This is a genomic window from Acinetobacter sp. AOR12_HL, assembly GCF_027855275.1.
GTDB classification, from domain to species: Bacteria; Pseudomonadota; Gammaproteobacteria; order Pseudomonadales; family Moraxellaceae; genus Acinetobacter; species Acinetobacter baumannii.
Genome location: NZ_JAKTIJ010000012.1, coordinates 115,344 through 230,686, shown reverse-complemented (window position 1 = coordinate 230,686; position 115,343 = coordinate 115,344). Strand labels below are relative to the sequence as shown.

Genomic DNA, 115,343 nt, shown 5'->3' with positions numbered 1-115,343 from the left:
ATACCATTCATATTAAGAAGGGTATTTACTTTACAGCCGACCCAGCGTTTAAAGGTAAACCTAGAGAGTTAACAGCTTACGATTATGCATATTCTTTTAAGCGGTTATTAGACCCGAATTTACGCTCACCCAATAGTTGGTTATTGGAAGATAAAATTGAAGGTATGAATGCTTTAGTCAAAGCAGCCAATAAATCCGGAAAATTTAATTACGATCAAAATGTAAGTGGTTTACAAACACCTGATAAGTACACTTTGGTGATTCGGTTAGTAAAACCAGACTATAACTTTCCTTTATTACTGGCTCATGATCCGACAGGTGCGGTGGCACGCGAAGTCATCGAGAAATATAAAGATAAAGCTGGTTTTGTTATGGGGCATCCAGTAGGAACTGGACCTTATATGCTCAGTAAGTGGATACCTGCCTCACGTATTGTTTTAAAAGCAAATCCTGAATATCGAGGTTTTATTTGGAACTTTAATGCCAGTAGCCCCGGGGATGAAGCAATTGTAAAGCGCCTTAAAGGTAAACAAATGCCTCAAATCGGCACAATTGATATTCAGGTCATGGAAGAAAACCAGTCACGATGGTTAGCATTCCAGCGTGGTGAGGTAGATATCATTCAGCTTGAAGGGCAATTAGTTTCAAAAGCGATTAAAGACGGTAAATTAAGACCCGAGCTTGCAAAAGAAGGCGTGCAATTATCTCGTATTGTTGATCCAGAAATTAGTTATATCTATTGGAATCTCAAAGATCCCGTTGTTGGAGGAATGAGTAAAGAAAAAATTGCCTTACGCCGTGCTATTGCGATGTCCCGTTCAATAGATCAAGAGATTAAATTGGTAAGGAATAGTGATGCAGAACGTCTTCATTTCCCAGTTCCACCTGGTGTAGTGGGATATGACTCACAGTATAGAAGCAGTACACCATATTCAGTAAAAGCAGCCAATCTGCTGTTGGATCGATATCACTACAAAAAAGATGCTTCTGGTTGGCGTACACAACCAAACGGCAAGCCGCTCGTGGTCGAATATAAAGCGCGCAATGACAGTATTGGCCAACAAAGTGCTGAACTTTGGAAGAAAAACTTCGATAACCTACATATTCGCATGGTGTATAAGCCAATGCTTTTTTCAGACTTACTTCGATCACAAAAACAATGTGAGGGAATGTTTGGTTCTTCTGCATGGATCGCTGATTATCCAGATGGGGATAATTTTATGCAGAATTTTTATGGTCCAAATACTCATATGACTAACTGGTCTTGTGGTTCGATACCAGAGTTTGATGAGTTGTACCGCCAGTCTCAACAAGTGAAGCCAGGCCCAGAAAGAGATGCGTTATATCGAAAAATGACGCGCTTGTTAGAGGTTTATATGCCTGTGCAAATGTCTTATGCACGCTATCGCAATATGTTGGCCCAACCACGAATTATTGGATATAAGAAGCATCCGATTTTACATGCTGAATGGATGTACTTCGATATTGATACAAATACGAAATCTAATCATTAAATGAAAAAAATTGGAGATACGATGAAAAATAATACACTGAAAATGACTACATTATGTATGTTGACCATAGGTATAAGTCAATTTGCATCGGCTGAAGTGACGCGTGCGACATTACCATTACTCAAAGCAGAGCAACTCCCAGCATGGTGTGATTCTAATTTAAAAAAAATTCAGCAAGAGATTTCTAGTTTTGAAAAAACGCCTGTTAAAAACGATGCTGCCGCTGCTCCGATATTAGCCAAGTGGGATAAAATTTTTGCTCATCTTGAAGATTTTTCGGGGCCCATAGGTCTATATAGTAACGTCGACCCAGATGCGAAATTACGTAAGGCAGCCGAAGACTGCGAAATCAAAATTAATCAGTTTCATACTGATATCTTCCAAAATTCAAAACTATATAACGTAATTAAAAATACAAAAGCAAATGATCCGATTGACCAGAAATACCGTCAAGATATTCTGGATCAATTTGAAGACACAGGGGTTCAGTTAGAACCAGCAAAACGCGCAAGAATGAAGGCTATTCTGGATGAGTTGACTAAACTCGAACAAGAATATAACCGCAATATTCGTGATAACCCTGAAAAACTTGAATTTACTCCTGAAGAAATGAAAGGGCTGCCAGAAAGTTATATTTTAGGGTTAAAGAAAAATGCTAAAGGTAACTATCTATTAGGTTTTGAGTATCCGGAATATCGTCCATTTATGGAGCTAGCGGATAATGATGATGCTCGAAAAAGATATCAAATCGCTTTTACGCGACGTGGAACTGAACAAAATTTAAAACTACTCAAACAGGCAATAGATTTACGTTATGAACTTGCACAATTATTTGGAAAAGCGAGTTATGCAGATTGGGCTTTAAAAGACCGAATGGCAAAAACACCAGAGGCTGTAAACAAGTTCTTGGCAGAAGTACAAAAAACTGTAGCACCACTTGAACGTAAAGAAGTAGAAGAGCTTCGTGCATTTAAAGCACAAACCTTAAAGACGCCGTTAGACAAAACCGAGATAACGCGTTGGAGTGAAGCTTACTGGAGCGAAAAACTTCGTAAGAGTAAATATCAAATTGATCAGGAAAAGCTTCGTGATTATTTTCCGACTTTAGCCGCACAAAAATGGTTATTTGCTATTTCATCTGATCTTTACGGTATTGATTTTAAACCTGTCAAAGTTAAAGCATGGCAGGATGAAGTTGAATATTACGATGTAGTTGATAAAAAGACAGGAAAACTCCTTGGTGGCTTATATATGGATAAATTCCCCCGTGAAGGGAAATACGGCCATGCAGCAGTTTGGGGAGTATATGGTGGCAGCACTTTAACCAACCGATTACCGATTTCAGTATTGGTGACCAACTTTAACCGTAAAGGTTTAAATAGTGATGAGCTTGAAACTTTTGTACATGAGTTCGGTCATGCTTTACATGGCATCTTATCAAACACACGCTATGCAAGTCAGTCCGGAACTTCTGTCGAGCGTGATTTTGTAGAAGCACCTTCTCAAATGTATGAAGAGTGGGCACGCCGTAAAGAAACCTTATCTAAAGTGGCCGATTATTGTGATCCAGCTTGTCCACGTGTTGACGATGAATTAATTGCCCGTTTAAAAGCAGTACATAATTATGGCCGTGGTTTGCGTTATGCGCGTCAGACGCTTTATGCACAATATGACATGGCACTTCATACGGCAGGTGCCTTAAAAGTAAAACCTTTAGAAACTTGGCAAAAAATGGAAGCTGCTACAGCCTTAGGATATGTGCCAACAACAGAGTTTCCTGGACAGTTCGGGCATTTAATGGGTGGATATCAGGCAGGTTATTACGGTTATATGTGGTCTGAGGTTTTAGCGCTAGACATGCTTTCTGCTTATGGTGACAACCTGAATAACCCACAAGTGGGACAACGTTATCGTCAGACGATTTTATCGCAGGGTAGCCAAAAACCGGCAGCTGAATTGGTTAAAGATTTCCTTGGTCGTGATCCTGACAATAAAGCATTCTTTAACGAAATTACCGGACAACGGGTTAAATAAGGAATTATCACTATGCTGGCATATGTTATTCGGCGTTTATGGCAGATGATTCCGACCATGTTGGGAGTAGTGCTGCTTATTTTTATCTTATTTAATTGGGTCGGTGGAGATCCTGCCTATATTTTGGCAGGTAAGATGTCTAACCCTGAGCAGATTGAAAATATCCGTAAACAGTTAGGTGTTGATCAACCTTATTATGTTCAACTTTGGATTTTTATTAAGCAAATTCTTACTTTTGACTATGGCGCAAGTTGGAGCACAGGTGAATCCGTTTCACAAATTATCTTAACCCGATTAGGACCGTCGCTCACACTTTTAATTCCACTCACCATTTTACAAACAGTTATTTCAATTATTTTAGCATTGGCTGTAGCGGCGGTACGTGGCTCTCTAACTGATCGTATGGTCATGATGTTATGTACCATCGGGATGTCGATTAGTATTTTGGTTTACATTATTGTTTTTCAATATGTTCTGGCTTATCAACTGAGCTGGTTTCCAGTACAGGGATGGAGCGATAGTTTTACCGACAATTTATTTAAGTTTTCCTTACTACCAATTCTAATCATGCTGGTGGTGAGTATTGCACCTACTTTACGTTTATATCGTAGCTTTGTGCTTGATGAGGTAAATCAGGATTATGTGAGAACCGCACGTGCTAAAGGTGTAGGGGAAAGCCGAATTTTAAGTGTGCATGTTCTACGTAATGCCTCAATTCCGATTATTACTGATGTGATGTCAAATTTACCGGCATTATTGATAGGTGCATTTTTAATTGAACGCTTTTTTGGTATTCCCGGTATTGGTCGTGAAGTGATTATTGCTGTAGAGCGTAGTGATTTTCCTGTCATCAAAGCCATTACTGTATATATTGCAGCTGCAACCATGATTTTTAATTTGATTGCGGACTTGGTCTACAAAGTGGTTGATCCACGTGTACAGTTGAAGTAGGTGAGTTATGCTGAGTGTTTTACCAAAAAGAAAGTTAGAAACCCAGACCGCTCCTGCTTCAGCGGGGCTATGGCGACTTGCCATGCGTCGCCTTCGGGCCGATAAAATTGCAATGGCATCGCTCATTGTTGTGTTGTTCTATTTGATCGTATTAATACTATCTCTAACGGGTGTGATTGCATCTGATTGGAATAAAGAAGTTGCTGTCAGTTATGCGCCTCCTACATTTATAGGTGCAGATAAGACAACGGAAGCTTTGAAAAGTACAGCCGCTGTAGATGAGGAATTACCGGAAAATCCAGTCGATCCCTTAAAAGACGTAATTCACCAACTCAAGGCTGAAATCAAACAAGAAAAGAGCTCTGGAAGTGCAATTGATTATTATGGTGTAGTTGATCCATTAGCTGATGATATGAAAGCAATTGATCAGCAACTCGGTGGACATTTACTTGATCAGCAAAGTGAACTAAAAAGTACCCTAATTTTTGGTGCTGACAAATGGGGGCAAGACGTCCTTAAAAAAACCATTAAAGGCGCTGAAACTTCAATTATTGTAGGGCTTGTTTCTGCCTTACTGGCAGTCACATTAGGAACGCTTTTAGGGGCAGTTTCAGGTTATTTTGGTGGGTGGGTCGATGATATTCTCAACTGGTTTTATAATATTTTTACTTCCATTCCATATTTATTATTAGTTCTTGCGATTGCTGCTGTACTACAACAAAAGGGCATTTTATCTATTGTTCTGATTTTAGGCTTAACGGGCTGGACAGGTGTCTATCGGTTAATTCGTGCTGAATATATGAAACATACCGCACGCGAATATGTACTTGCAGCTAAAGCCATTGGTGTCGGGCATTTTCGCCGCATGTTTATTCATATTTTTCCTAACGTCAGCCATATTGCATTGGTCCAAATGTCTATTTTGGTGGTTTCTTTTATTAAATCGGAAGTGATTTTGAGTTTCTTAGGGTTCGGTGTGCCAGTAGGTGTAGTGTCTTGGGGCAGTATGTTAAATGAAGCACAAAGTGAACTTCTTTTAGGTAAGTGGTGGCAGCTTGTCGCAGCCTCTGTCGCAATGGCTGTTTTGGTTACGGCATTTTCAATGTTTACTGATGCGCTACGCGATGCATTAGACCCGAAACTAAAATAAGAGGAAATCCAAATGTCAGAACAAGAAAAAAAGACCCCATTACTTCACATTGAAAACTTACGTGTAAGCTTTAAAGGTGAAGATAAACAATATATCGAAACTGTGAAAGGAATTTCCTTTGATATTCCGACCAATACGACTGTAGCTTTGGTTGGTGAATCAGGTAGTGGTAAGTCTGTCACTTCTTTAGCAACTATGGGTTTATTACCTGTGGGCCAAAGCAAGATTGATGAGAAAAGTAAGATTATTTTTGAAGGTAAAGACTTGCTTGGCTTATCGCGTACAGAGATGCGAAAAATCTGTGGTAAAGATATCGCCATGATTTTTCAGGAACCGATGTCATCATTAAATCCGGTTTTTACGGTTGGCAATCAAATTGCAGAAGTGTTGTGTTTACATATGGATATGAGCCGAAAACAGGCGCGGCAACGTGTTTTAGAGTTGCTTAAAGAAGTCGGTATACCTTCACCAGAAACGAAAATTGATGCTTATCCTAACCAGCTTTCGGGTGGGCAGCAGCAACGTGTCATGATTGCAATGGCAATTGCTTGTGAGCCCAAACTACTGATTGCCGATGAACCGACTACAGCGCTTGATGTCACCATTCAAAAACAGATTATTGATTTACTTGAATCATTGCGTCAGCGCCGACAAATGTCGATGCTTTTTATTACTCACGATTTGGCTTTGGTTGGTGAAATTGCAGATCAAGTGATTGTGATGCGTCATGGTGAAATTAGAGAGCAAGGTGCCGCTGAACAAGTTTTGGAACAGCCTAAAGATGTATATACCCGAGCCTTACTTTACTGTCGTCCTCAAATGTCACAAAGACCTTATCGTTTGCCTGTAACCAGTGATTTTATGCGACAAGAAAACAATATATTGGTAGAGCAAAGCTTTGATGTTTCAGAAATTCCTGAGCGTAAACGTGGTTTAAATGGCGATGAGCAAATTATTTTAGAAGTAAAAGATCTGAAAAAAAGCTTTTATAGTCGTAAAGGATTGTTTGGCAAAGAAGAATTTCAGGCGGTAAAAGGTGTTTCTTTTAAACTGGCTAAAGGAAAAACGCTTGGTTTGGTAGGAGAATCGGGCTCCGGTAAAACGACTGTTGGGTTATTGCTCATGCGCTTACATCAAGCCTCTGGGGGGCAGGCTTTAATTGAAGGTAAAGATATTCTTTCTTTAACTGAAAAAGAGTTTGCCAAATATCAAAGGAAGATCCAAATCATCTTTCAAAATCCATATGCTTCACTAAATCCACGCTTTACGATTGGGCAGATCTTATTGGAACCTATGCAAATTCATGGAATTGGTAAAGATGATGCGGAACGTAAGCAAATTGCGCTTGGTTTACTTGAGAGAGTGAATCTGCCTGAACAAGCTTATTATCGATACCCACATGAGTTCTCGGGCGGTCAACGCCAACGTATTGCGATTGCGCGCTGCTTAACGCTAAAGCCTGAAATTCTAATTTGTGATGAATCTGTTTCGGCGTTAGATGTTTCAGTTCAGGCACAAGTACTTAATTTATTACAAGACTTACAAGATGAGTTTGGGCTTAGTTATATTTTTATTTCACATGACTTGTCGGTTGTGAAATATATCTCCGATCAGGTTATGGTCATGAATCATGGTGAAGTTGTTGAAATCGCCAACTCGGATGAGCTCTATGCACATCCGCAACATGACTACACCAAACGACTATTGCAGGCTATTCCACAAGGGATTCAGCACGTTTCGTAAGCGTAAAGTTATGTCGTTAAAGGCACTTTCAAGTGCCTTTTTATTTGGTTTATAGAATAAATACTTATAAAATAAGAGATGTAAAAGTACAGTATTTTATTCCTGCTATGTGTGCCAACTTTAAGCCTTTAACTCTTGCCCAATTGCAGCAACTTCAGTTGCCTGTGGTCGGCTTTAGCTATGCCGATGAGGTTTATCCGGGTGGGACAATGCCATTGTTATTCAAATCACCGCAAGGTTTTGAGTGGCGTGAAGTCATGTTCGGTTTGGTTCCTAAATGGGCAGAAGATACGAACATAGCAAAACATACTTATAACGCTCGTCATGAAACAATTTTCCAAAAACCGAGTTTTCAAGAAGCTGCTCTTAAATGTAAGTTCGGTGTAATACCCGTGACGGAGTTTTATGAGAGTAAATATATAAATGATAAACCTGAGCGGTGGGGCGTACGCCGTAAAGATGGGCAGGCTTTTTTTATCGCAGCAATCTATGAAATTTGCAAAATGAATGAAACGATTGTCCGTTCTGCGAGTATGTTAACCATGGATGCGATTGATCATCCCATGATGAAAGACTTCCATGAACCGGGTGATGTTAAAAGATCGGTAATTGTGATTCCACATGACCGTTTAGATGAATGGTTAAGTTTAGAAACACCAGATATTTCCAGTTTTATTGAAGGTTTTCCTGTTGAGGAATTTGAATGTTTACATGTTCCTAAAGAGAGGATTATAAAACCTACACCTCAATTAAGTATGTTTGAATAACTACATTGGAGTTAGGTTATTGGCTTAATTTTTAAGTCAATAACCTTTGAGATTTAATCAATATTCTTACTTAAAGTTTGTACCTGCTCATCTTGCGCCAGATAAGCCAATTCAATTGGTGAGATTACAAAAGTTGAGTTATCTGAGGTTTGTTTAAAAACAAATCCATATTCAAAAGATTGCGTATTTTTACTTGGTAACCAAAATAAATAAGGACAGCCTGTATAGCTGCCATCCCAACCCATTTCTTTAGCTAAGGCCAAAGCTGTATCGGATTTAGCAATGATTTCTTTAAGTGATTCTTTATCTCTTTGGGAGACATCACCATCATCATCTGCAAATGTTTGTAAAAACTCATTTAATGGAGTTAGGTCTTCCCAGTTATTTTCAATTGTTGAGAAGTGATATCCATATAGCATCATATTTAGTCTTCCATTTTGTTATTGTGCTATTGAACATAGCAAGAAATGCGTGAAAAAGAAATGGTTGAATTTACTTTAAGTTGTTTATTTTTCATAAGTTATAGCATATTTTCTATACAAAAATTAACTAGGCTTTCTCTTGAGTAATAAGCGTCTGATCAAGTTAAAATATAAAGATTCAGCTGTTGATGGAATAATAGTGTTCTTAATAAAAATTTAAGCCTTTTTGTAAGGATACTAGACTGTTGGTGAATATTGAATTTGTCATAATTCACTTATAATGAAAAGGAAAGTAAATAGAGCTTATTTATGTTTATAACAACAACTCGCCCCAATGATGCTTTAATTGAACAGCTACTACCAATCTTGGAAGAAGCTAGCCAAATCTTATTACAAGAATATCAAAACTATTCGGCTGGATATGAATTTACGATTCAAGAAAAACATGACGATTCACCTGTAACGCAAGCAGATTTAAAGGTAAATCGTTTTTTATTAAAGCATCTTGCAGAAATTACACCTGAGTTACCGGTTTTGTCAGAAGAAAGTGACTATAGTGCTCGCCATGCTTGGTCTTCTTGCTGGATGCTAGATCCACTTGATGGTACAAAAGAGTTTATACATGAGCGAGATGAGTTCACGATAAACTTGAGTTTGATTGAAGGGCGTGAAACGATTTTTTCGGTGATTGTTGTGCCATGTGAGCAAGTTGTTTATTTAGGTTATTTAAAAGATTTACCTTTTAAATATAGCTTTAGCCAACAACAATGGTATCAATATCAAAAAACACCTTATTCAAAACAAGCTCCTGTACAAATTGGTTTAAGTCATAGTAGTAAAAATCCGAAATATCAGAAATTCATTGAACCTATTGAAAAGATTCGTACCGTAATTCGACGTGAAGCAGGCAGCGCTTATAAGTTTTGTATGATGTTAGAAGGAGAGATCGATATTTATCCTAGATTTCATCCGACATCAGAATGGGATACCAGCTCAGGTCAAGGATTATTAGAAAGTATAGGTGGAGGTTTACTCACTCTAACAGGTAAGCCCTTTGAATATAACCAGCGTGATACCGTATTAAATGGGGGCTTTATCGCATTTCGTGATCAGGAAAGCAAAAAAATAGCATTTGAAGCTTTAGCTCAATCAGGTGTTTTGGATTGAGAGTTATTGTAGACATGCTATAGTGGCAAAATATTGAGAAAAGATGACAAGATAAAAATGGCACTCGATTTATTGCCTAAAAGCATGTTTGAAGCAATTGATTTATTGCCTGATGCTTCGACCCCTGTAACTCTTTTTACACGTCACTCCTTAAGAGAGCTGGTAGACGGGCAAGGCTTGGCAGGATACGACCTCCAGCTTACACCGCAAGGACGTGAGCTTGCTCAGGAATGGGGTAGCTATTTAATTAAAAACACGGATCGTGTAATTCAACATTGCATTTCTAGCCCAATTCAACGTTGTGTAGACACTGCTGCACTTATGATTGAAGGAGCAGATGGGGTGAGTCCTGAGCCGAATACACATACAATTGAAATAGTTGAACAAGGTTTGTTGGTTGAACCTGGTAGCTTTGTACTGGATATTCAGCAGGCGGCGCCTTATTTCCGTAAACAAGGGGCACTTGGTTTTATTAATAGCTTTGTGAACAATGCCTTACCGGGTATGAAACATCCAATTACTGGCGTATTAGATGTATTAGAGCTGATCTATCAAACTCATCCTAAAACAAAAAGTGGTCTAAGTTTAGCTGTAAGTCACGACACAATTATTGCAGCGATTGTTGCAGTAATTTCGGGCAATAACCAAATACAAAAAGCAGATTGGCCTGCCATGATGGAAGGGCTGTTTGTATGGTTTGAAGGTGATGAATTTCCAAATTGTAAATTAAAGTGGATTTGGAGAGGCAAAACTTACGAGTTAGATGTTTCTGAGTTCCATAAAGTACAGTAAACACAAAAACATAGACAATAAAAAAAGCCCTGTTGGGCTTTTTTTACATGCTTCAATTAGTTAGCTAAAGCTTTAACTTGAGCATTTAAACGGCTCTTATGACGAGCAGCTTTATTTTTGTGGATGATGCCTTTATCAGCCATGCGGTCGATTACAGGAACAGCTTTTTTGTAAGCTTCTGTAGCAACAGCATAATCACCACCAGCGATTGCACTTAAAGTACGTTTGATGTAAGTACGAACCATAGAACGCAAGCTTGCGTTGTGTTTACGCGCTTTAACGTTTTGGCGCGCACGTTTTTTAGCTTGAGCAGAGTTTGCCACTCTTGCACTCCTTGAAAATAAGTTGGTCTGGGCGGGCTGTGGTCAATCCAGTAAACTGGTGTAACCATCACCAGCCCGTAAACAAGTGCCATATTGTGATGAATCAATACCGTGAAGTCAAGCCTTGAGAGCATTTTAAGCGGTTTTAGGGGCTGCTAAAACCGTAAGAAAAGGTTAAATTTGATACAAACTTAAAGAGGGTTGGATAAAAAATGACTATAAGTACGAAAAAAGCAATTGTAGTAGGTGCTACAGGACTCGTTGGTTTAGCGCTTGTTGAACAACTTGAGCAAACACCAGAATTTGAGGCCATTACCGTTGTAGTAAGAAAAGAATCACAACTACTTAATACATATAAGAAAGTTACTCAGCTCGTTATAGACGATTTTTTATTGCTCAATGATGAAGATGTGAATGGTCATACTCATGCATTTAGTTGCTTAGGTACAACTTTAAAAATAGCGGGCTCAAAACAAGGCTTTTATGCAGTTGATTATGAGATAAATGCTCACTTTGCAGACTTAATCCAAGATAAACATATTCATTTTTTAATTGTTAGTGCACTTGGGGCAAATGCTAATTCGCCAATTTTCTACAATAAAGTAAAAGGCGAATTAGAAGATTATATTCAAAGTTTAGGAATCGAAAAATTATCTATTTTTAGACCTTCTCTACTGATTGGTAAGCGTAGCGATGTGCGTTTTATTGAAGATTTAGGACAAAGTTTATTTAAACTTATTGAAAATAAATGGACTAAGCCTTTCAAATATAAACCAGTTACAGCAGAGCAATTGGCTCATACCATGGTCGTAGCGGCGCTAACGCAAATTGAAGCTTTTAAACGATATGATAATCTCAGCATACAACAAACTCGATAAGGGAGAATAAAAGTGTCGACAGTACCATTTGTGACATGTGATTTATTAGATGACAATCCGGAAAAAGATTTGCAAGTGGTCACGCCATCAATGGACGGTAAGTTCTTTAAAAGCTATGGCGCACGACAAACTTTTGGCGGACAAGTTGTGACTGTAAAGTGTTTTGAAGATAACTCGCGTGTAAAAGAGTTATTGGCTACAGATGGTACAGGGAAGGTATTGGTTGTGGATGGTGGTGCTTCAATGCGCTGTGCACTTATGGGAGATATGATTGCGGAATCAGCAGTTAAAAATAACTGGAATGGTGTGGTTATTTATGGCTGTGTACGTGATGTTGATGCACTTGCAAGCTTAGATTTAGGTGTACATGCATTGGCTGCAATTCCGCAAAAAAGTAACCGTAAGGGCATTGGTGAAGTAGATATTCCTTTGTATTTTGGTGGAGTCACAATTCAATCTGGTGATTTTATCTATGCAGATAATAATGGAATTGTGATTGCTAAAGAAAAACTAGTCTAGCTCCACAATTAAATAAAGGAATGCATAATGGTGAATCATCAAATTAAAGTACTGCAAGCATTAGCGTCTGCAATTGCTGAAGGTGGTAGAGGTGTTACAGGTACAGCATTTCCTAAACAGCCTGTTAGAGCTCTTAAACTTTATGAATTTGAGGGTTCACCATTTTGTCGCCGCGTTCGTGAAGTGATTACACTTTTAAATTTGGATGTCGAAATTTATCCATGCCCGAAAGGTGGATTAAAATATCGCTCCATAGTTAAAGAAATTGGCGGTAAATTACAGTTTCCTTTTTTTATTGATGAAAATACAGGTGACAAATTATACGAATCACAAGATATCATTCATCATTTATTTAAATACTATGGTAAGACAGGCCAAACTCCTGATAAGTTTTCAAATTATCCAAAAATGCCATATCTGGCGTTTGCCGGAACATTATTAAATGGTGCTCGTGGTGTCTGGATTAATAAAAAAATAGTAAATAGAGCTGCGCCTGAGCATAAACTTGAACTATGGAGCTTTGAAGCAAGTCCGTATTCAAGAGTAGTAAGAAGTGTATTAAGTGAGCTTGAGCTACCTTACATTTTACATAGTGTTGCCAAAGAAAGATGGCAAGATATGGGGCCTGCGATTCTTCGGTTAAAACCGGGCAAATATGAACCTTTAAAAGAGGGAAAGCGAGAAAAATTGTTGCCGGTCATGCAAGGTAAAATGCAAGTGCCTTATTTAGTGGACCCAAATACAGGCGTTAAAATGTTTGAATCTGCGGAAATTGTAAAGTACCTAAAAAAACAATATGGCAGTTAAAATATAAATGAGAAAAACACGCTAGAGATTGAGATAACTCAGTCTCTTTTAAGAAGCGACAACAATAAGAAATCATACGATAAAAACATGAATATGCTAAATTACTATCTTAAATTACCAAAATAAGGCCTGTTTTATGGAATGTATGAGAATTCAGCCTGTAACGAGTCATCCTGGAGAAAATGCTTTATTTATTGTATTAGGATTAGCTCAAGGTGATTCTGTTGTAGAAAAAGTAAAAGATTTTGCTGGTAAATTCTCAGCGTTAACCAGAAGTTTGTCTAACCGTTATCCTGAAACTAAATTTAATGCCATATTAGGTTTTAGCTCAAACGCGTGGGATATTTTATTTCCACAGCAAGCAAAGCCTCAAGAATTAGAAACATTTCAAGAAATCAAAGGCCCAAAATACACAGCCGTTTCAACACCCGGGGATTTATTCTTTCATATTCGTGCTGATCGACAGGCTTTATGTTATGAGTTAGGAAGTATCATCAATGAACAGTTAGGTAAAGTAACTTACCCAATTGATGAAGTGCATGGTTTTCGTTATTTCGATGGGCGTGCGATTATTGGCTTTGTAGATGGGACAGAAAATCCTGAACCTGTAATTGCTGCACAATGGGCATTAGTGGGTAACGAAGATCCTGACTTTATTGGGGGAAGTTATGCATTTATCCAAAAATATACCCATGATATGGAAAAATGGCGTGCCTTAAGCGATGAGGAACAAGAAAGAGTTATCGGGCGTAAAAAGTTCAACGATATTGAGCTTGATGATGACGAGAAGCCTTTAACAGCACATAATGTAGTAAGTAAAGCGCATGATGCAGAAGGCAATGAACTAAAAATTATGCGTGCAAATATGCCTTTTTCGAATCCATCCAAAAATGAATATGGTACTTTTTTTATTGGTTACTCACGTAAATTTAGTACGACACGTCAAATGCTTGAAAATATGTTCTTAGGAAATGAGCAAGGTAATCTTGATCGATTACTTGACTTTAGTACTGCCCAAACAGGAACTCTATTTTTCGTACCGACAGTAGATTTTCTAGATAGCTTGGGTGACGAGTAGGCATTAAAAATAAACTTAGATGGTAGAGGTGAGTAGATTGCCTCTACTATATAAATTGAAATTAATATGATGTGATGAGATGTTTAAAAAATTAACCCAACTTTTTCAAGGTTCGAAAGAGACACCAGAACAAATTTATTTACAAGAGAATCAGCTCAGTTTTGATTCAGAGCGTGGTCCAGTTATTAAAGATGTCGTGATTAATGAAAAGTGGTCAGAGCACCTTGAGTATTTTTCAAATCGTAAATTACAGAATTTTGATAACTTACCTAAGCTATTTCAAATTACACCACAAATTAATGAAAAGATTGATTTAGAGATTGCAACACAACGATATGTGGAAAGGTTAGGTAATACACAAGAAAAGTTACTTGAGCTTAAAGCAATCATACAGGTATTAAACCAATATTATGTAATGTTTTTACGAGACAAATAACTTCAAATGATTGTTTAAGAACTATAAAAAAGTATCACAAAGTAGTAGCTTGATTGCAGAAAAATAACTCAATTCACTAAAAACATCATGCTACTATTAACCTCATATCTTTTTAGCTCATAAAAGCCATATACATGTTTCAACAAGAAATCTCTCAATTGAATTTGCAACAGCTCAAGGCCGGTGAAAAGCGTTGGGTGGGGTCATTATTAGGTTCATCAGCAGCTTTATTGCTTAAAGAAATTGCCACTCAGCATTCTTCTTTATTGGTATTAGTTGCTAGAAACAACCAACATGTTGCTCAATTAGAAAGTGAACTTGAGTTTTATGGAGTTAAGCCGACAATTTTTCCGGATTGGGAAATTTTGCCTTATGACCGTTTATCTCCCCATCAAGATATTGTGTCAGAACGTCTTGCTATTTTATCTAATATACCTAAACAAGGCGTATTACTGATTTCAGCAAGTACCTTGGCTCAACGGGTTGCGCCTTACTCATGGGTATTAGGAGAACACTTTGATATAAAAGTGGGTCAAAAATTTGATTTAGAACAACAAAAATTAAGGTTAGTTCAGGCGGGCTACCACTTAGTAGATACAGTTTATGACCATGGTGAGTTTGCTGTACGCGGTAGTATTATGGATATTTTTGCATCTGGGCAAGAATCTCCGATCCGCATAGATTTATTTGACGATGAAATTGATTCTTTAAAATTCTTTGACCCTGAAACTCAAAGAACAACAACCACACTAAAAAGTTTTACGGTTTTACCCGCGAAAGAATTCCCTTTAAAAGAAGGACGTTCAGTTTTTAGAGACCGTTATTCTGAGTTTTTTCCTACTGCCAATCCTAAGAAAAATCCAATTTATCAGGACGTTTTAGATGGTATAGCATCGCCTGGCATTGAATTTTATTTACCGCTATTTTTTGATAAAGAACAAATGCAGTCACAAAGTATGTTCACAACATACTTACCAAAGAATTGCATTGTAATTACAACTAGTGATATTGACACTGATTTAACGAATTTCTGGAAAGAAGTTATGCGTCGTTATGAAGACCGGCGCCATAATATGGATCAACCTATTCTTGCTCCAGAAGAGCTATTTATTTCTCCAAATCATTTGCTGAGTGCTTTAAACCAGTTTCCACGAATGCTTGTAAGCGCAGAAACTATTGAAGAAAAAGCTGGTGCACTTAATCTTAAAACTGAACAACCACCCAAGTTGCCAGTCGATCCGAAAAAAGAAAAACCATTTAGTGCCGTAAAAAAATATATTGATGAAGCAAATCATCCTGTTCTATTGGTTGCGGAAAGTGCAGGACGTCGCGAAAGCTTAAAAGATGCGTTGCGTTCAAGTTTAGGTGAGATTCCGAATGTAGAGAATTTTGAGCAATTCCAAATTAGTCAGTTCGCAATTGCTATTACTAATGCACCTTTAGATCGTGGCTTACTTTTAACTGATCAATTAACGGTTATTTCAGAAAATCAGCTTTACGAGCACCGAGTTGTACAGCGTCGTCGCAAGCGTCAACAGGAAGTTTCCGAAGAGTTTCTGATTCGAAGCTTAACTGAGCTCAGCATTGGTGCTCCTGTTGTACATATCGATCATGGTGTGGGGCGTTATGCTGGCTTAATTACACTCGCGATTGAAGGACAAGACTATGAGTTCTTACAACTAGATTATGCCGAAGATGCAAAAGTCTATGTTCCAGTAACGAACTTGCATCTAATTAGCCGTTATAGTGGTGGCGACCCGGATTTAGCACCGTTACATAAAATCGGAACTGATGCTTGGAGTAAAGCTAAGCGTAAAGCATTAGAGCAAATTCATGACGTTGCAGCTGAGCTTTTACATATTCAGGCACGTCGTCAGTCAAAACCTGGCTTCGCTTTTGAACTGGATCAGTCGCTCTATATGCAATTTGCAAGCGGTTTTGCGTATGAAGAAACCCTTGATCAGGCTAATGCAATTGAAGCCACACTCTATGATATGCAGCAAGCAAAACCAATGGATAGGTTGGTGTGTGGTGACGTAGGTTTTGGTAAAACCGAAGTGGCCATGCGTGCAGCATTTGTAGCGGTACAAAATGGCAAACAGGTCGCTGTTTTAGTTCCTACGACTTTACTAGCTCAACAACATTATGAGTCTTTTAAAGACCGTTTTGCTGATTGGCCAGTACGTATTGAAGTGCTCTCACGTTTTGGTTCAAACAAAACACATTTGAAAAATATTGAAGACTTGGCAAATGGTAAAGTCGATATTGTGGTAGGTACACATAAGCTTCTACAAGAGAATGTTCAGTTTAAAGATTTAGGCTTAATGGTTGTAGACGAGGAGCATCGCTTTGGTGTGCGTGATAAGGAGCGTATCAAAGCTTTACGTGCCGATGTTGATATGTTGACACTTACAGCAACGCCAATTCCTCGTACGCTTAATATGGCTTTTTCGGGGATGCGTGATTTGTCGATTATTGCCACTCCGCCAGCCCGTCGATTAGCAGTAAAAACCTTTGTGCAAGAGCATACAGATGCTTCAATCAAGGAAGCGATTTTGCGTGAGTTACTTCGTGGTGGACAAGTTTATTTCTTACATAATGAAGTAGAGACCATTGAGCGAGCTGCCGAAAATATTCGTATGCTTGTACCCGAAGCACGTGTAGCGGTAGCACATGGACAAATGCGTGAACGCGAACTTGAGCAAGTTATGCAGCAGTTCTATCACAAAGAATATAATGTGCTGGTGTGCTCAACCATTATTGAGACAGGTATCGATGTTCCAAATGCCAATACAATTTTAATTGAACGTGCGGATAAACTTGGTTTAGCGCAATTACACCAGTTACGTGGCCGTGTAGGTCGTTCGCATCACCAAGCATATGCGTATTTATTAGTACCTTCGATTAAACACTTAAAAGGTGATGCCGAAAAACGCCTTGATGCGATTCAACGTGCTTCGACATTAGGTGCAGGCTTTATGCTCGCTACGGAAGATTTGGAAATTCGTGGGGCAGGCGAATTGTTAGGCGAGCAACAAAGTGGCTCAATGCAGGCGATAGGATATAGCTTGTATATGGAAATGCTTGAGAAAGCGACTAAAGCAATTCAACAAGGTAAAACCCCGAATTTTGATGCTCCATTGTCGTTAACTGCCGAAATTAACTTACATATTCCTGCACTTATTCCAGATGATTACCTAGGTGATGTTCATCAGCGTCTATTATTCTATAAACGTATTAGTAATACCGATACACAGGAAAAACTAGATAACATCCGTATGGAGCTTATTGACCGTTTCGGTATTCCACCGCAGTCGGTTAAGCACTTATTTAGCGTGCATCAAATCCGTTTGAAAGCAGAACATTTAGGTATTACGAAAATTGATATTAATACTCAAGGTGGAAATATTGAGTTTTCACCAGATACGCCAGTTCAGGCCATTAGTATTATTCAGTTAATGCAAAAAAATCCGACCTATTACCGTATGGAAGGTGGGCAACGTTTGAAGGTGATGGTACAGCTTGAAGAGTATGAAAAACGAATTCAATTTATCAATGATTTATTGCAAAAATTGATGAGTGAACTACATGCCTGAGATCTATTTTTCTAACCAGTGCTAGCTAATCAGGACATTTGTTTTGTTGTAATTGGATTTTATGCACTATTTATACCTTGAGATATGAATAAGTGCATAAAATCATTGTTATTTGTAAGCAAACGGGCTACTAATAATATTCACATCAAAACTGATGTGATAGTATTAGCCATTATTGTTTATTGTCATTTATAAAAGATATGTTTAGTTTGCATCCACAACTTGCTCAAGATACTTTTTTTGTAGGCGATTTCCCGCTTTCAACATGTCGTTTAATGAATGATATGCAATTTCCTTGGTTGATTTTAGTACCACGCGTACCAGGAATCACGGAACTATACGAATTGAGTCAAGCTGACCAAGAACAGTTTTTACGTGAATCAAGCTGGTTATCTAGCCAGTTATCTCGCGTTTTCCGTGCTGATAAAATGAATGTAGCAGCTTTAGGCAATATGGTGCCTCAATTGCATTTCCACCATGTTGTTCGCTATCAAAATGATGTAGCTTGGCCGAAACCTGTATGGGGTACACCAGCCGTGCCATATACAAGTGATGTTTTAGCTCATATGCGTCAGACTCTTATGCTTGCTCTACGTGGCCAAGGTGATATGCCTTTTGATTGGCGCATGGATTAAATCAATGTAATGCCACATATCAATGTGGCAACATTGAAATGTGGAGGATAGGGTGCAATTAGAGAGGTTTATAGATCGGGAACCTAAGCAGTTTGCATATTTTCATCGTTTGATGGGATATTCAATTCTGTCATTAATTTTAGTGATCTATGCCTTTACCTCACCGAATACTAATTATCAAATCTATATTCCTCCTTTTTTTCTTTTTTTACTTTTTGTCAGTTCTAAACTAGAACACTGGTTGCAGTACCAGTTTGATAAGAAAACTCAAAAAAGTGTTTTTTTCGCAATAGATGCGATTGTAGTGGCTGTTACTCTGGCAGGAGTGCACCTTAATCTCGTTCCAACATTTATTGCGCTTTTTGCATTGTTTTACTCAGCAATTAATAGTCGTATTTCCTTTGCAGTTATTTGTTTAACGAGTTTGCTTGGTGCGATTATTTTTTATTTGAGTACATTTTTCCTATTTGGTTTTCATCCATATTTCGAAGCCACAAGCCAAGAATTAACAGTAATTACCTTACTTGGTTTGGTAATGTTTATCACTATTGGAAATTATTACCAACACCGCTGGGTTAAAAAAATTAGTCAGCAACGTCAGCATTATTATGACCAGATGACACGTTATATTGCTTTTGCTAATCAGTTAAGCCGCTATGCTCCATTACAATTATGGCAGTCGATTATGCGTGGGGAAGCTGAAGCAAAAATCGAATATAAACGTAAAAAAATGACCGTATTCTTTTCTGATATTCAGGGGTTCACTGAACTATCAGAAACTTTAATTCCTGATGACTTAGCTTTCTTGCTTAACGATTATTTAAGTCATATGACTGAAATTGCAAAGCAATATGAAGCGACAGTCGACAAATTTATGGGAGATGCGATTCTCATATTTTTTGGAGATCCGAATTCACAAGGAGTTGAGCAAGATGCCAAATCGTGTGTAGAAATGGCAATTGCTATGCGACAGCAAATGAAGTTATTGCGCGAACGATGGAAGAAAATGGGATATTCAGCCTTACATATCCGTATGGGTATTAGTACAGGTTATTGCCACGTAGGGAATTATGGTGCAACCCATCGTATGGCTTATACGATTGTAGGTCGCGACGTAAATTTAGCGGCACGTTTACAGTATGCTGCTGAAATTGATGAAATACTCATTTCTGATGATACTTATCAATTGATCAAAAGTGATTTTCTATGTGCGCCTAAGACCCCAATTTATTTAAAGGGTATTCAAGGGGCAGTAAAAACATGGCAAGTCATGGAAAAATACACAGGAAATAAATCAGACCATCAACAATGGTTTGATTATGAATATAAAGGTTTCCATTTAGTTTTAAATTTAGAAGAAGTACAAAACTACGAATACCCTGAGTTGGTTGAAGTGCTTGAAAAAATGATTCAGCGCATTAAAGTTCAACAAACTTTGGTTAATACTCAAGGTGTTGCTCAGCTTAGACTTGAGGATGAAGTTAAGCCTATAAATATCGATGAAGAACAAGATCAGGTATAAATTTTATATAAATAAAAAAAGCTGCCTAAGCAGCTTTTTTTATTATTTATTAGTGATTTTCCGAAGCGTGGTTAATTGTGTATTTCGGAATCTCAATCTCAAGATCTTCATCTACAACTTTCACCTGACATGAAAGACGTGAGTCAGGTTCCAACCCCCACGCACGGTCTAGAAGATCGGCTTCAACATCATTCATTTCTTCTAAGCTATCAAAGCCTTTACGAACGATCACATGACAAGTTGTGCATGCGCAAGACATATCACAAGCATGTTCAATTTTGATTCCTTTGTTGAGCAAACTTTGGCAAAGATTTGCATTTTGTTCAACTTCAAATTCTGCTCCTTCTGGGCAAAATTGAGCGTGAGGAAGTACTTTAATACGTGGCATATTGATCACCTATACCTTTTAATTTGATTTTGACCAATCATCGAGCTTCGTGCCTTTTAAGGCATGGTCAATATGTCGATTCATCCGTAGTGCTGCAAAAGCATCACTATGTACTTTAAGTTGTTGAACTGCTTGCTCAATCGCTTGGATATCACTGCCTTCAAGCTGAGCTTTTAATGATTCCTTAGCAGAGTTGAGTGCTTCAAGCTGCTTTTCATCAAGTAAATCTGCATCTACTTTTAATGCTTGCTCAAGAGCCTCAAGCTCACGTTCTGCTTCAACTTTAGTTTCTTTTAAATGACGAAGATTTTTGTCCTCTTCGGCATGTTGGAAACCTTCAATTAATAAGCGTTCCGTATCTGCCTCAGATAAACCATAAGATGGTTTGATATCGATATGAGCTTGCACGCCAGAAGTTGCTTCACGAGCAGAAACGGTGAGTAAGCCATCTGCATCAACTTGGAAAGTGACTTCAATACGAGCTTGGCCTGCAGTCATTGGTGGAATGCCATGAAGTACAAATCTCCCTAATGAACGGCAATGTTCAACTAAATCACGTTCGCCCTGAACTACATGAATTAACATAGCAGTTTGGCCATCTTGATAGGTGGTGAACTCTTGACGACGTGCAACAGGAATCGCTGTATTACGAGATATCAGACGCTCAACGAGTCCTCCCATAGTCTCTAGACCAAGAGAAAGAGGAGTTACATCTAAAAGAAGAGAGCCATCTTGGCTATTACCGATTAACTGGTTGGCTGTAATAGAAGCGCCAATTGCCACCACTTCATCCGGGTTGATTGTGCAAAGAGGTTCTTGGGCAAAAACTTCCCGTACTGCTTTTTGAACAGCATAAGAGCGAGTAGAACCACCTACCAAAACAACATTTTGAATATCGGTTAACTCAAGTTTTGCATCACGCAGTACACGCTTACAAACACTAATCGTTTTATCTAATGCTACTTGAATAATGCTTTCAAATGTAGGGCGATCTAGTGTGAGAGTTGCTTCGAGTAACTTTAATTCAACTGAATCTTGAGTTGATAATTGCTCTTTAGCTTGACGTGCTGCCACAATAAATACGGCATAATCTTCATCACTTAAAACATCAATATTAAGTTGTTTTTTAGCCCATTTTACGATTAGACGGTCTAAGTCATCACCACCTAAAGCAGTGTGACCACCCGTCGCTAAAACTTCAAATACACCTTGTGAAAAACGTAAGATAGATACGTCAAAAGTACCGCCACCCAAGTCATAAATTACATAATTACGGTCGGTCGCTAAATTACTTTCTTGATCTAATCCATAAGCTACAGCGGCAGCTGTAGGCTCATTTAATAAACGTAATACATTTAAACCTGCAAGTTGAGCTGCATCACGAGTTGCTTGACGTTGAGCTTCATCGAAATATGCAGGAACGGTAATTACTGCTCCATTAACAGGATTTTGTAAGCTGTCTTCAGCGCGATCTTTTAATTGTTTTAAAATTTCAGCTGAGATTTCTACTGGTGTTTTGCGTCCAGCACGGGTTTCAAAAGCAGGCATTTCATTTTCTGAGCCTACTAACTCATAAGGGTGTTGAAATTTAATATCTGCCTTTGAACGGCCCATAAATCGTTTAACAGAAACAATTGTATTTTTTGGATCTGCAATGATAAACGGTTTAGCTTCTTCACCGTAATGAGTTGTATTGTCCCCATAGTGAACGATAGAAGGAAGTAATCTTCTATTTTGAACATCATTGAGTACTTTAGGTTTGCCTGATAACACTGTCGCAACTAATGAGTGTGTTGTTCCTAGGTCAATACCAATCGCAATGCGATGTTGGTGTGGGGCACTGGATTGACCCGGTTCAGCAATTTGCAAAAGTGCCATGAGTTAAATCCCTTGAAAATAAAGTAGAGAAAGCAAAATTAAAAATCGTCGTCTAAATCAAAACTGTCTTCATCATCTAACAGTTGATCTTCTGCTTTATCAATATCGTTTAAAACACGTTGAAAGAAACGTAACTTACGTACGGTATCGCGTGCTTCTGCCCAATCTTCTTCACTGTAATCAATTTTGAATTCACGGACCAAACCATCAATCCATTGTTGTACTTCTAATCTTAAAGTACGTAAATGTTCAGATGATGTCGCTTCATCAAGTTGTTCACGAAGTTCTAAAGCGGATTGTAGAAATTCGAAATCACTAATAGATTGATCAAGATGATGATCTTGCTTTTTAAGAGCTAAAAGATAAGCAGCGCGGCTATCAACTTGAGAAAGCGTTTTAAAAGCTTGATTGATTTCACTTGATTTGATCAATGCTTGATCTTTATCTGCGGCTTTATCTGGATGATATTGTTGTTGCAAACTTAAGAAATTTGATTTCAAGCTTGCCAAATCGATATCGAGTGCCACAGGTAAATTGAACAACTCAAAATGATTCATTAGAAATGAGGTCCACATTAATTAAATACATTAAAACAGTGCTGTTAAAAGGCACTGTTTTAATGAGAAAAAGGAAAGGAGAGAATTAAACAGTGAATGACTCACCACAACCACATTCACCCTTTTTATTAGGATTGTTAAATTCGAACCCTTCATTAAGGCCATTTTTAACATAGTCCATTTCTAAGCCGTCTAAGTAAACTAAGCTTTTAGGATCTACAAAAACCTTAACGCCGAATTGTTCGAAAATTTGATCATGTTCATCGATATCATCTACAAATTCGAGAACATAAGCCAACCCAGAACAACCAGAAGTTTTCACACCAACGCGAATGCCTTCACCCTTACCTCGGTTTTTAAGGTAATTGCTAATATGAGTCGCAGCATTTTCAGTTAAATGAATCATGAAAACTCCAACGTTTATAATGGTAACAAATTAAGCTTTTGATTTTTTACTACGATAATCTTCAATCGCAGCTTTAATTGCATCTTCAGCTAATACAGAACAGTGAACTTTTACTGGCGGAAGAGCTAGCTCAGTTGCAATATCAATGTTTTTGATTGCTTGAGCTTCATCAAGTGTCTTGCCTTTTAACCATTCTGTTACAAGTGAACTTGATGCAATTGCAGAACCGCAACCATAAGTCTTGAAACGCGCTTCTTCGATTACACCGTTGTCATTTACTTGAATCTGTAAACGCATTACGTCGCCACATGCAGGTGCACCCACCATACCTGTACCAACATTCTCAGAGTTTTTGTCTAAAACACCAACATTACGTGGATTTTCGTAATGATCAATTACCTTTTCGCTATAAGCCATTTCGCTTCTCCAAACCTCGGGGTCAGCCTAATATTAATATGAGGGTTAAAACACTAATTTCAATAATTAGTGTTCTGCCCATTCAACTGTAGAAAGATCGATACCTTCTTTGTACATATCCCAAAGCGGAGAAAGTTCACGTAATTTCTCAACAGCGGCTTTGGTAATTGTAAGCACGTGGTCAATATCTTCTTCAGTCGTGTATTTACCAAAACTAAAGCGAATTGAGCTGTGTGCTAGCTCATCAGATAAACCTAATGCGCGAAGAACATATGAAGGCTCTAAAGTAGCAGAAGTACAAGCAGAACCACTTGATACAGCAGCGTCTTTAAGCGACATCATTAAAGATTCACCTTCAACAAAGTTGAAGCTGACATTTAAATAGTTAGCAACGTTTTGAGTTGGGTGGCCATTTAAGAACACTTGTTCAAGGTCTTGTAAACCGTTCCAAAGTTTGTCACGAAGTTTACGAATACGTTCTTGTTCTGCATGCATTGTTTTGCCTGCAAGTTCAAAAGCTTCACCCATACCAACAATTTGGTGAGTCGCTAAAGTACCAGAACGCATACCACGTTCATGTCCACCGCCATGAATTTGTGCTTTTAGACGAACACGTGGGCTACGACGTACATATAATGCGCCGATACCTTTTGGACCATAAATTTTATGAGCAGAGAAACTCATTAGGTCAATTTTCATTGTAGATAAGTCGATATCGACTTTACCAGCTGCTTGTGCTGCATCTACATGGAAAAACGTTTTATTTGCACGTGTTAATTCACCGATCGCTGCTACATCTGTAACTGTACCAATTTCATTGTTTACCATCATAAGAGAAACAAGAATAGTATCTGGGCGAAGGGCAGCCTTAACCATTTCAGGAGTAATTAAACCTGTTTGTGGTTCTGGCTCTAAATAAGTGATTTCAAAACCTTGTTCTTCCAATTCACGGCAAGGATCTAGAACAGCTTTATGTTCAATTTTACTTGTAATGATATGTTTGCCTTTAGATGCATAGAATTGAGCAACACCTTTAAGAGCAAGGTTGTCTGATTCAGTTGCACCAGAAGTCCAAACGATTTCACGTGGGTCAGCTTTAATTAAGTTTGCGACTTGCTCACGTGCATATTCAACTTTTTCTTCTGCCTGCCAGCCATAAGCGTGGGAACGAGATGCAGCATTACCAAAGGTACCGTCGAAAGTTAAACACTCCATCATACGTTCTGCAACTTGCGGATCTACTGGAGTGGTTGCTGCGTAATCAAGATAAATTGGACGTTTCATATCAAATACCTGTACCCGATAAAAGAGCTGAATCTGTGCCAGTTACATTTTGGCGTAATGCAACAGTTTGAACGTTGTCTCGGCTAATGAGGTTGGCAAGAGTGATTTTAGCTAAATAGTCGGCAATATGATGAGAGAGTTCTTGCCATAAATCGTGAGTAAGACACATTGCACCATTTTGGCAGTTGCCTTTATGGTCACAACGCGTTGCATCAACGGTTTCATTTACGGCTTCAATGATTTCTAACACAGTAATTTCATCAGCGTTTCGAGCCAAATGGTAACCACCATTTGCACCGCGAACACTAGAAACTAACCCATGACGCTTAAGTTTTGCGAACAACTGCTCTAAATAAGCAACTGAAATAGATTGACGTGCGGCAATTTCGGCGAGCGTGATCGTTTGTTCAGTTGGCTGCAAAGCTAAATCAAGTAGAGCAGTCACTGCGTAGCGACCGCGAGTTGTAAGGCGCATGATTCGATACACATGTTAAGACTAGATAATAGGATTTTATGAATCCCGACTAAAATAGTCAAGTTTTTTTATTTTTAATTCAAGTGCAGGATCAAATTAGAAAAAATAAGTTAAGCTACCCACAAATTATATATGAAATAAACAATAAATATTAGGCTAATTATACCAAAGCACAAGTTAATGTTCCGTTGGCGCTGTTGTAAACGTGCAATTCGGTTTTGATACTGTTTAATTTCGACATGCAACGAATTTATTTCTGAGCGTTGTTGGTCGATTTTTTCAAGTAATGGAGCAATTTTTTTGCGAGAGGCTAGGGCTTCGGCTTCATCATCTGGTGCGTTGAACCACTGTTTCCAGTCTGCTAGAAGCTTAGGTAAAGTGAGATGCGAAATTAAATCGATAAGTTCTTTTTTAGTCTCTGCATCCCCATCAATTCGCATGTTATTCAGGCTACGTTGATTTGAAAAAACAAAAATTTTGATAAGGTCAACGAGAGTACTATTAATTTCTAAATCAATCCGACGGTCATATGAGTGAATATCAAATAGCAATCCTTTTTCCGTAAACTGCACATAGAAGTCGAAAAATGGCAAATAGCTATTAATACGGATTGTTATTTTATTGGCGATAAACTTTTTCGCTTGCAAGCGAAGAACACCATCGTGGGTGAGAATAAATGAGAAAAAAGTTTCTAAAATAATTAGAACAATATTCAGCAACAGACGTGGATGTTTTTGTCTTTGTTGCGTTTCACTCATAAAAGTTTATCCTTAAATATTAGAGATTAATTGAGAGAATGAGACATCCTATCTCAAACTTAACACAATGTCCTGTTAAATATATTTACATGACATGATTGTTTTGTAGAACAGTTTCATAAATGTATCAAGTCTTGACTTTGTTATTATAAGAATATTTTGTGGTTAAATAACACTTCGTCTCTCTCATCCGATCAGGAGCTTAGATCAATGGATAATGCAAACATAGAAACACAAGCAGAAGAGCAAGGAGAAAAAAATAAATCAAAATCAAAAAGTTCTAGGAAATCTGCATTAGATTTTAGAAAGTATACTAAACAAATCTGGTTGGCAGGTTTGGGTGCTTTTTCTCGTGCCGAAGAAGAAGGAAATAAACTATTTGACTCATTAGTCAAAGTAGGAGAAGAGTTAGAATCCAAAACAGGTGATTTAGCAGATACAACTGTTGGTAAAGTAACCGAGAAAGCAAAAGAGTCAGTTTCTGATACAAAAGATAAGGTCGAGAAAATTTTAGATACGAGTGTAAACCACTCTTTAAATAGAATTGGCTTGGTCACTCCGAAGGATTTACAGCACATTGAACAACTCCTAGTTCAACTGCATATAAAGGTAGATGCTTTAATTGAAGAAAATCAGAAATTGAAGGCAAAATTGAATGAAAAGTAAAAAAATGTAGGGATTTAGCAAATATATAACAGTTTTTTAGCATTTATTTTTGCTAAAAGCTCTGCTCTAGTATTGCGTTTTCCCCCAAAGCATTGCTATAAAGGCGTCATGGCCTTTTAAACTATAGCCTTGGACCTTAAACAAACGATATTAAGAGGATGTTTTATTCATGAATAAATCAGAATTAATCGATGCAATTGCTGAAAAAGGGGGAGTATCTAAGACTGATGCAGGCAAGGCACTCGATGCGACAATTGCGTCAATTACTGAAGCACTTAAAAAAGGTGACACAGTAACTTTAGTTGGTTTTGGTACTTTCAGTGTTAAAGAACGTGCTGCACGTACTGGTCGTAACCCTAAAACTGGTGAAGAGCTTCAAATTAAAGCAACAAAAGTACCTAGCTTTAAAGCTGGTAAAGGTCTTAAAGATTCAGTTGCTTAATCTTTTAAGATGATTAAACGCGCCAATATAGGCGCGTTTTTTATTAAAAATCTGAATTGACCAATATTGCTCATTCATTCATTGTGGTTTTTCAGTTAAAATTCTCCTCGAAATAAAATATTGGAATACTTATGGAATCGTTTCGTACAGTCATTAAGGGTTGGCTCGGCAAAGTCCTTTTAGTTTTGTTTTTGACCCCTTTAGCGCTTGTAGGTATTGAAGGATATTTTAATAGGGGAAACAAGGCAGATGTCGCAAAAACTGTAAATGGACAGGACATATCAAAAAAAGACCTTGAAACTTTAACGCAAAGGTATAAAGAACAATATTTAGCTGCTGTAAAGGGTGATGAAAGTTTACTTAATTTACCGGTAATTCAAGCCAAAGCTCTTGATATATTGGTATCCCGTAATTTGCTCATTCAACAAGCTGAAAAATTAGGTATTTCTTTAAGCGATGCTCAAATCGAGCAAATGTTAGCTCAGCAGCCAAGTTTGCAAGAAAATGGCCAGTTTTCACAAAAATTATATGAAAATTATTTACGTTCGATTGGTATGACAAGCGAAGGCTTAATTGCTAGCTTACGTCAAGATCACGCTTTAAAAATGTTGACTTCAACTTTTGCAGATTATTCTTTAGTGAGTAAAGTTGATTTAATGCAAATTGCGAATTTGCAAACTGAACAGCGTACATTGCATTTGGCTAGTATTAAGTTAGACCCTTATAAAGCTGGTTTAACTGCATCGAACCAAGAGGCTACTGATTACTACAACAAACATCAGAATGAGTTTAAACAGCCTGCTTCTGTTGATGTAGATTATGTCGTTTTATCTCCGTCTTTAATGGCTAAGCCAGCTCCAGCAACAGATGCCGAGCTTAAACAAGCTTATGCAAAGTTTGTAGAAACTCAGCAAAAAGATGCTAAACGCATAGTGAAACATATCCTTATTACGACAGACGCTCGTGATGATGCCGCAGCTCAAAAACTTGCTAAAGATGTATATGCAAAAATTCAGGGTGGACTTTCATTTGCTCAAGCAGCAGCTCAGTTCTCTGAAGATCCAACTTCTAAAACGAAAGGTGGATTAGTTGAAGCATATGCACCTGGTGTTTTCTCTGATGCATTTGATAAAACTGTTTTAAGCTTGAAAAATGGTCAAATTTCTCAGCCAGTAAAAACACAATATGGCTATCATATTATTGAAGCGGAGACTCAGGCGAACCAAATTCCTTCATTTGAAGCTGAGAAACCACGTTTAATTGCAGAAGTCGAAAAGAATAAAGTTGCATCTGTTTATTCAGATACCGTAAATAGTTTGAATGAAACGATTGTTGGTAATGATTCTTTAGATGCTGTTGTACAGCAAGTTAAAGGTACAAAAATCGAATCATTAAATGGTGTAACTTTAGCTACTCAAAATCCATATTTAAGTGATCCTAACGTAAAAATTAAATTGTTTAATGATGATGTGAAAAATGGCGATCGTAATGCTTCATCTAATATTCAATTAGCGAACGGAGATACTGTTTGGGTTAAAGTACGTGACTATCATGCGGCTGGTGTTAAACCACTTGCCCAAGCAATGAATGAAGTAAAAGCTAAAGTAATTGATGAGAAAGCACGTAAAGCAGCTCAAGCGAAAATCGCTACAATGCTGACAGAATTCAAAACTCAGCCAGCTGAACAAGTTGTCGCGAGAAATAAAGTTGCTTTTGAATCAGCGGGTGTATTTACTCGTTCACAAGGTTTAAAACGTGCAATTGAGCGTGCAGCATTTAGTGTTCCTGCGCCAAAACCAGGTATGTGGTCTGTAACTACCGCAAACTTACCAAATGAGTTAGTGGTTGTGGCTGTTTCTAATGTAAATTCAGCTGCTGTTAACGCTATGCCTGCTGATCAATTGCAACAATTAAAACAGCTTTACCGCCAATCTCGTGGTCAACAGATACTTGAAGATTACAGCGAATACTTAAAGTCACACGCTAAAATCAAATAAAATCTATGTAATAAAAAAAGCGCTTCGGCGCTTTTTTTATTATTCATCGAGATTAGTACCAATATAATTTTGTCTATATTGTTTAGGTGATAAATCAAATACTCTTTTAAATGCCTGACTAAATGCGGTTTCGGAAGAATAGCCCACTTTATTTGAAATTTGTTGTATTGATAAATTACTTGTGCGTAGATATTGGCTAGCTAAGCGGAAACGATAATGCTGTAAATAAGTAAGAGGTGGTTCACCAATAATACTATTAAAAAGATTGGCAAACTTAGATCGTGACATGCAGCATTGCTCAGCTAATGATTCAACAGTCCAGCTTATTTCAGGTTGACTATGAATTGCGGATAAAGCATTACTTAATTCAGGATGTGTGAGGGCACCTAACCAATTTTGTTGATCTGACATTTGTTGAATATGATCACGAATACATTCAATTAAAAGAATACTGACTAAGTGATCAATAATTTTGTCATGACCTGGTTGGATTTTTTGTGTTTCGACCGCTAAAAAGTAGAGACCTATTTGCAACCATTCAGGAGGAGTGGCCTGGTTCTCATGTTGAATATGCATAATAGAGGGTAATGCATTAATAAGTGGCCCTGCCATATAAGTATCGACTTGACAGCGCAAGCAGAGTAATAGGGTATTTTCAGATGTTGATGAGCCTAACTCAATTGGATCGTGGCGATGTCCATTAAATAATGGAGTGATATCGACTGGATCTACAAGTTTACTTGCAGTAGCTTTTGAGTCTGTAGCATGATGCGCTTTTCCAGAAGGAATTAAAATAATATCTCCAGCTCTTGCTGTTATTTTCTCTGACACATTTAATTGGATATATACAGAACCCGTTAAAACAATATAAGCCAGTAAAGCAGATTGATCTTGTGTTTTAAAAGCCCATTCACCTTGTGCTTTTATATAAATATATTCAGACTTATTTAAGTGGATATCATCAAAAAATTTACTTAGTGCATCCATGTTTACGTGATCAATCATTATTTTAATAAAATTATAGTGAGCTATAAGAATAGATCAACATGTGTTTTTAGGACAAAAAAGTGGAAGAAAATGCCAAAGACTTTGAAATAGGTTTTTTGGACGGTTACAACTGTTAAGAAAATAGTATTTCTTTAACTATATAGATATATAGAAAAAGGAAATATGACTATGAATGCACCAGTAAATGTTCAGCAAGAACTTATGCCAGTGCCAGCGTCTATGCGTGAGATAGATCGTAAGCGCTATTTATGGATGATTAGTCCGGCTCTACCTGTAATTGGTTTAGGTATTTTAGCTGGATACCATTTTGGTCCACGCCCATTAAAGAAAGTATTTGCTTTAGGTGGCCCACTTTTATTACACGTTGTGATTCCTGCAATTGATACAATTATTGGTAAAGATGCACGTAATCCAACCGATGAAGAAATTAAACTTCTTGAGAAAGATCCATATTATTCGCGTTTGGTAAAAAGTTTTATTCCATTGCAGTATGCGGCAAATATTTATGCATGTTATTTAACAAGCCGTAAAGATACTTCATTTATTGACAAAATTTTGCTTGGTATTTCGATGGGTGCCATTAATGGTATTGCAATTAATACAGCCCATGAATTAAGCCATAAACATGATCGTATAGACCATATTTTATCTCATCTTGCTCTGGTGCCTACAGGTTACAACCATTTCCGTATTGAGCATCCATATGGCCATCATAAGCGTGCAGCGACTCCTGAAGATCCGGCATCTTCACGTATGGGTGAAACATTCTATGAATTTTGGCCACGTACTGTTATCGGTTCTTTTAAATCAGCAATTGAAATTGAGAAAAATCGTTTAAAACGTAAAGGTAAAGAGTTTTGGTCACTCGATAATGAATTGCTGCAAGGCTGGGGTATGAGTGCTGCTTTCCATGCTTCTATGGTAGGAATTTTTGGTAAAGGTACGATTCCTTATTTGGCAACACAAGCATTTTACGGGATTAGCCTATTCGAAATTATTAACTATATTGAACATTATGGCTTATTGCGTCAGAAAAAAGAAAATGGCCAATATGAACGTACAATGCCAGAGCATAGCTGGAATAATAACAATGTAGTGACCAACTTATTCTTATATCAGTTACAGCGTCACTCAGATCATCATGCTTATCCAACTCGTCCATTCCAAGCGTTACGTCATTTTGATGAAGCACCAGAGTTGCCAAGTGGCTATGCAAGTATGCTGCTACCAGCCATGATTCCTTCATGGTGGTTTAAAATGATGGATAAGCGTGTATTTGATCACTACAAAGGGGATTTAAACAAAGCTAATATTTCACCAAAACGTCGTGCAAAAATCTTCAAAAAATTTGGTGTAGTCGATAAGTCCTTAGAAGCTACACAGGCTGAATAATTAAAAAATATATTCCTGAAATACCGAACCCTCTAATCATGTGGTTAGAGGGTTTTATTTTACCCATAAGTTATAATGCTAAGAAGCAAGGAGGCTAACCCCCCTTGCAATATCTTTATTTTAGTTCGCTTGAAGATTTTCCAAGCTCACGTCGAGCAATAATAAGTTGCTGGATTTGTTGAGTACCTTCAAAAATATCAAGAATTTTTGAATCACGTGCCCACTTCTCAAGTAGTTCATCTTCGTTATAGCCAACACTTGCTGCTAACTCGACACATTTCAAAGTGATTTCATTGCCTACACGACCTGCTTTTGCTTTAGCGATGGAAGCTTCTTTTGAGTTTGGTTTTTTGTTGTCTGCCATCCAGGTGGCTTTCAGCATAAGTAACCGTGCAGCTTCCCATTCGGCTTCCATTCGGTAAATTTGTGCAGCAAGGTTAGAAGTTTGTAAATATGGAGTAGAGTAATTGGAGTCTAACTGGTCTTTAAAAATTTCTTTAATACGCTCTAAAGAAGCCTTGGCACAGCCAATTGCCATTGCTGCGACTAATGGACGTGTATTATCAAAGGTTTCCATTACACCGGCAAAACCTTTTGCAATATCAATTTCAGGGTTACCGAGCAAGTTTTCAGCTGGAACACGACAGTCAGTAAAACTAATAACGGCTGTATCAGAAGCTTTAATTCCTAACTTATGTTCAAGTCGTTCAACCTTCATTCCGGGTGTACCCTTAGGCACTACGAATGATTTGATTGCTGCACGTCCAAGTTTTCGGTCAAGTGTAGCCCATACAACTACCGAGTCCGCACGTTCACCAGAAGTTACGAAAATCTTTTCACCATTTAAAATATAGTCATTGCCATCTTTAGTTGCCGTAGTACGGATCGCTGCAGAATCAGAACCACAACCTGGCTCGGTAATGGCCATAGCCGCCCAAGTACCTTTAAAACGTTCTAGTTGCTCATCATTTGCGACCGCGGCAATTGCAGAGTTTCCTAAACCTTGACGTGGCATGCTGAGTAATAGCCCAGTATCGCCATAACACATTTCAATGATGCCTAACGCTGTTGACATGTTGGTTCCATTACGGACTCCTTCATTATCAGTTTCACCACGTTTTCCTGCACCGGCAGCCCCTGCATTAATTCCTTCACCACCTTCATTCATGCCATCAATGAGTGAAGCGAGCATATCGAGTTCTTTCGGATAAGCATGTTCTGCTTTATCGTATTTACGGGAAATAGGGCGTAAAACATTGATCGCAACATCATGTGCCTGATCAATCATCATTTTGAATTTTTTGGGATTTTGTAAATTCATGAAAATATCCTCTGATTGATCTTAAGCATGTAGGCCAGAATGTAAAATTGCGGTTGCACGTAAATCACGATACCAACGTTCAACAGGGTGTTCTTTTGTAAACCCATGACCACCTAAAATTTGTACGCCATCTGTTCCTATTTTCATGGATTTTTCTGCGCAAAGAATGCGAGCTAAATATGCTTCACGATGGAACGATTTACCTGCTTCGGCAAGACTTGCCGCATTTAGAATCAGCATACGCATAGCATCAATTTCAATTGCCATATCTGCAATCATGAATGCGACACTTTGACGATGTGAAATTGGTTCTCCGAAAGCCGTTCGCTCATTGGCATATTTAATACAATATGCTTTTACAGCTTCACAGGTTCCTACTGCCATTGCACACCACATTAAGTTGCCTAAATCTAAAAAGGCGGTGTAATCAAAATCTGTTGCACCTAGTCGTAGAGCAGGGGTATTACTGAATTTTAAAGTAGCTGTCTCTGCTGCTTTGAGACCCATAGCAAGAGTACTTTTAATAGAAATGGTATCGCCAGCTTGTACTACAAATACATCCGGCTTGCCATTAAAGTCTGCAGACACCAAGAACACATCAGCCAAATCTCCTAAAATGACTAAGGTTTTTTCGCCCTCTATAAAATATTGATCATTTTCAAGAGAAGCTTTTGTTTTTAAGACATAAGGGTTAAATGCTGGAGTAGCTTCTTGTACAGCGAAAGTGGCGGTAATGTCTGAGTCTTCTGCAAAGCAAGGTAAATACATTGACTGAACTTCAGTAGAACCCCAACGTGTAATGGCATTAATAACACTAAACGTACTTAAGAGCCCTGCTGTAAGACTAAAATCACCTTCAGCTAGTTTTTCAGCAATCAATAAGTTACTTACAATATTTTGTTCAGCGGCGACACCACCTAGTGCTTCTGGAAGAGCGTAATAGTTTAATCCTAAATCTTCTACATATTGCCAAAGGCTTTCTGGAAATTGAGCTGTCTGATCAGCATCATGAGCTAATTCCAATAAAACTTCTTGAGCAAATTGAGACATTGCTTCTGAAGTCATCTGTTGTTCTTCAGTTAGGCTTAAATCAAATAGGTTTTTCTTCTGTTGAGGCAGGCGTTGTTGGGGAATTTGCTTAGGTTTAAATGCTTTCTGAGTCTGACTTAATGCTCTAAAACCAGCTTTTGAACCTTGGTAAAGAGACCTTTCAAGAAATTTACGTAGTTTGAGTTGATCAAGTACATCGCTTCCAGCTAGTTTTGTGATCAGCGATAAACCCAACCCTTGGGCTTTATTGATCATATTTGTCATGATTATGGTGTCCTAACACATTGTTATTGTTTTATGCTGACACGCTGTATAAGAAAAAACTATGTCGTTGCTGACATTCAAAAAATGAGTAGATAAATGGTAAAAGCAAAAAAGGTTTTGTTCTATATTTTTGATTTTATAAAATAAAATAAATTTTTAAAAAGAACTATTTTGTTTGGATTGACTAGAATGACACGGAATCATTCTAGTCTTAATAATATTAAGCAAAGTTACGAATCATACGTCGTACATTTGTTTTGGCATCAATAACAGTCATAAATGTATATGCGCCAATAAACTTACGGCTAATAAACATAAATTCTTTTGGGGGAACCGAGAAATATCGAGACGCCATTGATTTGCTTGCTTGCTGCATAACGCGACTATGTAACTGGCTCTTTTTCCAGTCATAACGTTCATGTTTATCCATCAGCCCAGCTGGCATATCTGGATTATTTGCAGGGGTACTGAATGCTTCTGTCGCAAGTAAAAAGACATCGGCCATGCCGGGTTTAATACTTTCAGGCATTGCATCGAAAAACTCATATCCAGTCATTGCTTGAACCATCGCATGTTTATCATGCTGATAACCCGCTTGTATAAGATTACGCGCAACTGAGAGTAAATGTTCATCGAACTGACGGATCGCACCAAAGTCTAATAGTACAATTTTATCCTGAATATCTTGGCCATTACCTAAACGAACAAGGTAGTTACCAAAGTTAGGGTCAGTTTGCATTTCGCCCCATTCAAAAATCTCACGAACTGCAATCTCTAGTGAAGCTTCACCGAGCTGATTGCGGCGTTCTTGAGGAAGGGAAAGCATGACTGGACTATTAATTGGCACGCCACGTTCAAAGGTCATACATAAGACTTGATCGGTACAGTATTCATCTACAATTGTAGGGACGATATAGCGCTCATCATCTTTTAAACGCTCAGCAAAGCGACGTGTTGTGGCAGCCTCTACGTGATAATTGACTTCACGATGCATCATTTCACGTACTTCATCAAACCACTGATCAAACTCACGAGTTTGAGGAACCATACGTGTAAGCTTAAGCATGTTTTTAAACAGACTCATATCGGAGTCAATTGCATTCGCAACACCAGGGTATTGAATTTTTAAAACTAACTCTAAACCGTCTGACTTACGTGTTGCGCGATGAACTTGTGCCAGAGAAGCCGTACCGATAGGCTCATGGTCAACTGTTAGATCATTTAACTTAGAACCTAGTTGTTCTTGTAAATGAGGTTTAATTGCTGGCCAGTCTAAAGCAACAGTTTGGTTATTTAAGGTATTTAAAGCTTGAGTAATTTCTTCTGGTAAAAAATGTTCACCATAAAGCGCCATCATTTGGCCAATCTTGACAATAGAACCTTTTAGTTTGCCAATTTCAGAAACAAGATAATTAGCTTGCTCGCTCATTGCCTTTTTACGCTTCTTCTCTTTTTCTTCTTCACTAGAAAAGAGGGAAGAGGCACTTGCAGTAGCCCAACGTGTTCCTGCCAGTAAAGAAGCTTTCGCGATTGATAAGCGTCGATCCATGGAAGAAGTTTTTAAACTCTTAAGCTTATCGTTCTGATTTGACATGAAAATAGAATCCTATGCGCATCATGCAGCCAAACGCTGGTGATCTAAAATTGTAACGAATATTACATGTTTTGAACGTATTAAAATAGTTCCCTCAGACTGAATGGTGAGTTGAAAGTCTCATTTTAGATTTTAATTTTCTAAAAATAGCCTAAGCGTTAGAGAGAAAATTAAAATATCCACCATTCAGCAAAATAAACCACTACAAAACGTCGTATTAGATGCTAACCGTAAAATTACATTTTAAATTGAATTTTCAATTCAGCCTTTTGCATTAAATGTATACGATTAGCTTGAATATGTTGAATAACCATTTGCTTGACGGAATCATGCATAAAACCAAGCGCATGAGCCTTTACAATAATGATGCTAGGCAGTGTATAGAAAAAGTACTTAACATCATCAAAAGTCGCATTATTAAAAATGCCTTGTTCGATTAAGGTCTGCTGTAAAAATTGCTTTTCATTTAATACATGATCTGAAGACTCATCCCAAAAACGGTGACGCATTGCCATCAGATTATTGTGTTTGTAACTCATAAATTCGCCAGTTCAGACTTTAAATCTCAACTAAATATATTGGAGTCATCTACTCAATATCAAGTTTAGATTGTTTTTTGTTCGGTGTTCGTTTGATTTTTCATGTAAATGATGTAAATAGCCTAAGTAAATTTTAAACTTTCCTTAAAATAAATATAATCAATATCGTTTCACTAAATCTTAAACTCCTATGACTCCTGCATGTAGACTGTTAAAAAGTAACAAAATCGAATTTTCTACCCATGAATATGAACATGACGCAAATGCTAAAAGTTTTGGCTTAGAGGCTGCTGAAAAATTAAACCTTAATGTAAATGAGGTGTTTAAAACACTTCTGGTTACCGATGAGAAAAATTATTTTGTTGCGGTTATACCAGTTAACCATCAACTCAATTTAAAAAAAGTAGCTACGGCAGTGGGGTGTAAAAAACTACAGATGGCAAATCCTAAAGATGCCGAACGTTTAACAGGGTACTTAGTGGGTGGAATTAGTCCTTTAGGCCAAAAGAAACGTTTGAAGACAGTAATTGATGCCTCTGCACAAGAGCTCAGCAAAATTTATGTAAGTGGTGGTAAGAGAGGGTTAGATATTGGTGTAAACCCTAAAGATTTAGCACAAATATTAACGGCGCAATTTGTAGACGTACTTGATTAAATTTATGAAAAGGTGACTACTTATTAATTTAAGCAGGAGTGGGTTGGCTCAAATCGGGTTTTATAATGAAAACCTATTGTAAATGAGAATATTATCATTTAATACTATTGTTAAATTTAGTGAAGAAATTTACATTAAGTAGTCATTCTTAGAATAAACATATTTAATTTCAAAAAGTTATTAAAAAAATAAAAATTATTCAGCATATTGAATAATGAAATGATAATAATTATCATTAATATTATTCTTAGCCTTACATTGGCTGAGTAGAAAAATCATAAACTAAATATGATTAAGCAGTTGTTTTTAACAAATTGTTAAAAAGAAATTTTTTTAAAACAAAAGCTTAAGATTCTGAATAGGATGTAGTCAGATGCAAGAACTTGCCAACCGATTGGCGATACAAAATTTCGTCAACGCTTATATGCAAGAGACTGGCAAAGGATATTTACTTTCTTTTGACCAACAAAGTTCAACTCAACAAGCGTTTAGCTCTGGTTTAACGCTGTTAACTCTTCCTCTTCCTTCTATACAAGCAGAATGTTCTGTACCTTTATCTTATGTAAGTCGTGTAGGACGCCATCGTCTCGCCGCTTTACCGAAAATGTGTATTGATGGCCAATGGCAAAAAATCAGTGCAGGAACCATTGTTAGTCTTTTACTTGAAGAGTTGGTTATTGAATCTCAATTCAAATTAGATGCTGCTTCATTGTTAGAGAAATGGATACAAAGCCGGGACGCGCTACTACAATTTTTAAAACAACGCCACAATGATTTCGACGATTTAGTAAAGGCTGGGCAGAATTTTATTGAAAGTGAACAGGCATTAATTTTGGGTCATAGTATGCACCCAGCGCCTAAAAGCCGGAATGGTTTTGTTCATGAAGATTGGTTGAAGTTTTCACCTGAACATGCTGGAAAAACTCAGTTACATTATTGGCTTGTTCATCAGAATTATATTGCTGAAGGTTGTGCAACTGAGCAGCCAATTTCAGATCAAGTTAAAGACGCAATCCGTTGGTATTTGTCCGAAAGCGATTTAAACCTGTTAAAGACTCATGTTGAATTTAAATTATTGCCACTACATCCTTGGCAAGCTCGTTATTTACAAGGTAAACCTTGGTTTGAGCAATTAAAACAAACAGGACAGTTAATTGATATCGGTTTACGTGGATGGCAATTTTCACCTACTACATCAATTCGGACCTTAGCAAGTTTTAACGCCCCTTGGATGATTAAAACTTCACTATCAGTCATGATCACTAATTCAATTCGAGTGAATTTGGCAAAAGAGTGTCATCGTGGCGAAATTTCTTATCGTTTATGGCACAGTGAATTAGGTAAAAAAATATTAAAACAATGCCCAACACTGAAAGCAGTTAATGATCCAGCCTGGATAGCTCTGCAAATAGACGGCGAGATTATTAACGAGACAATTTGTATTTTCCGTGATCAACCATTTGCAGTACAGCAACAAGTCACTTGTATTGCATCTTTATGTCAAGACCATCCAAATAAAGAGTTAAATCGTTTTAATGCTTTATTTGACCAAATTGCTCAGAAAAATCAACAAACGAATTTTAAAGAAATTGCTTTGGATTGGTTTGATCATTTCTTGAAGATTGGCTTGGCTCCGTTAATGTATGTTTATCATAAATACGGTATGGCTTTTGAATCGCATCAACAAAATGTATTGCTTGAGCTAGAAGATGGTTTACCGAAAAATCTCTGGTTACGTGACAACCAAGGCTTTTATTATATTGAAGAATTTGCAACTGAAATTGTAGAAGCATTACCAGATTTACTAGAAAAAGCTCATGCGGTTGGTCCTAAAGATTTTGTGGATGAACGCTTTAGTTATTATTTCTTTGGCAACACTTTATTTGGTTTGATTAATGCAATTGGAGCAACTGGCTATATCTCTGAAGATGAACTGTTAATCCATTTGCAACAAAATTTACTTCAATTATTAGAGCAATATCCAGATAGCACATTATTACAGGGTTTATTGTTTAACGATTCTTTACCGTATAAAGGCAATTTACTTACACGTTTACATGAATTAGATGAGCTTATTGCTCCATTAGAACATCAGTCTGTGTATGTGCAGCTACCAAATCCACTGTACGTTGAACAGAAGGATGTGAGTTATGCTTGATTTTATTGGAATTGGACTGGGGCCGTTTAATTTAAGTCTGGCTAGTCTGTTACATGATAAAAGCGAGCTGCAATATCGCTTTTTTGATCAGCGTGAGAAATTTGACTGGCATGCTGGTATGCAATTGCCTAATGCGATGTTACAAGTTCCTTTTATGGCTGATTTGGTTAGTATGGTTGAGCCAACCAGCCCTTTTAGTTTTTTAAATTATTTAAAACACCATCAACGTTTATATAAATTCTATTTTAGAGAAAATTTGTATATACCGCGTCAGGAATATAATCATTATTGTCAATGGGTTGTAGAACAACTTAACCATATTGAGTTTAGTAGCCATGTGCTGGATATTAAACCGATTAAAGGTGGATTTGATGTGGAGGTAGTGTGTAATGGGCACCACCAACATTATCGTACTCGACAATTGGTATTGGGAGTGGGTACAACTCCACATTTACCAGAAAGCTTACAACAGATTTACTCAAAATCAGGAACCTGCCTGCATTCATCAGAATATTTACAGTACAACTCCCAGAAGTTATCAGGAAATGTAGTTTTAATTGGTTCTGGGCAGTCAGCAGCAGAGATTTTTTTAGATCTATTTGATCGTCAGTATATGAATGGTCGAACTACACCAGACTTTCATCTTTATTGGTTAACCCGTTCTGCTGGTTTCTTTCCAATGGAAAATACACCATTCGGTTTAGAACATTTTAGTCCGGATTACATGCATTACTTTTACAATTTACCATCAGGTTTAAAGGCAGAGTTACCAGCGCAACAAGCAAATTTATATAAAGGTATTAGCAGTAAAACGCTACGTGATATTTATGAGCGTTTATATCATCGTAGTATCGGTGGAATGCCTACAGATGTTACGTTGGCTGGACATCATCAACTGCAATATGCAGAGCTCTTAGAAAACCAGAAAACAAAGTTGTGTTTTGAACATCGTCAGCAAAATAAGAATTATATTCTGGAGGCTGATTGTGTTATTGCAGCAACGGGTTATCGTTATCCAAACCCTAAGTTTCTACAAAATTTACAATCTTTGATCATACGAGATCAGGCCGACCATTGGCAGGTGGCTTCAAACTTTAAAGTCAATTATCAAGGTGAGGGATCTATATTTATTCAAAATATGGAAGTTTATCACCACGGCGTAGGTACGCCTGATTTAGGCTTAGGAGCATATAGGGCAGCCACAATTGCGAATCAATTGGTTGGTGAAGAGTTATTCAAACTTGATCATTCTCAGTCGTTCCAACAATTTGGAGTGAATGCATCAGTGCAAGAAGAAGTTTCTATTCGCAATATTGCAGCCTCAAAAATAACCGAGTTTTCAAGACCTTTAAATAAATCAGGGCCAATGCATCATTCTGCTTTGGGAGCGTATGCACGAAGTAAATTATCTGAGCATATTGAATAAGCTGAACAGAGGATATGTGTATGGAACGTTCTTCTGTGTCCGCGGCTCAACCTCATGAGCAAAGTTTACAACGCTACGTACTTCTGACGGTTATGCTTGGTACAGGTACGGTTAGTTTAAATAACAGTAGTTTCAACCCTGCAATACCTCATTTAATGTCCTATTTTCAGGTAGGTGAGGTATGGGCAAGTTGGGTAGTTGTTGCCTTTTTATTAGCAATGAGTATCAGTTTGCCTTTAGCTGGGTTCCTAAGCCAGCGTTTTGGTAAGCGATCAATTTATTTAATTGCCTTATTGGGGTTTGCTTTGGCTTCTACAGCAGGTGGTTTATTTAATCAGTTTGAATCGGTGTTGATTGCTAGAGCTCTGCAAGGCTTTTGTAGCGGATTAATGATTCCATTATCTCTTGGACTAATTTTTTCAGTTACACCAAGTGAACAACGGGGAAGTACAACAGGATTATGGGGTGCCATGATCATGCTAACCTTAGCAGTTGGGCCTATGCTCGGAGCACTGGTTTTGGTATGGCTTAATTGGAAGGCCTTATTTTTTATCAATTTACCTGTTGCTTGTCTGGCATTAATTTTAGGCTATGTTTTTCTACCTAAAGAGCAAGGGGACAATAAGCAAGAGTTTGACTGGGCAGGATTCTTTTTTCTCGGTTCAAGCATAGTTTTATTACTTGGGACACTGAGCCAAATCCATCAAATTCAGGACTTACTTCAACCTCTATATGGTGTGCTTTTAGTTCTAAGTGTGCTGCTTTTTATAAGATTTATTTTTGTACAAAAGAATAAGTCTATGCCATTAATCGAGCCAGCTTTGTTTGCTACGAAGGGTTTCCGCTACAGCTTAGTCATTTGTGTGGCACAAACAGTAGGCTTATTTATTGGTATGTTGCTCATTCCACTATGGATACAGCACCTTCTAAAGTTAAGTCCGCTTTGGACTGGTTTGGCGCTAATGAGCAGTGCAGTAGTTACCGGTATTTGTAGTCAACCTGCAGGAAAATATCTAGATCGTTACGGTGCTGCAAAAATCATGTCTCTTGGACTAATGATTACCGCGGCTTCTTTTCTTTTGCTTGCTTGGGCACCTGTACAAAATGTCTGGTTCATTGTGTTTTGTATGATATTACATGGCTTAGGAATGGGACTTTCTTATATGCCATCGACTACGGCAGGTTTGAACAGCTTACGCCAGCAGCAACAGCATCTAGTTACTCAAGCGGCCGCTCTAAATAATTTATTCCGACGTATTTTTGCTGCAGTGGCAGTCGTTATTGCCGCGTTATATCTTCAGCTAAGACAACAATCATTGCCGTTAAATACTCAAGCAATATTTACATCATTTCACACTATGCAGGAAATCTTTGTGTGTTGTGCAATTCTTATACTTTGCACTTTGCCTTTCGCATGGCGTTTTCCTGAACAGTACAGAATCGACCAATTAAAGAAATAGGATTAATAAAAATGGGACAATTACATCCAGTTTTATCAAATACACATGTGATTCAAAATGCTTTACAGGCTTGGCAGCATCCAAATTCGGATCAGGCAAAATATGTTGAGCAACGTGTTATTAAACAATTACTTCAAGCTTTAATTTTTGAAGATATTATTCATTCAGAATATGATGGAAAAAATTTTATTATAGAAATACAAAATAGTCAGTGCCAAACCATTCGTTATATCGCTGCAGGGCAAAGACAATATAGTTACAAACTGGTACGTCTCGCCCGTAATCAGGATGTATTTCGTCAAGATGAAAACGGTCATTATCAGATTGCTACTATAAATTTAGTTATTGATGAAATTCTTAGAACCATAACCGATGCAGCAAAAGTTGAAGATTTTATTTTTGAATTAAAACGAACATTTATTCATGATTTACAGTCTCAAGCATGTTTTGATCACTATGCTTTGCCAGCAATTCAATATCCATATGATATTTTAGAATCATATTTAATGGATGGTCATCCATATCATCCGTGTTACAAGTCACGTGTAGGTTTTAGTTTACAAGACAATGTACGCTATGGTGTAGAGTTCGCCCAACCAATCGCCTTGGTCTGGTTGGCTGTGCATCAGGACATTGTTGCAAAAAAACATTCAGAAGATATAGAGCCAGATTTATTTTTTAAGGAGCAATTGAATTCACAAGACCAAGAGCTATTCCTGCAACATCTCTCAGATCGTGATTTGAAGGCTGATGAATATATTTGGATTCCGGTTCATCCTTGGCAATGGGAAAACCATTTAATTTCTATTTTTGCTGAAGAAATCCTAAATGGCAAAATTGTTTATTTAGGGCAAAGTCAGGATCGCTATCTAGCCCAACAATCTCTACGCACTATGACTAACTTGCAGCATCCGGAAAAGCCTTATATCAAACTGTCGATGAGTCTAACTAATACATCAAGCTCACGTGTTCTGGCTAAACATACAGTAATGAATGGGCCAATTATTACAGACTGGTTGCAACGCTTAATTAAACAGAGCAAAACCGCCCAAGAGCTTGATTTTGCTGTATTACGTGAAGTGTATGGTTTAAGCGTGGATTTTACTAAATTGCCAAAATCACATGCTCAACAGGCCTATGGCACAATTGGATGTCTATGGCGTGAGAGTGTGCATCAATATTTACGTGAAGGTGAAGATGCAATACCGTTAAATGGCGTGAGTCATATCCAAAAAGATGGGCAAGCATTAATTGCACCATGGTTACAGCAATATAGTGTTGAATCATGGACACGTCAACTTTTGAAAGTTGTGATTACTCCTTTGATTCATTTACTTTTTGCGGAGGGAATTGCAACTGAATCACATGGCCAAAATATTATTCTTGTACATAAACAAGGTTGGCCAACGCGAGTTCTTTTAAAGGACTTCCATGATGGTGTGCGCTATAGTCCAGCACATTTAGCACACCCTGAATTGGCTCCTGAACTCGATCAGTTGCCGCCTGAGCATGCAAAAACCAACAGTATGTCATTTATTTTGACAGATGATTTAAATGGTATTCGTGATTTTAGCTGTGCCTGTCTGTTTTTTGTGGCTTTAACCGATATTGCAATATTTTTAAATCAAAACTTTGATCTTCCAGAAAAAAAATTCTGGCAATGGGCTGCGGAAGTCATCCAAAATTACCAACAGCAACATCCAGAGCATGCTTCACGTTACCAATTATTTGATGTTTTTGCCGAAAAATTGCGCATTGAGTCATTAACTAAACGGCGTTTATTTGGCGATCGTAGTATACAAATTAAATTTGTCGATAACCCGTTAGCTCCTTTTAAATTGCAGGTGAAGTGAGATTTATCTATGAATGCACTTCAGCCCGTTTATCAAGTAATGAACCAAGGAATCTTACAGGATTTTATCAATAGCCTACTGGTTGAAACGATTATTCCTGAACAGTTTATTTTTGATTTTGCGACTGCCCAAACTGCGCTAAATCAACATGGCAAAAATCTTCAAGAAGTATTTAAAAACACGTCTGAACAATTTTCTTTTGTGCTATTACACGAAGAGAATCGGCAAGGCTTGGTCATGTTTACGGTACAAAAAGGTATTACTCAAGCCTGGAAGTTTGCTAATGAAACAGAAGTTTTTCTATTGGAACGCACAAATGATCATGTTCAGATCAATGTGATTGGGATAATAGAACTTTTTGAGTTTATTCAAGCGATAGGTCTTTTTAATCATTGTAGTGCTGATAAAGTTCAAGCCTTTTATGAGCAGCTGCAAAAATGTTTAAAGCAATATCATTTATTACAACAGCATCGGGTAAATGCACATGATTTATTGAATCAAAGCTTGGCACATAGATTCCGCATTTTAGAACAATATGCAGGTTATCGGGACCGCCCATATCATCCTTTAGCCAAATTAAAAGAAGGTCTCAGTCAGCAAGAGTATATGCAATATTGTCCGGAATTCGCTCAAGAATTATCTATTCATTGGGTGGCTGTACATAAAGATAAAATGATGTTTGGTGAAGGGGTAGAAAATATTTTCAAACAACAGCCAAGCGAAATTTTTATTCCTCGTTCTGAGCGATATCAATTAAAACAGGAAATGTTTCAACGTGGGTTAAATGAAACCCACATTGCAATGCCAATTCATCCTTGGCAATTTGAGCATTTATTTCCCAAATTCTATGCGGATGATATTGCCGAAGGCATTTGTCATCCTTTGAATTTTATCTCTAAAGGAATGTATGCCAGTGCGTCTATGCGTAGCCTCTTATCAAAAAATGTTTTAGAAGAAAGTCTAAAATTACCGATAGGAATTAAGGCTCTTGGTTCATTAAGATTTTTGCCTATTGTGAAAATGATTAATGGTGAAAAAAATCAGAAATTATTACAGCAAGCCAAGGCAAAAGATGCTGTCTTAAAACAAAAATTATGGCTTTGTGAAGAAACACAATGGTGGTCATACTTACCCGAGAAGCAAAATGACCGGACAGCAGACAATGAGTGGTTATTTGTAGAGAAACCTACCCATTTGGCAGCTCAGCGCCGTCATATTCCAGCTGAATTATTGCAAGAACCTTATCAACTTATACCAATGGCAAGTCTTGGACATACAATTATGGATCAGCCTGCCATTTTTGATTATATTTTGCAGCTTCAACACAAGGACATAAATTCCAAGCAGATACTTATCGAGTTTGAGAAACTGTGTACATGTTTCTTTGATGTAAATTTGCGATTATTCCGCTTAGGGCTTATGGGTGAAATTCATGGGCAAAACATATGTCTTGTGTTGAAAAATGGCGAATTTGATGGATTGATGTTCCGTGATCATGATTCATTACGTATTTATTTACCTTGGGTAGAGCAAAACGGATTAAAAGATCCTAATTATTTGAGTCCACATGATTTTAAAAATACGCTTTATCATGAATCGGTAGAGGCTCTGTTATTTTATATTCAAACTTTAGGTATTCAGGTTAATCTAGGGTGTATTGTTGATAATTTAGCTAGTCATTATCAAATTGAAGTTAAGAATCTATGGTCTGTACTTGCTCATGCGTTACAGCAAGTTATTCAAAATCTAAACTTCCAGCCAGAGATTTTGGCCCAGCTCCAACATTTACTATTTGAAGTGCCTGAATGGCCATATAAGCAGTTACTTCGACCTTTGCTAGAACAAGATACACGGATTGGTAGTATGCCATCGGGAATTGGGAAAACCCGAAACCCACTTTGGTATGCCTTAAATTGTTAGTGATATCTGACGATGAATACGTCTTTTAAAATACAGGCAGAGAAGTGTGCAACTCTGCCTATATTGCAACAGCGTCTGAAATTAAATGTTCAAATACTACCTGAAAGTTCAACAACCTTAGATTGTCTGTTGAATGATGATGTATGTCGACAGGTGTTACAGGATTTTGCAACACGTATTCATGCTAAAAATCTAACTTGTGCGACCTCATTATTTGTCAAATATTGGTGTACAAGTTGGATCTTACCTTTTTTATATTGCCATGTGGCTGTTTTGCCATTTGTAAAATGGGATAGTTCAGCATTAGTTATAGACTTGCCGGAACAATGGTATTGGGATAGGACTTTACAGTTAAACCAAACAAGTTTTTATTCTTTTCAGATTATACATTTGCAAGAGTTTAATGACTTGATAGAACAACTGAATGTGCTATTTAAGCAGTTAGCGAAAATAGGTCGCGTACCTTATGTATTACTCTGGGAAAATGTAGCTGTTCGAGTAGTACAGTTTTATCATTCTTTTACAAATCAAAATCTAAATCCGGATATACAGTCTCGGTTAGAACAGCAAAAACAATTCTTTAAGTCAAAAGCTGCCGAAAGTTTTTATTTAACTGAAAATCCATTTGTGCGTTTATGGAATGGATGGCATCCAGAATTTAATACTTTTATGAGACAAAAATGCTGTTTTTATTTTCAGCTCGAAGAGGCTGAGCAGACCTTATGCCGTAATTGTCCCTTACGTTTAAAAGAAATCGGAAAATTTAAAGATGAATCAAATTGATACTTATAAAGCACTTGTTACAGCATATAAAGAAATAGCAACCTCTACTATTGGTCATGTACTTGATCAGGGATATATTCCTCAGGTATTCCCCTTAAGACCTGAAGATAAGGTGGTGGGGATTGTACGTACAGTTCGGATTGAATCGATCAATGCGAGTGGTTTAAGACAAGTCTTGATGAGTTGTCAACCAAATGAAGTTCTCGTTATTGATGCAAGATATGATCTACAACGTGCTTGCTGGGGAGAGCAAAGGAGCGTAGCTGCTATACACTGTGGTCTGGCTGGGGTTGTGGTCTTAGGTGCTATTACAGATCGGCAGGCTTTACTTAAACTCAAACTTCCTATATTTGCTCATACAACCAGTTGTTTAACCACTCGCAATGAAGGGGAAAGTCTCATTGAAATAGATGCCAAGATTCATATTAATCATACCATTGTACAAACTGGAGATCTGATTGTAGGGGATGCAGATGGAATATTTATAATAAAAATGGATGTGGCACAGCAATATTTAGATGAATTTCAAATGCTTGAGCAAAATGAACAAAATAAGAAAAATGAATTCTTTTTAAAAAATAAGATAGATGACTATTATTTTTAATAAAAATCATTCTCATTAATGTTCGTATTTAGTATGATGTCGTGCCTCTTGAAAAATCGTTGAGTAACATTTGGGCTAGGGAGAAATGGAAAAAATGAATGTAAACAATAAGATTGGGGTTAAATCACGTAATCACATACGTTCAAAACAAGTACTTTTTAAGATGACACCTTGTTGTCTTGCCATATCGGCTATTTTTGCACAGCAGGCTTATGCAGAAACCGTAACTCAAACGGCTGAGGTAAGTGAAAATGCAACACAAAAACCAGTAACCCAATTGCAAAAGATTGTAGTAACTGCGACTCGTACACCAAAAAATATTGCAGAGATTGCGGGTACAGTTCAATCTATTGATCAGAAACAAATTATCCAGCAAGCTACGGCGGGTCGTAAAGTTGCTGATATTCTTGCTCAACTTGTACCATCTCTTGCATCAAGTAGTGGAACAACAAGTAATTATGGCCAGACAATGCGTGGACGAAACGTATTAGTCATGATCGATGGCGTTTCACAAACAGGTTCTCGCGATGTTTCTCGTCAATTAAATAGTATTAGTCCTGGTATGATTGAACGCATTGAAGTAATTTCAGGTGCGACTAGTATTTATGGGTCAGGTGCTACTGGCGGTATTATTAATATTATTACTAAAAGAGCAGATACATCTAAACCACTTAGCTTTGAAACAAAAGTAGGCATTACATCTTCAGATACATTCCGTAGTGACGGCTTAGCTTATGAAGTCGGACAATCTGTCTCATTTAATAAAGGCAATATGGATGGTTTCTTAGGAGCTAATTTTACAAGTAGAGGGTCTCAATTTGATGGAAATGGCGATAGAATTTCCTTAAGCCCTTGGCAAGGTAGTACGATGGATACTGATACTATCGATGTAAATGGGCGTTTAAATTTCAATTTAAATGATACTCAGACATTGAGCTTTGGTGCCCAGTACTATAAAGATAAGCAGGATACTGACTACGGACCGGATTACTCTTATTTACCGACAACCTCTAAGAGTAATGATGCTACAACGCCAACTTATAAGGCAATTAAAGGTTTAAAGCTTAGTAATCCATTATTTACCGAGCGTTATGCTGTTAATTCACAGTATCAAAATCAAGACTTTTTAGGCCAAATACTAAATGTTGAAGCATATTATAGAAATGAAAAATCACGTTTCTTCCCATATGGCCTATCAAATAAATCCGTGACTTCTGTAAACCAGTCTCAATCAGAAATTGAAGTAGCTGGATTACGTTCAACTATGCAAACCGATCTTAATATTGCCAATCGGGATATGAAAATAACCTATGGCCTTGATTATGATTGGGAAAAAGATAAGCAATTTGTTGATATTTTGGCAACTCAATATCCTTATTTAGTGTATACGCCAACAGGCCAACGTAAAGGTTATGGACCAAACACTGAAATTCAAAATATTGGAGCATTTGTTCAAAGCGATTATGCAGTTACGGATAAATTGAACTTGCAAGCAGGTATTCGTTACCAATATATTCAAGCGGATACCGATGCTTATATTCCTAGCCGAGAGACAACAATGGTTCCGGCAGGATCAACACATGATGATAAGCCGTTATTTAATTTAGGTGCAGTTTATAAACTTACAGATGCACAACAGGTATATGCTAATTTCTCTCAGGGCTTTAGTTTCCCTGACGTACAACGTATGTTGCGCGATGTTTCTACTTATACCGTTTCAACAGCAAATCTACAGCCAATTACAGTAAATAGTTATGAACTAGGTTGGCGTTTGAATCAGGATGATGGCTTAAATCTGGGATTGACTGGTTTTTACAATACTTCGGATAAAACTGTCCAATTCAACAATCGTGCAGCAAAGGTTGTAGATACAGATCAAAGAGTATACGGGGCGGAAGCAACTATTAGTTATCCATTTATGGAAAATTATAAGGTCGGTGGCACTTTAGGATATACCCGTGGTCAGTATAAAGACGTGGCGAATAAATGGCATGAATTAAACTCATTTACGGTTGCTCCAGTGAAAGGAACCCTTTTTGCTGAATGGGATAATAATGAAGGGTATGGTGTTCGTGTTCAGATGCAAGCTATTAAAGGAACAAATAAAGCTTATAAAGATGACCGTGAATTAGCCGCATTTGCAACAACTCAAGATGAAGCTTTCCAAAACGCTGTAAAGAATGATGCGAATAGTGCTGCGCAAATCAAAGGTTATACCACTATGGATGTATTAGCACATTTCCCGGCTTGGAAAGGTCGTGTAGATTTTGGTGTTTATAATGTGTGGAACCGTCAGTATCGAACAGTATTTGCTCAGCAAGCAGCCGTCTCTAATGCTAATCCGTTGTTAGCAATCCCTGCAGAAGGCCGTACTTATGGTTTAAGTTATACTTTTAACTATTAATGCAACTAACGAAAGAGATGCCTGTATAGAGCAGGTATTTCTTTCAATCAAATCTGGCATATTTAAATTTTTAAGGCCATTTAAATGAGTCATCTAAAAAAACAAGAAAATTTTAATTTTACCTATAGCAGGATCTTTTTTATCTGTTTAGCCGCTTATTGCTACAGTTCATGGCTCAGCCTTGTTTTGGCCAAATGGTTACCTTTTGCTAAAGCAGAGAATGTTTATTTTTCGGTATTTATCAGTTTTATCTTTTTTATTTTTTATATTGTCTTTACGAGTTCCATTTTATCAAAACTATGGTTTTGGATGATCAATAGCTTAGGCGTAGTGTTATTAGTGAGCTATTGGCTATTAGCTAAATGGGGAGTGGCTTAAATGAATTTTCGTCAAATTCAGGCAATACTACACAGTTGGTTTGGAATTATTGTTCTTTGGGTTATCTTTTTCATTTTTTTTACGGGCTCTATTGCTTATTTTCGGACGGAAATTAATGTTTGGGCACAGCCAGAAGCAATCAGCCATATTCAAACAGTCCCTTCTGCACAACATTCTGCGCAAACTGCGTTTAACTATCTCAACCAACATGCACCAAATGCCAAAAGATGGCGAGTCACAGTAGCCAATGAGCGGATGCCTGTGAACCTACTTCAATGGCAGGATAAAGAGGGGAAACATCAAGAGTTACAAAACCCTAATACCGGAGAGCTATTAGAACCTGTACGGAAGACTTTGGGTGGAGATTTCTTTTTCAAACTACATTACACGCTTTATCCTTTGCCAAGCACGTTCGGTAGCTTAGTTGTAGCAGTTGTTGCCTTAATTCTATTAATTAGTTTAATCACAGGTGTGATTACACATAAGAAAATTATTAAAGAGTTTTTTACCTTTAGGGCTTTTAAAGGACAGCGTTCTTTATTAGATCTTCATCACATAACAGGAGTTATCACTTTTCCTTTTTATTTGGTGATGGCCTTTACTGGATTGTTGATTTTATTTTATCTAGTTTTACCGTGGGGATTATCGGAACAATATGGTAAAGCTGGTATATCTAAGTTCTATAATGAAATGCAGTTTACCGAGGTGGCAAAACCTCGAGAACCTTCCTTAACAGAAGCGATGCAACCTTTTAATCAATTCATGGCACAAATGCCTAAGCGAACAGAATCTGGAGCTATTTTAGATAAATTTGAAGTTCAAAAGCCTAATACAGCCGATGGCATGATTACATTTGACTATAACTATAAAAATATTATTACCTTAAATACTCCTCAATATATTTTTGCAACAAATACGGCTGAACGACTCAATCAGCCACGAAATTTAAGTGCAATAGCACAATTAGGTTCATCAAGTTATGGGATTCATTTAGGTTACTTTGCTTCTATCTGGATGCGTTTTATTTTTGCTTGTTTAGGAATAATCGGATGTGTCATGTTGGTTGCAGGCGCATTACTATGGCAAAAAAAGCGCATCAAAGAACAAAAGAAATTTGGATATAGATTAGTACAGCATTTGAACTTTTTTACTTTCTTAGGGCTGCCTTTTGCCTCAGCCTTTTATTTAATGGTTGGTCGGATTATACCTGCTTCATTTGAGCCGAGGGAACTATACGAGGTTTCTGCATTTTATATAGCATGGCTATTAAGCTTATTGATTAGCTTTAGCTGCTCAATAAGGAAGGGAATAATCATCATGCTATATATTACGGCTGCTGTTTTATTGCTTATTCCTGTTATTAGTGTCGTTCTGGTACCAGAAGCCTCTTTATTAAATAGTCTAAAGTCTGTGCATTGGTCTCTTGCTGGTATCGATCTGGCGCTCATACTGCTCGGGCTATTCTATTTAGTAGTATTACGCTTCTACCAAACCAAATTTATTACGTTAGGAGAGGCTAAATGAGCTTTGCATCATTATTTTGGGCTATTGCTGCCATAATGCAAGCATGTATGCTCAGCCAATTTGGTCAGAAAAAGCTTCAATATAGCTGGCTTACAAGCACATCTAGACGTGTTTTATATGGAACAACCATATTATTTTTGCTTAGTTCATTGTTTTGGAATTGCTCCTTTGAAGGAAGCTCAGTAGGAGTCTTATCATGGTTTTTTGCCATAATCACAACCGCTTTCTTTTTGCAAATTATTGTTTTTTATTTTTTTAGAAAATATTTTATTCCTATTTGGTTAATGGTAATCGTCGTTGCAATTATTTTCTCGATTGTTGAGTGGGTACCTTAAATATTAGTAGGGGGAAAGCTGAATTTTTTGTCCATGATTTATGCAATAAAAAAAATAGTAAAAATAAGCTTGCATCTTAAATAAAAATGATTATCATTATCAATTATAGGTTATGTCATAGCAAGGACCGTTATAATGCTTACGCTTTCACAAAAGCTCCCAGATTATTTTGAATATATTGAAAATGATGTTAGCTACTCATTACGTCAGGTTCAGTATCCTCAAGATATACCACTATTACACCGCTGGATGCATGAGCCACACGTTATTCCTCAGTGGCAATTAAATAAAAGCGAAATAGAACTCAAAGTTTATTTTGAAAAAATGCTAGCTGATGATCATCAACGTTTAATGATTGTAGGAATCAATGGTCAAGACGTGGGGTATGCCGAAATTTATGAAGGGAAGCGTGATCGCCTAGCTCGTTATTATAAAGGTGAAGACAATGATTTAGGTTGGCATTTACTATTTGGGGAGAAATCTGCTTTTGGTCAAGGCTTTTTGCGCCCAACAATTCGTTTATTGAATTTCTATATTTTTGAAAATTCCCCAACAAATAGAATTGTAGGAGAGCCAGATCATACAGTGAAGCCTTATGCGGCTGTAGTAGAAGACATGTGCTATGAAGAGCAGGGCTTAATTCCAATGCCGGAAAAAACGGCAATGTTGTATTACTGTTTCCGTGAAAAGTTCTATGACAGATTTTTTGAGTTATACCAGGCATCGCAACAAAAATTACAGCAAAAAGCGAGTTAATTTCTGGTATGGGTAGACCTGCAAGACATAATAAAAACAATGCAGGTTTGTTTAGCAGTAAATGGACCTAAGAAAAATAAACATGATCAGCGCATAAAAAGAAGAAGCAAAAGTAGTAAGCGAGGAAGGCTTGCTACTTTTGTGTTTAAACTCAGTTTCAGAATTATCTATATTGTTCAACCTTTTTGAGTGTTTAACTCTTCTCAGTAACAGATTGCTTATATTTTTGATTAAAAAATAACCACTAATGTTTCATTTATTATCATCCTGCCTTTTTTAGCAATTTTTTGTATACCCTGAATAAAACATGATCAAAAAAGAGGTAAAAACGTGCTTATTTTTCATGGAAAACCTGTTCATGGAGCTATCTTCGATATGGATGGGACAATGTTTGATACTGAACGGTTGCGGTTTCAAACATTGCAACAGGCATCTCAAGAACTCATTGGGCAGGAGGTTTCACACGAATATTTAATGCAATGTTTGGGGTTAAGTGCGACTACAGCGGAAAAGCTTGCACAACGTTTATACGGAGTAGATGTTCCATATAAGGAAATTCGAAAACGTGCCGATGAGATGGAACTAGAACATATTCGAAAACACGGCGTACCTATTAAAAAAGGTTTGGTTCAAGTTCTAGAGCGTTTAAGAAAATCTGGTTTAAGAATGGCTGTGGCTACTTCAAGCCGTAGAGCAATTGCCGAAGAATATTTAATTAATGCAAATGTTTATAAATTTTTTGATGTCATTACTTGTGGGGATGAAGTAGAACAAGGGAAGCCACATCCAGAAATCTTTTTAAAAACGGCTAGTCAACTTCATTTAGACGCTAACCAATGTTTAATGTTTGAAGATTCGGAAAATGGTTTAACTTCAGCCCACACATCGAAAGGTTTAACGATTTTATTAAAAGATATTAAAGAACCCAATGATGAAATGCTGGAAAAAGCGCATTTTTATTATGACCAGATGTATGACTTTTTAACCGACCTTGACCAATTTATTCCCGTTATGGATATGCCAGAGATACAGGAACCTTTTCCGCAAAGTCTGAATCAGCTTACTGTTGGAATACATGGTTTCGGTGCTATTGGCGGTGGTTATATAGCGCAGATCTTGTCGCATTGGGATGGTTATACGAAACCAAAACGTATAATTGCGTCAACACGAAATAGTCTTTTCCGAGAAGCTGTAAATGCGTTTGGAACCTATAGTATTCGCTATGGGCAATTTTCTTATGATGAACGTATTGAAAATATGACCATTGTTGATTCTGACAATGAACAACAAATGTTAGAGATGTATACTCATTCAAGTTTGATTGCATTATGTTTGCCTGAGCAAGCGATCGAACCTGAATCAAAGATAATTGCAAAAGGGTTATATGCGCGTTTTAATTCGCAACTTGAAACATGTATAGAACCTTTAACCTTTCTAATTATTTTAAATAAGGTTGGTGCGAAATATTTGGTTATGAAGCATCTTAAAGAAGCTCTACTAGAGTTAACCAACGATGAAGATGTAACCGAGCATATTTTAAAAGAGCATTACTTTTGCGACACCGTTGTAAACCGTATGGTTTCAAAACTTTCTAATCAGAATTTATATCGTCAACTTCGTATTAAGCATAATTTTCTTGAACAGCATTTAGAAGATGTGGAGCAAGAAGACCAAATCGAAATTGAAGACTGTAATAAACTAACTCCAGATCAACTAAATCAGGCTTCTATCTATGTTGATAACATGCGCCGTAATTTCCAGCCGGGACATATCTTACAAAGCATGGATTTAATCTTGTTCCATAGTGAAACTGATATGCCAATCTATGTAGAGAAAGGCAGTCCTTTACTTGAAAAGTTGCGTCAGGTGGTATTGGTTGACCAAATTACTGACATTCAACTCATTAAAAATCGTTTATGGAATGGTGTACATGCGATGCTTGCTTGGTATGCATCTTTAATGGGTTATGAATCTATTGGTATTGCCATGGGTGATCATTTAGTTAAAGCATTTGCAGAGAACTTAATTGCAGAAGTGAAGCAGGGACTTGCAATTGTATTACCTAACTATGCAAAAGATTTGGATCGAATGTCACAAAGTTTTCTAAACTCATGTGAATATGCATTTAAAGATCCTTGTCAACGCGTAGCTAGAGATCCACTACGCAAACTCAATCATAATGAGCGTGTCATGGCATCAATTGCTGTGAATATTCGTCATGATTTGTCTTATAAAAACTTAGTAAAAGGTGCTGCTTTAGGTTATGCCTATGCGATTCAATTTTTAGAAATTGAAGAGACTAAAGCTGTTGAACATCTGCAGCAGCAAATTCAGAACCTAGACTTGAGTACAACTCAAAGAAGACAGTTTGAAGCTGAATTGGTTCAACTTATCCAATATTTGTTTTCTGAACAAGGTAAACAACCTTTGGACATTAAGCTGAACAATACCAAAACTACATCAAATCAATATGTTTGAGTTTGCTTATTGAATTAACCTCAACAATTGAAAGACAAACATGTTTTAATACAAAATTTGAATAATTTTGAATTAAAACTGTGCTGTTAAAACCCTCCACACTCATGGTGCCAACACCTATACGGGATTATCCCGAATGGCACCTTGGGCGTCAAAATTACGCATTGTGGTATCTAGAAATTAATGATCAGAAATTAGTTCATTATCTAGATCAATTGCGTGCGCATTTTTCAGAATATCTAGTAGAACCTAATCACCGTCAATATCATGTCACGCTGTTTATATGTGGATTCTTGACCCATGAAAATAAAGTTCATGATGATGACTTTTGTTTTAGTGGCTTTGTGCAGCAAAGGGAAATTTTAAGAAAAGAAGATATTGCACCATTTCAATTAAAAATTGGTTCAGTTGATAGCTTTAGTAGTGCTTTATTTGTAGAAGTCCAAGACACCGAAAATAACTTATCTCTCATACGGCAAAAATTAGGTATAGTTTCTAATGAAATTGCCGCTTTAGATTATTGCCCGCACATTACATTGGGTTTGTATAAGAAAGACTATAGTAGTAATTTGATTTTACAAAAAATTTCTCAATTACCTGTACAATACACACAGGCTGAATTTGATCTTAAAGTTGAGCATTTAAGCTTTGGCTATTATCAAGCTCAAATTTTACAAGGTCAGCTGTATCCGTATCAGCATTTGTTTTTAGGTGATTCATGTTGCAATTGATTTTAGGTGGTGCCCGTTCTGGCAAAAGCCGATTGGCTGAACAAACGGCCATATCTATGCAATTAGCTGTCACTTATGTGGCTACGGCGCAAGCGCTTGATCCAGAAATGCAAAGCCGAATCGTCCATCATCAAAATCAGCGTCCTGCTCACTGGTCTTTGGTTGAAGAACCATTATTTTTAGCAAAAACTCTGCAAGAAATTGATCGACCTAACCAAATTATTCTGGTGGATTGTTTAACACTTTGGCTAACCAATTTGTTACTTTTAGAAGATCAAAACATTCAACAATTTGAGTGTGAGCAGCTGTTAAAAGTTTTACCCACACTCGAGTCAGAAATTATTTTAGTAAGTAATGAAACGGGGTTAGGCGTTGTGCCACTCGGTGAGATCAGTCGTCGGTTTGTCGATGAAGCAGGCAGACTACATCAAGCTCTAGGGCAAATTGCAAATAAGGTTGTGTTTTGTGTGGCTGGTTTTCCAATGATTTTAAAAGGTGAGAAATAAAAATGAACTGGTGGTTACAATCTGTGCAGCAACCTAATTTAGATACAAAACAACAAGCTGAGCAACATCAACTCCAACTTACCAAACCTACAGGTGCTTTAGGGGATCTAGAGCAGATTGCAATCATACTTGCCAGTTTACAGTCAAATACGCATCCACAAGTTAACCATCCATGGATTACAATTTTTGCAGGTGATCATGGCGTAGTTGAAGAAAATATCTCTGCATATCCTCAAGCTATTACTCGTCAAATGTTGCAAAACTTCACAACTGGCGGTGCGGCAATTAGTGTCATTGCCAAATATCATCAAGCTCATTTGCAAGTGATTGACTGCGGTACAGCAGGCGAAGCATACGAATATGCAGGTGTTGAACGTCATTGTATTCGTGCCGGCACAGCAAATTTTGCCAAACAAGCTGCAATGAATGCTGACGAGTGCCGTGCTGCCTTAGAGTTAGGGAAAAAAAGTGTAGATACTGCTAAAGCGAATGGAGCAGATATTTATATTGCGGGTGAAATGGGGATTGGAAATACCTGTTCTGCCTCTGCTTTAGCATGCCTTTTATTAAATGATACTGCCGAGCAATTGACTGGAGTAGGTACAGGAATTGGTGCTGATCAGTTAAGACATAAAATTGAAGTAATTGAAAAAGCAATTGAACTTCATCATAAACATGTCATTGGTGATGTCTTCAAAACACTATGTGCTGTAGGTGGTTTGGAAATTGCGGCAATTACAGGTGCTTATATCCGCTGTGCGCAAGTGGGTTTACCTGTGATTGTAGACGGTTTTATTAGTTCTGTAGCCGCTTTATGTGCTGTGCGGATGAATCCTCAAGTGCGTGATTGGATGTTGTTTGGTCATCAATCGGCTGAATATGGACATCGCCGTATTTTACAAGAACTCAATGCTGACCCAATTTTAAAAATGAATTTGCGTTTGGGGGAAGGTAGTGGTGCTGGCGCTGCTTTGGCATTGGTTAAAATGGCTTGTGCTTTACATAACCAAATGGCTACCTTCGCTCAAGCGGCTGTAAGCGGAAATAAAATTGGCTAAATTTAGGATTGATTTGCTCAGACATGGAGAAAGCCAGTATAGCCATACCTTACGTGGCCATTTAGATGATGAGTTAACAGCAAAAGGTTGGCAGCAAATGCAGGCAACCATTGAGCAAGTTTCAAATCAGCCATGGGATGTCATTGTAAGTTCATCATTAAAAAGATGTGTTTGTTTTGCCGAGCAACTGGCCAAAACAGCAGAACTCCCCTTACTTGTAAATCATGACTTAAAAGAAATGTATTTTGGTGAATGGGAAGGCATCTCAACTCAGCAAATTTATGAAACTTCACCCGAATTACTGGCAAACTTTTGGCAAAAACCAAGTCAATATTGTCCACCTCGCGCAGAAACATTAGACCAGTTTCAAACAAGGGTTCTTAAAGGCTTTCAAGATTTGCTGGAGCATATGCAAAAGCAAAACTTACAGCATGCTTTAGTTGTTACTCATGGCGGTGTGATTAAGCTATTGGCTTGTTTAGCCAGACAACAGCCTCTAGATGACTTACTTAAAATGCCGGCAGAGCTTGGAAAATTATATTCACTCGAATTTTCTGAAACAGATGGTCAATTAACTTTTAAGTTAAGATAGTAGTTTTATATTTTTATACACTTGTAAGTTATTATTTTTAAAATGTTATTTTAGCCTGTGTAATAGAACTGTCATTGCTAGTATCTAAGCTATTGGCATTTCTTATTAATCACACATCTGGCTTATGAATATTTTATTTAAAACAACTGTGCTTGCAGCATCATTATTGCTCGCGGCTTGTAATAACAATGATGATCAAGAAGCTCAAACTGCACCATCTACAAACCCATCAAAATATTATCAAACGAAAACGCCTTACCAACCTCAACAAGACTTAAAAAGCTATGAACAAGCGCCGACTGGGTTCCAGCCAGTTTTTACAGAGTTAGTGGCACGTCACGGTTCGAGAGGTTTATCAAGTCTGAAATATGATTTAGCACTTTATAATTTATGGAAACAGGCGAAAGCTGAAAATGCTTTAACGCCACTAGGTGAGCAATTAGGTGCTGATTTAGAAGCAATGATGAAAGCGAATATTTTGTTAGGTTATGGTGTTGAAGGGATCCGTCAGTACGGTTATGGAAATGAGACCATGACTGGTATTTTAGAACACCGCGGTATTGCCGATCGCTTATTACAGCGCTTACCAACTCTTATAAATTCACAGGCATCTATATTAGTACAAAGTTCTGGAGTAGACCGTGCGGTAGATAGTGCTAAATTTTTCACTGCTGAACTCATTAAACAACAACCCCAACTGAAAGATAAAATTGTTCCATTGTCTTATACCAATTTATCGAGTGAAAGCGTGCCAAGTATTGAAGATGGTGGCGTTGATCGTTTTAAACTTTATTTTCATAGCTTGAATGCAGACGAAGACTTAGCTCAACCACTGAGTGCTAGCCAACAAAAAATTTATGATGCTAGTCAGGCCTATCAAGATTTTGAAGAAAATAATAAAGATTTAGCTCAAAAGTTAGATGAGTTATCTAATAATACTCAGGCTGAAAAAACTGCCCAACTGGTACTCAGCCCGATTTTTAAAGCTGACTTCATTAAAAAGCTCGGTACCACTGGTTATAGCTTTAGCAATACCGGATCCTTTACAGTAACTTCGCCTAAAGGTGAGCAAATTACAGAAAAAGGTAAGGGGAAAAATACAATTGCCAGCGCAGTTGATGCAGCGGCTTATATTTATGAACTCTATTCAATTTTTGGTGGTATGAAAGATGAGTTAAAAGGTATTGATTTTGATAAATATATGCCTTTGGAAGCCGCAAAATTTTATGCTGAATTTAATGATGCCAATGATTTTTACGAAAAAGGCCCAAGCTTTACAGAATCAAATCAAGTCACCAGTGAAATCGCCCAAGGACTTAAACAAGACCTGTTCCAACAAGTTGATGCTGTTGTGAATAAAGCCCAACCTTATAAAGCAGTTTTACGGTTTGCCCATGCTGAAATTATTATTCCTCTGGCAACTAGCTTAGATTTGCATAATATGATGCAGCCGTTACCACTACGCCAGACTTATAATTACTCGACAAGTGCATGGCGTGGTGAAGTAGTTTCACCTATGGCGGCAAATGTACAGTGGGATATTTACCAAAATAACCAAGGCTCTACTTTGGTAAAAATGCTTTATAACGAAAAAGAAACTTTATTTAAACCTGCATGTAATTATGCACGTTATACACCAACCAGTTTTTACTATGACTACATCAAATTGAAACAGTGCTATCAAATGCAATAGATTTTCAGTTTTTGAAGTCTTTAATGGGAATAGGGATTGCTATTCCCATTTTTATTTCTTCATAATTCAATTTGTTTTTAAATATAGACCAGTTAGAGACTTGGATATGACACCTTTTTGGATAGCATTGCAATTTTTAACTGTTCTGCCTATTGAGCTAAAAACAATACCAACGGCGCAACAAAATGGTCGAGCTATTCTGTTTTATCCTCTAGTTGGTCTGATTATTGGGGGCATACTTTTTCTTGTTACCTGTATTTTTGTTAAATTACCCGCTCTTTTACTTGCGGCAATCGTACTCGCTTTATGGATCTGGCTGACAGGTGGATTGCATTTAGATGGGTTAGCAGATACTGCCGATGCGTGGGTAGGCGGTTTTGGAGATAAACTACGTACTTTACAAATCATGAAGGATCCAAGTTGTGGTCCAATTGGAGTTCTCAGCTTAGTTATCATATGTTTGCTCAAATTTGCACTAGTTTATGTGTTGATTGAACAGCATCAATCTTTATTTTTAATATGCATTCCTATCCTTGGGCGTGTGGTGCCATCTATTATGTTTTTAACTACACCATATGTCCGCGAAAAAGGCTTAGGCCGTTCTTTGACAGGCCATTTACCCAAAACTGCTTCATGGATAATAACTACGATAGTTTTGTTATTGGCTTTATATTGGGGGTGGCAAGGGCTTATTGCCATCATTGGTTTTTTAATCAGTCTTGTTTATTTAAGACATGTGTTTATAAAAAGGATTGGCGGTATTACAGGGGATACCGTCGGTGCAGCGATTGAAATAGGAGAAACTGTACTAATGTTTACTTTTGTCGTAAGCTATTTTTATTTAGTTTGATGTTAAATTCCACCTCAATAAAATAAAAAAAAGCCCTCAAAAAAATGAGGGCTTAATTTTCAATCTTAAAAAGATGAATTAGCGGTTTGGTAAAACTTCTTTTAAAGCTTCATGCATTTCAAGCAAGGTCTTTTCAGTAGTTTCCCAGTCAATACAACCATCAGTTACTGATTTACCATATTCAAGGTCACAAAGATTGTCAGGAATATCTTGGCGACCACCTTTTAGATGACTTTCGACCATAATACCTACAATTGACTTATTGCCATCTAAAATCTGTTCAGTAATGTTTTTAAGAACAAGCGGCTGTAAGTAAGGGTCTTTATTCGAGTTAGCGTGGCTTGCATCAATCATAATTTTGTTGCTCACTTTTGCTTTCGCTAAAGCGTTTTCTGCTTCTGCAACAGAGCCAGCATCATAGTTTGGTTTACCGTTGCCACCACGCAATACCACATGTGCGTAAGGGTTACCTTTTGTATTAATGATTGAAACCTGACCGTCTTCATTTAAGCCTAAGAAACTATGGCCATATTTAACAGACTGCATGGCATTGGTTGCGACAGTTAAACCGCCGTCTGTACCATTTTTAAAACCTACTGGTGATGATAGACCAGAAGACATTTCGCGGTGAGTTTGGCTTTCGGTTGTACGTGCACCAATCGCAGACCAAGAAATTAAGTCTTGATAGTACTGTGGAGAGTTAGGATCAAGTGCTTCAGTTGCACAAGGTAAACCTTTTTCATTTAACTCAAGCAAAAGTTTACGGCCAATACGTAAACCTTTTTCGATGTTAAATGAGTCATTCATATCCGGATCATTAATTAAGCCTTTCCAGCCAATTGTGGTACGTGGTTTTTCAAAATAAACACGCATAACCAGATATAAAGTATCTTTAACCTTTTCGCTTAGCGCTTTTAGGCGATCAGCATATTCGTGAGCAGCTTTTGGATCATGAATAGAGCAAGGACCAATAACGACAAATAAACGTTTATCTGAACCATCTAAAATATTACGAATAGTTTCGCGGCCTTTTAGAACAGTTTGTGAAGCAACATCAGATAACGGAAGTTCTGATTTAAGCTCAGCTGGTGTTACAAGAGTTTGGATGCTTTTAATGTTAACGTCGTCGATATCTGGCTTGGAAACGGAATTTGAATGTGTAGTCATTGCTGTCACTGGTTCGATCATACTAAAGGTTGTTTTGTGTACTGAATATACCATGAAATAATTATGAAAATACTACATCTCATGGCAATTCAGTTTGGAAAAATCCCATTGATTTTACTATCTTTCGGTCGAGTTGCCTGTTTTTTCAGCAACTACTGCTTGTTGTTGTACCACAGCTGCTTTTGGTTTGGCTTTGACTGGGTGGACCATAAAGTTAACACCAAGAGCAAATAGTGTAATACCCAAAATTTTACGGATTAAACGTTCCGGCATACGTGAGCTAATTAATGTTCCAATAATAATTGCCGGAATTGAACCTACTAATAACCACATAAGCAGCACAAAGTCGACATTACCGGCACTCATATGCCCAAGACCTGCGACTAGGGTTAAGAGTACAGCGTGTACGACATCGGAACCAATAATACGAATCATTGGTAAGTTAGGGAACATGATTACAAGTGCCATAATTCCAAAGGCACCAGCGCCGACTGATGATAGTGTTACGAATACACCTAAAATAATACCCATAATCACAATATAGGTACGCTTATTTTGAACAGATAATTGCTCATTTTCAGTTTGAGTATTCTCTTTATTTCGGAATTTATTAAAGAACTTTTCAATCCGAGTACGGAAAATGATGGAAACACCAGTTAAGGTCAACATAAAGCCTAATACCATGGTTAATACAGCTTTATAATGAGTTGACTGACTTAAATAATGCTCAAGTACCCACGCAGTACCAAAAGATGCCGGAATACTACCGACCGCTAACCATAAAACAATCGGCCACACGATATTAAGTTTTTTTGCGTGAACCATCGATCCACAGAACTTAGAGATCGCGGCGTAAAGTAAATCAGTACCAATTGCGATATGCGGTTCAATCCTAAAAAGACCAATTAAAATTGGTGTCATTAATGATCCACCACCAACTCCTGTAATACCTACACAGAAGCCAACTAACATACCTGCCAAGATAAATTCAAAAGCACCAGACATCTTTATCGCCACTTATCACGAAACGCAGATATCTTATTCCTTTTAGAGATAAACAGTTGTCATGAATAATGATTTACTTATGCAAAAAAAAGCTAAGCAATCAAAATCATGCTTAGCTTGAGGAAATTTTATTCAAATTGATGACTTAGAGGAAGTTTTTGATGGCTTGAGCGGATTAAGCCAAAGTATCAGCAAAAAGGTTAAGGGTGTTGCAAAGATCCACCAGCTGACAAAACCAATTGAAAAACCATATTTTTTGATGAGAATAAACCCGCTCAACGCAAATAGTAAAAAGGCCAATATCCTCAACAATGAATAATATTTTTGAGCAAATAATTTAAAATGGCCTGCCGACTTCGGTGATCTATATTTTTCAGTCGATATGAATAGTAAATACATACCTAGTAAAGTCAGGATAAACACAAAGAACATCATGAATTCACCTCAATATTTAACTTACTCAGCTTTTTTTGAATTTTATCTGAAGCTTTATTTTGAATAGGCTTAATTTTAAGAAATATAAAAAAGGCTAAAGCTGCAAATAACCAGAAAAATATATCTATACGTGCAAAATCCCAATAACCACTAAAGTTTTGAATATAATTATTTTTCAGTAAATAACTTATATTCAAGATAGGGAGTGCAATACTAAGCAGAATAAAAATACCTAGTTGAGTTGGCCATAAATATTGTTTTTTAGTGATGAGCGCAATAATAAAGCTCATGAGCCACACGAAGAAGAAACTATAAATTTCATAATTAACAGTGGTGGCCGTGACAGTAAACAATCGATTCGCATACAAATAAGCAAGAGTTGCACAAGGCAAACCTACAAAGGTAGCAACATTTAAACGGTCAACTAAATAGTACCCGAAATGAAACTGACTATTTTTACTTTGAAGTTGGCGTTTAAGACTCCAAAGCAACAAGCCAGAGGCAATCATTACACAGCCTAAAATGCCAGAGAAAAACAATCCTAAGCGAAGTAGAGGCTGAGCAAAAGTTGCCATATGGAGGCCATATACTCCCGCATAAAGAGTGGCAATAGGACTATGATTACGTGTATCACCCAAGACTTTAGCATTTGTAGCATCTAATGTGATTTGTGCTTGATTACGGGTAATAGAATGGTCTTCTTGCTGAATAAACGTAATTTGAGCCTGATTCGTATTTGGATTTTTAACACTCATAGTTGCTAAAGTTTGATTTCCCCAACGCTGTTTAAGTTGAGCTAATAGCTTTTCAACTGGTAAATTCTGTGCAGGATGCGGTGTTGTACTTTCTGTGACTGTTTTTGTACGTATATCATTGAAATATTGATATGGATTCTCTGGATAGAGTTTTTGCATTCCCCAAGGTAAATATAAATAGAAGAAAATAGCCAAGCCAGTAAAAGTGACCGTTAAAAAGAAGGGTAGAGCAATAACAGATGAAACATTATGAAAATCTAACCATGAGCGCTGTGATTTAAAGGTACGCAAGGTAAAAAAATCGGTGAAGATTTTTTTATGAGTAATGATGCCTGAGATTAAGGCAATCAACATAATAAAAGCTGCTAAAGATACGACCAACCGCCCAATTAATATCGGGACACCAAAAAGTTGATAATGGAAACGGTAGAAAAAGTCACCGCCTTCAGTCGCAGAAAGTTTTAATTCTTGACCAGTGTTTGCATCGAGGGTTGCATTCCCATAACTACCATCTGGTTTTTCCCAATACATCGTATTTACCGGACTTTCAGGTGTAGCAACAGTTAAATACCAAGATTTAGCATCTGAAGCATGTTTTTGTAAGTATTGATATGCTGTTTTAATTGCCACATCTTGTTTTATTTCAAATTGTGCAAGGGGTGGTTGCATCCACAAATTAATTTCATGGCGGTAATAAGACAAACTTCCCATTAAAAAAATAGCAAATACGAGCCATCCAAAAATTAAACCAGTCCACGAGTGGAGCCATGCCATAGATTGACGTATACCTTTATGCATAACCTACCGTCCGTGTCACAATAAAGAAAAGGGCAAATAATGCGATTGATAAAATGGTCAGTCGCAATAATGATTGGATGCAGAAACCAACAATCACGAAAAATACATAAAACAAAATAGAAATAAAGGCCGCCAAATAGATAGCTTCTGGTTTGTCTAAGTTCAAATGGAAAATTTCAGTTAGTCCAAGACTTAAGTACACCATACAGGCATAACCCATACCGAAAACAACTAAGAATCGATAGAAAACTTTTATGCGATATAACATGGGAAGATTTAAAGTTTTGGACATATTTACTGACACATAAAAAAATAAAAAGAAAGCCAACCCCAAAATTGGGATTGGCTACGCTATTAATATTTAAACTTTACAGCAACTGTATAGTTGGCTGGGGCACCATAGTAACCCTGACCACCAGATAAACCTGTCAAATACTTTTCATTTGTTAGATTATTGCCATTCACTTGGAACATTACATGTTCGTTTAAATCATAGCTGGCCATAACATTAAGCAATGCGTAAGCATCTTGTTTTACAGTTGAATAAGAGGTGTCATGTATATCATCTTGCCATTTAATGCTTGCACCAACTTTCAATTTTGGAATTTGGGGAACAGTATAAGAAGCTAAAACGTTAAGTGTTTGAGTTGGGATATTTGGTCTACCTCTTTCACCTGATTCCATATTTTTTAGACTAAATGTTGAGAAACCAAAAACTAAATCTAAGTTATCAGTTAATTTTCCAGTTAATCCAACTTCAACCCCTTGCGATCTAATCGTTCCTATTGGTGACGAGTATTTATTATAGAGCGGATCCCATAATGGGTTTAGTGCAAAGTTATCTTCGTCTGTTCTAAAGATAGCGATATTTCCAGTTAAAGCACCATCTAACCAAGAGCTTTTTACACCTACTTCATAACTTTCACCCTCTACTGGTACAGCGGTTTGTTTAGTAGAAAGATCGATAACCGTTTGTGGCCTAAAAATAGAGGTATAACTCATATAACCTGTGTATTCAGGAGTAAAGTTATATGTAATACCCGCATACGGGGAAACTTTATTCTTTTTATAATCCAAAGTTTCGATTTCAGTATAGTTAGCACCTAAGATAAATTTCAGATCCTCACCTAGATGAAGACGTGTGGCACCGTAAACAGACTTCATTACTCTTTCTTCTGGGTCAGCATAGGTAAAGTCTCCCCAAGTCGGTTCTTCAGGTGTCCAGCTTGGTAAGTCTGTAGTAATAACGCCTAAACTACTACCATACGAATAAACACTTTGAGCATTATACTTTGACCAGTTATAACCAATATTTGCTTCGTGTTGCTGCCCTAATAAATTAAACGTACCTTGAATATCTGCATTTGCTGTAGTTTCTTTAAATTTTTGATTATAAATTTCTGGTAATAGTGAAATACCAGATGTATTGTCTGTAGCAGAAGGAGAACCATTGAGATAAAGCATTTTATCTTTAACCTCTGATTTTTTAAGGTTATAACCTAACCTTAGCTTCCAGTCTCCCCATAAATTTTGTTCAATATTGGCAAAATAATTATCAATTTCCCAATCGTAGTATGTCCATGATGGTGCATAATTATAGTTGCGTGAATAATTTAATGGTTCTCCTTTTGAGTTAACTAAGGGTAGTGCACCCCATTGCGAACCATTAGCGTATTGACGAGTTTTTGAATATCCTGCTGAAATATTTGTAGTGTCTGTAACGTCAGCTTCTAAAATTCCTTGAAAACCGTTTTTTTCTTCTGAATAGCGGTCTAGATAAGAATCTCCGACTTTCTCATAACCTACGAGACGTCCTCGTACTCGCCCATCTTGTGTAAGAGAACCTGAGATATCAGCTTCATAGCGCTGCGTATCCCATGAACCATAGCTCACCCCAGCATTTGCTTGAAATTCTTTAGTAGGGCGTTTACGGATATAGTTAATTGTAGCCCCAGGATCACCTAGAGCATTTGTTAGAGCATCAGCACCTTTTACAATTTCAATGCGATCATAGAAATAGCTATCTGCATCACTATTATTATAATTATAGCTATCAACTTGAGGGATACCGATTCCGTCAACCAAAATATTTGAAATATCAAAACCACGAGCAGTATAAGTTGTTCGGTTTGTTTCTAATCCAGTTACTGTCACACCTGGTGTATTACTTAAAACATCACGAGTACTGGTAAGGCCAAAATCTTCAATTTGCTGACGAGTAACGACATTAATGGTTTGGGGTGTTTCCTTCGCCTCAATATTAAGCTTGGTTGCACTACTTGAGTTTATAACATTATATGCCTTGGTCTGTTCAGAAGACTGCTCTGCATTTGATGCTTTGACTTGAATCGTTTGCAAAGCTTGTACCTGTGCATCTTGGGCATAGGTGAGGTTGGCATAACAAATCGCGCAGGCGATTACAGACAACTTAAATGGTCGAGGTGGGATATTCATAAGATTAAAGATAATGTAAATAATTCTCATTTATTTTATTGTTTGTAAATGTAAGCTACAATTCAAACAACATTGTTAATTTAGATTAAAAGATAGTGTATGAATGTAATTTTAGATAGTGATGTGCTAGGGCTAGGTTTAGCTGGGATTGATTAGGCAAGTTCAAGATTAATAAGCCTCTATGCTAGAATGCATTATTTCAAATTCTTGGGTAAATCGCCTTGGCAAACCGAAAACTTAAAATAGGCATTGTAGTTGGAGAAGTTTCTGGAGATACGCTCGGCGTAAAACTCATGCGTAGTTTTCGTGAGCAGGGAATCGATGCTGAATTTGAGGGAATCGGTGGCCCTCAAATGATTGCGGAAGGTTTTAACAGTTATTACCCAATGGAAACTCTGTCTGTGATGGGCATTGTTGAGGTATTAAAAGACTTAAAAAAACTATTCGCCGTACGTGATGGCTTAATTAATCAATGGACTCAGCATCCAGTTGATATTTTTATTGGTATTGATGCACCAGACTTTAACCTCAGACTTTCGAAAAGTATCAAAGAAAAGAATCTTCCAATAAAAACAGTTCAATATGTGAGTCCATCAGTTTGGGCATGGCGCCAAGGGCGAGTACATGGCATCAAACAAAGTATAGATTTAGTACTTTGCTTATTTCCTTTTGAAAAAGTTTTTTATGAACAATATGAAGTTCCAGCGGCATTTGTAGGCCATCCATTAGCTAAACAATTACCGCTTGAGAACCCTATTCAAATTGCTAAACAAGAATTGGGTGTTGATGAAAATCAAAAGCATATTGCTTTGTTGCCTGGTAGCCGCAAAGGTGAAGTAGAAAGACTTCTTCCTATGCTATTGGGGGCAGCCAATATTTTGCATACAAAATATCCAGATATTCAGTTTTTAATTCCGGCAATTAATGATGCGCGCAAACAGCAGATTGAGCAGGGGGTTGAACAATTAGCACCGCAGTTAAAAGCAAAAATTCATATTTTAGAAAATACGGATAGCGAATCGAAAATTGGTCGTATGGTCATGAACGCGAGTGACATTATTGCCTTAGCGTCTGGAACGGCGACATTAGAAGCCATGCTCATGCATAGACCAATGGTCACTTTCTATAAACTGCATTGGTTAACTTATTTAATTGCTAAATTCTTGGTGAAAATACCTTATTACTCTTTGCCAAATATCATCGCGGGTAAAAAAGTAATTGAAGAGCTGATTCAGGCAGATGCAACACCTGAAAATTTAGCGGCTGAAATAGAAAAACTAATGAATGTTGAAACCGCTCAAATTCAAGTAATGCAACATTTAACTATGCATAAACAGCTTATTTCTGGAAATACAGAAGATCCGGTTCAAGCCATTTTGCAATGTTTGAATAGCTAATTTTTAAGATTTGATTGGCTAATTGCTTTTAATCCAGCTAATGAAAATTTTTTAAAGTGTTCAACTAAATCATGTAAGGGCATCTGAGCAATATTTTTAAGTGGCTCAGGTGCTTGAGCATTAGGTCCGGCAATAATAAGCATCATGCACGGGGTCATCACGCTTAAAATACAAGGTAAAACGGCCGGATCATTTTCATCTAAGTTCGCCACTTGACTAATCAACTTTCGAATAAGAAAAAATTTTCTCATTCCAGTTAATTCAATAAAACTTAATAAATGCTCAGACGGTGAAAACAGTTCGCGAATAAAAACTTTGCCATGCCAAACATCTTTTTCCGTCAACTTATGTAATAAAGTTTCAAGTAATAAACTCAATTTTTCTTCGGGAGAGTAAGTACTTTCAACAAGTTCTAGTAAGTATTGTTCATCTAGATAATGGGCATGAGCTTCCATTAACACTGCTTGGTATAGCCCATCTCGGCCATCAAAGTGATAATTAATTGCTGCTAAATCGACATTTGCTACTTTGGCAATTGTTTTGTTTGCTGTTTTTGCAAAACCATATTGGGCGATTAAGGGTCCTGCTGCCTCAATAATTTTAGTCTTTGTCAAATCACCATCACTTCGTCTAGATCTGGACATGTTTAAACCTAATTTTATTTCATCATAAAAGTATATCTTTTATTCAAAGATTAAGGTAATTTAAATTTAAATTGAATTTAAACTATGTAAATTTGAATTTAATAAGAAGGCCAATAAGATGAATAAAAAAGTGATTGCCGGCATTTTAGTGGTTATAGCTGTAGTTGCCATCGGCTTTTGGGTATGGGGATATAATCATAAAAAACAATTAGATAATAATGTATTAACTTTATATGGAAATGTGGATATCCGCCAAGTTTCACTTGCATTTGAACAATCTGGCCGTATTCAGAAACTTTTAGTTCAAGAGGGCGATAAAGTTCAAGCAGGTCAAGTACTGGCAACCCTTAATACCAATGCATTACAAATTCAGGCAAAGCAAGCTCAAGCACAACTTAAAGCTCAACAAGAGGCAATTGTTAAACAAGAGGTTGGAGCTCGCCCTGAAGAAATCACTCAAGCAAAAGCTCAACTTGCGTCTGCCCAAGCAGAGCTTGATAAAACCAATAAAAACTTGCAACGCTTACAAATTTTGGTAAGCAGTACGGATGGTCGAGCAATTAGCCAACAAGAGCTCGATTATGCCAAAAGCAATCAACATAGTGCTGAGGCAGCGGTCCGTGAAAGACAGGCCAATTTAGAATTGTTAATTAAAGGTGCACGAAAAGAAGACCGTGAAGCGACTAGAGCACAGTATGAAGTGACTAAGGCTAATTTAGATTTAATTAACTATAACCTTACTCAAGCAGAACTAAGGTCTCCTGTAAATGCAGTGGTACGAGCTCGGTTGCAAGAAGTTGGCGACATGACAACTGCTCAAAAGGCCGTTTATACATTAGCCTTGACCAATCCAAAATGGATTCGTGTGTATGTAAATGAACAAGATTTAAGTTCAATTAAAATGGGAGGCACGGCTCAAGTCATTCGTGATACTTATCCGAATCAGCCTATGAATGGAAAAATTGGCTATATATCTTCAGTGGCTGAGTTCACACCTAAAACAGTACAGACAGAAGAGATTAGAACAACACTTGTTTACGAAGTTCGGGTGTATGTACATGATCCGAATGATCAATTAAAAATGGGTCAACCTGTGACAGTAAAAGTCCCACTTGCTTTAAATGAGAAAGCCCATGATTGATAGTAAAGCAGTGGTTCAAGCCCTTAATTTATTCATGACTTTTAAAGCCGAAAATAAAAATTCAGCAGATATTAGTGCAATTGTTGATTTGAATATGCAAATCAAAAAAGGAGAACTTACCGCTTTAGTCGGTCCAGATGGTGCGGGTAAAACAACTTTATTAAGGTTAATTGCAGGATTATATAAAGCGAGTTCAGGTTCTCTTCATGTGCTTGGGTTTGATATTGAAAAACATCCTCAAGTTGTCCAAGACCGTATTAGTTATATGCCACAACGTTTTGGACTCTATGAAGACTTAAGTGTACAAGAGAATCTAAATTTATATGCCGACTTACACGGCGTTCCAAAAAATGTACGTAACCAAAGATTTAAACGTTTATTGGAGATAACGGATCTTACTCAGTTTACTCAACGTCTAGCAGGGCAACTTTCTGGTGGAATGAAGCAAAAGCTAGGATTAGCATGTACTCTAGTTCGTTCCCCAGAGTTACTCCTGCTCGATGAACCTAGTGTTGGCGTAGATCCTTTATCACGACGGGATTTATGGATCATTATTGAACAACTTGTTCAGGAAGAAAATTTAAGTGTAATTATAAGTACCGCTTATATGGATGAAGCAGAAAAGTGCGCTTACGTGTATATCATGCACGAAGGCAAAATTTTAAGACAAGGTTCACCTGAGCAATTAAAAGCGTTAGTACATGAGCAAACATGGCAAATAAAGCCTTCAGAGCAGATTAAGACTCGGATTGTACAAGCCCAGTTGCTTGGAAATTCTGGAGAGATTATTGATGCAGTGCCAAGAGGAGAGCAAGTAAACTTTATTAGTCGCCAAAAAGAACTATCAACAAATATTTTACCTCTGGGACTAGTGGCAAATAGGCGACCACCTGAACTCGAAGATGCTTTTATGATGTTGTTACAGCAAAATCAAAAACAACAAATCTCTATTTCTCAGCAGGCTTTTCGATCCGAACAAAACAATAATTCGCAATCAGACCAAGCGGTCATTGTAGTTAAAGATTTAGTCAGAACTTTTGGAGATTTTACTGCTGTTGCAAATACGTCATTTACTGTACAGCGTGGAGAGATCTTTGGGTTACTTGGGCCAAATGGAGCTGGTAAAACCACGACATTTCGCATGTTATGTGGGTTACTACCGGCAAGTAGCGGTTACCTAGAAGTTGCTGGTAAAAACTTACGGACGGCCCGTGCTGAAGCAAGAGCTAAAGTAGGCTACGTCTCTCAAAAATTTGCACTGTATAGCAATTTAACTGTGTTGGAAAACTTAAAGTTTTTTGGTGGAGCCTATGGTTTATCGGGCAAAAAACTAGATCAACAAATTGATAAAGCTTTACAGCAATATGATTTAGAGCCGCAAATTAAAAGTGGTGATTTACCTGGTGGTTATAAACAGCGCTTATCTATGGCGGCTGCATTATTACATGAACCAGAAATTTTATTTTTAGACGAACCTACGAGCGGAATAGACCCACTTGCACGGCGTTCATTTTGGTACAGCATTGGTAAACTCGCAAATCAAGGCATTACCATCATTATTACCACTCATTTTATGGAGGAAGCAGAATATTGTGACCGCATTGCTATACAAGATGCAGGAAAGTTACTAGTCCTAGGTTCTCCTCAACAGGTCCGCGAATTGGCAAGTAAAGATAAACATATTGTTGATATGAATGAGGCTTTTATTGCAATTGTGGAACAAGCACGTGCATTAAGGCATGCGGGTTAGGAGACCTACAATGAGCTTTGCATTTTGGAGTCGCTTGAAAGCCTTAGTTCGGAAAGAAACTAAACAGCTTCTTCGTGACAAAAGCAGTCTCGGAATTGGCCTAGTTTTGCCTGTTATCTTAATTTTACTGTTTGGTTATGGACTTTCTTTTGACTTGAACCAAGCACGATTTGGTGTTGTAGTTGATCAGTCCTCGCCGCAGGTCAATCAGGTCTTAGCTGGCTTAAATGGATCGCGATATTTAACCAGTCTAGAATTTCATAATTTGCCTGAAGCAGAACAGGCCATTCGAAATGGCAAAATTGATGCGATTTTGCATTTGCCTTCCGATTTTGCAAATCAGGCCCAACAAGGTAACGCAAAGGTTCAATTGCTATTAAATGGTAGATCGACCACCATAGCAACTGCTTTAGAGGGGTATGTCGCGGGTGCTTTGGCTACCGCGCCATCAATACAAATTGATCGTAGCCCCATATTAGCCTCTGCAAGCGCCGTTAAAATTGAACAAAGAATATGGTTTAACGAATCTGGTAACAGTACTTGGTTTTTAGTACCGGGTTTAATGGTACTCATTTTAACTTTAATTGGCGCCTTTTTAACGGGTCTGCTTATTGCCCGTGAAAGGGAACGGGGAACATTAGAAGCCTTATTTGTCACACCAGTACGGCCATTTGAAATTGTGTTGGCAAAACTCATTCCGTACGTTGTTGTCGGCATGATTGATATCGTTATTTGTATTGTTGCTGCACATTTTATTTTTGAAGTACCTATGCGCGGTTCATTATTCTCAATTTTATTTGCTTCATTTCTATATTTAATCGTTTCATTATTACTTGGTTTAACTATATCTGGCTTTGCCCAAAGTCAGTTTCAGGCGAGTCAAATTGCTTTGTTGGCAAGTTTTATGCCAGCGCTGATGCTTTCTGGGTTTGTTTTTGATACACGCAACTTGCCTTTGGTTGTACAAATTATTAGCCAGTTACTTCCAGCGACGCATTTTATGGTTTTAATTAAAACTTTATTTATGGGAGGTGATGATTGGAGGCTATGGTTTAAAGAATGCGGTATTTTATTGGGATATATCGTTGTTTTGATATGTGCTGTGAACTTTTCACTGAAAAAACGGTTGAGATAAAGTTATGTGGCAGCAATTAATCACGTGGCTGAAACACTTAAGTTTTTTAGTCAAAAAAGAATTCTTAACCATTTTTAGTGATCCTGCAAATAGGGCTATTCTATTTGTACCCGCCCTGATGCAAGCACTTTTATTTGGCTATGCGGCTACTTATGACGTTAACCATGTAGATTATGCAATTTTAGATCAGAGCAACGGGCAGGTTTCACATGAGCTGATCTCGAAGCTCGATGGCTCTGGTATTTTTAAGCGTGTTGCAACACTGGAATATACCGAACAAATCAAACAGGTCATTGATAACCGTCAGGCATTGCTCATAATTACGATCCCCAATGATTTCGAGAGTAAATTAAACAATAACCAAAGCGCTCCTATACAGGTCATTGTTGATGGTAGAAATTCATCTACAGCTATGGTCGCAGGGTCATATCTAAATAAAATTATTGGTCAGTTCAATCAGCAAAAGTTTAATTCAGCTTTACCGATTAGCCTTGAAACAAGAACATGGTACAACCCAAATCAGGAATCTCGTTGGAGCTTAATGCCTGCATTAATTGCAGCATTAAGTATGATGCAGACATTACTTTTATCTGCTTTATCAGTTGCGCGTGAACGTGAGCAGGGCACGTTTGATCAATTATTAGTGACACCTTATACGCCATTACAAATTATGATTGGTAAGGCTTTGCCGCCGATTTTTGTAGGCTTGATGCAATCGACCATTATTTTATTGATTATTTTGTTCTGGTTTAAAATTCCAATGAATGGTTCTATTGGACTGCTTTATTTTGGATTATTCAGCTTTAACGTGGCTGTAGTTGGTGTGGGCTTATCAATTTCAGCTTTATCTTTAAATATGCAACAAGCTATGCTTTTTACATTTTTATTGATTATGCCTTTGATGTTACTTTCAGGCTTACTGACACCTGTAGAAAATATGCCAAAAGCATTACAAGTAGCAACTTATGCAAATCCATTAAGATTTGGAATTAACTTGGTACAGCGGGTTTATTTGGAAGGTGCAAGCTTTGCCCAAGTCAAATTGAACTTTTTACCAATGATTGTGCTGGGAATAGTAACTTTACCTTTAGCAGCTTGGTTGTTTAGAAATAGATTATCTTAATTATATTGATTAAAAAGCCCCATTTTTATGGGGCTTTTTTTAAAGCGACTTATGCACGTACAATCAGCTCGTAACCTGTATATTTACGGATATTAATAACACCAATATCAAAAATTAAATATTGGCCCTTAATACCTTGCAATACTCCACGAATTTTTGGTGTTTTATCTAAATTTAAAGACTTAATTTTTTCAGGATATTTTTCAACCGGGTAAACAAACTCACGTGGCAATTCATTTTCTAGTAATTCAACCGTTTCGTTAAATTCAAGATTTTGGCTAAATTCTTCACGAATAGTTTGAATTTTAGGAGCGAATTCTTCAATTAGCTGATCACGTTGTTCAATCAAATTTAGAGGCTCAGCTTCGCCTTTGAGAAGTTTACGCCAATCTGTCTTATCCGCAATTAAGGAACCAAACATGGTTTCAAGCTGACCGGATAAACGACGTGAACCAACTTTTAAAATAGGTAAGGCTTGAGTTGCCCCTTGATCTAACCAACGACCAGGCATATGGCTAACGCGAGTAATACCTACTTTTAAAGCACTTGAATTTGCTAAGTAGACAATATGAGGCTGGAAACATACGCTGTGGGCAAAATCATCTTCACGACATGTACCCAAATGGTAGTGGCATGTTTCAGGTTTCATAATGCAAAGGTCACATTCCGCTTTCGTTTTAAAGCATTTAAAGCAGTGGCCTTGAGAATAAGACTTTGGTGTTTTAGCACCACAAGAGGTGCAATAAATATTACCTGTCCATTCGATTTCTAGTTCTTGTCCTAAATTAAAAGGAAGATCAATTTCTGAACGGTCTAATACAAATTTGTATTCAACATTTGCCTTGGTTGTCTGTTGATCAGTTACACTAGCATCTTTTAGGCCTGCATGCATTTTATGGCAAATGCCTTGTAGTTCCATAAAGTTTAAACTCACATCTTTCAATTAAGGGTTGCAGTTATGGCTGAACAAAATGTCATCACTTCTATGCTAGACGATTTATCAAACGAACAGCCTATTCATACTGCACTTTGTATTGGCCAGAAAATTGACCAGAATAACGCAATTCAATGGCACTATTTTACCGTAACTGAGCTGTTAAGTCTGCCTTTTACTCAGCGTTATGATTTGGGTTTTGTATTGTTTGATACTGATGAAATGCAGGACATCAGTGATGTACAAAAATCACAATTATTAGTAAAGCTAAGAGATTTATTAGCAAAACGAATTGTTGTCGTGAGCAAACGCAGTGATGAACAGCTTCTGCGTTCTTTAGGTTTTACCCAACTTATTGATAAGACTTCACATGATAGTGATTTTGCTTTATGGCAATTTAATATTTTGACCTATAAGCATGTCCCAGACTGGTTTAATTCAAAATTTTGGGCAAATCCAGAAAATTGGAATAAATTCCGTTGGTAAAAGACCTTGTAATCTCTTTCAAAATTTAACAATTTGATTTTTGCTGTCTTAACAAAAAAACGCGTATGCTCATGTATAAACCATACATAAGAGTTACTCATGACAAATTTAAGCAACATTGTAGAAGTTTTGGCTAAGCAAGCTTTAGGTGGGAATCAGCAAGCGTCGGGTCAAGGTGGTTTAGGTGGAATTTTAGGTTCTGTACTAGGACAAATGGGGGGTAATACTTCATCTGGTGCCCAAGGTGGTCTTGGTGGAGTATTGGGTTCTGTATTGGGACAAGTCACTGGTAATAACAACACATCTCAAACTGGTGGTGGTGTACAAAGTTTATTAATTGCAGTGGTACCTTTAATCTTAAGTTGGGTTCAGCAACAAGGTGGTTTACAAGCTGCTCTTGAGAAATTAAAAGGCGCTGGCTTAGGTAGCCAAGTTCAAAGTTGGGTTGATCCAAACCAAAGTAATAGTGAAGTTCCGACCCAGCAATTACAAAGTCTGTTTAATCCAGCAGACATTGAACAAGTTGCTCAGCAAGCTCAAGCACCAAAAGAACAAGTTTATGGTGCAATCGCTTCTGTCTTACCTCAAGTCATTGATTCTTTAACACCTCAAGGTGAGAGTACAGATCATCAAGAAGCTAACCAAGATATTCAAAATGTGATGAATCTTGTAAGTGGTTTCTTAAAATAAGATATAAATTTTTTAAAAGCCTATATAAAAATATCGGCTTTTTTGATAGCACAATAAAATAAAAGGGCATAAGCCCTTTTATTTTAGATCTGAATCGAACATAACTGATTAGAAGTTATATTCAATACCAGTACCTACAACAGTTTGTTTGTCGTCGTCGTTCAACCAGTCACGTTTTTGTTGAGCAACGATACCGTAGAAACGAGCTTGTTTATTGATTTGATAATCAAGACCTAAACCATACAAGTCAATTTTACGATCTGCCTGACCACTTACTTGTGTTTCAGCAGAAGCATATTCTGCTTTTACTTTAAGTTTAGTGTTAGGAATTTTATAAGCAGCAGTTACCGCGTATGCTTCTTCTTCTAAACCACGGTAAGCTTTACCAGCTTTATCGATTGAACCATCTGATTTATATGTTTGACCATATGCAGTCAAGTCATCAGTAGGTTCAGCATGTTGCCATAAAGCACCTACTACAAAACCAGATTTAGCAATGTCATAAGAACCAGTTACGCGGTAAGCGTCTGTATAAACATCTTTCAAACCGTAAGCAGCATATTTACCTTTAATACCGAAGTCACCAGCAGCAGCGATTGCTAAACCTAAGTCTTTATTTTCATAACCTAGAGAAGTCGAAACTGAATCGAAGCTATCATTTTTGCTGTCTTTACCAGTTTCGCCTTTTTTGCTATCAGAAGTGCTTTCACCAGTTTGAGCCATGATATTGAATGTTAAACCAGCTAATAATTTAGGGTCTAATTCAAAACCAACTACGTTATCTAAACGGTTTTCACCGTACATAATATTTGTAATATCTAAACGTGTGTCATCGTTAAAGATGTCTTGGTTGCTACCAGCAGAGGTTTTGAAGTAAGAGTCATATTTACCTACTTTTAACGTACCGACGCCTTCAGTTTTTAAACCAATAAAACGGTTACGGGCGCTAAGGTCAGTATCTGAACCAGAACCGTCAGTAGAAATTGCCCATTCAGCTAAATAAACAGCAGATAGCTTATCAGTCAACTTCTCTTCGCCTTTTACCCCAATACGAGAAGAGTTTGAGTTAACTTCGGTAACGTCACTTTTACCATCGAAATTTTTGTTGTCAACTTGGTTAATGGAAACGTTTAGTTTGCCGTACAAAGTTGGCGCTGCTTGCACCGCGTTTACGCTCAAAGTTGCAACTGCGGCAGCGAGAAGCAATTTCTTCATTGAGATTTCTCCAAAAGGTATTTTTAAATGGCGTATGCCTAGCTAACTTTTATTTTTTAGTTGGCTTATGTACAAAAAGTTACAGAAGCTCACCAACTTGCTAAGAAGTATCTGTAAACTTTGTGACAATGGAGTGAAGAAGAAATGACAGTTTTATGACAATTAAAAATTGGAAATACTTTATTTTCTTTTGATTTTATTACACTTTTTAAATAAAAAAAGCGGAGTTTAAACTCCGCTTTTATCTCTTAAAATCAAAGTGCTGCTTTAATTTTCTCAGCCAAAGCTTTGATTTTATCTTGGTCTCCTAATTGCGCCGCATGTTTGCCAAGTTGGTGAACATTTGTCGGAATTAGATGAAAATGAACATGAGGGACAGTTTGTCCGGCAGCTGCTCCTGATAACTGCATGAGCACAATTCCATCCAAATTTAATGCAGTTTCCATTGCCTTAGCAATTTTTTGCACGATCTGAATGGTATAAGCTGCCGCTTCAGGAGGTAAATCAAGTAAAGTTACTGCAGGAGTTTTTGGAATAACTAATGCATGACCATCGGCTTGGGGCATAATATCCATAAAAGCTAGAACTTGATCATCTTCATAGAGTTTTATCGCTGGAAGTTCACCACGTAAAATTTTTGCGAAGATATTTTGATCATCATATGCCATGTATTATTCCTTTAAATACTATTTACACTTCAATTCTTTTTGACGTTCTTTAATTGCGTCTAGACGTTGCTGCTCTTTATCAGAGAATTTTGGCTTAGTCGTATGACAGTTTTCATTACCATATTTTTCTTTAGCATCTTGGTCTTTAAAACAAAAGCCTTTTGACGCATAAATCAAATTGTAATCATCTTGCAATTTTTGACATTCTTGCTCAGGTGTTGCAGCTTGAGCACTGAAACCGGCAAGGGTCACCATTCCAGCGAATACCGCAACCATTAATTTATTCATGAGCTTTTCCTCAGTTAAAGGTATGAACCTGTACTCAATATAAGGTTTATTCCCAATATTTCAATGACTATTAATTACTCAAGTGTTATTTAAAGTCACATTTCACCTTATAATATAAAAAAGCTTTATATATCAAGATCTTTTTTATAATCTTTTTTAAATCAAAAGATTAGATATATTTTATATTAAACAATTAAAATATATACTTAACCAATATTTAAAGTCATGATTAAAATTTTTATAGTAATGAAATAAGTACGTTATATGATTAACATCGGTTCTTGTTTATGCGATAAAGTAAAATTCTCTGTACCTTGTGAAATCAAAACGGTTTATCACTGCCATTGCAGCTTATGCCGAAAACAAACAGGTACTGGAGCGAATGCCGCTACTTTAGTAAAAGAAAATCAGTTTAATTGGTTGATGGGTAAGGAATATGTGGCTACCTATAAAAAAGAAACTGGTTTTACTTCATCATTTTGTAATAGATGTGGTTCGCCTGTCCCTAATAAAATTAATGGTACAAACTATATATGGATACCGTTGGGGCTTCTTGAACAACCGTTTAAACCAGATTTAAAACTTAATTTTTGTATAGAGTCAAAACATGATTGGGTTGTGTTAGGGGATGCTCATAAAAACTTTGCACATTTACCTGAGTTAGAAGAGTTCTTAAAATATTTTGAATAACACTATTTAACTTTTTATATATTTTAATAATTTTTAAGTATTCTTTACATAAATGATGTGTGTTCACTGTTGAATATATCCGATATTTATTTGAGCATGAAATCACATAGCTTAAAAAAGGATGGTTCACATGATAGATGAAGAAAAGCCTTTAAATTTTGAAGATGATGACGAGCCTCTTGATTTTGAAGATGAAGAATTCATAGACGATAAAAAAGAGGACGAAATGTATAACTCGATTACTAAGGATGGCTCTAGTGTCGATCCTGCTGATGATGGGACACGACATATTCGTCCTGAAGACGGCGATCCGATTGAAATTGATGAGTAAATGCATCAGTTTAAAAAAGATTAGTCTTTTTAATCTTTAAGTATAAGTGTAATATCCGAGCGCTGTCACAAACAGCAAAAAGTCCTGAATGATCAGCGCAAAAAATCAAAAAGGGTAAAGCCTGCTTACAAAGCGGGCTTTTTTTATATTTATAAAAATCTAGACTAAAGAAAGTAAGTAAACGCTTTTAAGAAAATAATTAATTTTTTAAAAATATTTAGCAGATGAGAAGAACAGATACAAATACCTAGTGTTTGTAATGTGCATTTAAGAGGAGTACAAACGTAAATAACAAAAATAAGAAAAGTAAAAAGATCATAAGTTAAACATATCATTAAATTATTTAGGTATTTTACACAATTTAACACTTTATGCAAATTACTTTACATTTCATTGAGTTTTTGTAAAGAATTGGCTTAGTCTCAATCGTTTTAAAAATGTGACAATCAGTGGATAATTTGTTAGATTGTTTGATTTTTATAATAACAGGTGAGACAGATGAAGAGATTGTTACTTGTATTGGCTACAGGATTTGGTTTAGATGGGTGTGCATCGTTAACACAAAAAGCAGATGAAAATTATATTACTAAATCACCTGTTACTCCGGTCAATACTGCCTTTAATGGCACTAAAGTACTTGAACATGGAATTTTTACTGAGCAGGATATTGCTGATATGCCTGAACACTCAAATATAAATTCACGTTATAAAATATCTTTTTAAAACGATGCTGAAAATTATAATTAAATAGTTAAACTAAATAATCCTGGTAAATTAGCTAAAATCTAGAATTTGCTAAGAACATATTTAGTAGTAGCTATTTAGCATAAAACCACCATTTAGGTGGTTTTTAAAAAGATAAAATGTTAAATTTTAATCGTTGAAAAAATTGGTTTTATAAATGAAAAACGTCATTATTTTAACTTCTATATTGTTATTAAGTGGGTGCACAATTAATTCTAAGTTATTATCACCAGCAAAAAGTGATGATGACAAAATTATTGTAGAAGCAGAAAAGTACAAGCAACAATATCAAAAAAAGATCTTTAAAATTTGGAATGTTCCGCCTTCTTCAGTGGGAATGAGTGCTAGCGTTAAAGTCTTTTTAAGTGATACTGGTGAGATTGAGCAAATTATTTTTCTAGATAAAGAAGACCAAAAGTTTAAGTCGAGTATTGAAAAGGCGATATGGCGTGCAAGTCCCTTTGTTTTACCTTCTAATCCGGAAGTTAGAAAACAAGTAAGAAAGTTCAATATTAAATTTACTGCAAAGTAATTTTTAAATATGAACTTGGCTTTACATTAAAAAACCACCATTTGGTGGTTTTTTATTAAGAATTGATAGAGATACAAATTATAACTTTATTTTATTAATTATTGAAAAACTAATCATTATTTTTTATCTACTTTTTCTTTTATGGTTAACTCATCAAAGAAGAGGAATAAGCCATGTTGAATCAACATGAGATAAATTTAAAACAGTATCAAAATAAATCTTTAAGTTATTTGAATAGCACAGCTCACTCTGAAGGGGTCGAGTTTGATAAATTCATTAAAGAAATTGATGAATATCCAAATGCTGTTGTTTTAGATTTAGGTTGCGGTGGTGGTCATGTAGCTTATAACGTTGCTCGCCATGCAGATCTGGTTTTTGCTTATGATTTATCTCATGAAATGCTCGATACAGTTTCAAAAGCTGCCAATGCTCGAAAAATAAAAAATATTTTTGTACAGCAAGGTATTGCTGAAGATATGCCTTTTACTGATGAACAGTTTGATGTAATTATTAGTCGATATTCTGCCCATCATTGGCAGCATGTCCCAACAGCAATGAAAGAAATACATCGTGTATTAAAGCCAAATGGCACTGTTATTTTTGTTGATATTATTAGCTCAAGTTTCCCTATTTTAGATACATTTTTACAGACTATAGAAGTGATTCGAGACCCTAGTCATGTACGAAATTACAGTATTAAAGACTGGGTTCACTTTATTGAAGATGCTGGTTTTGAATTAACAATTTTAGAAAAACAAACTCTCAAACTAGATTTTGATAGTTGGGTACAGCGCATGAAGACACCTGAAGATCAAATAAAAACGCTTAGGTATCTCCAAGAAAATGCAGCAGATGTTGTTAAAAAGTATTTTAATATTCAAAAAGATGGAAGTTTTGAAAGTAAGGTCGGATACTTTGTATTCAAAAAACTATCCTTCTAGTGAGTTTTAGCTTAGATTTGTTTTCATAGAGAAAGCGTTAGATAAAAGCCCCCATATAGAGGGCTTTTTTTATGCCTAAATTTAGATTTTTGTTGAACGCTCACTCAGCCATGTTGCTAGCTTTGGCCAGAATTCCTGTGCACTTGCTTGGCTTGACATTAGACCTAAATGACCACCAGGAATAAGAGTAAACGTAACATCTTGGCTACTGGTTAACTGGCTTAATGGCTGAGCTGCATCAGCCGTGACCAGTTGATCACTACGACCAGCTCCAACTAAGAGTGAACAGTCGATATTTTTTAATTCGATTTTTTTATCTTTTAACTGTATAGAACCTTGTCTTAATGGATTTTGCAGCCAAACATTAAATAACATGTCCTGATTAATACCTCCTGGATAATCAATCATATTGTTTAAAAAACTGCTTAATGTGGCATGTTCTTGTACGAACTGAAGATCATTAAGGTTCTTAAGTAATTGAATATGACCATCGAACCAGCCTTTAGGGTCAAGAATTTTAAAGCCTAAGGAATTTAAAATGCCCGGAGTATGAATCAAACGCTTCGGTAAACCTGAGTAAATACGTTCCTGAAGCTTTTTATTGCGGGCAATAGTGTTGTTTATGGTTCGGTAGAGTTTTCCAATATAACCAGAAGCATAGCTATCGATTGGGCTACCTAAAACTATAAGGTTTTTGACATAATTCGGATGATTATGCGCTGTATATAAAGTAACGAATATGCCAGCCATACTCCATCCGTGTAAAGAAATTTGATTACTGCCTGAATGTGTGCGAACAAGCTCTATAGCTTTAGGAATAAAATCTTCAATAAACGATAAAAAGTTAAGATGTCTATCTTTAAAGCCTAAACGCCCCCAATCGACAAGGTATACGTCAAAACCTGCATTTTGGAAGTATTTGATAAGAGAACGATATGGATATAAATCATAAATCGCCATATTAATAGCTAAAGGTGCCACAAATACTAATGGTTCTCTAAAACTCTTTTCTGTAGCTGCATAATAACGAACACGGGTTTGGTTGAATTCACCAATCACTTCAAACGGAGTGCTTTGTGACAATACTAATGTTTGAGGACGAAATAGTCGGGTAGAGAGGTGCTTGATTTGACTTTGTTCTGAGACAAGGGACTTTAAGCGTTTCATCTTGTTTTACCAACTATACTAAAGATTGATTGAAGTCTAAGCGATAATTTTCAGGTTTACCTTGACCTTAAATACCTTAGGCACTCAAAATGATGATAGTTTTTAGTACATGACCAGTAAAGGCGAACATTTAATGAACCAGTCTGATGATTTAGAATACCAACTTGATACTTTAGCCATTCGTACCGGACACACTCGTAGTTTTGAAGGTGAGCATGGTGAACCAATTTTTTTGACTTCATCTTTTGTATATGAAAACGCTGCTGAAGCAGCTGCAAAATTTTCTGGTCAGGTTCAAGGAAATATCTATTCTCGTTTTACTAATCCGACTGTATCGATGTTCGAAAAACGTTTAGCGGCTTTAGATGGGGCTGAACGTGCCGTGGCTACAAGCTCAGGTATGGGAGCAATTCTATCGATTGCTATGGCGTATCTAAAAGCAGGTGATCATGTTATTTGCTCAAGAGCAGTTTTTGGTTCTATTGTCGCTTTATTTGAAAAATACATTGCCAAGTTTGGTGTAGATATCACATTTGTTGATCTACGCGATTTAGATGCATGGAAAAATGCAGTACGTCCAGAAACTAAACTATTATTTGTTGAGTCACCGTCTAATCCATTAGCTGAAATCGCAGATATCCAAGCGCTTGTAGATATTGCGCATGCAAATGGCGCATTACTTGCTGTTGACAATAGTTTCTGTACACCTATTTTACAGCAACCGTTAAAGTTGGGTGCAGATCTCGTGATTTACTCTGCGACTAAATATTTAGATGGCCAAGGCCGTGCGTTAGGTGGTGCAGTGGTAGGTAACCATCAACTCCTAGAAGAAGTTTTTAGCGTAGTGCGTACTTTAGGGCCATCTATGAGTCCGTTTAATGCATGGATTTTCTTAAAAGGATTAGAAACTTTACGTTTACGTATGAAAGCGCACTGTGAAAATGCTCAAAAACTTGCCGAGTGGTTGTCTACCCATGAAAAAGTAGAAAAGGTCTATTATGGCGGGCTTCCAACTCATAAAGGCCATGAACTTGCAGCAAAACAGCAAAATGGCTTTGGCGGGATTGTTTCTTTTGTAGTTAAAGGTGAGCGTGAAGGCGCGTGGAAGGTCATTGATAACACCAAATTTATTTCTATCACGGGTAATTTAGGTGATGTGAAATCAACAATTACGCATCCTGCTACAACTACACACGGCAAACTTTCTGCTGAAGCAAAACAAGCTGCTGGTATTCAAGAAGGCTTAATCCGCGTTTCGGTTGGCTTAGAAGATATTAACGATATTATTGGTGATATCTCACGTGGATTAGATTTGATCTAATAAAATTTATATATTTAAGAATTAAGCCACACTCATTTTAGTGTGGCTTTACTTTAAGGTAAGTTACTCACAAACAACGATTGAAATAAAAAAGCTACATTTTGTTGTAAATGAATTAAAAATCACAACGTATAAAAGTTCTAAATTTAATAAAAATAACAAAGTGAGTTTTTAACCATGCTTAAGCCTATAATTATTTTAGTTGCTATAGGGGCAATTGGTTTGGTTGGATACAAAGTATTTGCCCAAAAGGATGAACCGACTCAAATTAACGAAACTGTTCTATTGATTAATGATGCAAATAAATCAGTTGAAGAAGCTGATCATACAATAGAAAAAGCGAATGCCTCTTTTCAGAAAATTCCTTTGAATGAATACAAACCTGACAATAGCACCCTCCAAGCCTCGCAGTAGTTTAACTTAAATTTTAGAACTGGCCTTCGCAGTAAAAAGTTTCGTATAGAAAGCTTTAAATGGATGAGTTACCTAAAAGAGTTTCATAGATACCAATAGAAAACATTAATTTATTGTGTCAGAATTGCGGATTAATTTTGATTTAAACGTACTGACCTCAATGATCTTACTGATCGATAGGGGCGTTCAAAGAGTTTAAGTTCCGAAGTGTTATATGACTATCAATAATACTTGAAATATTTGATAGAGATACGGAGTTAGGTTTATGAATATCAATATGCTCATGCAGCAAGCGCAGCGCATGCAAAAAGATATGGAATCAAATATAAAAAAGGCTAAAGAAGAGCTTGCTCAAACTGAAGTACACGCTGAAGCGGGTGGTGGTTTAGTTAAAGTAACAATGACTGGCCGTTATATCGTAAAACGTATCGAAATTAATCCAGAATTACTTCAAGACGAACCAGACATGATTGAAGACTTAATCGCAGCTGCGGTGAATGATGCTGTGCGTCAAGCTGAAGTAGTTTCTGAAGAAAAAATGCAAAAAGCTAACTCAGGTATGGGTTTACCTCCTGGTTTAGCAGGCATGTTCTAAGGAAAATCAGTGTTTAGTGATAGATTTGAACAACTCGTTCAAGCTTTACGTATTTTGCCTAGCGTTGGACCGAAGTCGGCCCAACGTATGGCTTTACATCTTTTGATGAAAAATCGTGAAGGTGCATTTGCTTTAGCACATGCTCTACATGAAGCATCAAGTTATATTCATGAATGTAGTGTTTGCCACTCTTTAACAGAGCACGAAATTTGTGATATTTGCGCTTCAACAGAAAGAGATGACCAATTGCTTTGTGTAGTTGAGTCTCCGGCAGATGTTATGGCAATCGAGCAAAGTGGTAGTTTTCGTGGCAAATACCATGTGTTGGGTGGGCACCTTTCTCCATTAGATGGAATCGGGCCAGAAGAAATAGGTATTCCTTATCTAATCCAACGGTTAAGCCAAGGTACGATCGAAGAAGTCATTTTGGCAACTAATGCTACTGTGGAAGGTCAGGCGACAGCGCATTATTTGGTTGAAGCGACGAAGCATTTACCTATTCATATGACACGTATTGCTCAAGGCGTACCACAAGGTGGCGAGCTTGAATATGTGGATAGTCATACCTTAAGTCAGGCTGTTCATAACCGTATGCGTATGAAATAAGTACCTAGGTGCTTATTTCAAAGATTTTTTGAATAATATCGTATTATCAAAAAATCTTTTTAAAAGACAAAAACATATTTTTAAAAACGACTCAGTGAATATATAAATTAAAAAAAGCTTTTGTAAAAAATAAACATTTAGAAGGACATTAAATTTGAAAAATTTAAAATAATGATCAAAAAATTATCTCTTTTTTGGAAAACTGTTCAAAAATAGATTATTCATCAAGGATTCAGTAGCATTTTTCTAATCCTATGTTATATATACCAGAGTTTAAAGCACTCTTTGCATTTACTTGAGAAAGCATGTTTCAGTTTATCCAACAGCAAACCGAATTGGTTGATGTTCTTCAACAAATGGATCAATGTTCAACTTATGGGCTTGATACAGAATTTATTAAGGTTGATACCCTTTGGCCTAAACTTGGAGTATGTCAAGTCAATGTCAACGGAAATGTATATTTGCTGGATGGAGTGTCTTTAGATTTAAGCGAGTTTTGGAAAAAAATCTTTCTTGCTCAACAAAATATTTTTCATGCATGTGGTGAAGATATTGATTTAATCTATCACTATGCCGATGAACAAAACCTATTAAATGTTTTTGATACTCAAGTTGGATTATCCTTTTTGGGACATGGTTTACAAGTAAGTTATCAAGGTGCATTAAAGCTTTGTTTAGAGATTGATATTGAAAAGGACCAGACTCGATCGGACTGGTTGGCACGTCCTCTATCTCCGCAACAGCTATGCTATGCGGCAAATGATGTTTTATACCTTATGCAATTGGCTAACCATATTAAAGATCAGCTCAAACAAAAAGGGCTTTATGAGTATGTTCTTGAGGATTGTAGTAGTTTAACGAAAGAAATTATTAGTGAAACACCAACCCCATTGTTATATACAGATGTGGGCAATTATCGTCATTCACGCCGCCAATTAATGCAATTGCAAAATTTAAGTGAGTGGCGTGAAGAGGTGGTTAGAGCAACAAACCAGCCACGTAGTTTTATCCTTAGAAATTCGACGATGATTGATTTAGTCGAAAAAAATCCACGCAATAGTTTCCAATTATCTCAAGTAAAAGATATTCGTCCGAATGTTGTCCGTGAATACGGTAAGATTATTCTTGATCTTTTAAAAGACTTACCTGTTGAAGGACACTGGCCAGCTAAAATTGCTAAACCTTTTAAAATTACATCCAAAGAAACCCTAAATAAAATGGATGCATTGATTGCTAAAGCGATAGAACAAACCTCTATACCTAAAGAAGTTTTACTACGTAAGAAATGGTTAAATGCGATTCATCAGCATGTGCTTACTAAAGGTGATGAACAGGACCTCCCAGATTATTTATTAGGTTGGCGCTATGAGCTTTTAACTAAGCCGCTTATTCAGTTATTTAAAGAAGAGAAAGCCAGTCTTTTATTTTAGGTTTAGGTATTAAGAAAAATTTTCAGTTAAATTGAATTTTAAGATTCAAAATAACTTATCTGATTAATAACTGATCAGTTGGTGTTCGTTAATATAACTTTAAAATAAAATCATTTAATAAGTTAGTCTTTATAAGATTAACTTTTTGTTTAGTTTGAGTTTACATTCTGCTGATTTAATAAAGTTTAAATTATAAAAAGATGAGTTAATCTTAATTATAGAAAGTCATGCTGAATTAAATTAACTTTATTAGTGAGAAAAATTCAATTGTGTATATATACAGGTCTGTATATTCTTGGTAGCAAGAAAAACAACTTCAAAATAAACAATATATAACTATAAGTTTGTTTCGGTGCAGAAATATAGAGGCCTTCTCGGGGAGAGGAGGCCTCTAATTTTATATATGGAGGTGTAAAAAGTTTTTAAAATCAATAATAAGCTAATATTGAGATCATTTTTTTTATGTTATAAATGAAAACTACTAATAATTAGAGATATAAATATGACGAATAATTTTAATGCTGAACAGGCAAGAAAAAATGCGAAAGACGTAAAAATAGATCAAGCACTATTGTTAGAAAAAATTTTATCTGGAACCGAGGAAATCTCGAAAGAAGGTAAACGACGGGCAGTTTTTCAATTTCCAATAGATGCTTTGCATCCTGAACATATCACACAGGTAGAGGAAGAGTTAAAAACACGAGGTTTTAATGTCTCAACCAATATTGAGCAATCTGGTACAACAGTCAATATTGAAGTCAGTTTCTAAGCTTTTGTTCAATGAAAACGCCCATAGTTTTGGGCGTTTTTTATAATTTTTTACAATCTAAATTCATAATAATCAACATATTGTTTGACAGGTTTATCCTTCTTCTGTAGTTTTACTTTTTGAGTGGAATATGGATATGAACTTCCAAACAATACTTTCATCTTTCAAAAATCAATCTACTGGTACAGATGCATTTAAGAATTTAAAAAGTGCCTGTGAACACCATCTCAAACACTCATCAGACTTAAACGAAAAAGCTGTAATTTATCTCATTTATGGGTTTGCCCGTAGTTATGTCATCTTATATGAAGATGAAGCGGTAACTACCGAGTTCGCTCAAGCTTCGAAAGAAATGTTAGTGAATTATATGAATCGCTTAAATGAAGCCTTAAGTACTCAAGATGACCATATAATCTTAAAAACTCTAAATCAGGTGAGTAATGATTATATGCAAGGCTCAAGACTCTTTTAATGCTTGCGTTAGCATGTTGAAAAGATACTTCTTTAGTCATAGGCCAACTAAAGAAGTATCCAGTGGTAGTTTTAATGTGATTTTTTCTTGCCGCCGCCATCTTGTTTATTGACGGTAGACCATGCAATACGTTCAGCTTCTTCTTGAGAATGACCTCTATCTACTTCACTCTCAACAATATGTTTCGCCTGACGTTTTTGTTTTGCTGTATAAGATGATTTGTCGCCACGAGACATAGCATAGACCTCCATATTTTCTTTTAAGATCTTCTATTATTGAATCATATTAAAAATCAAAAACGGTTAAATAATGTCTTATCCTGTATACATAAGTTGAATCTTATTTAGGCCTTATTTAACTTTATACTTAACCGTAAATTTATAAAATTCAATAGATTAAATCAAAGCTAGTCTGCTTTAGTTCAAATTTTATTGTTTTTAAAATGTAAAATTTTTATTTTATAAAAGTCGACAAAAAGATTTTTTATGTAAAATTAAAGAGTTAATGAAGGTTGAAAATTTAAAACTTTGGAAAATTAAAAGTTATTTATCGACCTTAATGATTGTTGTAGGTTAATATTTCGCAAGAAAAGAAAAAACGACTGATGCGTAAACAAACCTGCGTGTGTCTGTCGTTTTTTTTCATGTATGCTGTCCTTAGTTCAAGAGTTGATTTGAAATGCACTGTGATATTTATAGATCGAGCAAAAAAGATGAAATGTACATTTATATTGCTCGTCCAAACTATCCTGATGAAACGGAGCAAGCCGATCCGTTTGAAAAAGTTCCAGAAGCTGTTTTACAAGCCTTTGGTCGCGCAACGTTTGTCATGCATTTAGAATTGGCTCCAACACGTAAATTAGCGCGTGTAAATGTTTTACATGTTCTAGACTCATTACAAACAAAAGGCTTCTTTATTCAGATGCCGCCAGAAGGGTTAATTAACCCAAATGCAGTTGAACCAGAGGGCTTACGTGGTGCGTGAAGATCAAGCTGGAATTTTAAATCAATTACTTTCTTCTCTCGATGCAATTCCTGAAGAGATTATTGCTTTAACAGCTTATGGCGTTGGCGCTATTATTGCCTTGTGGTGCTGGTGGCGTTTAATGCGCCGCTTACCTACCACTTTGGGCGCAATAAGCTGGTTAGTTGTTTTTGCTATTTTGGTGACACCGACTGTTTCGGAAGGGCCTAATGCATCTGTAGCGCCAGCTATTTTTGGACTACTATTTGGTGTTTTAACTAAAGACAGTCCTTTAATCTGGTCAAATTTATCCTTAATTCTGTTTGTAATCGGTCTAGGTTTGGTTATTGGCTATTGTTGGTCAAAATATATAACAAACAAAAGCATGCGTTCCATCTAACCATTGAAATAGAAAAATAAGGTCTCTACATGTCTGCTGATACCCAACATTTTACCGGTACAGATCAATATATCGCGACTGATAGTCTTAAACTTGCTGTAAAAGCAGCTCGTGCTTTGCAAAAGCCTTTATTGGTTAAAGGTGAGCCGGGTACAGGTAAGACTTTACTTGCCGAGCAAGTGGCAGAAAGTCTTGGTTTAAAACTCATTACTTGGCACATCAAGTCAACGACTAAGGCACAGCAAGGCTTATATGAATACGATGCTGTGTCTCGTTTGCGTGATAGCCAACTTGGTGATGATCGTGTTTACGATATTAAGAACTATATTAAGCCCGGTAAATTGTGGGAAGCTTTCACCAGTGAAGAGCGCTGTGTGCTTTTAATTGATGAAATTGATAAGGCAGACATTGAATTTCCAAATGACCTGTTACATGAACTTGATAAAATGTCTTTTTATGTTTATGAAACAGGCGAAACAATTACGGCTACTCAACGTCCAATCGTAATTATTACTTCAAATAATGAAAAAGAATTACCAGATGCTTTCTTGCGTCGCTGTTTCTTCCATTACATTGAGTTCCCAGATGAAGCAACGATGCGCGAAATTATCTCGGTACATTTCCCGAATATCTCTGCAACTTTGGTAAATGAAGCGCTTCAAGTTTTCTTCAAGCTCCGTGAAATTCCTAACTTGAAGAAACCACCATCTACATCTGAACTGATCGATTGGTTGAGTCTGCTTATGGCAGATGATATGCCTGAAGATGTACTACGTAATCGAGATACATCAAAAGCTATTCCACCTTTGTATGGCGCACTCATTAAAAACGAACAAGATGTACAACTGCTTGAACGTTTGGCTTTCATGTCGCGACGTTAAAGGAGGGAATAACCCATGTTTGTGCGGTTATTTTACACCTTACGAAAATATGGTGTTCCAGTCACGACTCGTGAATTGATTGATTTAAATCGTGCAGTAAGCGAAGGGCTAGTTTTTGCCGATCAAGAAGAGTTCTATCAACTTGCTAAAACCATTTTAGTTAAAGATGAACGTTTTTTTGATAAGTTCGATCGTGCCATGAAAGATTACTTTGATGGCATAGAAACCTTTGATATTGATGAGTTACTCAAACAAGTTCATAAATTACCAAAAGACTGGTTCGACTTAGAACTTCTAGAAAAGCATTTAACACCAGAGCAAAGAGCTGAACTTCAAAAAGCAGGTTCTTTAGAAGAACTGATGAAAATGCTAGAAGAGCGTTTACGTGAACAGCATAAAAAACATCAAGGTGGTAACCGTATGGTTGGCACGGGTGGAACTTCACCTTTTGGTGCTTTTGGTGACCATCCGGAAGGCGTCAGAATTGGTGGGCCGGGCCGTAAGCGTTCGGCGGTTAAAGTTTGGGAACAGCGTAAATACCAAAATCTAGATGATGACCAAGTTCTTGGTACCCGCCAAATGCAAATTGCTTTACGACGTTTACGTAAATTTGCAAGACAAGGTGCTGCCGAAGAGTTAGACGTTGACGGTACAATCCGTGAAACGGCCAAGCAGGGTATTCTTGACGTTCAAATGGTACCAGAGCGTCGAAATCGAATCAAAGTGCTCATGTTGTTTGATGTAGGCGGTTCGATGGATGCACACATTGCCCAATGTGAAAAGTTATTTAGCGCAGCTAAAACAGAATTTAAAACGCTTGAATACTTTTATTTTCATAACTGTCTTTATGACTATGTTTGGAAAGATAACTACCGAAGAACAGCTACTCGCATGAACACATGGGACTTGTTTCATACCTATGGACGTGACTATCGTGTAATTGTCGTAGGTGATGCCAGTATGGCACCGTATGAGCTGAAATCGGTAGGTGGTTCGGTTGAATATATGAATGATGAAGCAGGTGAAGTTTGGTTACGTCGCCTACGTCAGCATTTTGATAAAACAGCATGGTTAAACCCTGAAACAGAAGGGTATTGGCATTACACTCAAACAATTGGTTGGATTAAAGAGATTTTTGAAAACCATATGTATCCAATGACCCTAAAAGGCATTGAGGATTTGACGCGTTACCTTTCTCGATAAACTTGATAACTTTAATAATTTAAAAAGAGGGATGATATGCAACATCAAATTAATGGTATTGCTTTACCGAATGAACAAGGATTTTTTGGTGAATATGGAGGGCAATTTATTCCTCCACATTTAAAAGAAGCAATGGATGAAATTAATGTTGCTTATGAAGAAATTCGCCATACGCCAGAATTTCAAAATGAATTAGCAGACCTCTTTGCAAATTATGTCGGCCGTCCAAGTCCTTTATTTTATGCAAAACGCCTTTCAGAACAGTTAGGTGGCGCGCAAATTTATTTAAAACGTGAAGACTTAAATCATACCGGTGCCCATAAAATTAATCACTGTTTAGGTGAGGCTCTACTTGCTAAATATATGGGCAAAAAGAAAGTTATCGCCGAGACTGGTGCGGGTCAACATGGGGTTGCTTTAGCAACGGCTTGTGCTCTAGTGGGTATTCCATGTGAGATCCACATGGGTCAAGTTGATATTGAAAAAGAACATCCAAATGTGGTCAAAATGAAAATTTTGGGCGCTCATTTGGTGTCAGTAACTCGCGGTACAGCAACCTTAAAAGATGCGGTTGATAGCGCGTTTGAAGAATATTTAAAAGATCCTAAAAATTTTATTTATGCGATTGGTTCTGTGGTTGGTCCACATCCATTTCCTAAAATGGTTCGAGATTTTCAATCAATTATTGGTAAGGAAATTAAAGAGCAGACGCATCAACGATTTGGAAAAAATCCAGATTGTGTTGTCGCATGTGTCGGTGGCGGTTCAAATGCAATCGGTGCGTTTACAGCTTTTTTAAATGATTCAGATGTGAAACTTGTAGGAGTTGAACCTGCTGGGCATGGGCTAGATACAAATATGCATTCGGCAACCCTAACATTAGGTAAACCAAGCCAAATTCATGGTATGGCATGTTATGTTCTTGAAAATGAGGCTGGTGAACCCTTACCTGTGCATTCTATTGCTTCAGGATTGGACTATCCTGGTGTTGGGCCACAACATAGTTTCTTAAAAGATTTAGGCCGTGTGGAATATAGCACTGCAACTGACCAAGAATGTTTAGATGCGTTTATGACCTTATCACGAGTTGAAGGTATTGTTCCTGCGCTTGAAAGCTCACATGCTGTCGCATGGGCAATACGTGAAGCGCCAAAACTGCCGAAAGAAACCATGATCGTGGTGAATCTGTCGGGCCGTGGCGATAAAGATTCTGATTATGTGGCAGAAAAACTTAAGCTTTAAACTAAAAATACTTAAAGAGCGGCCCATTTTGAAAGGCCGCTTTTTTATTTTATAGACTAAATTTCACCCTACTTAAAAGTTCATTATTTCTTAATTAAAACAAAGTATTTTGTTTTTGAGCCGTGACTGTTCGAGATAGATATGTAAAACACTGGTTCACAAGGCAAAGCGTTGCTTTGCACTACCTCACTCAGTAGAATAGTCACTTTGCAAAATTTGCCTTTGGAGACGCCTAAGTGGAGCGACCGACGATTAGCCCTGAACATTTACAGGAAGCTGCTGAAAATTTATCAACAATTCGAGATTTTATTCGTTTTGGGGTGTCAGCATTACGTCAATATGATGCACATTTAGGACAAGGTACTGAAGATTATTTCGCAGAAAGCTCTGCATTAGTTTTACAAACCTTATCTCTTGAATGGTCAGCAGATTCAGAGATTTTAGATGCGAAGCTTTTACCAAGTGAAAAAGCAGAATTCTTAAGCTTGTTGGAACGCCGTATTAATGAGCGTATTCCGACTTCTTATTTATTAAATTTAGCTTATTTCTTTAATAAGCCATTTTATGTGGATGAGCGCGTACTTATTCCTCGCTCACCAATTGCAGAGTTAATTGAGCAACGTTTTGCGCCATATTGTTTAGATGAAAATGGCCAAATGCGTGAAGCGCTTAATAACTTACCAGAAAATACCAAGCCTAAAACGCCACAACGTATTTTAGATATGTGTACAGGTTCTGGCTGTATTGCGGTAGCTTTAGCTTATGCTTATCCAGATGCAGAAGTAGATGCAACAGACATCTCTAAAGAAGCTTTAGAAGTAGCATCAATTAATGTTGAACATCACAGTAAACAATACCAAGTTGCATTACTTGAGTCGGATTTATTTGAAAAAATTCCAGCTGAAAACCAATACGATTTAATTGTAAGTAACCCTCCGTATGTTGATGCCGAAGACATGGCTGACTTGCCGGAAGAGTTTTTACATGAACCTGAACTTGCATTAGCAGCAGGTCAGGATGGTTTAGACCTGGTTCGTAAAATGCTTGCTCAAGCGGCAGATTACTTAACGGAAGATGGTCTTATTGTTATTGAAGTCGGTAACTCTGAATGGGCAATGCGCCAAAACTTTAATACAGTTGATTTCAACTGGCTTACTTTCCAAAAAGGTGGTTCAGGTATTTTTGCTTTGACTGCTGAACAATGTCGTCGTTATAGAAAATTATTTGAAGAACAAGTTTAAGGAGTTGTACATATGGCAGGGAACAGTATTGGACAACTCTTTCGTGTGACTACATGCGGTGAATCGCATGGGGTTGGTTTAATGGCAATTGTTGATGGAGTGCCACCAGGCCTTGCATTAACCGAAGAAGATTTGCAAAAAGATCTCGATCGCCGTAAGCCGGGAACCTCCAAATTTGCGACGCAGCGTAAAGAGCCTGATCAGGTTGAAATCATTTCGGGTGTGTTTGAGGGTAAAACTACTGGTACGCCAATTGGTTTACTCATTCGCAATACAGACCAAAAATCGAAAGATTATGGAAATATTGCACAAACTTTTAGACCGGGTCACGCAGATTACACTTATACGCAAAAGTATGGTTTCCGCGACTATCGTGGTGGTGGCCGTTCAAGTGCTCGTGAAACTGCTATGCGTGTTGCAGCGGGTGCTATTGCGAAGAAATATCTAGCAGAAAAATTTGGTGTTTTGATTCGCGGTCATGTGACTCAAATTGGTAATGAAGTTGCTGAAAAACTAGATTGGAATGAAGTTCCAAATAATCCATTTTTCTGTGGCGATGTAGATGCTGTTCCTCGTTTTGAAGCATTAGTTACATCTTTACGTGAGCAAGGTACAAGTTGCGGTGCTAAGTTAGAAATTTTAGCCGAAAAAGTTCCTGTAGGTTGGGGGGAGCCTGTCTTTGACCGTTTAGATGCTGATATTGCACATGCAATGATGAGTATTAATGCGGTTAAAGGTGTTGAAATTGGCGATGGTTTTGCTGTAGCAGGACAGTTTGGACATGAAACACGTGATGAATTGACTAGTCATGGCTTTCTAGCGAATCATGCTGGTGGTATTTTAGGCGGTATTTCAAGTGGCCAGACCATTCGTGTGGCGATTGCACTAAAACCAACAGCAAGTATTACAACGCCAGGTAAAACGATTAACTTAAATCGTGAAGATACTGATGTGTTAACTAAAGGCCGTCATGACCCGTGTGTGGGCGTTCGAGCAACTCCGATTGCAGAAGCAATGTTAGCAATAGTTCTAATGGATCATTTCTTACGCCACCGTGCTCAAAACGCGGATGTTGTTCCTCCATTTGCGCCAATTGAACCATAGTTAGTTCTAATCAGCGTATTAAAAAGCCACATAATCAAAAGTATGTGGCTTTTCTATTTTTATTGAAATCACATGATTACCTTAAAAATAAATCATTAAGTTAGATCTACAATTTGTTCTTCATTCAAAGCAATTTGATATTGGTTACGGCCATTTGTTTTTGCCTGATAGAGCGCATGATCAGCACGACTAACAAAAGCAGAAATTGAATCATTTAAACGTGGAATTGTGGTCGCCACGCCAACACTAATAGTTACGTATGGTGAAACACTACTACATGGATGAACAATAGCAATTTTCTTAATTGCATTCATTAATCTTTCGGCCTGAATTTTGGCTTGTTGTGCATTTGTCATCGGGAACAAAAGTAAGAATTCTTCACCGCCATAACGGGCAACCAAATCGCCACTACGAGCAGCAATTGAGGAAATTGCAGTCGCAATATCTTTTAAACACTGATCACCTTTGAGATGGCCTAAGCTATCGTTATATGGTTTAAAGAAGTCTATATCAACCATCATAATAGTAAGAGGGGTCTCATGGCGTAATGCGCGTCGCCATTCATTATCAAGTGTTTCATCAAGATAACGTCGGTTAGCAAGCCCGGTTAAAGCATCTTGTTGAGAAAGCAGTGACAGTTGTTGAGCTTGTTGCATGAGTTCAATACGGTTGAGCTCAATCATACAGTTTTGTAAATAGTTTTCACGGTGCTGACGATCCGTAGCATAGGCAAGGGTCATGCCTAAGAAACTACTAAACGTATAGGTACGGTTTAAGAAGGTCCAGTCTATGTCTCCGTTCAAATAGGTACTTACCAAAATACCAATAAGACCGCCGACCCATCCTGCAATAGTGGCAGTATAAAAACGCATGCCTACCGCACCATAGATAATCACAATGGCATACATCATTGCTGCATGAAAAAGTACATTATCTTGGCCATTTTCTAAAACGTTAATTAAGATAAATGTTATGGCAACGGCAGCGGAAGAACCAATTCCGACATAATAATCAAACCACTGATTTAATTTTTTAATAAATGATAAAATCCAAGCGATTAAAACAATTATGCCTACCCAAGAATAATAGCTTAACCAGGATAAAACTTGTTCGGTTGGTAAAACTTGGTATATACCAAAGCTTAAAAATAAATATAATATTAAAATAATAGGTGCTCTATAGCGAAACTCATAGGCTGCACCATTTTGATATTGAAAACGATATATCGTTTCAAGTTGCTTTGGAAACCATACGAAATTTAATCCGCGTGTGGTTAATAAATCTATTTGTTCCTGTCCCAATATATTGGAACCTTGCAACTTCATAATTAATGCTCTCTATATTGGAAGTTGGCATAAAATGAGACTTGTTTTATTAAAGTTCCATCTAAAAGTATTGGTTATATAATGTGTGGTTTATTTAAAATAATAATACAGATTTTTTAAAAAAGTAATGATTTTTACGCCCCCTAATTGTGATAAAAATCACGACATTTCAATGATTAGCGTCACAATTATCTAAAGATTCGAAACCTTTGAGAAAAAATTACAAATGGTCGATTAAAGATTGTATCTTTATCATTTTCGGATAGACTTATAGCCGTGAAGTACAGATGATTGCTGTCATATAAATAGGAAAATTAGCAATGACTGCTCTAAATCAATATGGAATGAGTTTAGAAATTACGCCGCATAATGGATGGTCTCAGCGGTTTTGGGAGGATCTTTTGCCAGTTAAGGAGCGGGTGAGTAAACATCCGTTTTTTACTGAAATGGCCAATGGGGGATTGAGCCTAGAAAGTTTCCGTTATGCTTTACTTAATTTCTATCCATTAGTAGCGCATTTCCCGTCATATATGGCTGGTGCGTTAGCTAAAGCAACTGCTTTTGCAGAACCTGGCGTTACTGAAACAAGAGATTGGTTAATTCAAAATATTAAGGTCGAAGAGCGCCATTTACAGTGGTATCGGGATTGGGCTAGAGGTTTTGGATTAACGGTAGAACAACTCGATAGTGTTCGCCCACCAGCTTCGATGAATGCGGTGAATCATTTTCTTTGGAATATGAGTCACCGTGGCAACTTGGCTGAATGTCTGGCTGCGACTAATTTAGCAATTGAATGGGCGACAGGTGATTGGTCTATTCAAGTCTATAAAGGCATACACGCTTATACGGATCATCCGGAAGTTACCATTGATAAGCGTTCTTTAGCCTGGTTACGTGCACATGCTCATTATGATGATTTACATCCTTATGAAGCCATGGAGCTGATTAAACGGTTGTGCAATGAACGTCCTGATTGGCAGCAAAAAGCATTTCATGCGGCGGAAGAAGGGCTGCGGTATTATGAATTAGCTTTAGACGATTGCTATAGAGTACAGCTTCAAGCCTCTGCTTGATCTCATCTTAAAAAGGGAGAATATTCTACATATTCTCCCTTTTATTTTATTCAAGCAATTTTAAGAGCTTTGCCCGATAAGGTGTTTCTTCAGGCAGAAGCTCAAGTAAGCGTTCAACGGCATCAACACGGTCGGGAACACGGCTAACCACACGTAATAGTTGGTCTACATCATCAATTTGATAAATCACATGACTCAAGCGGGCATCAAAGCAATCTCTCCAAGCACACAAAAACGGACTTTCTGACTTGGCTAAAAAACTACCTCTATACAGTGTTAAAGTGGTTGCAGTAAAACCTAAGTTTAGTGCTTGCTCAGCCATGAGAAAGTCACATTGAATTTCACAGTTAAGTCTATATGGTCGTGACTCGATCACATCGGGAATCAGGTTTCGAAGCTGTGAGAGCTCAGCTTTTAGTGTAGTGGTACTCACTGGTCGATCGCCATATAAGGCATAGTGAAGCTCTTCTAAGTTTATGCCTTCCGGACATAAAGCAAGAATACATAAAATTTCGATTTGACGCTGCGTGAGTGTCAAGCCATGTTGATTGTATTGAACCTTAGGCGTGCCTAGCGCCTTAATATATAAAATGTTCTTTTGATGAAGTTGAATGGCTTGTTTTACAATATCGGCACAGCGTTCAACAGCTAAAATTCCAAGTGAATTATGTTTTTGATATTTAGTTGATAAGTTCATAATGCCATAAAACTGGCCTGTGTTTGCATCGGTGATCGGGGCTGCATAACATACCCAGTCTCTAACGCTGTTCATCTGATTTTCATGTGAATAAACACAGCTTGCAGAATGTGTATTTAGGGCAAGACCAATTGCATTTTGACCAACTGCTTGGGTTGACCATTGTCCACCTTCAACAAAATGGACTTGTTCGGCAGATGAACGCATAGGCGTACTACTCCATGTCCAGAGTAAAGTACCGTGAGGGTCAGTCACCCCAATTGCCATATCTGCATCTTCAGCAATGTGCATCAAATTTCTATGGCACTCTTGGATTGAACGACCAAATAAGGAATGTTGCCATTCATGATCTAGATCAAATATAGGAGCCGCATCTAGATCGAGTGACGGCTTTTTTCCTAAACAAGGGGTTTCAGAGATTGTTTCCGGTCTAAAGAAAGACGGAAGGTTGTCTGTAGAAGGCAATAATAATTGTTTTGACATATCCATATCGAAGTTCCTTTATCGTTGAAATGGCGTATCCGTGGCCGCTCAACAGGTTTAGCTTTCTTATTGTGACTATTTCCTCGTTATTTCATTTACCTTAAATAATTTTAAACGGTTTGACTATTATCCTATTGGGTAAGTTTTGTTATTTCGCCTCGCCCTATGACAAAACATCCTCTCTTGAAAATGGCTTTGGGGCAGGTTCTCCGAAATATTGCCGATCGGCAAAATAGCTAGAACGGACCATCGGCGCACTCCAGATATTTTTAAAGCCTAAACGCTGACCATGCTGAGTGTATCTTTCAAACTCTTGTAAATTCACAAACCGGTGAATAGGGGCATGTGATTTAGAGGGCTGTAAATATTGTCCAATAGTCACTAAATCTACATCATGATCTTTTAAATCGTTGAGTAGAGCAATAACCTCAGCTTCAATTTCTCCTAGCCCTACCATTAGACCGCATTTAGTTTTGATATCAGGACAGTATTTTTTAAAACGTTTTAATAAATTTAATGAATGCTGATAGTCCGAACCGGGGCGCATCGCTTTATATAAACGCGGTACTGTCTCAATATTATGATTAAATACATCGGGTGGTGATAAGCTTAATGTAGAGAGTGCTGTTTCTAAACGGCCACGAAAGTCCGGAACTAAAATTTCAATTAGCGTATCTGGACAACGGTTTCTGATTTCTTCAATACACTTCACAAAATGTGCTGCGCCCCCATCATGTAGATCATCACGGTCTACAGAGGTAATGACTACATATTTTAAGTTTAGGTTAGCGACCGTCTCAGCTAGATGTTTAGGTTCATTTTCATCTAAAGGCATTGGACGACCATGTGCTACATCGCAGAAAGGGCAACGTCTTGTACAAATATCTCCCATAATCATAAATGTTGCCGTACCACCACCAAAACATTCAGGTAGATTTGGACATGCAGCTTCTTCGCAAACACTATGTAGCTTTTGTTGGCGTAATAAATTTTTGATACGTTGAATTTCTTCGAAATCAGTTATTTTTGCTCGAATCCATTCAGGTTTTTTAGGTAGTTCTTCGGTAGGTAAAATTTTAATAGGAATACGAGAAACTTTATCTATTCCTCTTAACTTAATACCTGTCTCTATTTGCCTTTTTAAGTCCATATATAAAATTCCATTTTATATTAAATTAATTTGCAACTTGACTGGTTATAATAAAAAACTTTATTTCTATAAATAAGAAATAAAGAATTTATTAATGCGTATAGTGCACAGCAAATATTATAAATTAATAAAGGTTGGTTAAAGGTTTGTTTTACAAGTGTATGAAATGAATTAAAATTTTTTAATTTTATTTTTGCGGTGTAAGTTTGTGATAAATAAAAATTAATAGCTAAAAAACTTATTTGAAACTTTTTAGTCTAATAGCATATTAAATTAAATTGAGCTTTATTATTTATAGCGAAATATATAACACTCGCTGAAACTTGGTTGATTTTTAATAATCAAGATAATAAAGGAAAAGGATATGCAATTAACGGAAGAGCAATTACTCGCAGCATATAAACGCATGCGTGATATTCGTGAATTTGAAGATCGACTTCATGAAGAAAATACCAATGGTGATATTCCAGGCTTTATTCACTTATATAGCGGAGAAGAAGCTGTAGCAGTCGGGATTTGCGAAAACTTAACCGACAAAGACTATATCACTTCAACACACCGTGGACATGGACACTGTATTGCAAAAGGCTGTGACATTCACGCCATGATGCTGGAAATTTTCGGTAAAGATGACGGACTATGCCGTGGAAAAGGCGGTTCTATGCATATTGCCGATTTAGATAAAGGTATGCTCGGTGCCAACGGGATTGTGGGTGGTGGGCCTCCTTTAGCAATTGGTGCAGCGTTGACAGCGAAAACTTTAAAGACTGGTGGCGTCGGTCTGTCTTTTACAGGTGATGGTGGTTCAAACCAAGGCCTTACTTTTGAAGCGATGAACATGGCTGTTGTTCTTAAACTTCCTGTGATTTTCGTTTTTGAAAATAACGGTTTTGGTGAGGGGACTGGTCATGATTACGCTGTAGGAAGCAAAGACATTGCTGGTCGTGCAGCAGGCTTTGGTTTACCGGCAGTTAAAGTTGATGGTACAGACTTCTTTGCCGTCTATGAAGCCGCTCAAACTGCCATTGAACGCGCGCGCCGTGGTGAAGGTCCAAGCGTGATTGAAACCATCACAAACCGTTTTTATGGCCACTTCGAAGGTGACCCCGGCTTGATTCGTTCTAAAGAAGAAGTCGAGTTCATCAAAGAAAATAAAGATCCTTTGAAAATTTTCCGAGAAAAAGTCAAAGGCAAAATTGATGAAGCCAAACTAGACGAGATTGATGCAGCTTCAAAGGCAAATGTTGATGATGCCGTTGCTAAAGCCCGTGCTGCGGCATATCCGAAACCAGAACAACTCCTTACTGACGTCTATGTCTCTTACTAAAGGAATAGTAAAGATGCCAAATAAAAGTTTTCGTAATGCAATTAAAGAAGCCATTGAATCAGAAATGCGCCGTGATCCAACCGTATTTGTTGTTGGTGAAGATGTTCGCGGTGGGCACGGCGGTAAAAACACTGAAGAAAACCAGTTAGAAGGTTTCGGTGGTGTATTGGGCGTAACCAAAGGTTTATGGACAGAATTTGGTTCGGAACGTGTTATTGATACCCCAATTACCGAGTCTGCAATTATTGGTATGGCCGCTGGTGCTGCTGCAACAGGTTTACGTCCTGTTGCCGATTTAATGTTTATGGATTTCTACGGCGTGTGTCATGACATGCTCTATAACCAAGCCGCTAAATTCCGTTATATGTTTGGTGGAAAAGCAAAAGCACCCATGGTTGTACGTGGTATGATTGGTGCAGGTTTTTCTGCGGCAGCCCAGCATTCTCAGTCACCATATAACGTATTTGCCGCGGTTCCGGGCTTAAAAGTTGTGGTTCCATCTAGCCCATATGATGTGAAAGGGCTATTAATTCAGGCTATTCGTGATGATGACCCTGTTGTGTTCTGTGAACATAAAATGCTTTATGACATTAAAGGCGAAGTTCCAGATGATGCATATACCATTCCTTTTGGTGTAGCAAATTACACCCGTGAAGGGACAGACGTGACCATTATTGCTTTAGGTTTGATGGTACATCGCGCTAATGAAGTGGCAGACAAACTGGCAAAAGATGGCATTTCGGTTGAAGTGGTCGACCCTCGCACAATTTCACCTCTGGATGAAGAAGGAATTTTAGAATCTGTTGCATCGACTGGGCGTGTGGTTATTGTGGATGAATCAGCGGCACGCTGTGGTTTTGGTCATGATGTTGCTGCACTGATCGCGCAAAAAGGTTTCCACTATTTGAAAGCACCTGTTGAACTCGTAACGCCACCACATACGCCTGTTCCATTCTCTCCAGTTTTAGAAAAAGAATGGATTCCAAGTGTAGAGCGTATTGAGCAAGCTGTGCGAAAAACATTGGAGGCTTAGGATGAGCGAAATTAAAACGCTGGAGATCCCGAAATGGGGATTATCCATGGAAGAAGGCACGATCGCCCAATGGTTGATTAAAGAGGGTGATAGCTTTAATAAGGGCGATGAAATTTGTGAAATTGAAACCACAAAAATCGTCAATGTGTTAGAAGCGCCTTTTGCTGGAACGCTCCGTAAAATTTTAGCGAAAGATGGTGATACTTTACCTGTTGGTGGTCTTATTGCAGTATGTGCTGATAGTGAAGTTTCTGATGCAGAAATTGAAAAGTTTATCGCATCAGTAGGTGGTTCAGCAGCTCAAGCACCCGAAGCACCTTCGGAGCAAAGTAAAGCGGAAACATCTGCACCTGTTGCTGAAAAAACAGCACAACCACAGACTGCAGCAGCTAGTGCTTCAGCTCCTGCAAAGGTAGCGAAAGATGACTACGCTGTACCAGAGTCATTACAAGGCTATCAAACATCTGATGAGTTGTTTGCAACACCACATGCGTTAAAGCTTGCAGAAAAGCACAATGTGAACTTAGCGAAAGTCACAGGTTCTGGTCGTGAAGGACGTATTAGTGTTCAAGACATCCAGAAGGCTGTACAGGCTGCTGGTGGTCAGTGGCCTGATATTAAGCAGCAAACTCAAGCTAAAGTGGTTAAATCTACGGCCGATGATAGCCAAGTTTTAGCAACGCCTGTAGCACGTCGTTTAGCAAAGCAGTGGGGCATTAACCTAAATGACTGCCGTGTTTCAGGTACTCGTGGCCGTGTCTGTAAAGAAGATGTTGAGGCCGTTTACTATCGTAATAACCCAACGCCAGTAAATGAACAACCTTTGCAATGTGCAACTCAACCACAATCAACCGTTACGACGGTGGCAATGAATGGAATGCGTAAAGCGATTGCTTCACGGTTACAGGCTGCAAAACGTAACGCACCGCATTTCCGCTTAGTGGTCGATCTCAACGTAGAAGCTTTGCAAAAACTACGTAAGCAGATTAATGAGACTGTTCCCCAAGTGAAACTTTCTATTAATGACATGCTAATTAAAGCAGCTGCCGCCGCGCTGATTAAAGTACCTGAGGTGAATGTTCAATTTGATGAGGCGACTCAATCAATTTTACAGTTCTCTCAAGCGGATATTTCGGTGGCCGTAGCGATTCCAAACGGTTTAATTACACCCATTGTAAAAGCAGCAAATCAGAAGTCTTTAGCACAAATTTCCGATGACATGCGTGATTTGGCAACGCGTGCTAAGACTGGCAAGTTACAACCTGACGAGTTTCAGGGAGGCAGCTTTAGCATTTCAAATTTAGGAATGTTAGGCATTAAACAGTTCGATGCCATTATTAACCCACCGCAAGGTGCAATTATGGCATTAGGTGCTTCGGAATCTCGCGCTGTTGTCGAAAATGGCAATGTAGTGGTTCGTGAGATTGTCACAGCGACGTTGTCATGCGATCACCGAGTTATTGATGGCGCAGTTGGGGCGAAATTCTTGGCCAGCTTTAAGCAGTTTGTTGAAAACCCTGCTTTAATTTTGGTGTAGGAGAACCCGCATGTCAGAAGCTCAATTTGATTTAATTGTGATTGGCGCGGGACCGGGTGGGTATGTGGCTGCAATTCGTGCAGCCCAGCTCGGGTTAAAAACCGCAATTGTAGAAGAGCGACATTTAGGCGGGATTTGTCTAAATTGGGGCTGTATTCCAACCAAAGCTTTGCTTGCAGGGGCAGAGCTCGCAACCCAGTTTAAACATGCCGGACAGTTTGGTTTTCAGGTATCCCAACTCGATTTTGATATTCAAAAGCTTGTGCAACATAGCCGACAAGTGTCAGCTCAATTAGTACAAGGCATCGATTACTTACTGAAAAAGAATCAGGTGACGGTTTTTAATGGTCGTGCTCAGCTTACGGCAAAAGAAAAACTTGAAGTGACAGATGCTCAAGGTAATAGGCAGGCTTTGAGTGCACCACATATCATTTTGGCAACTGGAGCTAAAGCCCGACATGTTCCTCAACTTCCTGTCGATGGAACATATGTCTGGAGCTATAAAGAAGCGCTTGTTCCAGAGCAGTTACCGAAAAGTTTACTGGTTGTAGGTTCAGGTGCAATTGGTAGTGAGTTTGCTAGCCTTTATCAAGATTTGGGATGTCAGGTGACCCTTATTGATTTGGCTAAACAAATTTTACCTACTGAAGATGTGGAAGTTGCCCAATTTGTCAGAAAACAATTTGAACAAAAAGGTATGAAAGTCTTAACCGATGCTGTCGTTCAAAGTATTCAGATTGAAAATGAGCAAGTCCACTGTGTGGTTGAAACGGCAAATGATGTTCAAACGCTTGTTTTTGACCGCGTGCTTTCGGCAATTGGTGTACAGCCGAATACCACAGGGCTAGGACTAGAACGTTTAGGTGTAGAACTCAATCCACAAGGTTTTGTGGCAATTGATGACTATTGTAAAACCAACGTAGCAGGGCTTTATGCCATTGGTGATGTTGCTGGAGCGCCTTGTCTCGCTCATAAAGCGAGCCATGAAGCCATGGTATGTGTCGAGAAAATCGCTGGTGTGGCAAACGTCCATTCACTCGACCGTAGCCAGATACCCGGTTGTATTTTTACACATCCACAAGTGGCAAGTATTGGTTTAACGGAAAATGCAGCAAAAGCTAAGAAACTACCTATACGTATTGGTAAGTTTTCTTTAACTGCAAATGGTAAAGCTTTAGCAATTGGAGATGCGTCAGGTTTCGTTAAAACGGTGGTACATGCAGAAACGGGTGAATTACTTGGTGCACATATGGTGGGCCATGAAGTGACCGAACATATTCAAGGATTTGCGATTGCGAAATATCTAGAAGCAACTGATGAAAGTTTAGCTCAAGTGATTTTCCCGCATCCAACATTATCAGAAGCCATGCATGAATCCATTTTGGCTTCAATGCAACGAGCGATTCATATGTAGAAATTCTACATTTACAGGAGTTGAACATGGTTAAGGGATTACAAAATAAAGTCGCTTTAGTGACTGGGGCAGCCCAAGGCATTGGCCGTGGGATTGCCCTGCGCTTGGCGCAAGAAGGAGCACATATTGCATTAGTTGATATGAAACAAGATCGACTGAACGATGTGCAGCAGGAAATTCAAGCTTTAGGTGTAAATGCGAGCACATTTATTGCTGATGTAAGTGACCGCGAGCAAGTGTATGCTGCTATAAATCATGCTGAGCAGGCTCTTGGTGGGTTTGATGTCATGATTAATAACGCTGGAATTGCACAAGTTCAAGCGATTGCTGATATCACACCTGATGAATTCCAAAAAATTGTTGATATTAATATTGGTGGCGTGCTGTGGGGAATACAGGCTGCTGCTGCAAAATTCAAGCAACGCCAACATAAAGGAAAAATCATTAATGCTTGCTCAATTGCAGGCCACGACGGATTTGCTTTACTCGGTATTTACTCGGCAACCAAATTTGCGGTACGAGCACTTACCCAAGCTGCGGCAAAAGAATATGCCAGTCACGGTATTACGGTAAATGGATATTGTCCCGGAATTGTCGGAACTGATATGTGGGTTGAAATTGATAAACGTTTTGCTGAAATTACCGGTGCCGCTATAGGTGAAACTTATAAAAAATATGTAGAAGGCATTGCTTTAGGTAGAGCCCAAACACCAGATGATGTAGCTGCATTAGTTGCTTTTCTGGCAAGTGAAGATTCGGACTATATAACGGGTCAATCCATTTTAACGGACGGCGGAATAGTCTATCGCTAAAACAACATCCTGATTTGAGGGAGATAATAATGAAAGCAGCGCGTTTTTATGACAGAGGTGATATTCGTATTGAAGATATCCCTGAACCAGAAGTCACTCCCGGCACTGTAGGCATTAAGGTAGCTTGGTGTGGAATCTGTGGTACAGATTTGCACGAATTTATGGAAGGGCCAATTTTTATTCCACCGTGTGGACATCCGCATCCTATTTCAGGTGAATCTGCACCGATTACCATGGGACATGAATTTTCAGGTGTGGTTTACGCCGTAGGTGAAGGTGTTGATGATATTGAAATTGGTCAGCATGTCGTCGTAGAGCCTTATATTGTGGCCGATGATGTGCCGACTGGACCGGGTGATAATTATCATCTTTCTAAAAATATGAACTTCATTGGTTTAGGCGGTCGTGGTGGTGGTTTATCGGAAAAAATTGCGGTTAAACGCCGTTGGGTGCATCCAATTTCTAATAAAATTCCACTGGATCAGGCAGCCTTAATTGAACCTTTATCGGTTGGTCATCATGCTTTCGTACGTAGTGGTGCAAAGGCTGGTGATATTGCACTGGTTGGCGGTGCAGGTCCAATTGGTTTGTTGCTTTCGGCAATTTTAAAAGCGAAAGGTCTTAAGGTCATCATTACTGAGTTAAGTGCCAAACGTAAAGAAAAAGCCAAAGAGTCGGGTGTTGCAGATTATATTTTAGACCCGTCAGAAGTTGATGTTGTTTCTGAGGTTATGAAAATTACCAATGGCGATGGTGTTGATGTCGCGTTTGAATGTAGTAGCGTTAACAAAGTATTAGATACTTTGGTTGCGGCAGTGAAACCAACAGGCGTCATAGTTATCGTTTCGATTTGGAGCCATCCAGCATCAATTAATGTGCATAGTGTAGTAATGAAAGAGCTTGATGTACGAGGCACAATTGCCTATGTAAATGACCATCAGGAGACTATTAAACTGGTCGAAGAAGGTAAAATAAATCTGGAACCTTTTATTACGCAGCGCATTCAACTTGATGATTTGATTTCACAAGGTTTTGAAACCTTAATTCATAACAATGAGTCAGCTGTCAAGATTATTGTACATCCATAAATAGACACTTAAGCCTATAAAAAAGAGCGATGATTCGCTCTTTTTTATTAAAGTAAATTGTTGTCTTGGGCTTCAATAATAGGGGGTAATGGCTGTCCTAAAGAACTTAGAGACTCACGTTCAATCAAACGCACAATAGAATCGAGCGGTAAATCATTTTCTTGCAAACCAAAAGGTTCTTCAATTTGAGCACTTAACGCATCTAAACCTAAAAACATATAAGCGATTAAGCCCACAATAAGCGGTGTCCAAATACCTAAAGCTGCTTCAAGGCTAAATGGTAGAATGAAACAGAAACAGTAAACGGCGCGGTGCAAAAGTACTGAATATGAGTAGGGTAAAGGTGTCCCAGCAATACGGTCACAACCCGCTTGAATATTACCTAGCTCAACAATATGGCGTGTCAGAGTGCCATAGATAATGTCACTAATTTCGCCGTCTTTTAGAGCTTTGACTAAATCTTTTTGAATATTTTCGAGTACAAATTGAGGTGCATTAATATGCTCATTTAAATAATTAAGTGAAGAGTTATTTAAATAGGCATGCTCAAGAAATTTTGTGGGTTCGACTGTTTGTTGACGTAAACGATCACGCAACAAGTTACTAAAAATTAAGACCTGATGAATTAAATGTTCACGTTGTTCATTAGATAAAACATGGCTGTCTCTAACAATATGTCTGGCATTGGCAATTAAAGCACCCCAGAGCTTGCGGCCTTCCCACCAACGGTCATAACATGCGTTATTTCTAAAACCTGTACAAATCGAAAGAATCACGCCAAAGATGGTAAATCCGATCGCGGGTACGGTAGGAATTTGAATCCAATGATAATAAGAGAGCCAGACCACACAGGCTGAAATAAGTACCACAAAACTCAGTGCAGGCAAAACCTTCGGCAAAATTGTTCCTTTCCAAGCAAATAAGAGTTTAAATACATTGCTTTTATCACGAACAATCATATAAAGCCTTTGAACTAACGAACCTAACCAAGTGCAATATGATACGCCTTAGATGAGCTAAATACCTAGCTAAAGCTTATGCTTTTGTCTGTATCGCCAAAGAGTAGTGCGGCTAATTCCAAAAATATTCGCGACCATATTCAGGTTATGGTTATATTTTTCTAAAGCGGCTTGCACATTTTCTGGACTAAGCTCTGTATTTGTCTCGGGTAATTTAACGTAATCCTCTGCATTTAATAGTTCATTTGGTAAGTCTTCAACTTCAATTTCATCTTTACCATTTGCCATGGTTAAAGCATAAAGCAGGGTGTTTTTTAACTCACGAACATTTCCCGGCCAGTCATAGTTCAATAAAACTTGCATGGCTTTTTGATTAACATGGCGAGGCATTGTGTCGAGTTGAGTGGAGCTCTCTTTTAAAATTTGATCGACAATAAGAGGAATATCGACTTTTCTCTCTCTGAGTGGTGGTATAAAAATTGGAATCACACGCAAACGGTAGAGTAAATCATGGCGGAAACGCCCAGCCTTAGCCTCTTCGCGTAAAGCTTTATGTGTGGCTGTAATAATGCGGACATTGGCCTGAATCGGTTTTTCACCACCGACTGGAGTAAACTCGCCTGTTTCTAACACTCGTAATAATTTAGCTTGAAGCTCTAAAGGAATCTCGGCAATTTCATCTAGAAACAGTGTTCCACCTGCGGCACGTTCAAACACGCCTTTATGGTCACGAATTGCTCCTGTAAAAGCACCTTTCACATGCCCAAATAGTTCACTTTCTAGAATATTGGCATTAAGAGCTGCACAGTTAATCGCTACAAAAATCTTATTTTTACGTTGGCTATAATCATGAATTGCTTGTGCCACCAGTTCTTTACCGCTACCAGATTCACCGCGTACGAGCACTGGAAACTCAGTAATTGCCACTCTTTGAATAATTGAAAACATACGAGTCATTTCTGGTGAACAACTATTGAAAATTTTAGCCAAGTCTTGCAATTGTTCTGTGAGCTCTACTTCATCAACAATATCATTCTCTATGCTAACGGGCTGTAGAATATGCAATTTCCCGATAATTCGATGCTCTGCGATGTAAATATCATGTTCTTGATAGATAAATCGCTTTCTCATTTTAGGAGTATTGATCTCAAGATATTGATTGTGATGGTCTTGAGTAAGCGCTGCTATGTTCTCTACAGAAATATCGTCTGTATTAAATTTATAGTGAATTGCTTGAGTCGTTGTGTCTGCTAAAAACAGACTCGCATTTGGGAATAGAGCTTTAAGCTGCTCAAATAAAATATAAAAATCCTGTTCTAACTCAAAATTTAACTTTGCCATTATCTTTGTTTCACAATCGTTTCATTGAAACATACTTGAGTTTCAAAGGAACATCAAGCTGTGTTTGTTTTCTAACTTTAATTTTACTTGTTGTTTTAAATATTTGATTTTTATATTTATTATTTAATTTTAAATAATTGGCATCTTATTTGCAAAATATAGGAAAGAAATAAATTATTAGGGTATAAATCATGTTCTTTAAGCAGTTTTTTGAAAAAGAAAGTTCGACTTATACATATATGCTTGGGTGTGAAGAAACACGAGAGGCTGTTTTAATTGACCCAGTTGCATCAGATATAGAGATTTATGCAAAAGAATTAGAGCAGCATCAATTTACGCTCATCTATACCTTAGATACTCATGTTCATGCAGACCATATTACCGCTGCAAATTTACTTCGTGAACGTTTCCATTGCAAATCGGTTTTACACCGAAACTCAGAAGTAAGTTGCGGAGATATTTTAATTACTGATGGTTGCATGCTTAAAGTTGGCAACCTCAGTATTGAAGCGCGTTACACACCAGGTCATACCAATGCTTGTACGAGTTACCTAGTTGGAAACATGATTTTCACTGGTGATGCATTATTAATTGATGGATGCGGTCGAACCGATTTCCAACAAGGTAATGCAGGCACACTTTATGACAGTATTCATAAACAACTTTTCAGCTTACCTGACAGCACTATTGTGTATCCGGGACACGATTATAACGGTCATCTATCTTCAACAATTGGTTATGAACGCATAAATAATTCACGTCTAGGTCAGAATCGCTCGCGTGAAGATTTTATTGAATTAATGAATAACTTAAATCTGCCATATCCAAAACAAATCGATAAAGCACTTCCTGCTAATCAGGCTTGCGGCTCAATTTCACAATTATAAGGTGGCAATATGGAACTTAAACGAGTTAATCAAGATTTTTATGTTGCTGGCCAGATTACTGCCAACGATATTGTAAAAATTGCAGACCAAGGAATAAAAACTCTGATATGTAACCGTCCAGATGGAGAAGGTGCAGATCAACCCAATGTGATTGAAATTAAAGAAGCAGCTCAGCGACATGGCCTAAACGTAATCTACCAGCCCGTTATCAGTGGCAAAATTACTGATCAACAAGTTACCGAGTTTAAGCAGCTTTATCAGAATGCTCAGAAGCCCGTTTTAGCATATTGTCGCTCTGGTATGCGTGCAATCAGTTTGTGGGCTTTGGCTGAAGTTGCCCCACAAGATGCAGCACTGTTAGTTGAGTCGGGTAATAAGCTTGGGTTTAACTTAAAAGGCTTGGTGCCACGTATTTTAAAACGTGATCATGAACCAGCCACAATTCCTTGTTATAGCGTTGTGATTGTTGGCGCTGGGGCAGCAGGAATTTCTGTAGCGTCTAGTCTTTTATGTCGTGAACCTCATTTAGATATTGTCATTATTGATCCCGCAGATACACATTATTATCAACCGGGCTGGACCATGGTTGGCGGCGGTATTTTCAAATCACAAGTAACCGCACGCTCAATGACAAGTGTGATACCTTCAAAAGTAAAATGGATGAAAGCTGCGGTTGCTGGATTCGACCCTGAGCATAATCAGATTATTTTGGAAGGATGCCAACCCATTCAATATAAAGCTTTGGTCGTCTGTCCCGGTTTAAAACTGAATTGGCATGGCATTGAAGGTTTAGTCGAAACCTTAGGAAAAAATGGGGTGACGTCTAACTATCGTTATGATTTAGCGCCGTATACATGGGAATTGGTGCAATGGCTAAAGGGTGGGAAAGCAATCTTTACCCAGCCACCTATGCCGATTAAGTGTGCCGGTGCCCCTCAAAAAGCAATGTACCTTTCAGCCGACTACTGGTTAAAGCAAGGCAAACTTAAAGATATCTCTATTCATTTTTATAACTCAGGCGGTGTTTTATTTGGTGTGAAGGAATATGTACCTGCACTAATGCAATATGTCGAAAAATATGGTTCAGAACTGCATTTTAACCATCAACTTGTCAAAGTAGATGGGCCTGCAAAAAAAGCATGGTTTAAGGTAGTGAACGATGAAAATGCAGCATTGGTCGAAACAGATTTCGATATGTTGCATGTTGTTCCACCGCAACAAGCCCCAGACTTTATTCGTGCAAGTACTCTTACTGATGAAGCCGGCTGGGTGAGTGTGAATCCTCAAACCCTACAACACACACAGCACGCCAATATTTTTGCTTTAGGTGATGTGATGAATGCGCCTAATGCCAAAACTGCTGCTGCGGCACGGGCACAAGCTCCGATCGTTGCGGTTAATGTTATAGCCCAGCTCAAAGGTGAGCAAAACTTCTGCGAGTACAACGGCTATGGCTCATGTCCACTCACAGTAGAGCGTGGAAAAATCGTTCTGGCTGAGTTTGGCTACGGCGGCAAATTACTTCCAAGTTTTCCAAAATGGGTGATTGATGGACAAAAACCATCTCGTTTGGCATGGCTGCTTAAAGAGCAGATTTTACCTCCGATTTACTGGCAAGGCATGCTCAAAGGCCGCGAATGGATGGTCAAACCTGAGCGAGGTTAAGCAAAGCAACGCTTTGTACGAGCGCAAGGCGAGAGCTATGCTCGAGTGGAAGAGGATAAGTAAAGCAACGCTTTATCCTGAGAAGCGACTAAAGCTTCGCAAGAAGACGAGAACTATGTTCGAGTTAAGAGGATAAACAAAGCAACCTTTGTCCTGAGAAGCGACTAAAGCTTCGCAAGAAGACGAGATCAACTCACTCATTAACCAGCAGTCTACTGCAAACGATGTATATGCAATTTTAGGCTTTTAATATGTTATTACTTGTCGTTGAAGGCATTGTGATTGGCTTTTTACTTGGTCTTACCGGTGCGGGTGGTGGCATTCTTGCTGTACCCGCGCTTATGACCAGTCAAGGCTGGAGCGTGGCGCAAGCTGCGCCAATTGGGTTATTGGCGGTTGCGCTATCTACTCTCATAGGAACCATTGAAGGCTTATTTAAAAAGATTGTTCGTTATCGTGCTGCGATCTGGATTGCCTTAATTGGTGCTCCTATGGCACATATCGGCATTTTAATAGCTAACACGATTTCACCTATTTGGCTCATGTTAATGTTTAGCTTGGTCATGTTTACAGTGGGCTATCGACTTATCAGTAACCGAGTTTCAGATTTTCATAACCCGCCGTGTCAGGTCAACCCAAGTACGGGACGCTTTATCTGGAATTTTAAAACTGGTGGTGTGCTTGCAAGCATCGGGATTATTGCTGGGCTTTTAACGGGGATGTTAGGGGTTGGAGGCGGCTTTGTAATTGTACCCGCGCTTAGAAAAGTCACAAATTTGGATATGCATAGCATTGTTGCAACCTCACTTATGATTATTTTCCTAATTAGTGGCATGAGTATTGTGATGCATATTGCAGAGGGCTTTCACTATCCAGTCGCCATTACTAGTGCGTTCGCGCTCGCATGTGCATTCGGTATGTTATTAGGACGCCGAGCTATTCGGTTTATTCCGTCTGCAATTGTACAAAAGGTCTTTGCTTTAATGGTTTTTGCTGTCGCAATTTATATGGTTATTAAGATTGTTAATCTAACAAATATCTGAGCGATATAGTATTTTAACCTTCTCTATAAATAGCAATTTTTCCAAGATGAGATATTAAAATTATCTTTGGAAAATTGATTTAAACCATTTAATTTTTTGAGAAAGTGAAATGAAGCGAATTAACGTGGCAATTTGTGGTTTTGGACGGATTGGGCAACAAATTGCAGAGCTTCTTTTAAATCGATCGACATACTATAAACAAAAATATCAAATTGATGCCCGTTTAGTGGGTGTTTGTAACTCATCATCAGGCTTAATTGACCAAGAAGGTTTACAAGCTTCAAAGTGGCTAGATAAAACACAATATCAAGCAGGCCTAACAGAGCAAAAGTTTTTAAAAAAGGTTCAAGCAGATGTCATTATTGAGACTGGACCAAGTGATTATGTGACAGGTGGGAAAGGCCTATTTTATTTAAATTATGCTTTAACACATAGCATGCATGCGATTGCGGTATCTAAAGGTGCTTTAGTCGTAGAAGGTAAAAAACTAATTAACTTGGCACATCAGCACAATAAAAAACTATTTTTTAGCGGTGCCACTGCTGCAGCTTTACCGACTGTTGATTTGTTTGAATATAACTTGGCTGGTTGCCAAATTTTAGAAATAGAAGGTGTGTTTACAGGTACCACAAATTTTATTTTAAATGATATGTTGCAACACGAATGCGCATTTGCAGAATCTCTTGAAAAAGCTCAAACAAAAGGGATTGCAGAACCTGACAGCTCTTTCGATGTAGATGGATGGGATACTGCTGCCAAAATTACGATACTAGCCAATACTGTTTTGGGGGCTGATGTAAAAATTCAAGATATTCCAAGACAAGGAATTAGTCACGTTACGGCTGAACATATTCGTGGTTGGAAAAAAGAAAATGTAATTCCTCGTCTGGTTGGTTTTATTCATATTAAGAATCAGCAAATTCAAACAGGTGTTGAATTAAGGTTAGTCCCAGCAAATCATCCGTTTGCTCATCTGCAAGGTTCTAATAAATGTATTCGGGTGTTAACGCAAGAAATGGGGGAATTTGTTGTCAGTGGAGGGGCATCTGCGCCATTAGCCACAGCCGCTGCAGCTTTAAAAGATTTCGAGTTGATACTAAAAACGGGCTGCTAAAATTAATTATGATTTATAAAAAAAGCAGGCTTTTATGCCTGCTTCTCACAATTTTTTTGATTGCTAAATAACTTCTTTCCAATTTCAAACTTACTAAACATTAAGTAGTTACCAAGTAAGATGAGTAAAATTCCAAATACAGCATTTAAAGTCCACTCATATCCTTCAAAGAAAGTAGAAACTGTTAGAGCAACTAAAGGAAAGAGCAACGTGCTATAGGCTGCTTTGGCTGCACCAATTCGTCCGACCAGAGAAAAATAAGCTGAAAACCCAATAACCGTGCCAAATACAGCTAAGTATAGTACCGAGCTTAAAAATGGGAAATTCATC

General features: G+C 37.6%; 111 protein-coding genes (2 of these 111 cut by a window edge). 77 read left to right on the top strand and 34 right to left on the bottom strand.

The annotated features are described in order from the left end of the window. The 6 genes from MKL36_RS05355 to MKL36_RS05330 all read left to right on the top strand — a co-directional run. Window positions 1-1,514 carry the 3' portion of an ABC transporter substrate-binding protein gene (locus tag MKL36_RS05355; protein WP_086374121.1) on the top strand. 310 nt of this gene lie to the left of the window's left edge, so only the last 1,514 of its 1,824 coding nucleotides appear in the window; its start codon lies beyond the left edge, outside the window; the stop codon is at window positions 1,512-1,514. Next, window positions 1,515-3,548 (top strand): M3 family metallopeptidase, encoded by a 2,034-nt coding sequence (locus MKL36_RS05350; protein ID WP_021510820.1) that lies wholly within the window; start codon window positions 1,515-1,517, stop codon window positions 3,546-3,548. Window positions 3,549-3,560: 12 nt separating this feature from the next. Next, the gene (locus tag MKL36_RS05345) at window positions 3,561-4,499 is read left to right on the top strand and encodes an ABC transporter permease (protein ID WP_000881924.1); all 939 of its coding nucleotides are present in this window, start codon (window positions 3,561-3,563) and stop codon (window positions 4,497-4,499) included. 7 nt (window positions 4,500-4,506) lie between these two features. Beyond that, a complete protein-coding gene (locus MKL36_RS05340; protein ID WP_021510819.1) occupies window positions 4,507-5,649 on the top strand; it encodes an ABC transporter permease in 1,143 nt (380 codons plus the stop codon). 12 nt (window positions 5,650-5,661) lie between these two features. After that, window positions 5,662-7,392 (top strand): ABC transporter ATP-binding protein, encoded by a 1,731-nt coding sequence (locus tag MKL36_RS05335; RefSeq protein WP_001295034.1) that lies wholly within the window; start codon window positions 5,662-5,664, stop codon window positions 7,390-7,392. Between the two features lie 107 nt (window positions 7,393-7,499). Further along, complete coding sequence (locus MKL36_RS05330) at window positions 7,500-8,159, top strand: SOS response-associated peptidase family protein (RefSeq protein WP_031945562.1); 660 nt, start codon at window positions 7,500-7,502, stop codon at window positions 8,157-8,159. A 53-nt stretch (window positions 8,160-8,212) separates the two neighbouring features. On the opposite strand, the gene MKL36_RS05325 is transcribed toward MKL36_RS05330, so the two are convergent. Continuing rightward, window positions 8,213-8,581 (bottom strand): hypothetical protein, encoded by a 369-nt coding sequence (locus tag MKL36_RS05325; RefSeq protein WP_000979740.1) that lies wholly within the window; start codon window positions 8,579-8,581, stop codon window positions 8,213-8,215. Window positions 8,582-8,890: 309 nt separating this feature from the next. Here MKL36_RS05325 and MKL36_RS05320 point away from each other — a divergent pair, with 309 nt between their 5' ends. Then, on the top strand, window positions 8,891-9,748 hold the full coding sequence (locus MKL36_RS05320; RefSeq protein ID WP_000471057.1) for a 3'(2'),5'-bisphosphate nucleotidase CysQ family protein: 858 nt from the start codon (window positions 8,891-8,893) through the stop codon (window positions 9,746-9,748). A 57-nt stretch (window positions 9,749-9,805) separates the two neighbouring features. Continuing rightward, window positions 9,806-10,540 carry a histidine phosphatase family protein gene (locus MKL36_RS05315; protein WP_001162376.1) on the top strand — a complete coding sequence of 245 codons (735 nt, stop codon included), beginning with the start codon at window positions 9,806-9,808 and terminating at the stop codon, window positions 10,538-10,540. Window positions 10,541-10,596: 56 nt separating this feature from the next. On the opposite strand, the gene rpsT is transcribed toward MKL36_RS05315, so the two are convergent. After that, complete coding sequence (gene rpsT / locus MKL36_RS05310) at window positions 10,597-10,863, bottom strand: 30S ribosomal protein S20 (protein WP_000013652.1); 267 nt, start codon at window positions 10,861-10,863, stop codon at window positions 10,597-10,599. A gap of 212 nt (window positions 10,864-11,075) precedes the next feature. Between rpsT and MKL36_RS05305 the strand changes: the two genes are divergently transcribed. From MKL36_RS05305 to MKL36_RS05270, 8 genes are all read left to right on the top strand, one after another. Further along, window positions 11,076-11,741 carry an NAD(P)H-binding protein gene (locus tag MKL36_RS05305; protein ID WP_000156076.1) on the top strand — a complete coding sequence of 222 codons (666 nt, stop codon included), beginning with the start codon at window positions 11,076-11,078 and terminating at the stop codon, window positions 11,739-11,741. A 12-nt stretch (window positions 11,742-11,753) separates the two neighbouring features. Then, the gene (gene rraA / locus MKL36_RS05300) at window positions 11,754-12,260 is read left to right on the top strand and encodes a ribonuclease E activity regulator RraA (protein ID WP_000108825.1); all 507 of its coding nucleotides are present in this window, start codon (window positions 11,754-11,756) and stop codon (window positions 12,258-12,260) included. 24 nt (window positions 12,261-12,284) lie between these two features. Then, window positions 12,285-13,067, top strand: coding sequence for a glutathione S-transferase N-terminal domain-containing protein (locus tag MKL36_RS05295; protein WP_085916949.1), 783 nt, complete (start codon window positions 12,285-12,287; stop codon window positions 13,065-13,067). Between the two features lie 145 nt (window positions 13,068-13,212). Then, window positions 13,213-14,145: a Dyp-type peroxidase gene (locus MKL36_RS05290; protein ID WP_001222569.1), complete on the top strand. Its 933-nt coding sequence runs from the start codon at window positions 13,213-13,215 to the stop codon at window positions 14,143-14,145. Between the two features lie 79 nt (window positions 14,146-14,224). After that, complete coding sequence (locus MKL36_RS05285; RefSeq protein ID WP_000473795.1) at window positions 14,225-14,581, top strand: hypothetical protein; 357 nt, start codon at window positions 14,225-14,227, stop codon at window positions 14,579-14,581. Window positions 14,582-14,715: 134 nt separating this feature from the next. Further along, window positions 14,716-18,177 (top strand): transcription-repair coupling factor, encoded by a 3,462-nt coding sequence (gene mfd / locus MKL36_RS05280; RefSeq protein ID WP_021510817.1) that lies wholly within the window; start codon window positions 14,716-14,718, stop codon window positions 18,175-18,177. A gap of 200 nt (window positions 18,178-18,377) precedes the next feature. Next, window positions 18,378-18,812 (top strand): HIT domain-containing protein, encoded by a 435-nt coding sequence (locus MKL36_RS05275; protein ID WP_000492048.1) that lies wholly within the window; start codon window positions 18,378-18,380, stop codon window positions 18,810-18,812. A 52-nt stretch (window positions 18,813-18,864) separates the two neighbouring features. Next, window positions 18,865-20,334: an adenylate/guanylate cyclase domain-containing protein gene (locus MKL36_RS05270; RefSeq protein ID WP_001175670.1), complete on the top strand. Its 1,470-nt coding sequence runs from the start codon at window positions 18,865-18,867 to the stop codon at window positions 20,332-20,334. Window positions 20,335-20,383: 49 nt separating this feature from the next. Here the strand turns inward: MKL36_RS05270 and fdx are convergent, their stop codons facing one another. The 8 genes from fdx to MKL36_RS05230 all read right to left on the bottom strand — a co-directional run bounded on the left by fdx (window position 20,384) and on the right by MKL36_RS05230 (window position 26,497). After that, window positions 20,384-20,722, bottom strand: coding sequence for an ISC system 2Fe-2S type ferredoxin (gene fdx, locus MKL36_RS05265; RefSeq protein ID WP_001137383.1), 339 nt, complete (start codon window positions 20,720-20,722; stop codon window positions 20,384-20,386). Between the two features lie 18 nt (window positions 20,723-20,740). Continuing rightward, window positions 20,741-22,600 carry a Fe-S protein assembly chaperone HscA gene (gene hscA / locus MKL36_RS05260; protein ID WP_001196574.1) on the bottom strand — a complete coding sequence of 620 codons (1,860 nt, stop codon included), beginning with the start codon at window positions 22,598-22,600 and terminating at the stop codon, window positions 20,741-20,743. A 38-nt stretch (window positions 22,601-22,638) separates the two neighbouring features. After that, window positions 22,639-23,157, bottom strand: a complete 519-nt coding sequence (gene hscB, locus MKL36_RS05255; protein WP_001015254.1) for a Fe-S protein assembly co-chaperone HscB — start codon at window positions 23,155-23,157, stop codon at window positions 22,639-22,641. An 85-nt stretch (window positions 23,158-23,242) separates the two neighbouring features. Beyond that, complete coding sequence (gene iscA, locus MKL36_RS05250; RefSeq protein WP_000581597.1) at window positions 23,243-23,563, bottom strand: iron-sulfur cluster assembly protein IscA; 321 nt, start codon at window positions 23,561-23,563, stop codon at window positions 23,243-23,245. A gap of 30 nt (window positions 23,564-23,593) precedes the next feature. Beyond that, window positions 23,594-23,980: a Fe-S cluster assembly scaffold IscU gene (iscU, locus tag MKL36_RS05245; RefSeq protein ID WP_000331712.1), complete on the bottom strand. Its 387-nt coding sequence runs from the start codon at window positions 23,978-23,980 to the stop codon at window positions 23,594-23,596. Between the two features lie 66 nt (window positions 23,981-24,046). Then, window positions 24,047-25,264 carry an IscS subfamily cysteine desulfurase gene (locus MKL36_RS05240; RefSeq protein WP_000828390.1) on the bottom strand — a complete coding sequence of 406 codons (1,218 nt, stop codon included), beginning with the start codon at window positions 25,262-25,264 and terminating at the stop codon, window positions 24,047-24,049. Window position 25,265: 1 nt separating this feature from the next. Continuing rightward, complete coding sequence (locus MKL36_RS05235) at window positions 25,266-25,739, bottom strand: Rrf2 family transcriptional regulator (protein ID WP_001241480.1); 474 nt, start codon at window positions 25,737-25,739, stop codon at window positions 25,266-25,268. A gap of 110 nt (window positions 25,740-25,849) precedes the next feature. Continuing rightward, window positions 25,850-26,497 (bottom strand): hypothetical protein, encoded by a 648-nt coding sequence (locus MKL36_RS05230; protein ID WP_000005343.1) that lies wholly within the window; start codon window positions 26,495-26,497, stop codon window positions 25,850-25,852. Between the two features lie 210 nt (window positions 26,498-26,707). On the opposite strand from MKL36_RS05230, the gene MKL36_RS05225 reads away from it, so the two are divergent. The 3 genes from MKL36_RS05225 (at window position 26,708) to MKL36_RS05215 (ending at window position 29,602) form a co-directional block, all read left to right on the top strand. Further along, window positions 26,708-27,163, top strand: a complete 456-nt coding sequence (locus tag MKL36_RS05225; RefSeq protein WP_000368000.1) for a phasin family protein — start codon at window positions 26,708-26,710, stop codon at window positions 27,161-27,163. A gap of 169 nt (window positions 27,164-27,332) precedes the next feature. After that, on the top strand, window positions 27,333-27,605 hold the full coding sequence (locus tag MKL36_RS05220) for an HU family DNA-binding protein (RefSeq protein WP_001043034.1): 273 nt from the start codon (window positions 27,333-27,335) through the stop codon (window positions 27,603-27,605). Window positions 27,606-27,736: 131 nt separating this feature from the next. Beyond that, window positions 27,737-29,602: a SurA N-terminal domain-containing protein gene (locus MKL36_RS05215; RefSeq protein WP_000443423.1), complete on the top strand. Its 1,866-nt coding sequence runs from the start codon at window positions 27,737-27,739 to the stop codon at window positions 29,600-29,602. A 39-nt stretch (window positions 29,603-29,641) separates the two neighbouring features. Here the strand turns inward: MKL36_RS05215 and MKL36_RS05210 are convergent, their stop codons facing one another. Next, window positions 29,642-30,589 carry an AraC family transcriptional regulator gene (locus MKL36_RS05210; protein ID WP_000339569.1) on the bottom strand — a complete coding sequence of 316 codons (948 nt, stop codon included), beginning with the start codon at window positions 30,587-30,589 and terminating at the stop codon, window positions 29,642-29,644. Between the two features lie 189 nt (window positions 30,590-30,778). On the opposite strand from MKL36_RS05210, the gene MKL36_RS05205 reads away from it, so the two are divergent. Continuing rightward, complete coding sequence (locus tag MKL36_RS05205; protein WP_000993544.1) at window positions 30,779-32,002, top strand: alkane 1-monooxygenase; 1,224 nt, start codon at window positions 30,779-30,781, stop codon at window positions 32,000-32,002. A 115-nt stretch (window positions 32,003-32,117) separates the two neighbouring features. Here the strand turns inward: MKL36_RS05205 and MKL36_RS05200 are convergent, their stop codons facing one another. The 4 genes from MKL36_RS05200 to MKL36_RS05185 form a co-directional block, all read right to left on the bottom strand. Beyond that, window positions 32,118-33,323 carry an acyl-CoA dehydrogenase family protein gene (locus MKL36_RS05200; RefSeq protein ID WP_021510816.1) on the bottom strand — a complete coding sequence of 402 codons (1,206 nt, stop codon included), beginning with the start codon at window positions 33,321-33,323 and terminating at the stop codon, window positions 32,118-32,120. A 21-nt stretch (window positions 33,324-33,344) separates the two neighbouring features. Next, window positions 33,345-34,628: an acyl-CoA dehydrogenase family protein gene (locus MKL36_RS05195; protein WP_171251838.1), complete on the bottom strand. Its 1,284-nt coding sequence runs from the start codon at window positions 34,626-34,628 to the stop codon at window positions 33,345-33,347. Between the two features lie 229 nt (window positions 34,629-34,857). After that, a complete protein-coding gene (locus tag MKL36_RS05190; RefSeq protein ID WP_021510814.1) occupies window positions 34,858-36,231 on the bottom strand; it encodes an ABC1 kinase family protein in 1,374 nt (457 codons plus the stop codon). A 236-nt stretch (window positions 36,232-36,467) separates the two neighbouring features. Further along, on the bottom strand, window positions 36,468-36,770 hold the full coding sequence (locus MKL36_RS05185) for a hypothetical protein (protein ID WP_001983881.1): 303 nt from the start codon (window positions 36,768-36,770) through the stop codon (window positions 36,468-36,470). A gap of 190 nt (window positions 36,771-36,960) precedes the next feature. Here MKL36_RS05185 and ybaK point away from each other — a divergent pair, with 190 nt between their 5' ends. From ybaK to MKL36_RS05085, 20 genes are all read left to right on the top strand, one after another. After that, on the top strand, window positions 36,961-37,425 hold the full coding sequence (ybaK, locus tag MKL36_RS05180; RefSeq protein WP_000186524.1) for a Cys-tRNA(Pro) deacylase: 465 nt from the start codon (window positions 36,961-36,963) through the stop codon (window positions 37,423-37,425). A gap of 373 nt (window positions 37,426-37,798) precedes the next feature. Beyond that, entirely contained in the window at window positions 37,799-39,583 is a 1,785-nt protein-coding gene (locus MKL36_RS05175; RefSeq protein WP_021510813.1) for an IucA/IucC family protein, read from the top strand. After that, window positions 39,576-41,009: a lysine N(6)-hydroxylase/L-ornithine N(5)-oxygenase family protein gene (locus MKL36_RS05170; protein WP_021510812.1), complete on the top strand. Its 1,434-nt coding sequence runs from the start codon at window positions 39,576-39,578 to the stop codon at window positions 41,007-41,009. Before MKL36_RS05175 ends, MKL36_RS05170 begins: the two co-directional genes overlap by 8 nt. Before the next feature lie 20 nt (window positions 41,010-41,029). After that, window positions 41,030-42,469 (top strand): DHA2 family efflux MFS transporter permease subunit, encoded by a 1,440-nt coding sequence (locus MKL36_RS05165; RefSeq protein WP_021510811.1) that lies wholly within the window; start codon window positions 41,030-41,032, stop codon window positions 42,467-42,469. Window positions 42,470-42,480: 11 nt separating this feature from the next. After that, the gene (locus MKL36_RS05160; RefSeq protein WP_021510810.1) at window positions 42,481-44,322 is read left to right on the top strand and encodes an IucA/IucC family protein; all 1,842 of its coding nucleotides are present in this window, start codon (window positions 42,481-42,483) and stop codon (window positions 44,320-44,322) included. A gap of 9 nt (window positions 44,323-44,331) precedes the next feature. After that, the gene (locus tag MKL36_RS05155; protein ID WP_021510809.1) at window positions 44,332-46,242 is read left to right on the top strand and encodes an IucA/IucC family protein; all 1,911 of its coding nucleotides are present in this window, start codon (window positions 44,332-44,334) and stop codon (window positions 46,240-46,242) included. Between the two features lie 12 nt (window positions 46,243-46,254). Further along, window positions 46,255-47,025: a (2Fe-2S)-binding protein gene (locus MKL36_RS05150; protein WP_001097748.1), complete on the top strand. Its 771-nt coding sequence runs from the start codon at window positions 46,255-46,257 to the stop codon at window positions 47,023-47,025. Further along, a complete protein-coding gene (locus tag MKL36_RS05145) occupies window positions 47,012-47,629 on the top strand; it encodes an RraA family protein (RefSeq protein WP_021510808.1) in 618 nt (205 codons plus the stop codon). Before MKL36_RS05150 ends, MKL36_RS05145 begins: the two co-directional genes overlap by 14 nt. Before the next feature lie 85 nt (window positions 47,630-47,714). Further along, window positions 47,715-50,033 (top strand): TonB-dependent receptor, encoded by a 2,319-nt coding sequence (locus MKL36_RS05140; RefSeq protein WP_000413998.1) that lies wholly within the window; start codon window positions 47,715-47,717, stop codon window positions 50,031-50,033. Window positions 50,034-50,117: 84 nt separating this feature from the next. Beyond that, window positions 50,118-50,411 (top strand): hypothetical protein, encoded by a 294-nt coding sequence (locus MKL36_RS05135; RefSeq protein WP_000018791.1) that lies wholly within the window; start codon window positions 50,118-50,120, stop codon window positions 50,409-50,411. Then, entirely contained in the window at window positions 50,412-51,935 is a 1,524-nt protein-coding gene (locus MKL36_RS05130; RefSeq protein ID WP_021510807.1) for a PepSY-associated TM helix domain-containing protein, read from the top strand. After that, complete coding sequence (locus tag MKL36_RS05125) at window positions 51,932-52,270, top strand: hypothetical protein (protein WP_021510806.1); 339 nt, start codon at window positions 51,932-51,934, stop codon at window positions 52,268-52,270. The genes MKL36_RS05130 and MKL36_RS05125 overlap by 4 nt, the downstream gene beginning before the upstream one ends. Window positions 52,271-52,405: 135 nt before the next feature. Next, window positions 52,406-53,026, top strand: coding sequence for a GNAT family N-acetyltransferase (locus tag MKL36_RS05120; protein ID WP_000956973.1), 621 nt, complete (start codon window positions 52,406-52,408; stop codon window positions 53,024-53,026). A gap of 330 nt (window positions 53,027-53,356) precedes the next feature. Continuing rightward, complete coding sequence (gene mtlD / locus MKL36_RS05115) at window positions 53,357-55,504, top strand: bifunctional mannitol-1-phosphate dehydrogenase/phosphatase (RefSeq protein ID WP_021510805.1); 2,148 nt, start codon at window positions 53,357-53,359, stop codon at window positions 55,502-55,504. Window positions 55,505-55,608: 104 nt separating this feature from the next. After that, entirely contained in the window at window positions 55,609-56,235 is a 627-nt protein-coding gene (locus MKL36_RS05110; protein ID WP_021510804.1) for a 2'-5' RNA ligase family protein, read from the top strand. Next, window positions 56,223-56,741 carry a bifunctional adenosylcobinamide kinase/adenosylcobinamide-phosphate guanylyltransferase gene (gene cobU, locus MKL36_RS05105; RefSeq protein WP_000939710.1) on the top strand — a complete coding sequence of 173 codons (519 nt, stop codon included), beginning with the start codon at window positions 56,223-56,225 and terminating at the stop codon, window positions 56,739-56,741. The genes MKL36_RS05110 and cobU overlap by 13 nt, the downstream gene beginning before the upstream one ends. Window positions 56,742-56,743: 2 nt before the next feature. Then, the gene (cobT, locus tag MKL36_RS05100; RefSeq protein WP_021510803.1) at window positions 56,744-57,799 is read left to right on the top strand and encodes a nicotinate-nucleotide--dimethylbenzimidazole phosphoribosyltransferase; all 1,056 of its coding nucleotides are present in this window, start codon (window positions 56,744-56,746) and stop codon (window positions 57,797-57,799) included. Next, complete coding sequence (locus MKL36_RS05095) at window positions 57,792-58,391, top strand: histidine phosphatase family protein (RefSeq protein ID WP_001051568.1); 600 nt, start codon at window positions 57,792-57,794, stop codon at window positions 58,389-58,391. Before cobT ends, MKL36_RS05095 begins: the two co-directional genes overlap by 8 nt. 124 nt (window positions 58,392-58,515) lie before the next feature. Further along, window positions 58,516-60,084, top strand: coding sequence for a histidine-type phosphatase (locus MKL36_RS05090; protein WP_017725099.1), 1,569 nt, complete (start codon window positions 58,516-58,518; stop codon window positions 60,082-60,084). A gap of 106 nt (window positions 60,085-60,190) precedes the next feature. Continuing rightward, window positions 60,191-60,934, top strand: a complete 744-nt coding sequence (locus MKL36_RS05085; RefSeq protein WP_017725100.1) for an adenosylcobinamide-GDP ribazoletransferase — start codon at window positions 60,191-60,193, stop codon at window positions 60,932-60,934. A 78-nt stretch (window positions 60,935-61,012) separates the two neighbouring features. Here MKL36_RS05085 and MKL36_RS05080 read toward each other — a convergent pair whose 3' ends face one another. The 6 genes from MKL36_RS05080 to MKL36_RS05055 form a co-directional block, all read right to left on the bottom strand. Further along, window positions 61,013-62,122, bottom strand: a complete 1,110-nt coding sequence (locus MKL36_RS05080) for a 3-deoxy-7-phosphoheptulonate synthase (RefSeq protein ID WP_000572397.1) — start codon at window positions 62,120-62,122, stop codon at window positions 61,013-61,015. A gap of 96 nt (window positions 62,123-62,218) precedes the next feature. Next, window positions 62,219-63,106, bottom strand: a complete 888-nt coding sequence (locus tag MKL36_RS05075; RefSeq protein ID WP_021510802.1) for a sulfite exporter TauE/SafE family protein — start codon at window positions 63,104-63,106, stop codon at window positions 62,219-62,221. A gap of 132 nt (window positions 63,107-63,238) precedes the next feature. Beyond that, window positions 63,239-63,541: a hypothetical protein gene (locus tag MKL36_RS05070; protein WP_000971109.1), complete on the bottom strand. Its 303-nt coding sequence runs from the start codon at window positions 63,539-63,541 to the stop codon at window positions 63,239-63,241. Next, window positions 63,538-65,094 carry a PepSY-associated TM helix domain-containing protein gene (locus MKL36_RS05065; protein WP_021510801.1) on the bottom strand — a complete coding sequence of 519 codons (1,557 nt, stop codon included), beginning with the start codon at window positions 65,092-65,094 and terminating at the stop codon, window positions 63,538-63,540. Before MKL36_RS05065 ends, MKL36_RS05070 begins: the two co-directional genes overlap by 4 nt. Continuing rightward, entirely contained in the window at window positions 65,087-65,386 is a 300-nt protein-coding gene (locus MKL36_RS05060) for a hypothetical protein (RefSeq protein ID WP_000047700.1), read from the bottom strand. The genes MKL36_RS05065 and MKL36_RS05060 overlap by 8 nt, the downstream gene beginning before the upstream one ends. 62 nt (window positions 65,387-65,448) lie before the next feature. Beyond that, on the bottom strand, window positions 65,449-67,548 hold the full coding sequence (locus MKL36_RS05055; RefSeq protein WP_021510800.1) for a TonB-dependent siderophore receptor: 2,100 nt from the start codon (window positions 67,546-67,548) through the stop codon (window positions 65,449-65,451). A gap of 221 nt (window positions 67,549-67,769) precedes the next feature. Between MKL36_RS05055 and lpxB the strand changes: the two genes are divergently transcribed. Next, window positions 67,770-68,945 carry a lipid-A-disaccharide synthase gene (gene lpxB / locus MKL36_RS05050; RefSeq protein ID WP_000013434.1) on the top strand — a complete coding sequence of 392 codons (1,176 nt, stop codon included), beginning with the start codon at window positions 67,770-67,772 and terminating at the stop codon, window positions 68,943-68,945. On the opposite strand, the gene MKL36_RS05045 is transcribed toward lpxB, so the two are convergent. Beyond that, window positions 68,942-69,589: a CerR family C-terminal domain-containing protein gene (locus MKL36_RS05045; RefSeq protein ID WP_000091623.1), complete on the bottom strand. Its 648-nt coding sequence runs from the start codon at window positions 69,587-69,589 to the stop codon at window positions 68,942-68,944. The two genes, lpxB and MKL36_RS05045, sit on opposite strands and share 4 nt — an antisense overlap. A 118-nt stretch (window positions 69,590-69,707) precedes the next feature. Between MKL36_RS05045 and MKL36_RS05040 the strand changes: the two genes are divergently transcribed. From MKL36_RS05040 to MKL36_RS05025, 4 genes are read left to right on the top strand one after another with little or no spacing between them, the layout of a single operon-like run. Then, window positions 69,708-70,730, top strand: coding sequence for an HlyD family efflux transporter periplasmic adaptor subunit (locus tag MKL36_RS05040; RefSeq protein WP_021510799.1), 1,023 nt, complete (start codon window positions 69,708-69,710; stop codon window positions 70,728-70,730). After that, window positions 70,723-72,480, top strand: a complete 1,758-nt coding sequence (locus MKL36_RS05035) for an ATP-binding cassette domain-containing protein (RefSeq protein ID WP_021510798.1) — start codon at window positions 70,723-70,725, stop codon at window positions 72,478-72,480. Before MKL36_RS05040 ends, MKL36_RS05035 begins: the two co-directional genes overlap by 8 nt. A gap of 10 nt (window positions 72,481-72,490) precedes the next feature. Further along, on the top strand, window positions 72,491-73,615 hold the full coding sequence (locus tag MKL36_RS05030) for an ABC transporter permease (RefSeq protein WP_021510797.1): 1,125 nt from the start codon (window positions 72,491-72,493) through the stop codon (window positions 73,613-73,615). 4 nt (window positions 73,616-73,619) lie between these two features. Then, entirely contained in the window at window positions 73,620-74,738 is a 1,119-nt protein-coding gene (locus MKL36_RS05025) for an ABC transporter permease (protein WP_021510796.1), read from the top strand. 49 nt (window positions 74,739-74,787) lie between these two features. Here the strand turns inward: MKL36_RS05025 and MKL36_RS05020 are convergent, their stop codons facing one another. Continuing rightward, complete coding sequence (locus tag MKL36_RS05020; protein WP_021510795.1) at window positions 74,788-75,657, bottom strand: DUF2797 domain-containing protein; 870 nt, start codon at window positions 75,655-75,657, stop codon at window positions 74,788-74,790. A 39-nt stretch (window positions 75,658-75,696) separates the two neighbouring features. On the opposite strand from MKL36_RS05020, the gene MKL36_RS05015 reads away from it, so the two are divergent. Both MKL36_RS05015 and MKL36_RS05010 read left to right on the top strand, forming a co-directional pair. Further along, the gene (locus MKL36_RS05015) at window positions 75,697-76,158 is read left to right on the top strand and encodes a DUF6231 family protein (RefSeq protein ID WP_000840537.1); all 462 of its coding nucleotides are present in this window, start codon (window positions 75,697-75,699) and stop codon (window positions 76,156-76,158) included. Between the two features lie 99 nt (window positions 76,159-76,257). Further along, entirely contained in the window at window positions 76,258-76,848 is a 591-nt protein-coding gene (locus tag MKL36_RS05010; protein WP_021510794.1) for a YidB family protein, read from the top strand. A 108-nt stretch (window positions 76,849-76,956) separates the two neighbouring features. On the opposite strand, the gene MKL36_RS05005 is transcribed toward MKL36_RS05010, so the two are convergent. The 3 genes from MKL36_RS05005 to MKL36_RS04995 form a co-directional block, all read right to left on the bottom strand. Further along, on the bottom strand, window positions 76,957-78,063 hold the full coding sequence (locus tag MKL36_RS05005; protein ID WP_000734917.1) for a porin: 1,107 nt from the start codon (window positions 78,061-78,063) through the stop codon (window positions 76,957-76,959). 254 nt (window positions 78,064-78,317) lie between these two features. After that, window positions 78,318-78,731, bottom strand: coding sequence for an HIT family protein (locus MKL36_RS05000; RefSeq protein WP_000312749.1), 414 nt, complete (start codon window positions 78,729-78,731; stop codon window positions 78,318-78,320). 18 nt (window positions 78,732-78,749) lie between these two features. Beyond that, window positions 78,750-79,019, bottom strand: a complete 270-nt coding sequence (locus tag MKL36_RS04995) for a YARHG domain-containing protein (RefSeq protein ID WP_001037927.1) — start codon at window positions 79,017-79,019, stop codon at window positions 78,750-78,752. Window positions 79,020-79,283: 264 nt separating this feature from the next. On the opposite strand from MKL36_RS04995, the gene MKL36_RS04990 reads away from it, so the two are divergent. From MKL36_RS04990 to MKL36_RS04970, 5 genes are all read left to right on the top strand, one after another. Beyond that, complete coding sequence (locus MKL36_RS04990) at window positions 79,284-79,709, top strand: GFA family protein (RefSeq protein ID WP_005110952.1); 426 nt, start codon at window positions 79,284-79,286, stop codon at window positions 79,707-79,709. A gap of 130 nt (window positions 79,710-79,839) precedes the next feature. After that, on the top strand, window positions 79,840-80,040 hold the full coding sequence (locus tag MKL36_RS04985; RefSeq protein ID WP_000564581.1) for a hypothetical protein: 201 nt from the start codon (window positions 79,840-79,842) through the stop codon (window positions 80,038-80,040). Between the two features lie 498 nt (window positions 80,041-80,538). Further along, entirely contained in the window at window positions 80,539-80,763 is a 225-nt protein-coding gene (locus MKL36_RS04980) for a hypothetical protein (RefSeq protein ID WP_000826150.1), read from the top strand. Window positions 80,764-80,941: 178 nt separating this feature from the next. After that, complete coding sequence (locus MKL36_RS04975) at window positions 80,942-81,316, top strand: TonB C-terminal domain-containing protein (RefSeq protein ID WP_000800035.1); 375 nt, start codon at window positions 80,942-80,944, stop codon at window positions 81,314-81,316. Window positions 81,317-81,489: 173 nt separating this feature from the next. Next, complete coding sequence (locus tag MKL36_RS04970) at window positions 81,490-82,257, top strand: class I SAM-dependent methyltransferase (protein ID WP_021510793.1); 768 nt, start codon at window positions 81,490-81,492, stop codon at window positions 82,255-82,257. Between the two features lie 81 nt (window positions 82,258-82,338). Here MKL36_RS04970 and MKL36_RS04965 read toward each other — a convergent pair whose 3' ends face one another. After that, on the bottom strand, window positions 82,339-83,424 hold the full coding sequence (locus tag MKL36_RS04965; RefSeq protein ID WP_021510792.1) for an alpha/beta fold hydrolase: 1,086 nt from the start codon (window positions 83,422-83,424) through the stop codon (window positions 82,339-82,341). Window positions 83,425-83,557: 133 nt separating this feature from the next. On the opposite strand from MKL36_RS04965, the gene MKL36_RS04960 reads away from it, so the two are divergent. From MKL36_RS04960 to MKL36_RS04930, 7 genes are all read left to right on the top strand, one after another. Next, window positions 83,558-84,745: an O-succinylhomoserine sulfhydrylase gene (locus tag MKL36_RS04960; RefSeq protein WP_031222643.1), complete on the top strand. Its 1,188-nt coding sequence runs from the start codon at window positions 83,558-83,560 to the stop codon at window positions 84,743-84,745. A 177-nt stretch (window positions 84,746-84,922) separates the two neighbouring features. Beyond that, window positions 84,923-85,159 carry a hypothetical protein gene (locus tag MKL36_RS04955; RefSeq protein WP_000917295.1) on the top strand — a complete coding sequence of 79 codons (237 nt, stop codon included), beginning with the start codon at window positions 84,923-84,925 and terminating at the stop codon, window positions 85,157-85,159. A gap of 265 nt (window positions 85,160-85,424) precedes the next feature. Then, entirely contained in the window at window positions 85,425-85,754 is a 330-nt protein-coding gene (locus MKL36_RS04950) for a YbaB/EbfC family nucleoid-associated protein (protein WP_001024697.1), read from the top strand. A gap of 9 nt (window positions 85,755-85,763) precedes the next feature. Next, complete coding sequence (recR, locus tag MKL36_RS04945; RefSeq protein WP_000490551.1) at window positions 85,764-86,360, top strand: recombination mediator RecR; 597 nt, start codon at window positions 85,764-85,766, stop codon at window positions 86,358-86,360. A 305-nt stretch (window positions 86,361-86,665) separates the two neighbouring features. Continuing rightward, complete coding sequence (locus MKL36_RS04940; protein ID WP_000486120.1) at window positions 86,666-87,790, top strand: ribonuclease D; 1,125 nt, start codon at window positions 86,666-86,668, stop codon at window positions 87,788-87,790. Window positions 87,791-88,292: 502 nt separating this feature from the next. Beyond that, on the top strand, window positions 88,293-88,559 hold the full coding sequence (locus MKL36_RS04935; protein WP_000183704.1) for a hypothetical protein: 267 nt from the start codon (window positions 88,293-88,295) through the stop codon (window positions 88,557-88,559). Between the two features lie 130 nt (window positions 88,560-88,689). Next, entirely contained in the window at window positions 88,690-89,031 is a 342-nt protein-coding gene (locus MKL36_RS04930) for a hypothetical protein (RefSeq protein WP_000367437.1), read from the top strand. A 71-nt stretch (window positions 89,032-89,102) separates the two neighbouring features. Here the strand turns inward: MKL36_RS04930 and MKL36_RS04925 are convergent, their stop codons facing one another. After that, window positions 89,103-89,267, bottom strand: a complete 165-nt coding sequence (locus MKL36_RS04925; protein WP_000086293.1) for a hypothetical protein — start codon at window positions 89,265-89,267, stop codon at window positions 89,103-89,105. 442 nt (window positions 89,268-89,709) lie between these two features. Between MKL36_RS04925 and MKL36_RS04920 the strand changes: the two genes are divergently transcribed. From MKL36_RS04920 to aroC, 7 genes are all read left to right on the top strand, one after another. Further along, window positions 89,710-90,015, top strand: a complete 306-nt coding sequence (locus tag MKL36_RS04920) for a YcgL domain-containing protein (protein ID WP_000543500.1) — start codon at window positions 89,710-89,712, stop codon at window positions 90,013-90,015. Continuing rightward, window positions 90,008-90,394, top strand: coding sequence for a hypothetical protein (locus tag MKL36_RS04915; RefSeq protein WP_001206390.1), 387 nt, complete (start codon window positions 90,008-90,010; stop codon window positions 90,392-90,394). Before MKL36_RS04920 ends, MKL36_RS04915 begins: the two co-directional genes overlap by 8 nt. 29 nt (window positions 90,395-90,423) lie before the next feature. Beyond that, entirely contained in the window at window positions 90,424-91,275 is an 852-nt protein-coding gene (locus tag MKL36_RS04910) for an AAA family ATPase (RefSeq protein ID WP_001271636.1), read from the top strand. A gap of 15 nt (window positions 91,276-91,290) precedes the next feature. Beyond that, the gene (locus MKL36_RS04905; protein WP_000498059.1) at window positions 91,291-92,478 is read left to right on the top strand and encodes a vWA domain-containing protein; all 1,188 of its coding nucleotides are present in this window, start codon (window positions 91,291-91,293) and stop codon (window positions 92,476-92,478) included. A 36-nt stretch (window positions 92,479-92,514) separates the two neighbouring features. Then, the gene (gene trpB / locus MKL36_RS04900) at window positions 92,515-93,720 is read left to right on the top strand and encodes a tryptophan synthase subunit beta (RefSeq protein WP_001164651.1); all 1,206 of its coding nucleotides are present in this window, start codon (window positions 92,515-92,517) and stop codon (window positions 93,718-93,720) included. Between the two features lie 236 nt (window positions 93,721-93,956). Then, window positions 93,957-94,961: a 50S ribosomal protein L3 N(5)-glutamine methyltransferase gene (prmB, locus tag MKL36_RS04895; RefSeq protein ID WP_021510790.1), complete on the top strand. Its 1,005-nt coding sequence runs from the start codon at window positions 93,957-93,959 to the stop codon at window positions 94,959-94,961. A 12-nt stretch (window positions 94,962-94,973) separates the two neighbouring features. Next, window positions 94,974-96,065: a chorismate synthase gene (gene aroC / locus MKL36_RS04890; RefSeq protein WP_000918444.1), complete on the top strand. Its 1,092-nt coding sequence runs from the start codon at window positions 94,974-94,976 to the stop codon at window positions 96,063-96,065. Between the two features lie 95 nt (window positions 96,066-96,160). Here aroC and MKL36_RS04885 read toward each other — a convergent pair whose 3' ends face one another. Beyond that, window positions 96,161-97,390: a GGDEF domain-containing protein gene (locus MKL36_RS04885; RefSeq protein WP_000775756.1), complete on the bottom strand. Its 1,230-nt coding sequence runs from the start codon at window positions 97,388-97,390 to the stop codon at window positions 96,161-96,163. A 320-nt stretch (window positions 97,391-97,710) separates the two neighbouring features. Between MKL36_RS04885 and MKL36_RS04880 the strand changes: the two genes are divergently transcribed. Further along, on the top strand, window positions 97,711-98,463 hold the full coding sequence (locus tag MKL36_RS04880) for a TenA family transcriptional regulator (protein WP_000126114.1): 753 nt from the start codon (window positions 97,711-97,713) through the stop codon (window positions 98,461-98,463). 46 nt (window positions 98,464-98,509) lie between these two features. On the opposite strand, the gene MKL36_RS04875 is transcribed toward MKL36_RS04880, so the two are convergent. Beyond that, window positions 98,510-99,649, bottom strand: coding sequence for a helix-turn-helix domain-containing protein (locus MKL36_RS04875; protein ID WP_000367581.1), 1,140 nt, complete (start codon window positions 99,647-99,649; stop codon window positions 98,510-98,512). 157 nt (window positions 99,650-99,806) lie between these two features. Then, on the bottom strand, window positions 99,807-100,793 hold the full coding sequence (gene lipA, locus MKL36_RS04870) for a lipoyl synthase (protein ID WP_000364554.1): 987 nt from the start codon (window positions 100,791-100,793) through the stop codon (window positions 99,807-99,809). A gap of 364 nt (window positions 100,794-101,157) precedes the next feature. Here lipA and MKL36_RS04865 point away from each other — a divergent pair, with 364 nt between their 5' ends. Genes MKL36_RS04865 through MKL36_RS04840 form a run of 6 tightly spaced genes read left to right on the top strand, consistent with a single transcriptional unit; the run spans window position 101,158 to window position 108,004 of the window. Further along, complete coding sequence (locus MKL36_RS04865; protein WP_001177517.1) at window positions 101,158-102,120, top strand: thiamine pyrophosphate-dependent dehydrogenase E1 component subunit alpha; 963 nt, start codon at window positions 101,158-101,160, stop codon at window positions 102,118-102,120. Between the two features lie 13 nt (window positions 102,121-102,133). Then, window positions 102,134-103,153, top strand: coding sequence for an alpha-ketoacid dehydrogenase subunit beta (locus tag MKL36_RS04860; protein ID WP_001133053.1), 1,020 nt, complete (start codon window positions 102,134-102,136; stop codon window positions 103,151-103,153). Window position 103,154: 1 nt separating this feature from the next. Beyond that, a complete protein-coding gene (locus tag MKL36_RS04855; protein WP_021510789.1) occupies window positions 103,155-104,690 on the top strand; it encodes a 2-oxo acid dehydrogenase subunit E2 in 1,536 nt (511 codons plus the stop codon). A gap of 10 nt (window positions 104,691-104,700) precedes the next feature. After that, window positions 104,701-106,104, top strand: a complete 1,404-nt coding sequence (gene lpdA / locus MKL36_RS04850; RefSeq protein ID WP_021510788.1) for a dihydrolipoyl dehydrogenase — start codon at window positions 104,701-104,703, stop codon at window positions 106,102-106,104. A gap of 26 nt (window positions 106,105-106,130) precedes the next feature. After that, entirely contained in the window at window positions 106,131-106,916 is a 786-nt protein-coding gene (locus MKL36_RS04845; RefSeq protein WP_021510787.1) for an acetoin reductase, read from the top strand. Window positions 106,917-106,945: 29 nt separating this feature from the next. Next, entirely contained in the window at window positions 106,946-108,004 is a 1,059-nt protein-coding gene (locus MKL36_RS04840) for a 2,3-butanediol dehydrogenase (RefSeq protein ID WP_000642313.1), read from the top strand. Window positions 108,005-108,051: 47 nt separating this feature from the next. On the opposite strand, the gene MKL36_RS04835 is transcribed toward MKL36_RS04840, so the two are convergent. Together MKL36_RS04835 and MKL36_RS04830 are read right to left on the bottom strand one after the other, a co-directional pair. Beyond that, complete coding sequence (locus tag MKL36_RS04835) at window positions 108,052-108,963, bottom strand: bestrophin family protein (RefSeq protein WP_000637002.1); 912 nt, start codon at window positions 108,961-108,963, stop codon at window positions 108,052-108,054. 69 nt (window positions 108,964-109,032) lie between these two features. Further along, window positions 109,033-110,304, bottom strand: a complete 1,272-nt coding sequence (locus MKL36_RS04830; protein WP_021510786.1) for a sigma-54 interaction domain-containing protein — start codon at window positions 110,302-110,304, stop codon at window positions 109,033-109,035. 191 nt (window positions 110,305-110,495) lie between these two features. On the opposite strand from MKL36_RS04830, the gene MKL36_RS04825 reads away from it, so the two are divergent. The 4 genes from MKL36_RS04825 to MKL36_RS04805 all read left to right on the top strand — a co-directional run bounded on the left by MKL36_RS04825 (window position 110,496) and on the right by MKL36_RS04805 (window position 115,013). After that, window positions 110,496-111,191, top strand: coding sequence for an MBL fold metallo-hydrolase (locus tag MKL36_RS04825; protein WP_021510785.1), 696 nt, complete (start codon window positions 110,496-110,498; stop codon window positions 111,189-111,191). Between the two features lie 9 nt (window positions 111,192-111,200). Beyond that, a complete protein-coding gene (locus MKL36_RS04815; protein WP_021510784.1) occupies window positions 111,201-112,856 on the top strand; it encodes a TIGR01244 family sulfur transferase in 1,656 nt (551 codons plus the stop codon). 251 nt (window positions 112,857-113,107) lie between these two features. Then, the gene (locus tag MKL36_RS04810; RefSeq protein WP_000925653.1) at window positions 113,108-113,899 is read left to right on the top strand and encodes a sulfite exporter TauE/SafE family protein; all 792 of its coding nucleotides are present in this window, start codon (window positions 113,108-113,110) and stop codon (window positions 113,897-113,899) included. 109 nt (window positions 113,900-114,008) lie between these two features. Beyond that, the gene (locus MKL36_RS04805; RefSeq protein ID WP_021510783.1) at window positions 114,009-115,013 is read left to right on the top strand and encodes a homoserine dehydrogenase; all 1,005 of its coding nucleotides are present in this window, start codon (window positions 114,009-114,011) and stop codon (window positions 115,011-115,013) included. Window positions 115,014-115,045: 32 nt separating this feature from the next. Here the strand turns inward: MKL36_RS04805 and MKL36_RS04800 are convergent, their stop codons facing one another. Then, on the bottom strand, window positions 115,046-115,343 hold the final stretch of the coding sequence (locus MKL36_RS04800; RefSeq protein ID WP_270908983.1) for a DMT family transporter. The gene runs 620 nt beyond the window's last position; only the last 298 of its 918 coding nucleotides appear in the window; the start codon falls outside the window, past its right edge — the gene reads right to left on this strand; the stop codon is at window positions 115,046-115,048.

Excerpts from the sequence above, each read along its gene's own strand:
- MKL36_RS05350 (WP_021510820.1), top strand. The coding sequence starts at position 1,515 with ATGAAAAAAATTGGAGATACGATGAAAAATAATACACTGAAAATGACT.
- MKL36_RS05345 (WP_000881924.1), top strand. The coding sequence starts at position 3,561 with ATGCTGGCATATGTTATTCGGCGTTTATGGCAGATGATTCCGACCATG.
- MKL36_RS05340 (WP_021510819.1), top strand. The coding sequence starts at position 4,507 with ATGCTGAGTGTTTTACCAAAAAGAAAGTTAGAAACCCAGACCGCTCCT.
- MKL36_RS05335 (WP_001295034.1), top strand. The coding sequence starts at position 5,662 with ATGTCAGAACAAGAAAAAAAGACCCCATTACTTCACATTGAAAACTTA.
- MKL36_RS05330 (WP_031945562.1), top strand. The coding sequence starts at position 7,500 with ATGTGTGCCAACTTTAAGCCTTTAACTCTTGCCCAATTGCAGCAACTT.
- MKL36_RS05325 (WP_000979740.1), bottom strand. The coding sequence starts at position 8,581 with ATGATGCTATATGGATATCACTTCTCAACAATTGAAAATAACTGGGAA.
- MKL36_RS05320 (WP_000471057.1), top strand. The coding sequence starts at position 8,891 with ATGTTTATAACAACAACTCGCCCCAATGATGCTTTAATTGAACAGCTA.
- MKL36_RS05315 (WP_001162376.1), top strand. The coding sequence starts at position 9,806 with ATGGCACTCGATTTATTGCCTAAAAGCATGTTTGAAGCAATTGATTTA.
- MKL36_RS05305 (WP_000156076.1), top strand. The coding sequence starts at position 11,076 with ATGACTATAAGTACGAAAAAAGCAATTGTAGTAGGTGCTACAGGACTC.
- MKL36_RS05290 (WP_001222569.1), top strand. The coding sequence starts at position 13,213 with ATGAGAATTCAGCCTGTAACGAGTCATCCTGGAGAAAATGCTTTATTT.
- MKL36_RS05285 (WP_000473795.1), top strand. The coding sequence starts at position 14,225 with ATGTTTAAAAAATTAACCCAACTTTTTCAAGGTTCGAAAGAGACACCA.
- mfd (WP_021510817.1), top strand. The coding sequence starts at position 14,716 with ATGTTTCAACAAGAAATCTCTCAATTGAATTTGCAACAGCTCAAGGCC.
- MKL36_RS05275 (WP_000492048.1), top strand. The coding sequence starts at position 18,378 with ATGTTTAGTTTGCATCCACAACTTGCTCAAGATACTTTTTTTGTAGGC.
- fdx (WP_001137383.1), bottom strand. The coding sequence starts at position 20,722 with ATGCCACGTATTAAAGTACTTCCTCACGCTCAATTTTGCCCAGAAGGA.
- hscA (WP_001196574.1), bottom strand. The coding sequence starts at position 22,600 with ATGGCACTTTTGCAAATTGCTGAACCGGGTCAATCCAGTGCCCCACAC.
- hscB (WP_001015254.1), bottom strand. The coding sequence starts at position 23,157 with ATGAATCATTTTGAGTTGTTCAATTTACCTGTGGCACTCGATATCGAT.
- iscA (WP_000581597.1), bottom strand. The coding sequence starts at position 23,563 with ATGATTCATTTAACTGAAAATGCTGCGACTCATATTAGCAATTACCTT.
- iscU (WP_000331712.1), bottom strand. The coding sequence starts at position 23,980 with ATGGCTTATAGCGAAAAGGTAATTGATCATTACGAAAATCCACGTAAT.
- MKL36_RS05240 (WP_000828390.1), bottom strand. The coding sequence starts at position 25,264 with ATGAAACGTCCAATTTATCTTGATTACGCAGCAACCACTCCAGTAGAT.
- MKL36_RS05235 (WP_001241480.1), bottom strand. The coding sequence starts at position 25,739 with ATGCGCCTTACAACTCGCGGTCGCTACGCAGTGACTGCTCTACTTGAT.
- MKL36_RS05230 (WP_000005343.1), bottom strand. The coding sequence starts at position 26,497 with ATGAGTGAAACGCAACAAAGACAAAAACATCCACGTCTGTTGCTGAAT.
- MKL36_RS05225 (WP_000368000.1), top strand. The coding sequence starts at position 26,708 with ATGGATAATGCAAACATAGAAACACAAGCAGAAGAGCAAGGAGAAAAA.
- MKL36_RS05220 (WP_001043034.1), top strand. The coding sequence starts at position 27,333 with ATGAATAAATCAGAATTAATCGATGCAATTGCTGAAAAAGGGGGAGTA.
- MKL36_RS05215 (WP_000443423.1), top strand. The coding sequence starts at position 27,737 with ATGGAATCGTTTCGTACAGTCATTAAGGGTTGGCTCGGCAAAGTCCTT.
- MKL36_RS05210 (WP_000339569.1), bottom strand. The coding sequence starts at position 30,589 with ATGGATGCACTAAGTAAATTTTTTGATGATATCCACTTAAATAAGTCT.
- MKL36_RS05205 (WP_000993544.1), top strand. The coding sequence starts at position 30,779 with ATGAATGCACCAGTAAATGTTCAGCAAGAACTTATGCCAGTGCCAGCG.
- MKL36_RS05200 (WP_021510816.1), bottom strand. The coding sequence starts at position 33,323 with ATGAATTTACAAAATCCCAAAAAATTCAAAATGATGATTGATCAGGCA.
- MKL36_RS05195 (WP_171251838.1), bottom strand. The coding sequence starts at position 34,628 with ATGATCAATAAAGCCCAAGGGTTGGGTTTATCGCTGATCACAAAACTA.
- MKL36_RS05190 (WP_021510814.1), bottom strand. The coding sequence starts at position 36,231 with ATGTCAAATCAGAACGATAAGCTTAAGAGTTTAAAAACTTCTTCCATG.
- MKL36_RS05185 (WP_001983881.1), bottom strand. The coding sequence starts at position 36,770 with ATGAGTTACAAACACAATAATCTGATGGCAATGCGTCACCGTTTTTGG.
- ybaK (WP_000186524.1), top strand. The coding sequence starts at position 36,961 with ATGACTCCTGCATGTAGACTGTTAAAAAGTAACAAAATCGAATTTTCT.
- MKL36_RS05175 (WP_021510813.1), top strand. The coding sequence starts at position 37,799 with ATGCAAGAACTTGCCAACCGATTGGCGATACAAAATTTCGTCAACGCT.
- MKL36_RS05170 (WP_021510812.1), top strand. The coding sequence starts at position 39,576 with ATGCTTGATTTTATTGGAATTGGACTGGGGCCGTTTAATTTAAGTCTG.
- MKL36_RS05165 (WP_021510811.1), top strand. The coding sequence starts at position 41,030 with ATGGAACGTTCTTCTGTGTCCGCGGCTCAACCTCATGAGCAAAGTTTA.
- MKL36_RS05160 (WP_021510810.1), top strand. The coding sequence starts at position 42,481 with ATGGGACAATTACATCCAGTTTTATCAAATACACATGTGATTCAAAAT.
- MKL36_RS05155 (WP_021510809.1), top strand. The coding sequence starts at position 44,332 with ATGAATGCACTTCAGCCCGTTTATCAAGTAATGAACCAAGGAATCTTA.
- MKL36_RS05150 (WP_001097748.1), top strand. The coding sequence starts at position 46,255 with ATGAATACGTCTTTTAAAATACAGGCAGAGAAGTGTGCAACTCTGCCT.
- MKL36_RS05145 (WP_021510808.1), top strand. The coding sequence starts at position 47,012 with ATGAATCAAATTGATACTTATAAAGCACTTGTTACAGCATATAAAGAA.
- MKL36_RS05140 (WP_000413998.1), top strand. The coding sequence starts at position 47,715 with ATGGAAAAAATGAATGTAAACAATAAGATTGGGGTTAAATCACGTAAT.
- MKL36_RS05135 (WP_000018791.1), top strand. The coding sequence starts at position 50,118 with ATGAGTCATCTAAAAAAACAAGAAAATTTTAATTTTACCTATAGCAGG.
- MKL36_RS05130 (WP_021510807.1), top strand. The coding sequence starts at position 50,412 with ATGAATTTTCGTCAAATTCAGGCAATACTACACAGTTGGTTTGGAATT.
- MKL36_RS05125 (WP_021510806.1), top strand. The coding sequence starts at position 51,932 with ATGAGCTTTGCATCATTATTTTGGGCTATTGCTGCCATAATGCAAGCA.
- MKL36_RS05120 (WP_000956973.1), top strand. The coding sequence starts at position 52,406 with ATGCTTACGCTTTCACAAAAGCTCCCAGATTATTTTGAATATATTGAA.
- MKL36_RS05110 (WP_021510804.1), top strand. The coding sequence starts at position 55,609 with ATGGTGCCAACACCTATACGGGATTATCCCGAATGGCACCTTGGGCGT.
- cobU (WP_000939710.1), top strand. The coding sequence starts at position 56,223 with ATGTTGCAATTGATTTTAGGTGGTGCCCGTTCTGGCAAAAGCCGATTG.
- cobT (WP_021510803.1), top strand. The coding sequence starts at position 56,744 with ATGAACTGGTGGTTACAATCTGTGCAGCAACCTAATTTAGATACAAAA.
- MKL36_RS05090 (WP_017725099.1), top strand. The coding sequence starts at position 58,516 with ATGAATATTTTATTTAAAACAACTGTGCTTGCAGCATCATTATTGCTC.
- MKL36_RS05085 (WP_017725100.1), top strand. The coding sequence starts at position 60,191 with ATGACACCTTTTTGGATAGCATTGCAATTTTTAACTGTTCTGCCTATT.
- MKL36_RS05080 (WP_000572397.1), bottom strand. The coding sequence starts at position 62,122 with ATGATCGAACCAGTGACAGCAATGACTACACATTCAAATTCCGTTTCC.
- MKL36_RS05075 (WP_021510802.1), bottom strand. The coding sequence starts at position 63,106 with ATGTCTGGTGCTTTTGAATTTATCTTGGCAGGTATGTTAGTTGGCTTC.
- MKL36_RS05070 (WP_000971109.1), bottom strand. The coding sequence starts at position 63,541 with ATGATGTTCTTTGTGTTTATCCTGACTTTACTAGGTATGTATTTACTA.
- MKL36_RS05065 (WP_021510801.1), bottom strand. The coding sequence starts at position 65,094 with ATGCATAAAGGTATACGTCAATCTATGGCATGGCTCCACTCGTGGACT.
- MKL36_RS05060 (WP_000047700.1), bottom strand. The coding sequence starts at position 65,386 with ATGTCCAAAACTTTAAATCTTCCCATGTTATATCGCATAAAAGTTTTC.
- MKL36_RS05055 (WP_021510800.1), bottom strand. The coding sequence starts at position 67,548 with ATGAATATCCCACCTCGACCATTTAAGTTGTCTGTAATCGCCTGCGCG.
- MKL36_RS05045 (WP_000091623.1), bottom strand. The coding sequence starts at position 69,589 with ATGTCCAGATCTAGACGAAGTGATGGTGATTTGACAAAGACTAAAATT.
- MKL36_RS05040 (WP_021510799.1), top strand. The coding sequence starts at position 69,708 with ATGAATAAAAAAGTGATTGCCGGCATTTTAGTGGTTATAGCTGTAGTT.
- MKL36_RS05035 (WP_021510798.1), top strand. The coding sequence starts at position 70,723 with ATGATTGATAGTAAAGCAGTGGTTCAAGCCCTTAATTTATTCATGACT.
- MKL36_RS05030 (WP_021510797.1), top strand. The coding sequence starts at position 72,491 with ATGAGCTTTGCATTTTGGAGTCGCTTGAAAGCCTTAGTTCGGAAAGAA.
- MKL36_RS05025 (WP_021510796.1), top strand. The coding sequence starts at position 73,620 with ATGTGGCAGCAATTAATCACGTGGCTGAAACACTTAAGTTTTTTAGTC.
- MKL36_RS05020 (WP_021510795.1), bottom strand. The coding sequence starts at position 75,657 with ATGGAACTACAAGGCATTTGCCATAAAATGCATGCAGGCCTAAAAGAT.
- MKL36_RS05015 (WP_000840537.1), top strand. The coding sequence starts at position 75,697 with ATGGCTGAACAAAATGTCATCACTTCTATGCTAGACGATTTATCAAAC.
- MKL36_RS05010 (WP_021510794.1), top strand. The coding sequence starts at position 76,258 with ATGACAAATTTAAGCAACATTGTAGAAGTTTTGGCTAAGCAAGCTTTA.
- MKL36_RS05005 (WP_000734917.1), bottom strand. The coding sequence starts at position 78,063 with ATGAAGAAATTGCTTCTCGCTGCCGCAGTTGCAACTTTGAGCGTAAAC.
- MKL36_RS05000 (WP_000312749.1), bottom strand. The coding sequence starts at position 78,731 with ATGGCATATGATGATCAAAATATCTTCGCAAAAATTTTACGTGGTGAA.
- MKL36_RS04995 (WP_001037927.1), bottom strand. The coding sequence starts at position 79,019 with ATGAATAAATTAATGGTTGCGGTATTCGCTGGAATGGTGACCCTTGCC.
- MKL36_RS04990 (WP_005110952.1), top strand. The coding sequence starts at position 79,284 with ATGATTAACATCGGTTCTTGTTTATGCGATAAAGTAAAATTCTCTGTA.
- MKL36_RS04985 (WP_000564581.1), top strand. The coding sequence starts at position 79,840 with ATGATAGATGAAGAAAAGCCTTTAAATTTTGAAGATGATGACGAGCCT.
- MKL36_RS04980 (WP_000826150.1), top strand. The coding sequence starts at position 80,539 with ATGAAGAGATTGTTACTTGTATTGGCTACAGGATTTGGTTTAGATGGG.
- MKL36_RS04975 (WP_000800035.1), top strand. The coding sequence starts at position 80,942 with ATGAAAAACGTCATTATTTTAACTTCTATATTGTTATTAAGTGGGTGC.
- MKL36_RS04970 (WP_021510793.1), top strand. The coding sequence starts at position 81,490 with ATGTTGAATCAACATGAGATAAATTTAAAACAGTATCAAAATAAATCT.
- MKL36_RS04965 (WP_021510792.1), bottom strand. The coding sequence starts at position 83,424 with ATGAAACGCTTAAAGTCCCTTGTCTCAGAACAAAGTCAAATCAAGCAC.
- MKL36_RS04960 (WP_031222643.1), top strand. The coding sequence starts at position 83,558 with ATGAACCAGTCTGATGATTTAGAATACCAACTTGATACTTTAGCCATT.
- MKL36_RS04955 (WP_000917295.1), top strand. The coding sequence starts at position 84,923 with ATGCTTAAGCCTATAATTATTTTAGTTGCTATAGGGGCAATTGGTTTG.
- MKL36_RS04950 (WP_001024697.1), top strand. The coding sequence starts at position 85,425 with ATGAATATCAATATGCTCATGCAGCAAGCGCAGCGCATGCAAAAAGAT.
- MKL36_RS04940 (WP_000486120.1), top strand. The coding sequence starts at position 86,666 with ATGTTTCAGTTTATCCAACAGCAAACCGAATTGGTTGATGTTCTTCAA.
- MKL36_RS04935 (WP_000183704.1), top strand. The coding sequence starts at position 88,293 with ATGACGAATAATTTTAATGCTGAACAGGCAAGAAAAAATGCGAAAGAC.
- MKL36_RS04930 (WP_000367437.1), top strand. The coding sequence starts at position 88,690 with ATGGATATGAACTTCCAAACAATACTTTCATCTTTCAAAAATCAATCT.
- MKL36_RS04925 (WP_000086293.1), bottom strand. The coding sequence starts at position 89,267 with ATGTCTCGTGGCGACAAATCATCTTATACAGCAAAACAAAAACGTCAG.
- MKL36_RS04920 (WP_000543500.1), top strand. The coding sequence starts at position 89,710 with ATGCACTGTGATATTTATAGATCGAGCAAAAAAGATGAAATGTACATT.
- MKL36_RS04910 (WP_001271636.1), top strand. The coding sequence starts at position 90,424 with ATGTCTGCTGATACCCAACATTTTACCGGTACAGATCAATATATCGCG.
- MKL36_RS04905 (WP_000498059.1), top strand. The coding sequence starts at position 91,291 with ATGTTTGTGCGGTTATTTTACACCTTACGAAAATATGGTGTTCCAGTC.
- trpB (WP_001164651.1), top strand. The coding sequence starts at position 92,515 with ATGCAACATCAAATTAATGGTATTGCTTTACCGAATGAACAAGGATTT.
- aroC (WP_000918444.1), top strand. The coding sequence starts at position 94,974 with ATGGCAGGGAACAGTATTGGACAACTCTTTCGTGTGACTACATGCGGT.
- MKL36_RS04885 (WP_000775756.1), bottom strand. The coding sequence starts at position 97,390 with ATGAAGTTGCAAGGTTCCAATATATTGGGACAGGAACAAATAGATTTA.
- MKL36_RS04880 (WP_000126114.1), top strand. The coding sequence starts at position 97,711 with ATGACTGCTCTAAATCAATATGGAATGAGTTTAGAAATTACGCCGCAT.
- MKL36_RS04875 (WP_000367581.1), bottom strand. The coding sequence starts at position 99,649 with ATGGATATGTCAAAACAATTATTATTGCCTTCTACAGACAACCTTCCG.
- lipA (WP_000364554.1), bottom strand. The coding sequence starts at position 100,793 with ATGGACTTAAAAAGGCAAATAGAGACAGGTATTAAGTTAAGAGGAATA.
- MKL36_RS04865 (WP_001177517.1), top strand. The coding sequence starts at position 101,158 with ATGCAATTAACGGAAGAGCAATTACTCGCAGCATATAAACGCATGCGT.
- MKL36_RS04860 (WP_001133053.1), top strand. The coding sequence starts at position 102,134 with ATGCCAAATAAAAGTTTTCGTAATGCAATTAAAGAAGCCATTGAATCA.
- MKL36_RS04855 (WP_021510789.1), top strand. The coding sequence starts at position 103,155 with ATGAGCGAAATTAAAACGCTGGAGATCCCGAAATGGGGATTATCCATG.
- lpdA (WP_021510788.1), top strand. The coding sequence starts at position 104,701 with ATGTCAGAAGCTCAATTTGATTTAATTGTGATTGGCGCGGGACCGGGT.
- MKL36_RS04845 (WP_021510787.1), top strand. The coding sequence starts at position 106,131 with ATGGTTAAGGGATTACAAAATAAAGTCGCTTTAGTGACTGGGGCAGCC.
- MKL36_RS04840 (WP_000642313.1), top strand. The coding sequence starts at position 106,946 with ATGAAAGCAGCGCGTTTTTATGACAGAGGTGATATTCGTATTGAAGAT.
- MKL36_RS04835 (WP_000637002.1), bottom strand. The coding sequence starts at position 108,963 with ATGATTGTTCGTGATAAAAGCAATGTATTTAAACTCTTATTTGCTTGG.
- MKL36_RS04830 (WP_021510786.1), bottom strand. The coding sequence starts at position 110,304 with ATGGCAAAGTTAAATTTTGAGTTAGAACAGGATTTTTATATTTTATTT.
- MKL36_RS04825 (WP_021510785.1), top strand. The coding sequence starts at position 110,496 with ATGTTCTTTAAGCAGTTTTTTGAAAAAGAAAGTTCGACTTATACATAT.
- MKL36_RS04815 (WP_021510784.1), top strand. The coding sequence starts at position 111,201 with ATGGAACTTAAACGAGTTAATCAAGATTTTTATGTTGCTGGCCAGATT.
- MKL36_RS04810 (WP_000925653.1), top strand. The coding sequence starts at position 113,108 with ATGTTATTACTTGTCGTTGAAGGCATTGTGATTGGCTTTTTACTTGGT.
- MKL36_RS04805 (WP_021510783.1), top strand. The coding sequence starts at position 114,009 with ATGAAGCGAATTAACGTGGCAATTTGTGGTTTTGGACGGATTGGGCAA.